At 70.3% G+C, this 115,343-nt stretch carries 92 protein-coding genes and 1 pseudogene (1 of these 93 running past the window's edge); 49 read left to right on the top strand and 44 right to left on the bottom strand.

The genetic code is table 11. The features are described from left to right. The 3 genes in view from ABT053_RS14050 to ABT053_RS14040 are tightly spaced (at most 45 nt apart) and all read left to right on the top strand, a layout consistent with a single transcriptional unit that may run on beyond the window. On the top strand, positions 1-193 hold the 3' portion of the coding sequence (locus ABT053_RS14050; RefSeq protein WP_350969382.1) for an alpha-1,4-glucan--maltose-1-phosphate maltosyltransferase. Its footprint begins 1,937 nt before the window's first position; the window shows 193 of its 2,130 coding nt (coding positions 1,938-2,130); its start codon lies off the left edge, out of view; it ends in the stop codon at positions 191-193. A 45-nt stretch (positions 194-238) separates the two neighbouring features. Further along, entirely contained in the window at positions 239-1,942 is a 1,704-nt protein-coding gene (treS, locus tag ABT053_RS14045; RefSeq protein ID WP_350969381.1) for a maltose alpha-D-glucosyltransferase, read from the top strand. A 4-nt stretch (positions 1,943-1,946) separates the two neighbouring features. Further along, positions 1,947-3,260: a maltokinase N-terminal cap-like domain-containing protein gene (locus ABT053_RS14040; RefSeq protein WP_350969379.1), complete on the top strand. Its 1,314-nt coding sequence runs from the start codon at positions 1,947-1,949 to the stop codon at positions 3,258-3,260. A 96-nt stretch (positions 3,261-3,356) separates the two neighbouring features. Here ABT053_RS14040 and ABT053_RS14035 read toward each other — a convergent pair whose 3' ends face one another. Both ABT053_RS14035 and ABT053_RS14030 read right to left on the bottom strand, forming a co-directional pair. Beyond that, entirely contained in the window at positions 3,357-4,835 is a 1,479-nt protein-coding gene (locus ABT053_RS14035; RefSeq protein ID WP_350969378.1) for an alpha/beta hydrolase, read from the bottom strand. A gap of 208 nt (positions 4,836-5,043) precedes the next feature. Further along, the gene (locus tag ABT053_RS14030; protein WP_350969376.1) at positions 5,044-5,319 is read right to left on the bottom strand and encodes a hypothetical protein; all 276 of its coding nucleotides are present in this window, start codon (positions 5,317-5,319) and stop codon (positions 5,044-5,046) included. A 191-nt stretch (positions 5,320-5,510) separates the two neighbouring features. Between ABT053_RS14030 and ABT053_RS14025 the strand changes: the two genes are divergently transcribed. Together ABT053_RS14025 and ABT053_RS14020 are read left to right on the top strand one after the other, a co-directional pair. Beyond that, on the top strand, positions 5,511-6,692 hold the full coding sequence (locus tag ABT053_RS14025; RefSeq protein ID WP_350969374.1) for a sensor histidine kinase: 1,182 nt from the start codon (positions 5,511-5,513) through the stop codon (positions 6,690-6,692). After that, positions 6,693-7,370, top strand: a complete 678-nt coding sequence (locus ABT053_RS14020) for a response regulator transcription factor (protein ID WP_350969372.1) — start codon at positions 6,693-6,695, stop codon at positions 7,368-7,370. 35 nt (positions 7,371-7,405) lie between these two features. Here ABT053_RS14020 and ABT053_RS14015 read toward each other — a convergent pair whose 3' ends face one another. Further along, positions 7,406-8,767: an FAD-binding oxidoreductase gene (locus ABT053_RS14015; RefSeq protein WP_350969371.1), complete on the bottom strand. Its 1,362-nt coding sequence runs from the start codon at positions 8,765-8,767 to the stop codon at positions 7,406-7,408. 305 nt (positions 8,768-9,072) lie between these two features. Between ABT053_RS14015 and ABT053_RS14010 the strand changes: the two genes are divergently transcribed. From ABT053_RS14010 to ABT053_RS14000, 3 genes are all read left to right on the top strand, one after another. Then, on the top strand, positions 9,073-10,191 hold the full coding sequence (locus ABT053_RS14010; RefSeq protein ID WP_350969370.1) for a helix-turn-helix transcriptional regulator: 1,119 nt from the start codon (positions 9,073-9,075) through the stop codon (positions 10,189-10,191). A 408-nt stretch (positions 10,192-10,599) separates the two neighbouring features. Further along, positions 10,600-11,982: an AAA family ATPase gene (locus ABT053_RS14005; protein ID WP_350969369.1), complete on the top strand. Its 1,383-nt coding sequence runs from the start codon at positions 10,600-10,602 to the stop codon at positions 11,980-11,982. Next, on the top strand, positions 11,979-12,578 hold the full coding sequence (locus ABT053_RS14000; protein WP_350969368.1) for an RloB family protein: 600 nt from the start codon (positions 11,979-11,981) through the stop codon (positions 12,576-12,578). Before ABT053_RS14005 ends, ABT053_RS14000 begins: the two co-directional genes overlap by 4 nt. Positions 12,579-12,746: 168 nt before the next feature. Here the strand turns inward: ABT053_RS14000 and ABT053_RS13995 are convergent, their stop codons facing one another. Next, positions 12,747-13,322, bottom strand: a complete 576-nt coding sequence (locus tag ABT053_RS13995; RefSeq protein ID WP_350969367.1) for a CHRD domain-containing protein — start codon at positions 13,320-13,322, stop codon at positions 12,747-12,749. Between the two features lie 361 nt (positions 13,323-13,683). Here ABT053_RS13995 and ABT053_RS13990 point away from each other — a divergent pair, with 361 nt between their 5' ends. Both ABT053_RS13990 and ABT053_RS13985 read left to right on the top strand, forming a co-directional pair. Beyond that, positions 13,684-15,078 carry a xylan 1,4-beta-xylosidase gene (locus ABT053_RS13990; protein WP_350969366.1) on the top strand — a complete coding sequence of 465 codons (1,395 nt, stop codon included), beginning with the start codon at positions 13,684-13,686 and terminating at the stop codon, positions 15,076-15,078. A 382-nt stretch (positions 15,079-15,460) separates the two neighbouring features. After that, positions 15,461-16,762, top strand: coding sequence for an extracellular catalytic domain type 1 short-chain-length polyhydroxyalkanoate depolymerase (locus ABT053_RS13985; protein WP_350969365.1), 1,302 nt, complete (start codon positions 15,461-15,463; stop codon positions 16,760-16,762). 131 nt (positions 16,763-16,893) lie between these two features. On the opposite strand, the gene ABT053_RS13980 is transcribed toward ABT053_RS13985, so the two are convergent. Further along, the gene (locus tag ABT053_RS13980) at positions 16,894-17,910 is read right to left on the bottom strand and encodes a hypothetical protein (protein ID WP_350969364.1); all 1,017 of its coding nucleotides are present in this window, start codon (positions 17,908-17,910) and stop codon (positions 16,894-16,896) included. A gap of 250 nt (positions 17,911-18,160) precedes the next feature. On the opposite strand from ABT053_RS13980, the gene ABT053_RS13975 reads away from it, so the two are divergent. The 3 genes from ABT053_RS13975 (at position 18,161) to ABT053_RS13965 (ending at position 21,294) form a co-directional block, all read left to right on the top strand. Beyond that, positions 18,161-18,514 (top strand): response regulator, encoded by a 354-nt coding sequence (locus tag ABT053_RS13975; RefSeq protein ID WP_350969363.1) that lies wholly within the window; start codon positions 18,161-18,163, stop codon positions 18,512-18,514. A 235-nt stretch (positions 18,515-18,749) separates the two neighbouring features. After that, positions 18,750-20,594, top strand: coding sequence for a sensor histidine kinase (locus ABT053_RS13970; protein WP_350969362.1), 1,845 nt, complete (start codon positions 18,750-18,752; stop codon positions 20,592-20,594). Next, on the top strand, positions 20,581-21,294 hold the full coding sequence (locus ABT053_RS13965) for a response regulator transcription factor (protein ID WP_350969360.1): 714 nt from the start codon (positions 20,581-20,583) through the stop codon (positions 21,292-21,294). Before ABT053_RS13970 ends, ABT053_RS13965 begins: the two co-directional genes overlap by 14 nt. Before the next feature lie 132 nt (positions 21,295-21,426). Here ABT053_RS13965 and ABT053_RS13960 read toward each other — a convergent pair whose 3' ends face one another. The 5 genes from ABT053_RS13960 to ABT053_RS13940 form a co-directional block, all read right to left on the bottom strand. Further along, positions 21,427-22,704, bottom strand: coding sequence for an FAD-dependent oxidoreductase (locus ABT053_RS13960; protein WP_350969359.1), 1,278 nt, complete (start codon positions 22,702-22,704; stop codon positions 21,427-21,429). Positions 22,705-22,843: 139 nt separating this feature from the next. Then, the gene (locus tag ABT053_RS13955; RefSeq protein ID WP_350969358.1) at positions 22,844-23,509 is read right to left on the bottom strand and encodes a response regulator; all 666 of its coding nucleotides are present in this window, start codon (positions 23,507-23,509) and stop codon (positions 22,844-22,846) included. Beyond that, positions 23,506-24,645 carry a sensor histidine kinase gene (locus ABT053_RS13950; protein ID WP_350969357.1) on the bottom strand — a complete coding sequence of 380 codons (1,140 nt, stop codon included), beginning with the start codon at positions 24,643-24,645 and terminating at the stop codon, positions 23,506-23,508. Before ABT053_RS13950 ends, ABT053_RS13955 begins: the two co-directional genes overlap by 4 nt. A 271-nt stretch (positions 24,646-24,916) precedes the next feature. Then, a complete protein-coding gene (locus ABT053_RS13945) occupies positions 24,917-25,693 on the bottom strand; it encodes a cytochrome d ubiquinol oxidase subunit II (protein WP_350969356.1) in 777 nt (258 codons plus the stop codon). Positions 25,694-25,705: 12 nt separating this feature from the next. Next, positions 25,706-26,977 (bottom strand): cytochrome ubiquinol oxidase subunit I, encoded by a 1,272-nt coding sequence (locus ABT053_RS13940; RefSeq protein ID WP_350969355.1) that lies wholly within the window; start codon positions 26,975-26,977, stop codon positions 25,706-25,708. A gap of 199 nt (positions 26,978-27,176) precedes the next feature. Here ABT053_RS13940 and ABT053_RS13935 point away from each other — a divergent pair, with 199 nt between their 5' ends. After that, positions 27,177-27,737: a GNAT family N-acetyltransferase gene (locus ABT053_RS13935; RefSeq protein WP_350969353.1), complete on the top strand. Its 561-nt coding sequence runs from the start codon at positions 27,177-27,179 to the stop codon at positions 27,735-27,737. A 181-nt stretch (positions 27,738-27,918) separates the two neighbouring features. Here ABT053_RS13935 and ABT053_RS13930 read toward each other — a convergent pair whose 3' ends face one another. Beyond that, positions 27,919-30,366 carry a M14 family metallopeptidase gene (locus ABT053_RS13930; RefSeq protein ID WP_350969352.1) on the bottom strand — a complete coding sequence of 816 codons (2,448 nt, stop codon included), beginning with the start codon at positions 30,364-30,366 and terminating at the stop codon, positions 27,919-27,921. Positions 30,367-30,797: 431 nt separating this feature from the next. Between ABT053_RS13930 and ABT053_RS13925 the strand changes: the two genes are divergently transcribed. The 6 genes from ABT053_RS13925 (at position 30,798) to sppA (ending at position 41,296) form a co-directional block, all read left to right on the top strand. After that, a complete protein-coding gene (locus ABT053_RS13925; protein WP_350969351.1) occupies positions 30,798-31,472 on the top strand; it encodes a hypothetical protein in 675 nt (224 codons plus the stop codon). Between the two features lie 3 nt (positions 31,473-31,475). Then, positions 31,476-32,687 (top strand): copper amine oxidase, encoded by a 1,212-nt coding sequence (locus tag ABT053_RS13920; protein ID WP_350969350.1) that lies wholly within the window; start codon positions 31,476-31,478, stop codon positions 32,685-32,687. Positions 32,688-32,945: 258 nt separating this feature from the next. Continuing rightward, on the top strand, positions 32,946-35,261 hold the full coding sequence (gene glgB / locus ABT053_RS13915; protein ID WP_350969349.1) for a 1,4-alpha-glucan branching protein GlgB: 2,316 nt from the start codon (positions 32,946-32,948) through the stop codon (positions 35,259-35,261). Positions 35,262-35,558: 297 nt separating this feature from the next. Further along, the gene (locus tag ABT053_RS13910) at positions 35,559-37,172 is read left to right on the top strand and encodes a glycosyl hydrolase family 18 protein (RefSeq protein ID WP_350969348.1); all 1,614 of its coding nucleotides are present in this window, start codon (positions 35,559-35,561) and stop codon (positions 37,170-37,172) included. A 148-nt stretch (positions 37,173-37,320) separates the two neighbouring features. Next, the gene (locus ABT053_RS13905) at positions 37,321-39,369 is read left to right on the top strand and encodes a S8 family peptidase (RefSeq protein WP_350969347.1); all 2,049 of its coding nucleotides are present in this window, start codon (positions 37,321-37,323) and stop codon (positions 39,367-39,369) included. Positions 39,370-39,592: 223 nt separating this feature from the next. Then, positions 39,593-41,296, top strand: a complete 1,704-nt coding sequence (gene sppA, locus ABT053_RS13900; protein ID WP_350969346.1) for a signal peptide peptidase SppA — start codon at positions 39,593-39,595, stop codon at positions 41,294-41,296. A 109-nt stretch (positions 41,297-41,405) separates the two neighbouring features. Here the strand turns inward: sppA and ABT053_RS13895 are convergent, their stop codons facing one another. Next, the gene (locus ABT053_RS13895) at positions 41,406-41,876 is read right to left on the bottom strand and encodes a flavin reductase family protein (RefSeq protein ID WP_350969345.1); all 471 of its coding nucleotides are present in this window, start codon (positions 41,874-41,876) and stop codon (positions 41,406-41,408) included. A 1,254-nt stretch (positions 41,877-43,130) separates the two neighbouring features. Here ABT053_RS13895 and ABT053_RS13890 point away from each other — a divergent pair. The 3 genes from ABT053_RS13890 (at position 43,131) to ABT053_RS13885 (ending at position 52,982) form a co-directional block, all read left to right on the top strand. Then, the gene (locus ABT053_RS13890) at positions 43,131-50,576 is read left to right on the top strand and encodes a polymorphic toxin-type HINT domain-containing protein (RefSeq protein ID WP_350969344.1); all 7,446 of its coding nucleotides are present in this window, start codon (positions 43,131-43,133) and stop codon (positions 50,574-50,576) included. A gap of 3 nt (positions 50,577-50,579) precedes the next feature. Continuing rightward, positions 50,580-50,864 (top strand): YxzC family protein, encoded by a 285-nt coding sequence (locus tag ABT053_RS43455; RefSeq protein WP_502991752.1) that lies wholly within the window; start codon positions 50,580-50,582, stop codon positions 50,862-50,864. Between the two features lie 852 nt (positions 50,865-51,716). Beyond that, positions 51,717-52,982 (top strand): hypothetical protein, encoded by a 1,266-nt coding sequence (locus ABT053_RS13885; RefSeq protein ID WP_350969343.1) that lies wholly within the window; start codon positions 51,717-51,719, stop codon positions 52,980-52,982. 57 nt (positions 52,983-53,039) lie between these two features. On the opposite strand, the gene ABT053_RS13880 is transcribed toward ABT053_RS13885, so the two are convergent. From ABT053_RS13880 to ABT053_RS13865, 4 genes and pseudogenes are all read right to left on the bottom strand, one after another. After that, positions 53,040-53,963 carry an ABC transporter substrate-binding protein gene (locus ABT053_RS13880; RefSeq protein ID WP_350969342.1) on the bottom strand — a complete coding sequence of 308 codons (924 nt, stop codon included), beginning with the start codon at positions 53,961-53,963 and terminating at the stop codon, positions 53,040-53,042. A gap of 36 nt (positions 53,964-53,999) precedes the next feature. Next, a complete protein-coding gene (locus tag ABT053_RS13875) occupies positions 54,000-54,671 on the bottom strand; it encodes an ABC transporter permease (RefSeq protein WP_350969341.1) in 672 nt (223 codons plus the stop codon). Between the two features lie 100 nt (positions 54,672-54,771). Further along, entirely contained in the window at positions 54,772-55,434 is a 663-nt protein-coding gene (locus ABT053_RS13870) for an ABC transporter permease (RefSeq protein ID WP_329085422.1), read from the bottom strand. 328 nt (positions 55,435-55,762) lie between these two features. Further along, positions 55,763-56,848 (bottom strand): annotated as a pseudogene (locus tag ABT053_RS13865) (ABC transporter ATP-binding protein); the annotation flags it as partial. A gap of 310 nt (positions 56,849-57,158) precedes the next feature. Between ABT053_RS13865 and ABT053_RS13860 the strand changes: the two are divergent. After that, positions 57,159-59,450 (top strand): RNA polymerase sigma factor, encoded by a 2,292-nt coding sequence (locus ABT053_RS13860; protein WP_350969340.1) that lies wholly within the window; start codon positions 57,159-57,161, stop codon positions 59,448-59,450. 34 nt (positions 59,451-59,484) lie between these two features. Here the strand turns inward: ABT053_RS13860 and ABT053_RS13855 are convergent, their stop codons facing one another. Beyond that, positions 59,485-60,468 carry a helix-turn-helix domain-containing protein gene (locus ABT053_RS13855; RefSeq protein WP_350969339.1) on the bottom strand — a complete coding sequence of 328 codons (984 nt, stop codon included), beginning with the start codon at positions 60,466-60,468 and terminating at the stop codon, positions 59,485-59,487. Between the two features lie 484 nt (positions 60,469-60,952). On the opposite strand from ABT053_RS13855, the gene ABT053_RS13850 reads away from it, so the two are divergent. Then, on the top strand, positions 60,953-62,032 hold the full coding sequence (locus ABT053_RS13850) for a glycoside hydrolase family 19 protein (RefSeq protein ID WP_502991769.1): 1,080 nt from the start codon (positions 60,953-60,955) through the stop codon (positions 62,030-62,032). A 211-nt stretch (positions 62,033-62,243) separates the two neighbouring features. Here ABT053_RS13850 and ABT053_RS13845 read toward each other — a convergent pair whose 3' ends face one another. The 5 genes from ABT053_RS13845 to ABT053_RS13825 all read right to left on the bottom strand — a co-directional run bounded on the left by ABT053_RS13845 (position 62,244) and on the right by ABT053_RS13825 (position 67,468). Next, a complete protein-coding gene (locus tag ABT053_RS13845) occupies positions 62,244-63,416 on the bottom strand; it encodes a lipid-transfer protein (protein ID WP_350969337.1) in 1,173 nt (390 codons plus the stop codon). A 65-nt stretch (positions 63,417-63,481) separates the two neighbouring features. Next, positions 63,482-63,892, bottom strand: coding sequence for a MaoC/PaaZ C-terminal domain-containing protein (locus ABT053_RS13840; protein ID WP_350969336.1), 411 nt, complete (start codon positions 63,890-63,892; stop codon positions 63,482-63,484). Further along, positions 63,892-65,232 carry a bifunctional MaoC family dehydratase N-terminal/OB-fold nucleic acid binding domain-containing protein gene (locus ABT053_RS13835; RefSeq protein ID WP_350969335.1) on the bottom strand — a complete coding sequence of 447 codons (1,341 nt, stop codon included), beginning with the start codon at positions 65,230-65,232 and terminating at the stop codon, positions 63,892-63,894. Before ABT053_RS13835 ends, ABT053_RS13840 begins: the two co-directional genes overlap by 1 nt. Further along, positions 65,229-66,383, bottom strand: coding sequence for an acyl-CoA dehydrogenase family protein (locus ABT053_RS13830; protein WP_350969334.1), 1,155 nt, complete (start codon positions 66,381-66,383; stop codon positions 65,229-65,231). Before ABT053_RS13830 ends, ABT053_RS13835 begins: the two co-directional genes overlap by 4 nt. Continuing rightward, positions 66,383-67,468 (bottom strand): acyl-CoA dehydrogenase family protein, encoded by a 1,086-nt coding sequence (locus tag ABT053_RS13825; RefSeq protein ID WP_350969333.1) that lies wholly within the window; start codon positions 67,466-67,468, stop codon positions 66,383-66,385. The genes ABT053_RS13830 and ABT053_RS13825 overlap by 1 nt, the downstream gene beginning before the upstream one ends. Before the next feature lie 277 nt (positions 67,469-67,745). Here ABT053_RS13825 and ABT053_RS13820 point away from each other — a divergent pair, with 277 nt between their 5' ends. The 4 genes from ABT053_RS13820 to ABT053_RS13805 all read left to right on the top strand — a co-directional run bounded on the left by ABT053_RS13820 (position 67,746) and on the right by ABT053_RS13805 (position 71,893). Beyond that, positions 67,746-68,399 (top strand): TetR family transcriptional regulator, encoded by a 654-nt coding sequence (locus ABT053_RS13820; protein WP_502991768.1) that lies wholly within the window; start codon positions 67,746-67,748, stop codon positions 68,397-68,399. 319 nt (positions 68,400-68,718) lie between these two features. Then, on the top strand, positions 68,719-69,876 hold the full coding sequence (locus ABT053_RS13815; protein WP_350969332.1) for a steroid 3-ketoacyl-CoA thiolase: 1,158 nt from the start codon (positions 68,719-68,721) through the stop codon (positions 69,874-69,876). A 285-nt stretch (positions 69,877-70,161) separates the two neighbouring features. Further along, a complete protein-coding gene (locus tag ABT053_RS13810) occupies positions 70,162-71,181 on the top strand; it encodes an MBL fold metallo-hydrolase (protein ID WP_350969330.1) in 1,020 nt (339 codons plus the stop codon). A gap of 37 nt (positions 71,182-71,218) precedes the next feature. Beyond that, the gene (locus ABT053_RS13805) at positions 71,219-71,893 is read left to right on the top strand and encodes a FadR/GntR family transcriptional regulator (protein ID WP_350969328.1); all 675 of its coding nucleotides are present in this window, start codon (positions 71,219-71,221) and stop codon (positions 71,891-71,893) included. 53 nt (positions 71,894-71,946) lie between these two features. Here the strand turns inward: ABT053_RS13805 and ABT053_RS13800 are convergent, their stop codons facing one another. The 3 genes from ABT053_RS13800 to ABT053_RS13790 form a co-directional block, all read right to left on the bottom strand. Beyond that, positions 71,947-73,173, bottom strand: a complete 1,227-nt coding sequence (locus ABT053_RS13800) for an RNA polymerase sigma factor (protein ID WP_350969327.1) — start codon at positions 73,171-73,173, stop codon at positions 71,947-71,949. A gap of 8 nt (positions 73,174-73,181) precedes the next feature. Continuing rightward, positions 73,182-73,538 (bottom strand): YciI family protein, encoded by a 357-nt coding sequence (locus tag ABT053_RS13795; RefSeq protein WP_350969326.1) that lies wholly within the window; start codon positions 73,536-73,538, stop codon positions 73,182-73,184. A 69-nt stretch (positions 73,539-73,607) separates the two neighbouring features. Then, positions 73,608-74,186, bottom strand: coding sequence for a dihydrofolate reductase family protein (locus tag ABT053_RS13790; RefSeq protein WP_350969325.1), 579 nt, complete (start codon positions 74,184-74,186; stop codon positions 73,608-73,610). A 245-nt stretch (positions 74,187-74,431) separates the two neighbouring features. Here ABT053_RS13790 and ABT053_RS13785 point away from each other — a divergent pair, with 245 nt between their 5' ends. Next, positions 74,432-75,430: a TIGR03564 family F420-dependent LLM class oxidoreductase gene (locus ABT053_RS13785; protein WP_350969324.1), complete on the top strand. Its 999-nt coding sequence runs from the start codon at positions 74,432-74,434 to the stop codon at positions 75,428-75,430. A gap of 147 nt (positions 75,431-75,577) precedes the next feature. Further along, the gene (locus ABT053_RS13780) at positions 75,578-76,309 is read left to right on the top strand and encodes a class I SAM-dependent methyltransferase (RefSeq protein ID WP_350969323.1); all 732 of its coding nucleotides are present in this window, start codon (positions 75,578-75,580) and stop codon (positions 76,307-76,309) included. On the opposite strand, the gene ABT053_RS13775 is transcribed toward ABT053_RS13780, so the two are convergent. Then, positions 76,306-77,268, bottom strand: coding sequence for an AraC family transcriptional regulator (locus ABT053_RS13775; protein ID WP_350969322.1), 963 nt, complete (start codon positions 77,266-77,268; stop codon positions 76,306-76,308). The genes ABT053_RS13780 and ABT053_RS13775 overlap by 4 nt on opposite strands. A gap of 103 nt (positions 77,269-77,371) precedes the next feature. Here ABT053_RS13775 and ABT053_RS13770 point away from each other — a divergent pair, with 103 nt between their 5' ends. Next, on the top strand, positions 77,372-78,427 hold the full coding sequence (locus ABT053_RS13770) for a saccharopine dehydrogenase family protein (RefSeq protein ID WP_350969321.1): 1,056 nt from the start codon (positions 77,372-77,374) through the stop codon (positions 78,425-78,427). A gap of 642 nt (positions 78,428-79,069) precedes the next feature. Further along, entirely contained in the window at positions 79,070-79,555 is a 486-nt protein-coding gene (locus tag ABT053_RS13765; RefSeq protein ID WP_350969319.1) for a hypothetical protein, read from the top strand. Positions 79,556-79,694: 139 nt separating this feature from the next. Here the strand turns inward: ABT053_RS13765 and ABT053_RS13760 are convergent, their stop codons facing one another. Continuing rightward, entirely contained in the window at positions 79,695-81,026 is a 1,332-nt protein-coding gene (locus ABT053_RS13760; protein ID WP_350969318.1) for a helix-turn-helix domain-containing protein, read from the bottom strand. Between the two features lie 171 nt (positions 81,027-81,197). Between ABT053_RS13760 and ABT053_RS13755 the strand changes: the two genes are divergently transcribed. From ABT053_RS13755 to ABT053_RS13745, 3 genes are read left to right on the top strand one after another with little or no spacing between them, the layout of a single operon-like run. After that, on the top strand, positions 81,198-81,584 hold the full coding sequence (locus ABT053_RS13755) for a hypothetical protein (protein WP_350969316.1): 387 nt from the start codon (positions 81,198-81,200) through the stop codon (positions 81,582-81,584). Further along, a complete protein-coding gene (locus ABT053_RS13750; protein WP_350969315.1) occupies positions 81,581-81,901 on the top strand; it encodes a hypothetical protein in 321 nt (106 codons plus the stop codon). Before ABT053_RS13755 ends, ABT053_RS13750 begins: the two co-directional genes overlap by 4 nt. Then, positions 81,898-82,131 (top strand): hypothetical protein, encoded by a 234-nt coding sequence (locus ABT053_RS13745; protein ID WP_350969314.1) that lies wholly within the window; start codon positions 81,898-81,900, stop codon positions 82,129-82,131. Before ABT053_RS13750 ends, ABT053_RS13745 begins: the two co-directional genes overlap by 4 nt. 48 nt (positions 82,132-82,179) lie before the next feature. Here the strand turns inward: ABT053_RS13745 and ABT053_RS13740 are convergent, their stop codons facing one another. The 10 genes from ABT053_RS13740 to ABT053_RS13695 form a co-directional block, all read right to left on the bottom strand. After that, positions 82,180-82,443 (bottom strand): hypothetical protein, encoded by a 264-nt coding sequence (locus ABT053_RS13740; protein ID WP_350969313.1) that lies wholly within the window; start codon positions 82,441-82,443, stop codon positions 82,180-82,182. Positions 82,444-82,624: 181 nt separating this feature from the next. Continuing rightward, the gene (locus ABT053_RS13735; protein WP_350969312.1) at positions 82,625-82,867 is read right to left on the bottom strand and encodes a hypothetical protein; all 243 of its coding nucleotides are present in this window, start codon (positions 82,865-82,867) and stop codon (positions 82,625-82,627) included. Then, complete coding sequence (locus tag ABT053_RS13730; RefSeq protein WP_350969311.1) at positions 82,864-83,766, bottom strand: hypothetical protein; 903 nt, start codon at positions 83,764-83,766, stop codon at positions 82,864-82,866. The genes ABT053_RS13735 and ABT053_RS13730 overlap by 4 nt, the downstream gene beginning before the upstream one ends. A 97-nt stretch (positions 83,767-83,863) precedes the next feature. Next, the gene (locus ABT053_RS13725; RefSeq protein ID WP_350969310.1) at positions 83,864-84,799 is read right to left on the bottom strand and encodes an aldo/keto reductase; all 936 of its coding nucleotides are present in this window, start codon (positions 84,797-84,799) and stop codon (positions 83,864-83,866) included. Positions 84,800-84,993: 194 nt separating this feature from the next. Further along, positions 84,994-86,007 (bottom strand): ABC transporter permease, encoded by a 1,014-nt coding sequence (locus tag ABT053_RS13720; RefSeq protein ID WP_350969309.1) that lies wholly within the window; start codon positions 86,005-86,007, stop codon positions 84,994-84,996. After that, complete coding sequence (locus ABT053_RS13715; protein ID WP_350969308.1) at positions 86,004-87,500, bottom strand: sugar ABC transporter ATP-binding protein; 1,497 nt, start codon at positions 87,498-87,500, stop codon at positions 86,004-86,006. The genes ABT053_RS13720 and ABT053_RS13715 overlap by 4 nt, the downstream gene beginning before the upstream one ends. Beyond that, positions 87,500-88,570 (bottom strand): sugar ABC transporter substrate-binding protein, encoded by a 1,071-nt coding sequence (locus tag ABT053_RS13710; RefSeq protein ID WP_350969307.1) that lies wholly within the window; start codon positions 88,568-88,570, stop codon positions 87,500-87,502. Before ABT053_RS13710 ends, ABT053_RS13715 begins: the two co-directional genes overlap by 1 nt. 66 nt (positions 88,571-88,636) lie before the next feature. Beyond that, complete coding sequence (locus tag ABT053_RS13705; RefSeq protein ID WP_350969306.1) at positions 88,637-89,383, bottom strand: SDR family NAD(P)-dependent oxidoreductase; 747 nt, start codon at positions 89,381-89,383, stop codon at positions 88,637-88,639. Beyond that, positions 89,376-90,761, bottom strand: a complete 1,386-nt coding sequence (locus ABT053_RS13700; RefSeq protein WP_350969305.1) for an L-fuconate dehydratase — start codon at positions 90,759-90,761, stop codon at positions 89,376-89,378. The genes ABT053_RS13705 and ABT053_RS13700 overlap by 8 nt, the downstream gene beginning before the upstream one ends. Further along, entirely contained in the window at positions 90,758-91,600 is an 843-nt protein-coding gene (locus ABT053_RS13695; protein ID WP_350969304.1) for a fumarylacetoacetate hydrolase family protein, read from the bottom strand. Before ABT053_RS13695 ends, ABT053_RS13700 begins: the two co-directional genes overlap by 4 nt. Before the next feature lie 467 nt (positions 91,601-92,067). Between ABT053_RS13695 and ABT053_RS13690 the strand changes: the two genes are divergently transcribed. Both ABT053_RS13690 and ABT053_RS13685 read left to right on the top strand, forming a co-directional pair. Further along, positions 92,068-95,283, top strand: coding sequence for a glycosyl hydrolase family 95 catalytic domain-containing protein (locus ABT053_RS13690; RefSeq protein WP_350969302.1), 3,216 nt, complete (start codon positions 92,068-92,070; stop codon positions 95,281-95,283). A gap of 405 nt (positions 95,284-95,688) precedes the next feature. Next, positions 95,689-96,894, top strand: a complete 1,206-nt coding sequence (locus tag ABT053_RS13685; RefSeq protein WP_350969301.1) for a cytochrome P450 — start codon at positions 95,689-95,691, stop codon at positions 96,892-96,894. A gap of 221 nt (positions 96,895-97,115) precedes the next feature. On the opposite strand, the gene ABT053_RS13680 is transcribed toward ABT053_RS13685, so the two are convergent. Further along, the gene (locus ABT053_RS13680; protein WP_350969300.1) at positions 97,116-97,937 is read right to left on the bottom strand and encodes an ABC transporter permease; all 822 of its coding nucleotides are present in this window, start codon (positions 97,935-97,937) and stop codon (positions 97,116-97,118) included. Then, positions 97,934-98,878 (bottom strand): ATP-binding cassette domain-containing protein, encoded by a 945-nt coding sequence (locus ABT053_RS13675; protein WP_350969299.1) that lies wholly within the window; start codon positions 98,876-98,878, stop codon positions 97,934-97,936. Before ABT053_RS13675 ends, ABT053_RS13680 begins: the two co-directional genes overlap by 4 nt. A gap of 86 nt (positions 98,879-98,964) precedes the next feature. Here ABT053_RS13675 and ABT053_RS13670 point away from each other — a divergent pair, with 86 nt between their 5' ends. Then, complete coding sequence (locus ABT053_RS13670; RefSeq protein WP_350969298.1) at positions 98,965-99,690, top strand: TetR/AcrR family transcriptional regulator; 726 nt, start codon at positions 98,965-98,967, stop codon at positions 99,688-99,690. Positions 99,691-99,770: 80 nt separating this feature from the next. Then, positions 99,771-100,205: a DNA-binding protein gene (locus ABT053_RS13665; protein ID WP_350969297.1), complete on the top strand. Its 435-nt coding sequence runs from the start codon at positions 99,771-99,773 to the stop codon at positions 100,203-100,205. Positions 100,206-100,350: 145 nt separating this feature from the next. Here the strand turns inward: ABT053_RS13665 and ABT053_RS13660 are convergent, their stop codons facing one another. After that, positions 100,351-101,562, bottom strand: a complete 1,212-nt coding sequence (locus ABT053_RS13660; protein ID WP_350969296.1) for a macrolide family glycosyltransferase — start codon at positions 101,560-101,562, stop codon at positions 100,351-100,353. Positions 101,563-101,810: 248 nt separating this feature from the next. Continuing rightward, on the bottom strand, positions 101,811-102,839 hold the full coding sequence (locus ABT053_RS13655; protein WP_350969295.1) for a GDP-mannose 4,6-dehydratase: 1,029 nt from the start codon (positions 102,837-102,839) through the stop codon (positions 101,811-101,813). Between the two features lie 292 nt (positions 102,840-103,131). On the opposite strand from ABT053_RS13655, the gene ABT053_RS13650 reads away from it, so the two are divergent. The 6 genes from ABT053_RS13650 to ABT053_RS13625 all read left to right on the top strand — a co-directional run bounded on the left by ABT053_RS13650 (position 103,132) and on the right by ABT053_RS13625 (position 110,988). Further along, the gene (locus tag ABT053_RS13650; protein ID WP_350969294.1) at positions 103,132-104,376 is read left to right on the top strand and encodes a glycosyltransferase family 4 protein; all 1,245 of its coding nucleotides are present in this window, start codon (positions 103,132-103,134) and stop codon (positions 104,374-104,376) included. Positions 104,377-104,422: 46 nt separating this feature from the next. Next, entirely contained in the window at positions 104,423-105,136 is a 714-nt protein-coding gene (locus tag ABT053_RS13645; RefSeq protein WP_350969293.1) for a class I SAM-dependent methyltransferase, read from the top strand. Positions 105,137-105,153: 17 nt separating this feature from the next. Further along, the gene (locus tag ABT053_RS13640; protein WP_350969292.1) at positions 105,154-106,206 is read left to right on the top strand and encodes a prenyltransferase; all 1,053 of its coding nucleotides are present in this window, start codon (positions 105,154-105,156) and stop codon (positions 106,204-106,206) included. Between the two features lie 552 nt (positions 106,207-106,758). Then, entirely contained in the window at positions 106,759-107,712 is a 954-nt protein-coding gene (locus ABT053_RS13635) for a DUF1702 family protein (RefSeq protein WP_350969291.1), read from the top strand. Between the two features lie 25 nt (positions 107,713-107,737). After that, the gene (locus ABT053_RS13630; RefSeq protein WP_350969290.1) at positions 107,738-109,870 is read left to right on the top strand and encodes an FG-GAP repeat domain-containing protein; all 2,133 of its coding nucleotides are present in this window, start codon (positions 107,738-107,740) and stop codon (positions 109,868-109,870) included. Beyond that, positions 109,867-110,988, top strand: coding sequence for an enediyne biosynthesis protein UnbU (locus ABT053_RS13625; RefSeq protein WP_350969289.1), 1,122 nt, complete (start codon positions 109,867-109,869; stop codon positions 110,986-110,988). Before ABT053_RS13630 ends, ABT053_RS13625 begins: the two co-directional genes overlap by 4 nt. Here the strand turns inward: ABT053_RS13625 and ABT053_RS13620 are convergent. Beyond that, positions 110,924-111,571, bottom strand: a complete 648-nt coding sequence (locus tag ABT053_RS13620) for a class I SAM-dependent methyltransferase (protein ID WP_350969288.1) — start codon at positions 111,569-111,571, stop codon at positions 110,924-110,926. The two genes, ABT053_RS13625 and ABT053_RS13620, sit on opposite strands and share 65 nt — an antisense overlap. Before the next feature lie 76 nt (positions 111,572-111,647). Here ABT053_RS13620 and ABT053_RS13615 point away from each other — a divergent pair, with 76 nt between their 5' ends. Genes ABT053_RS13615 through ABT053_RS13605 form a run of 3 tightly spaced genes read left to right on the top strand, consistent with a single transcriptional unit; the run spans position 111,648 to position 113,414 of the window. Then, positions 111,648-112,112 (top strand): pyridoxamine 5'-phosphate oxidase family protein, encoded by a 465-nt coding sequence (locus ABT053_RS13615; protein ID WP_350969287.1) that lies wholly within the window; start codon positions 111,648-111,650, stop codon positions 112,110-112,112. Positions 112,113-112,122: 10 nt separating this feature from the next. Next, positions 112,123-112,317, top strand: coding sequence for a ferredoxin (locus ABT053_RS13610; RefSeq protein WP_350969285.1), 195 nt, complete (start codon positions 112,123-112,125; stop codon positions 112,315-112,317). 11 nt (positions 112,318-112,328) lie between these two features. Further along, positions 112,329-113,414, top strand: a complete 1,086-nt coding sequence (locus ABT053_RS13605; RefSeq protein WP_350969283.1) for an alcohol dehydrogenase catalytic domain-containing protein — start codon at positions 112,329-112,331, stop codon at positions 113,412-113,414. 96 nt (positions 113,415-113,510) lie between these two features. On the opposite strand, the gene ABT053_RS13600 is transcribed toward ABT053_RS13605, so the two are convergent. Both ABT053_RS13600 and ABT053_RS13595 read right to left on the bottom strand, forming a co-directional pair. Continuing rightward, positions 113,511-114,518, bottom strand: a complete 1,008-nt coding sequence (locus ABT053_RS13600; protein WP_350969281.1) for a sugar phosphate isomerase/epimerase family protein — start codon at positions 114,516-114,518, stop codon at positions 113,511-113,513. A 120-nt stretch (positions 114,519-114,638) separates the two neighbouring features. Next, the coding region (locus tag ABT053_RS13595) for a Gfo/Idh/MocA family protein (protein WP_350969280.1) at positions 114,639-115,343 on the bottom strand (705 nt) is incomplete at its 5' end.

Raw genomic sequence — 115,343 nt, 5'->3', positions numbered from 1 at the left:
CAACACCCATGAGGCGACGGTGTCGCTGGACATGCCCGCCCTCGGTCTCGACTGGCAAGCCGAGTTCGTCGTGGACGACGAACTGTCGGGCGAGTCGTATCGCTGGCGGCAGGACAACTACGTGCGTCTCGATCCCCACATCCACCCAGCGCACGTCTTCACTCTGCGTGCCGCGGCGGCGAACCAGCGGTGAGCCGGCCGGGTACGCCTATACCGGCAGAACAGCGGGGAGTCACTGGTGAGTCAGCTACCTGAGCCCATTCCGAACACCTTCGACGAGGAAAAGCCGCGCGACCCGTACTGGTTCAAGCGAGCTGTCTTCTACGAGGTTCTCATCCGGGGCTTCGCCGATTCCAACGGCGACGGCACCGGAGACATCCGCGGTCTCATCCAGAAGCTGGACTATCTCCAGTGGCTCGGTGTCGACTGCCTCTGGCTGCTTCCGCTGTACGAGTCGCCGCTGCGCGACGGCGGGTACGACATCGCCGACTTCATGAAGATCCTTCCTGATTTCGGCGATCTCGGAGACTTCGTGAAGCTGGTCGACGAGGCGCACAAGCGCGGCATGCGGGTCATCGCCGACCTGGTGATGAACCACACCAGCGACCAGCACCCGTGGTTCCAGGCCTCCCGCCACGACCCCGAGGGGCCGTTCGGCGACTTCTACGTCTGGAACGACAACGACGAGCTCTACAAGGACGCCCGGATCATCTTCATCGACACCGAGACGTCCAACTGGTCCCACGACCCGGTCCGGGGGCAGTACTACTGGCACCGCTTCTTCTCGCACCAGCCGGACCTCAACTACGAGAATCCGGACGTGCAGGACGCGATGCTGGAGGTGCTGCGCTTCTGGCTGGACCTGGGCATCGACGGCTTCCGCATGGACGCCATCCCGTACCTGTTCGAGCAGGACGGCACCAACTGCGAGAACCTGCCCCGCACCCACGAGTACCTCAAGCGGGTCAGGGCGGAGATCGACCGGCTCTACCCCGACCGGGTGCTGCTCGCCGAGGCCAACCAGTGGCCCGCCGACGTGGTCGAGTACTTCGGCGACTCCGCCACCGGGGGCGACGAGTGCCACATGGCGTTCCACTTCCCGCTGATGCCGCGCATCTTCATGGCGGTCAGGCGGGAGTCGCGCTACCCCATCTCCGAGATCATGGCCCAGACGCCGAAGATCCCGGAGAACTGCCAGTGGGGCATCTTCCTGCGCAACCACGACGAGCTCACGCTCGAGATGGTCACGGACGACGAGCGCGACTACATGTACTCGGAGTACGCCAAGGACCCCCGGATGCGGGCCAACGTCGGCATCCGGCGGCGGCTGGCGCCGCTGCTGGAGAACGACCGCAACCAGATCGAGCTGTTCACGGCGTTACTGCTCTCCCTTCCGGGATCTCCGGTGCTGTACTACGGCGACGAGATCGGGATGGGGGACAACATCTGGCTGGGCGACCGCGACGGGGTGCGCACCCCCATGCAGTGGAGCCCCGACCGCAACGCCGGATTCTCCGACTGCGACCCGGGCCGCCTGTATCTCCCGGTCATCATGGACCCGATCTACGGCTACCAGGCGCTCAACGTCGAGGCGCAGCAGCGGAGCGCGGGATCGCTGCTGCACTGGACCAAGCGCATGATCGACATCCGCAAGCGCCACCCGGTCTTCGGCCTGGGCGAGTTCACCGAGCTGAACTCCTCCAACCCGAGCGTCCTCGCCTTCGTGCGCGAGCTCGGCGACGACCGGATGCTGTGCGTCAACAACCTGTCCAGGTTCCCGCAGCCGGTGGAGCTCGATCTTCGCCGCTTCGAGGGAACGGTCCCGGTGGAGACGATGGGAGGGGTTCCTTTCCCATCGATTGGCGAGCTTCCGTATCTTTTGACTCTTCCTGGGCATGGGTTCTACTGGTTCACCCTGCCACCCGCATCCCAGGAGGCGTAAAGCCGTGTTGACGGAGCTCCTTACCGGTTGGATCCCCCAGCAACGATGGTTCGCCGGTAAGGGGCGCCCGATCGACGACCTCACCGTCGACTCGGACGTGGAGCTGTCACCACGCCTGCGGCACCTGATCATCTCCGTCCACCAGCCGGGGGGGCGCGACCGCTACCAGCTGCTGCTCGGCAGCGAGGCACCCGAGTGGGCCCGGTTCAAACCGGCCCACATCGGCGGCGGCTACTACGACGCCGCCTACGACGCCGACCTCACCGCCGCCCTGCTCGAAGGCATGGCCTCCGGCCGCGACCTGGGCGCGCTCCGCTTCCGCCACCTCGACGGGGTGGAGATCGACACCTCCAAGCGCAGCCTCGTCCTCGGCGCCGAGCAGTCCAACACCTCCCTGGTGTACGGCGACACCTACATCTGCAAGCTGTTCCGCCGCCTCACCGCCGGGGTGAACCCCGAGCTGGAGATCGTCACCGCGCTGGCCCGCCGCGACGGCACGCACATCGCCCAGCCGTACGGCTGGATCGAGACCGACCTCGACGGCGAGACCACCACGCTGGCGATGACCCAGGAGTTCCTGTCGAACGCCAACGACGGCTGGGCCCTCGCCCTGGCCAGCGTCCGCGACCTGTACGGCTCCCTCGAACCCTCCGCCTCCGACGCGGGCGGCGACTTCAGCTCCGAGGCCTACCGGCTCGGGGTGACCACCGCCACGGTCCACCAGGAGATGGCCGCCGCCTTCCCGACCGACGTGATCGAGTCGCAGGAGGTCAAGCGGATGGTCGAGGAGTTCCGCCGCCGCCTGGGCGTCGCGGTGGACGAGGTGCCCGCCCTCGGCGAGTACGCCCACGTCGCCGAGGAGGCCTACCAGCGGGTCTCGGACGTGGCCGGGGAGATGCCCGTCCAGCGCGTCCACGGCGACTACCACCTCGGCCAGGTGATGCGCACCAACAACGACTGGATCATCCTCGACTTCGAGGGCGAGCCGGGCCAGCCCATCGCCGAGCGCCGCGCGCTGTCCTCCCCGCTGCGGGACGTGGCCGGGATGCTCCGCTCCTTCGACTACGCCGCCCGCCACCTGCTGGCCGACCACTCCAACGCCGACGAGCTCCGCCCCCGCGCGGTGGAGTGGGCCGAGCTCAACCGCTCGTCCTTCCTGGCGGGCTACTCCGCCGGAGGCGGTCACCTCCGCGCCGAGGACGCCGTCCTGCTGCGCGCTTTGGAACTCGACAAGGCCGCGTACGAGGTGGTGTACGAGTCCCGCAACCGGCCCACCTGGCTGCACATCCCGATGTCGGCCTTCCAGGTGGGCCGCTGACCGAACCTCGCGGGAAGGCGTCGCGGCCGTCTCCGGAGGCGGCGGGCCCCCGCGCGCGGGCGGGACGCGGTGGTCCCGCACGGCCCGATCACGCCGTCATTCCTTGAACACGGCTTCGCTCCCCCGCTCGACCGGCTCCGCCGCGCAGGCGAGGTCCCGTGCCGGGCGCCTCCCCTCGGTCAGGAACTCCGTCACCGCGTCCTTCGCGCACGTGTTGGGACCGAAGGGATAGACGCCGTGCCCGCCCTGGTCGGCCGTGACCATCGTGGCCCGTTTCCCCAAGGCCCGCCGCAGCTCCCGGGCGCCGGCCAGCGGCGTTCCCGGGTCGCGCTCGTTCTGCACCATGAGCACGTTCGACGGGCCCCGGTCGCCGACGCGCACCGGCGGCTCGGCCCGCCTGCCCGGCCAGAACGCGCACGGCCCGATGTTGGCCGTGGACCCGCCCAGCATCGGGTACTTCAGCCGGTCGGCCGCGACGTCCTTCTGATACTCCCGGACCGTCCTGGGCCACCGTGAATCACCGCAGATGACGTGGTAACGGCTGGACGTGGCGTTCTCCGGCGCGGTCAGCGGCGGGCCGGGCGGCAGCGGCCGGTCGGTGTCGAGCGCCCGCCAGGTCTCGGCCAGCAGGGGCATGGTCGCGTCGCTGTAGAGGCGGTCGAAGGTGATCCCGCGGAACAACGTCCCGTCGACGCCCCGGACCGGCTTCGCCTCCAGCCGTTCCGCGAGTTCGAAGTACTTGGCGGTCACCTGCTCCGGTGTGGCGCCCAGGCCGTACTCGGGGCGCGCGGACGCGAACGCCGCGAAGTCCGGGAACCGGTCCTCCATCCCCCGGGCGAACGACCGCATGGCCGTGACGCCGTAACCGCCGGGGCCCAGGTTGCTGTCGAGCACGATCCGGTCGCCGCGCCCCGGGAACATCGTCGCGTACACCGCGCCGAGGTAGGTGCCGTAGGAGCCACCGAGGTACGACAGCTTCGGCTCGCCCAGCGCCGCCCGGATCCGGTCCATGTCGCGCGCGGTGTTCGCGGTGGTGACGTGCGGCAGCATCCACGCCGTCGGCGAGGTGGCGCACTGCCCGGCGATGGCCCGCGCGTTCCCCGCCGCCCGCGCGACGTCGGCCGCGGTGTGCGCGTACGGCGGGAAGTTGCCGCGTCCCAGCTGCTCCGGCGTCAGGTCGCAGGTCACCGGCGCGCTGCGGCCGACGCCACGCGGGTCGAAGCCGATCACGTCGTAGGAGTCCGCCACCTCCTGCGGCAGCCCGAAGGTGGCGAGGACGACCGGGTAGCCGAGTCCCCCGGCGCCGGGGCCGCCCGGATTGGTGAGCAGCACGCCGCGGCGGCGTGACGGTTTCTCGCTCGCCATCCGGGAGATCATGATCTCGATCCGCCGGCCGTCCGGATTCCGGTAGTCCAACGGGACTTCGAGCGTCGAGCACTGGAGACGGGGCGAGGCGGCCTCCTTCGGGCACGGGCCCCACCGCAGGGCGTCCGGCGTCGCCGCCGCCGGTACTCCCGAGATCATGGTCGCCGCAAGTGTGGTGGCGGCGAGGGTGAGGGACAGGGGTGAGTGCATCTGGTGTCCTCCTGAAAGGGGTCGGTGGACCCGGGGGGGGGACCCGGGGGCCCCGGGGGCCCCGGGGAGCGCGAGGGGCTCGGGGACGCGGGGGCGGGAGGGCTCGGGGGGTGCGGGGGCGCGGGGGCTCGGGGGGTGCGGGGGCTCGGGGGCGCGGGGGCGCGGGGGCTCGGGGGCGCGGGGGCTCGGTGCGTCGTCCCGGACGGCGTCAGGCCGGTTCCCGGCCGCGGGCCCTCCCGGAATCACCGGCCCGCTCGGCGTCCGGTTCCCGGCGGGTGCGTGCCCAGCCACCGGACACCACCGCGACGAGCGCGACGAACCCGAGAAGGACCAGCTGACCGGCGAGGCCGCCGGGGACCCAGGCGAAGACGCCCCACAGCGGTTCGGAGTCCCGGTCGAGCAGGCCGCGGATCATCGCCTGGGCGGACAGGGCCGTGATCAGCATCCCGGCCGCCTCAAGGACCGCACGGGCGCCCTCGCGCATTGTTTTCCTCCGTTTCGTGGCCGGTTGTCGCGGCACGTGAACGAGTCTGTCCGTCCGGCGCGGCCGGCACATCGGCCCGGCGGCTCGAACCGCCTTCGACCACGGGCGGGGCAGGGTGTTCGACTCCGGTCGAGGGTGACACCGGCCCCTGGTCCGAGTCGCCGGCCGGACGCTCTTGCGATAATGACCAGGTGGACACGGGCGTCGCGCCACCGCTCGGGTGGTGGCAGCAGACATGGCGGCTGGTGCCGGCCGCGGCCGTGGGCACGGCGGTCTGGCTCTCCACCGGCGTGCTGCTGCGGGGGCAGGCGGCCGAGACGGGCCCGTGGTTCCTCACCGGTGATCCGCTGGTGGCCCTCGGCTGCCTGACGGCGCTTCTGTGGCGGCGGCGGTTCCCGCTCGCCGTCGCCATGACGGTCGTGATCGCCTCGACCGCGTCGACACTCGCCACCGGCGCCGCGCTCCTGGCGCTGGGCTCGATCTCCACCCGTCGCCGTCCGGTGGAGATCGGGGTCGTCGGGCTGGCCTTCGTGACCGCGTCACAGTTCGGCGGCAGGTTCTACCCGGTGCAGAGCCCGCCCGGCCTGCTGTGGTTCCAGTTCGCGCTCCCCGCACTGGTCGCGGGCGTCGCGGTGGCCGCGGGCATGGCCGTCGGCGCGCGGCGCGCCGAGGTGCGGTCCCTGCGGGACCGGGCGGAGGGCGCGGAACGGGAACAGGCCGCGCGAGCGGCGCAGGCGCGGGCCCTGGAACGCAACCGGATCGCCCGCGAGATGCACGACGTGCTCGCGCACCGGATCTCCCTGGTCGCCATGCAGGCCGGGGTGCTGGACCACCGCGGCGACCTCACGGCCGAGGAGAACCGCGTGCTGGTCCGCGGCATCGCCGACGGCTCCCACCAGGCCCTGGAAGCGCTACGGGACGTCCTCGGCGTGCTCCGGGCCGACCCGGGCCGCCCGGAACCACCGCAACCCTCCCTTGAGCGAATCCCCGAGCTGGTGGCCGACGCCCGCGCGTCCGGACTGGACGTCACGCTCACCAGCACCGTGACGGGGACACCGCCCGACGTCGTCGGGCGAACCTGCTACCGGATCGTCCAGGAAGGGCTGACCAACGCCGCCAAACACGCCCCGGGCGCGCACGTGCGCATCACCCTCGCGGGAACCCCGGGCGGCGAACTCGACGTCGGCGTCCGCAACTCCCCCGCCACCGGGAAAACCGCGCGGCCACCGGCCTCGGGATTCGGCCTGCTCGGCCTCACCGAACGGATCGGCCTCGCCGGCGGGGAACTCGACCACCACCCCACATCCGACGGCGGATACGTCCTCACCGCACGGCTACCCTGGCCGGACCCCATCGACGAGAAGAGACCGTGAGTGGACAGCGAGCGGGAGCCCGTGCGCGTCGTCATCGTCGACGACGACCAGCTGGTGCGGATGGCGCTGCGGCTCATCGTCGACGGCGAACCGGACCTGACCGTCGTCGCGGAGGCGGCCGACGGGGACGCCGCGATCACCGTGGTGGACGAGCACCGGCCGGACGTCGTGCTGATGGACGTGCGGATGCCCGGCCGTGACGGTCTCAGCGCGACCCGGGAACTCCTCACCCGGCCGGTCCCGCCGCGGGTGCTCATGCTGACCACGTTCGACTCCGACGACCTGGTGCTCGGCGCGCTGCGCGCCGGAGCGCTCGGGTTCGTCCTCAAGGACACCCCGCCTGCGCGGATCCTCGACGCGGTGCGGGCCGTCGCGGAGGGCGACCCCGTGCTGTCCCCGGCGGCCACGGCACGGGTGATCGCCGCGGCCACCGGCCCCCGGTCCTCCCACGCTCGCGCGTCGTCCCGCGAAGCCGCGCGCAGACAGCTGTCCGCCCTGACCGAACGAGAGCTCGAAACCGCCCGGGCCATCGCGGACGGGCTGGGCAACCCGGAGATCGCCCAGCGGCTGCACATCAGCGTCGCGACCGTCAAGGCGCACACGGGCAGCCTGTTCGCCAAGCTGGCGGTCGAGAACCGGGTGCAGATCGCCCTCCTGGTCCGCGACGCGGAGGAATGACCCCGCCGCGAAGCGGGCCTTCCGGGTCGGTACGGCTAACCGGCCGGTGTGACGGGGTGGTTGGCGTGGATCACGTCGGCGGGGTCGTAGGCGGCCTTGATCCTCTGCAGCCTGATGTGGGTCTCCAGGCGGTCGAACCTCGGCCCGGACCGTTCGGTGAAGTTGCGGTAGGCGGTCTCGGCCTTCCAGGGGCCGAGGGCGGCGCGCACCTCGTCGAGGGAGACGTGCACGGCGGCCACCGCGTCCGCGTCCGGGGTGATCCCGGCGGAGAACACGGCGATCTGCGCGTCCATGCCCGAGACCGCGCCGCCTCCCGTCGTCCGCCCGGGGGTCAGCGCCCCGCCGAGATGGCGCAGCTCGACGGTGAGCAGCGGGATGTCCGCCCGAGGCCCCGCGACGCTCAGCAGGGCCTCCAGGGCGGCGGGCGGGAACCCGGCCAGCTGCAGGCCGTCGCCGGTGACCGGGGTCGGCTCCTGCGGGTCCATGTGCAGCGCGCCGAGCTCGGTGATCGGGGTCGGGCGGACGGTGTCCATCTCGGGGGCGAGCGCGCGCAGCGGGGCGAGCAGGAGGTCGGCCGCGGCGGGGTCCAGCAGGCACGCCGCCTCGACGGCGACGAAGGAGCGCCCGCGGAGCGGCTCGGGGATCTGCGGGATCGGCGGGAGCCGCAGCAGCCTGCCCAGCGAGGTCACCGTCTCCGGCACCGACCCGGCCCACTGCCACCAGGCGCCCAGAACCTCGGCGGCGCGCTCGATCGGCCACAGCAGCATGCCCGCGTGGACCTGGGTGATCGGGAACAGCCGGAACTCCAGGGCGGTGACCACGCCGAAGCCGCCCCCGCCGCCGCGGACGGCCCAGAACAGCGGGGCGTCGCGCTCCGCGTCGATCGTGCGCGGCTCACCGTCGGCGGTGACGATGTCCGCCGACAGCACGTGGTTGGCCGCCAGGCCGTGCAGGCGGGCGAACCACGACAGCCCGCCGCCAAGGGTGTACCCGACGACCCCGACGTCCGGGGCCGAGCCGGCCAGCCCGGTCAGGCCGTGGAGGGCCGCCGCCGCGGTGACGTCCGCCCACAGCGCGCCGGCCTCGACCCTGGCGACCCGGCGCTCGGCGTCGATCTCGACCCCTCGCATCGCCGACGTACGCAGCAGGATCGTCCTGTCGAGCGGCCCGAGGGGGGCGGCGTTGTGCCCGGTCGCCTGCGGCGCGACCCGCAGGCCGAGCCTGGCCGCCGTCTCGACGGTCGTCACGACGTCGCGCACGGAGGCCGCCTGCACGACGGCGAAGGGCCGCTGGTCGACGGCGAGCTGCCAGGCGGCTCGCGCCGTGTCCCAGCCGGGCGAGGAGGGACGGAGCAGGACGCCGTCGAGAGCCTTTCCGAGCTCATCGAGATCGATCACGGACGACAAGGAAGACATGGTGAAAACTCTCCGTTTTGACTGGTTTTAATGTGATTTAGGGCACACAGCCCACGCCGCGGACACACCGGGCGGGTGTGGGGAGGCGGGGCGGGCCGTACGGGAATGCCGTTGCGGCGCGTCCCGGACGAGGGCCGACACGGCCGTGGGGGCCGGGGGATCGCCGTCGTCCATCAGTCTGTTCGGGGCCGCGGACCCGGCACATCCCTCAAAGCGCCGGTCCGGGCGCTCCGGGGTCCCTCATTCGGGGGAGGTGCGCCACCGCGCCCGTGTGACAGCATCGATGCATGACGATGTCCACCGAACGGCCCGCAGAGCGCCGTGAGTCAGGCGCTGCGGGTCGTGGCGGTGAGCTGTTCGCCACGGCGTCGCGGCGGCTGCGCCAGGTGATGCCCTTCGACGCGGCGGCGTGGTTCGGCACCGACCCCACCACGATGCTGCCCATCGCGCCGCTGCGGGTCGAGAACATCGAGCCCGATCACTGCGAGGGCTACTGGCGCCGGGAGTACGGCACCGAGGACGTCCTGCTGTTCCGCGACGTCGCGCGCAGCCCCGGCGGCGGCGGCACCCTGGGCCTGGTCACCGGCGGCTGCCCCGGGCGCAGCACGCGCTACCGCGAGTTCATGGAGCCCCAGGGCTACGGTGACAACCTGCGCGCGGCGTTCCGGATCGGCGAGCGCACCTGGGGTGTGGTGGACCTGTTCCGCGACACCGGCATGCGGCCGTTCACCGAGCGTGACGTCAGGCAGGTCACCGCGATGGGGCCGGAGCTGGCCCTCGGGCTCGCCGAGCTCGCCATCGCGACGACCGGGGACGCGCCGCCGATCGCCGCCGAGGCGCCCGGCACCGCGCTGTTCGACGAGTCCGGGCAGATCATCTCGCTGGACGCCCACGCCGAACGCTGGCTGGGCGAGCTCACCGGGCCGCGGTGGGACCGTCCGCAGACCCCGCTGCCGATGGCCACCGTGCAGTCGGTCGTGGCCCGCGCCCGATCCGTCGCGGCCGGTCGCGACCCCGGACCGGCGGCGGCCCGGCTGCGGGGCGGTTCGGGCCGCTGGCTCGTGGTGCACGCCTCGTGCCTGCGCAGCCCCGCCGGCGTGCCCGGCCCGGTGGCCGTGGTCCTGGAACCGGCGAACTCCGCGCAGATCGCCCCGATCATCGTCGAGGCGTACTGCCTGACCCCGCGCGAGCAGCAGATCACCCAGTGCGTCGCGCGCGGGCTGTCGACCGCGGACATCGCCACGGACCTGCACCTTTCCGCCCACACGGTGCGCCACCACCTCAAGGCGATCTTCACCAAGTTCGGCATCACCAGCCGGGGCGAACTGGTCGCCAAGCTGTTCGCCGACCACTACGGCCCCCTGATGCACGCCCCCGACGCCGACGTGGAGCACGTCTACGGCTGACCCGGGGCACGTACCGGGATGCCCGGCGACACCCGCCGTCCCGTGCCTCGGAGCCCTTCCGCGACGAGTCCGTTCGGACCGCCCTGCCGCATCGCACGTCGCCGAAGCGACGCCACGTCCGCGGCGCCGAACCCGTGAACCGGTCATCCGGCCACGGCTCGGAAGTTCCCCGACACCTCGACATCGAGGCCTCCGCCGTCGAGGTCTCACCGTCGTCGAGACCCGCTACCACGCCTCCAGCGCCACTCCGCTCCGGACCATCCCGGCAAAACCGCCCGGACCCGCTGGCGGCTCTTCTCTCATTCCACCGAGAACACCCACGCCACCTCCAGGTCTTCAACGATCTTCATGGACAGTACCGGCAGTACGATGTATAACTGCAGGCAGAGTGCAGTTTCAATGCCGAAAATGCTCAAGATCGCCTCTGCTGGACCTGAATGTGTACGTAGGGGGCTGGAAGGACATCTGATGCTCCTACGATTCCGGGTGACGAACCATCGCAGCATCCGCGACACCGCCGAACTGTCACTGGTCAGCAGCGGCTTCAGCGGCGCTAGACCCGCCGATCAGGACTGGATCGCGGCAACAACTCGCGTGGCGGGGATATACGGGGCGAACGCTTCCGGAAAGTCAACGCTTCTCGAAGCGCTGGGGTTCATGACGAAAGCCGTCACCTACTCCGCGACGACCTGGGGCAGCATGGATCGCTTTCCCCACCATCCCTTCACCCTGGACGCCGGCTCCAGGGGGCAAACCTCCCAGTACGAACTCGACTTCGTTCTCAACGGAGTGCGCCTCGCCTACGGGTTCGAGTCATCGGTGACGGGCATCCACCGAGAATGGCTCTACAGCTACCCGACCGGGCGGAAAAGGGTGCTCTTCGAGCGTAGCGGGCCCAGTGGCGACGATCTGGAGTTCGGGCGCTCACTTCCAGGGGAGAACATACGCATCGCTCGTCTGCTCCGCCCCACGAGCCTTTACCTTTCGACCGCCGCCAACAGCAATCACAGGGTGTTGGGCGACGTCCACCGGTGGATCGCGCACCGCATACGACATGCCGAGTACACCGAGGCCGATCGCCGCGCGCGCATCACATGGGCGCGCAACATTATGGAGAACGAGAACGTGCTGTCCCAGGCGGTGGGCCTGCTTAAGTTCGCCGACCTGGGAATCACTGGCATGGTTCTCGAGGAGGAAGATCTAGATGAGGATGTTATTCAGGTCATAAGAGGCTTTTTTGACAATGTTACGGCTTCGGAAGGTCCGCCTCGTTCCGATCCCGATTTGGATAAAATCCTCAGCACACTGAAGAAGAAGATCAAGTTCACGCATTCCGGAGCAGATCCCAAAAAGCCGTTTCTCCTGTCACTGGAGGAGGAGAGCAGTGGGACCGTCGCGTGGTTGGCACTCGGCGTACCAGCACTCCTGGCCTTGCGAGACGGAAATATCATGACCGTGGACGAACTCGACGCCAGCCTTCACCCACGTCTTGCCGCCGCCCTCGTGGGGATGTTCAAGGATCCCGAGCTGAATCCGAAAGGTGCACAACTTATATTCACGTCGCATGAGACGAGCCTGCTCGGGAACATGCCGGGAATCGACCTCTCAAAAGATGAGATCTGGTTCACGGAGAAAGCCGCCGACGGCGCGACGGAGTTGTTCTCCATGGCCGAGTTCCCTGTACGGCCGACGGACAACTTTGAGAGACGCTACCTTCAGGGCCGATACGGCGCTGTTCCCATGATCTCGCCCGAACAGCTCCGAGGTGTCGTGCTGCGAGATGCGCGGTGAGCGGACGACGCCCACGTGGATCGATCGACCTGCGACGACGCCGCAACACAAAGCAGGAGAAACCGCGCATTCTCATCGTCACCGAGGGTGCCAACACGGAGCCTCAATACTTCGAAGGGCTGACCAAGGAGCTCCGGGCGACCGGTGTCGAGGTGTACAGGCTGCATGTGAAAGGCATCGGCCGAGATCCGGAGAGGGTCGTGAAAAAGGCTGTCGCCATCTCATCGGAGGCTTCTTCCGGCGAAGAGTACGAACACGTGTGGTGCGTGGTCGATGTGGACGATCACGAAACGCTCGGGACGGCACTTTCCGAAGCCAGGCGCAGATCTATCAAGGTCGCCGTCAGTAACCCCTGTTTCGAGGTTTGGCTGCTCTGGCACTTCACGGACCATCACTCACACATCAACCAGGCCGCTTTGCGAAAGAAGCTGAAAAATTTCGGCGTTCGCGACAAGAACCTCCCGGGAGATTTTCCGTACGCCGACCATCCGGCGGCGACGGCACGCGCCGAGGTGTGCAATACGAGTGACAACTACGCTATCCCCGCCAACCCGTCCAGCTCGGTATACAAACTGACTCGGCTGCTCAGCCGATAGATACCGTCCAAGTTCACCGACCGAGTCCATCGGCAACCACCACAACGTTTCGAAGAGGTTGGGGATCGGAGTGGTTCGAGGCCGGTTCGGTGGCGTCCGGCGGGGCGGAACTTCCCGGGCATGGACCGGAAGCCGGCAAACCGGCGTCCGGTCGCCCGGTCGAAGGAACTACCAGCGGCCGCCCTTGGTGAGCTGGCCGCGGACCGCGCCGTCGGGGAACTGCTTGGTGTGCAGGTTGGCGTACCAGTTCCTGGGGTTGCTCCTGATGCCCTTGAGCAGGCCGGAGTCCTTGACGACGACGGAGCCGAAGCTCGTGTTGCCGCGGATCCTGCCGTTGGACAGCAGGTCGATGACGACGGGGCCGTTCGTGCCCGCCTTGCCCTTGTGGATGTGGAAGGCGCTGGGCCTGGCGGTCCGCTTCCACTGGACGAAGTAGTAGAAGCGGTTCCCGTGGATGCGGAACTTCGCGACCGCGACGCCGTCCCGGTCGTTGACCTTCTTGCCCGGCTCCGGCACCTCGTTCCTGCCCAGGAGCCCGGCCGCGTAGTAGTACTTCTTGGCCTGAAGGGTCTGGGGGGCGGTCTGGACGGCCGCCTCGCCGGTGGCCGCGGACGCGGTCGCCGCCTCGGCGGGTACCGCCAGCGCGCCGGCGGCCAGCGCCACGGTCGCCGCGCCCACCGCCGCGCGGCCCGTCACGCGCCGCCAGGAGATACGCCCGCCGCCGGTCTGTTCGAAAGCGTTCATGATGACCTCTGCCTCGTTTCGCGTGCTGCTCTTTTCGGACACGGCAGACCCTAGGAAGTCAGCCTCCGTTGTTATGCGTACAAATCCACACAAATGGCGATCGTGGAGAAGGTCACACAAGCGGCCACGAAACCCCCGCACCCCACCCGCGTCCGCCGGGCCGGACGCGGCGGAGGACGACGGGCCGGTCCGTGAGCCGGGGCCCGGCGCCGGGCGCGCGCCCACCGGTCCCGGGATCCCGGCGGGTGTTCTCGCAGGTCGGGCGTAACACTTACCTGTGAACCGCGTTCCTGTACGACGCGCTTACACCGCCTGTGGAACGCTCGGCGCAAAGCGAATGCTGAAGATCGGGTGGACAAAGGTGTCATCAGGTAGCGGGGGATCCACATGGCGGCGTCCCGGGCGGGCGATCGCCTCGGCGGCGGGGGCCGTCGCGCTGGCGCTCGTGGCGGCGAGTTGTTCCTCCGGTGACACCGCCGGCCAGGCGGTTCCCGTCGTACGGCAGTCGGCCACCGCCGCACCGACGGCGGCGGCGACGGCGCCCGCGACCGCGATCCGGAAGGCGCCGCCGGTCGACCCCGCGTGGCCCCGCTGGGGGCTCACCCACACGGGGGTGAGCGCCAACAACGTCACCGAGGAGTTCGAGCGGGTCGTGGCCGGGACGCTCGCGCGGACCCCGATGCTGCAGAACCAGCACATCATGGGGTTCGGGGCGCTCAACCCCCAGCCGCGCCCGCAGGAGTTCTACTGGGAGGACCTCGACAGCCGGACGAACCTCATGAGGAAGTCCGGCGGCACGCAGGTCATCACGCTCTGCTGCGCCCCCGACTGGATGAAGGGCGGCCCCGAGGGACCGACCTCGGACGCGGGCTGGGACGAGCACCTGGAGGACGCCCCCTACCCCAAGCACTTCGACGACTTCGCCAAGCTGTCGGCGGCGGTCGCCACCAAGTATCGCGACGTCAAGTACTTCATGGTCTGGAACGAGTTCAAGGGCTTCTGGAAGGACCACTCCAAGCCCGCCGACTTCAAGGGCTACACCACGCTCTACAACAAGGTCTACGACGCGGTGAAGGCGGTCCGGCCCGACGCCCAGGTCGGCGGGCCCTACCTCGGCTTCGACAGCAACAGGACGGGCAAGTCCGAGCTGCGGGGGACGTGGGGGGTCGTCAACCAGAACGCCCTGGACGCCTTCGAGTACTGGTTCAAGAACAAGAAGGGCGCCGACTTCGTCGTGGTCGACGGCGCCTCGCTGACCGACGCCCACGAGATGCTGCCCGACGCGTTCGGAGCGCTGGGCAAGTTCGGCGCGGTCACCACCTGGCTGCGGGAGAGGACCGGCGACATGCCGGTCTGGTGGGCGGAGTGGTACTTCGTCCCCGAGGACGACACCACGTGGCCCGAGCCGATGCGGCTCGCCGTCCAGGCCGCCTCGATGATCGAGTTCGCCGAGAGCGGCGCCGCCACGGCGCTGTACTGGAACCCGCAGACCAAGGAGGGCACCTGCCAGGGGTGCATGTGGGACCCGAAGACCGGTGCCGAGCTCCCCACCGGCAAGCTGGTGAGCGACTTCGCCACCTGGTTCCCGGCCGGGGCCGAGCTGGAGAAGGTCACCTCCTCCGACCCCAGGGTCCGGGTGCTCGCGCAACCGCGGCGGCTGCTGATGGTCAACACCACCAAGGCGGAGGTCACGACGACCGTGGACGGCACGGAGTTCACCCTCCGGCCGTACGAGATCAGGTGGAGCGACCGCTGACCTCTTCCACGAGATCCAGGTGAGCGATCGCCGAGCGCTTCGGTGATCCAGCGACGCAGCGATCTGGCGACTCGGTGACGGGCGTGGAAACTTTCACCGGAACGGCCGGGGGCCCCTCCCCCGGTTTCGGTGTCGGCCGCGTCCCCGACCTGCGAGGAAACGTCGTGGAGAGGGAGTCCGGAGCTGGGGTCCCGCCCGTGCCCTTCCGTGCCGATTGAAAATTTCGGCTAATAACTTTAACTTTCGGCGACAAGTGTGAGCGTCGAGCGCCGGGACCGCGAGGGTCAGGGGGTTCCGGCGCTCGGCCGTGGCCGAGAGGAGATCGACGATGTCCGACAGCGATGTTCCACGCCGGGCCCGACCGGGACCGGGGAGCGGTCGGATGAGAACGGCCCTGCGCGTGGTGTGCGCGGCCCTTCCCCTCCTGCTCGGCCTGGCGCTGATAACCTCGGCGGCGTCCCCGGCGTCCTCCGCCTCCCTGGTGGAGGTCACCGGCTTCGGGACGAACCCCAGCAACCTGCGGATGCACCTCTACGTCCCCGACCGGGTGGCGCCCCGGCCGGCCGTCCTGCTGGCGGTGCACTACTGCACCGGCTCGGGCCCGGCCTTCCACTCCGGCACGCAGTTCGCCTCGCTGGCCGACCAGTACGGGTTCATCGTGATCTACCCGTCGGCCACCCGCAGCGGGAACTGTTTCGACGTCTCCTCCCCCGAGGCGCTCAGGCGCGGCGGCGGGAGCGACCCGGTCGGGCTCATGTCGATGGTGACCTACGTCCAGCAGCGCCACAACGCGGACCCCGCGCGGGTCTACGTGACCGGCGCCTCCTCCGGCGCGATGATGACCGAGGTCCTGCTGGGCCTGTATCCGGACGTGTTCAAGGCCGGGGCGGCCTTCATGGGCGTGCCCTTCGGCTGCTTCGCGAGCTCCTCCGGGTGGAACAGCGAGTGCGCCAACGGCACGATCGTCAGGACTCCCCAGGAGTGGGGCAACCTGGTGCGGGCCGCCTACCCCGGATACACCGGCGCCCGGCCCCGCGTCCAGCTGTGGCACGGCACCGAGGACTCCACCCTGCGCTATCCGAACCTGGGCGAGGCGGTCAAGCAGTGGACCAACGTCCACGGTCTGAGCCAGACGCCGACCTCCACCGACACGCCCCGGGCGGGCTGGAACCGCAGCCGCTACGCCGACTCCACGGGCACCGTCAAGGTCGAGTCCTACAGCCTGCCGGGTGTCGGGCACAACCTGCCGCAGAGCGGGATGGCCGAGTCCGCGATCCAGTTCTTCGGCCTGAACACCCCCGGCCCCACCCCCACCCCCACGCCGACACCTACCCCCACCCCGACCCCGACGCCGACCCCCACGCCCGGCCCCTCCTCCTGCCGGGTGACCTACAGCGCCAACAGCTGGAACAACGGCTTCACCGCCAACCTGTCCGTCACCAACACCGGCACCTCGGCGATCAACGGCTGGGAGCTGAGGTTCACCTTCCCCGGGAACCAGCAGGTCACCCAGGGGTGGAACGCCACCTGGACGCAGTCCGGCCAGGTCGTGACCGGCCGCAACGCCGCCTACAACGGCACCCTGAACCCCGGGCAGTCCGTCGGCCTCGGTTTCAACGCCTCCTACAGCGGCACCAACACCGCCCCCGGCTCGTTCACCTTCAACGGCTCGGCCTGTAGCTGACCCCGTACCCCCGCGAAACGGAGGGCCGGGGAGTCCACCGAGCCGATCGGCTCCGTCGGCTCCCCGGCCCGCCCCCGTGTGACCGTCCCGTACGGCCACCCGTAACACCGCCCTACGACCGCCCCCGGTCGTCAGGCGCGCCTCGCGGCGGCCTGGGCGTTGTCGGCCCGGACCTGGGCCCGGGTCGCGGGGGTCACGCAGACATGGTCGGCGGGAGTGGTCTCACGCCAGACGTACCCCTGCCTGCAGGTGTCGGGACCGTACGGCCCGGCGCCCGCGCGCCTCGCGGCGGCCTGGGCGTTGTCGAGCCGGGTCTGGTTCCGGGTCGCGGGGGTCACGCAGACGCGGTCGGCGGGGGTGGCCTCGCGCCAGACGTACCCCTGCTTGCAGGTGTCGGGACCGTAGGGCTTCTTCTGCGAGCCGCCCGGGTGGTAGGGCGGGTACGCCGGAGCGGTCCACCTGAGCTCGGTCCAGGACGAGTAGCGGCTCCCGGTGATGCCGCCGGACCAGGAGCCCTTCACCTTGAACACGTAGGTCCGCCCCGGGACCAGCGTCCCGGTGGTCGCCCTGGTCGCCTTGCCCGACAGGTCCCACTGGGTGCCGGGGTCGTACCGGAACAGCACCTTGTTGTACTGGGAGCTGGCGTTCACCCACTGGACCGTCGCCCGGTAGTCCCCGTAGGTGACCTTCAGGCCGTACGGGGCGGGGACGCCGCGCAGCTGGCCGGTGCCCGGCGGGTAGGAGGGGGGCGAGTCCGGGGCGATGGGGATGGGGTCGCTGGCGGCGCACTTCGAGTCGCCTGGCCAGAGGTAGCAGACGGTGACGCGCGGGGCCTGTCCCGCGTAGGACTTCACCCGGGCGGCGGAGATCGTGTGCGAGGTGGTGGCTCCCCTGTCCGTCCAGTGGCCCTCCGCGTAGGCGCCGAAGGCCACGGTCACCGACTCCCCCGGCACGCTGCCGGAGAAGAAGGTGTCGGGCCCCCACCTCACCCGGAGCCCGCCGTCGTCGGGAGTGATGCCGAGGATCTTCGGGGGGCGGTGGTCGTCCGCCGCGTACGCCGCGGGGGACGCCGCCACCGCGGGCAGGCCGGAGACCAGCGCGCCGAGCACGGCGACCTCGAGGGACCTTCTCGCGATCCTGCGGTTCATGTGTCCTCACCTTTTCCTCGGTGGATTCGTTCGGTGGATTCGTGCCGTGGATTCGTGCCGTGGTCCTCGTGGCTCCCGTCCGGTACGGGAAGCGGTCCTCGTGGTTCCCGTCCGGTACGGGAAGCCCGCCGGACCGTTCCAGGGTCGCCGGAGCCGCCGCGGCGGCACATCGGTGCCACCACGTAATCCGGGGCCGCGAATATGTGCTCGCACGGATGCGGGCGTCCCGGGTTCCGCGCGACAGTGGCCCATGGCCACCAGACGCCTGCTGATCGTCGACGACGACCCGGCCTTCCGCGAGGTCGCCCGCGCGCTGCTCGACGGGGCGGCGTTCCGGGTCGTCGGCGAGGCGGGGACCGGCGCGGCCGGGCTGGCCGAGGCGGCGCGGCTGCGACCCGAGGTGGTGCTGCTGGACGTGCGGCTGCCCGACGCCAGCGGCTTCGAGCTGTGCCCGGCGCTGGTCGGGGGCGGTGCCGAGGTCGTGCTCAGCTCGATCCGGGAGGCGGCCGACTACGGACCGCTGGTGGCACGCTGCGGCGCACGCGGGTTCGTACCGAAAAGAGCGCTGTCGGTGGAGGAACTGCTCCGTGTCCTGGACGGCTGACCACCCCGGGGTTCGTCGCGCTGTCCCCGGGACCTGGACGGCCGACCCCCCCGGGATCCATCGCGCTGCTTCTGGGATCTGGACGGCCGACCACCCCGGGGTCCATCGCGCTGCCCCTGGGACCTGGACCGCCGACCACCCCGGGGTCCATCGCGCTGCCTCCGGGACCTGGACCGCCGACCACCCCGGGATCTGTCGCGTTGACCGCGGGACGGCGCCGGGTGAGACTTCTCCCGTGAGGGCAGGGGCGGCGGGTGACCCGGCCGGATCACGGCGCTGGTGGCACGGGGACGGCGCCATGTGGGCGGTCGCCCTGTGCGGAGCGGCGCTGGGCGGGTGGACCACCCTGATCGCCGCCGGTGTGCCGGACGCGGACATGTTCCGGGTGACGGTCCACACCGTCGCCGGAGCGCTCTTCCTCGTCTCCGGGATCGTGGCGCACCACCGGCGCGCCACCAACAAGGTCGGCCCGCTGATGATGGGGGTCGGCATCGGCTTCTTCTCCGAGGACCTGCAGCTGTCGCCCGTGGCGTGGGTCCACACCGTCGGCCAGCTCACCCTGGCGGCGTCCGGCCCGTTCCTGGCCCACCTGGTGCTCGCGTTCCCCACCGGGCGGCTGGAGTCGCGCCCGCAGCGGGCGCTGGCCGCGATCGCCTACCTCGGGGCGGCGGGGAACGGCCTGCTCAACGCGCTCTTCGTGGACATGCACGCCCGCGTCCCCGGCAACGCGCCCGGCCTGCTGCTCGTCACCGACAGCCTGGTCGTGGAGGACGTCATGAGGGCCGGGGCCCGGGCGGCGGCGATCGTCGTGTCGGCCGGTCTGATCGTGGTGCTGGCCCGCCGCTGGCTGAACGCGCGAGCGCTGATGCGCTCCCTGCTGGCACCGGCCATCGCCATCATGCTGGGCAGCGGCCTGCTCTCCGTGGTCGGGCTGGTCTTCCACGAGGACCGGGAGCTCCGCGCCACGTTCGTCTACGTGTACGACGTGCTCTTCGCGGCACTGCCCCTGGCCTTCCTGGCCGGGATGGTCTACTTCTATCTGGGCCGGGGCGCGGTCGACCGGCTGCTGCGACGGCTGCGCGACCCGAAGGAGGCCGGCGAGATCGAGGACCTGCTGGCCCGCTCGCTGCGCGACGAGTCACTGCGGGTGGCCTTCCTGACCGGCGCGGACCCGGCCGGACGGGACGACGCACCCGAGAGGGCCGAACGGTACGCCGAGCCCGGACCCTTCGGTACGCACCGGGAGCCCGGCCTGGTCGACCGGCACGGCGTGCCCCTGGACGTGGCGCCGTCCCAGGTCGTCACGCCCATCGGCGGCGGTGGCGGCGTTGGGGCCCACGGCCGGGCCGTCCTGGTGCACGATCCCCTGCTGTGCGAGGACCCGCACGTCCTGGAGACGGTCGCCGCGGCGGCCGGGCTCGCCCTGGCCAACCGGTCGCTGGCCGCGCAGCTGGCCGAGGTACGCGCCTCGCGGGCCAGGATCGTGGAGGCGGCCGACGCCGAGCGGCGCCGGATCGAGCGCGACCTGCAGGACGGCGCCCAGCAGCGTCTCGTCACCGCGCTGCTCAAGGTGAACCTGGCCCGGCGCAGGCTCCGGCACGACGACCCGGCCGTGCCCGACGTGCTCGCCTCGGCCGCCGAGGGGCTGACCGCGGCGCTGGCCGAGATCAGGGAGCTGGCGCAGGGCCTGCATCCCGCCCTGCTGGCCGAGGCCGGGCTGGCCGTCGCGCTGGAGGAGCTGGCCGCGCGGCTGCCGCTGCCCGTCGAGACCGACCTGGACCCGCTGCCGAAGTTCGCGCCGAACGTCGAGTCGGCCGCGTACTTCGTGGTGGCCGAGGCGCTGACCAACGCGTTGAAACACGCGGAGGCCGGTCGCGTCCGGGTCGGCGTACGGTACGCGGACGGCGTGCTGGCGGTGTCGGTCAGCGACGACGGCCGGGGCGGCGCGGACCTGGCGGGCGGTTCGGGCCTGCAGGGCCTGGTCGACCGGGTCGCCGCGCTGGGCGGCGACCTCACCCTCACCAGTCCCGCCTCGGGCGGGACCACGATCAGGGCGGTGCTTCCCGTTGACACCCACTGACCTCCCGCCGGCCCCCACCGGCGGCGGATCCCTCCGGGTCGTGCTCGCCGACGACTCCGCGTTCCTGCGGGAGGCCATCGCCGGAGCGCTGCGCGGCGAGGGCGTGGACGTGGTCGCCGAGGTCGGCGACGTGGCGGGCCTGCACGCGGCGGCGGCCGAACACGCCCCGGACGTGGCCGTGATCGACATCCGGATGCCGCCGGACTTCCGGACCGAGGGGCTCCGCGCCGCGCTCGACCTGCGCCGCGAGCGTCCGGGCACCGGCGTGCTGATGCTGTCGGCGCACCTGGAGACGCGCTACCTGTTCGCCCTGCTCGACGGGGAGCCGCGCGGCGTCGGTTACCTGCTCAAGGACCGGGTCGCCGGGATCGACGCGTTCGTCGAGGCCCTGCACCGCGTGCACGCGGGTGGCTGCGTGGTCGATCCCGAGGTGGTCGCCACGATGCTCGCCCGCCGGCCCGACCGGACCGGGTTCCTCAGCGCGCGTGAGCTGGAGATCCTGGGGCTGATGGCCGAGGGGCTGTCCAACCAGGCCGTCAGCGACCGGCTCCATCTGGCGCCGCGGACGGTCGAGGCGCACATCCGGCACGTGTTCGTCCGGCTCGACCTGCCACCCGCGTCCGACTACCACCGGCGGGTCCAGGCCGTGCTCGCCTACCTGCGGCGGAACGACCCGCCCGGGAACGGCCCGCCGAAGTAGGACACCGGGCCCGGGAGGTCACCCCCGGCGAGGCACGACCGGCTCCGCGCGGTGGCCCGCGGTCCGGCGTCCGGGCACGGCGACCGCGTACTCCGTCGTGGCGCCGCGGAGAGCGCCCGGTGAGGATCGCGTTCATCGTCGGCCGGCCGCCACGGCGTGGTGGTCGGCGAACATCACGCGCTTGACCGGCGGAACGAGTTCGGCCACCCGCAGCGCGGCGCGGAACGCGATCCGGGGCAGCCGCGCCTCGGAGGCCGCGTTCCGCGCGTTGCGCAACGACAGGCCGAGGGCGTGGTTGGCGTAGCCGCGCATCTCCCTCTCGTACGCGGACACGGCCTTGAGCAGGCCGCTTCGCCGGGTCCCGGCGTCCTCCAGCACCCGGCACAGGGTAAGGGCGTCCCGCAGCGCGGTGTTGGCGCCCACGCCGGCCATGGGTGTCATGTTGTGGATGGCGTCACCCAGCAGGGTCACGTCGCCGGCCGGCCACGGGGCGAGCGCAGGCATGCAGCGCAGGCGCAGCGCGGTGACTCCCGCGGGGTCGCTGCCGGCGACAAGGGCGCGCAGGTCCGGCAGCCAGCCCTCGGTGCGGGCGACGACCAGGTCGCGTAGCGCGGCCGGTTCCATCTCCAGCACGTTCCCGGGGTAGGAGTCGCGCGCCGCGGCGTAGGCCCAGACGATCTGGCCGGCGGGCGCGTCCTGGATGGGAGTGTGCCAGGCGGAGACGAACATCCAGCCCGGCCCGTTCGGGACGATGTTGTTGACCGAGCCGTCGATCAGCCACGCGGGCAGCCGGGTGGAGACGCGGGGGGTGAGCGGGACGCGGCCGGCGATGTTCAGCACGCCGGTGTCCATCCGGCCGAGGTGGGGCAGGTACTGCCCGCGTACCCGGGAGTTGGCGCCGTCGGCCCCGACGAGCAGGTCGCCGTCGGTGTGGCCGCCGTCGGTGAAGTGGGCGCGTACCCGCCCGTCGGAGGTGTGCGTGTAGCGGGCGAACTCCCTGTTCCACCGGACGACGCCGCCCGAGGTGCCTGAAGTGCCCGAGGTGTCGTCGGTGAGGCCGTGAAGCAGGACGTCACGCAGGTCGAGCCGGTTGACGGCCCGGCGCTGGACGACGGCGGGATCGGTTCCCGGCCTGGTTCCCACCAGGGACAGGGTGCGCAGGTGTTCGTCGGAGAAGCGGACCGCGGGCGTGGTCTCGGGCGCGATCGCCTTGAAGCGGGCCCAGTTCTCCTCCGGCAGGCACTCACGTAGTGCCCGGCCGCCGTTGGCGTTGATGTGGATGCCGTATCCGGCGAGGCCGGGGGTGCCGGCGCCGGTGCGCTCCAGGACTTCGACGTCGATGCCGGCGCGGCGCAGGCCGTGGGCCAGGCAGAGCCCGCCGATTCCGGCACCGATGATGAGGACGCGCATGCGTTGGTCTTCCCTTCTCGTGGACGGTCGTGCGTGCCCCACGTTCGCGGCGGGACACGGCTCCGGGCGTCCTTCTCGGGAGGGCATCGGGCCTACCTCTCGCGAGGTAGGCCCGATGACGCGCCGGGGTCGCGGCCGGTCAGTCCATCCAGCCCGGGGTGATCATTCCTGATTCGTAGGCGATGACGACCAGCTGCGTGCGGTCGCGGGCGCCGAGTTTGGTCATGATCCGGCTGGCGTGTGTCTTGACGGTGGCCGGGCTGAGGAAGAGCCGGTCGGCGATCTCCTCGTTCGACAGCCCTTCCGCGATCAGGGTCATGACCTCGCGCTCGCGGCCGGTGAGCGCGTTGAGGCGCGGGCTGACGGCGGGCCGTCTGCTGCGGGCGGCGAACTCGGCGATCAGTTTGCGGGTGACGGAGGGCGCCAGCAGCGCCTCTCCTCGTGAGACGACCCGGATGCCGTGGATCATCTCGGCCGGTTCGGTGTCCTTGAGCAGGAAGCCGCCGGCCCCGGCGCGCAGGGCGGTGTAGATGTAGTCGTCGACGTCGTAGGTGGTCAGGACGATGACCTTGACGTGGGCGAGGGCCGGGTCCTCGGCGATCAGCCTGGTGGCGTCCAGGCCGTTGAGGCCGGGCATCTGTACGTCCATCAGGACGATGTCGGGGCCGAGTTCGCGTGCCAGCCGTACGGCGTGCTCCCCGTCGGAGGCCTCTCCCACCACGGAGATGTCGTCCTCCCCGTCGAGGATGGCGCGGAACCCGGCGCGTACCAGCGCCTGGTCGTCGGCCAGCAGCACCTTGATCATGCCGACGGCTCCGCCGGGCCGGCCGGCAGGTGGGCGATCACCCGGAAGCCGCCGCCGCCCGGCCGGTTCCCGGTGCTGAGCCGGCCGCCGAGGGCCTCGACCCGTTCTTCCATGCCTCTCAGCCCGCTGCCGGTGCCCGCGACGCCCTCGGGGCGGCCTCGGCCGTTGTCGTCGATCTGCACGTACACCTCGTCGTGGTCGTAGCGGACGCGGATGGCCACCTGGGTGGCGCCTGCGTGCCGGGTGATGTTGGTGAGGCTCTCCTGCACGACGCGGTAGGCCGCCAGATCCACCGCGGGACCGACCGGCCTGCGCTCTCCGTCCACCCGTACGGTGACGACCAGGCCGGCCGCGCGGGCCTTTCCCGCGAGCTCGTCCAGCCGTGCCAGCCCCGCGGGCGGGCCCGCGGTCTCCGGCGCGTCGTCCTGGCGCAGCACGCCGAGGGTGGCGCGCAGCTCCCGCAGGGCGTCCTTGCTGGACTGCTTGATCGCGGCCAGCGCGTCCGGCGCCAGCTCGGGTTGTCCGGCCAGCCGGTGCAGCGCGGAGCTGGCCTGCACGTGGATCAGCGAGAGGTTGTGGCCGAGCGCGTCGTGCAGCTCGCGGGCGATGCGCAGCCGTTCCCGCGCGGCGCGCAGCCGTCCCTCCTCCCTGCGCCGCTCCTCCGCGGCGCGCAGGTAGGCGCGGCGGTTGCGCACGACCGCGCCCATCGCCAGCGCGGCGGCGAACCAGCCGGCCAGCAGGAAGCCGGCCGCCCCGGCGAGGTTGGGGGTGCCGCTGTCGCGCGCGGCGTAGGCGAAGGTGACCAGCGCGACGGCGAGCAGCGTGACGGCGGCGCCCGTCCCGGCCTCGGCGCCCACGGTGTACAGCGCCACGACGAGGGCGGGCCAGATGGGGCCGTCGGTCTGGCTGAGAGGGTAGTAGGCGGCGCACAGGACCAGGATGAACACCGCCGTCGCCACCGGGTGGCGACGGCGCAGCGGCAGGACGGCGGCGAAGACCAGGACGATCACCCAGCCCAGCGTGTCCATCCGGGAGTGGCCGATCAGAACGACCGCCACCACCGAGGCGGCGGCGAGGATCGGGTCCGTGATCCAGTTCGGCGGCGGCCAGGCCGTTCGGCTGTCATCGGTGTGCAAGGTCGTCCTCATGCGGCGGGGCCGGGCGGTGACGCGGCCCGTCCGGGGTCGCCGCAGGTCCGCGGCAGGCGGGTGGACCGCTTCCGCCCTCTGGGAACAGACGGCCGGCGAACCGCCGGCCGCGCCTCCGGCGACGCGCCGAGCCGCCCGTGGGCCTGCTTCGCATTATCCACCAGGCGAGTACGGCATCGCCGTGCGGTGACCTCGACACGCGCATGAGTTCGCCCGCCACCCGCCGTCCGGTTTCGCCGCCCCATGACGGCGCCGTTCCTCACAGGTACACGGGTTCGGTGACGCGGTGCCGGAACAGGTACCAGGACCAGGCCTGGGCCGCCACGAGGAAAGGCGTGACGACGAGGATCGCCGGCACCAGGAAGCTCAGCGAGCCCGGGTCGGCGGCGGCCCGCGCGGGTTCCAGCCGGACACCGGCCGCGAGAACCGCGACCGTGATCACGGCCGAGGTCACGACCGGCATCCGCGCCTCCCCGATCCGGCCCGCCGCCCGGCGCGCGCGCCGGTGCGGCGCACCGGTGAGCCGCAGCGCCGCGAACGCCAGCCCGTGCGAGGCGAACAGCGGTGCCGCGCCCGCGGCGCCGGCCACGGCCGCCCCGGCGGCGCCCGGCCCGCCGACGTCCCCGGCCAGGATCTCGCCGAGGACGACGCCCCAGCTCAGCGCGACGAGCCAGCTGCCGGTCACGGTCGCGGCGTCCCACGACAGCCGCCAGCCCCGCCGGTCCACCCGGCCGCGCAGCCACAGTCCCATGTCACGCACGACCCATCCCACGAGCAGCACGCTGAAAGCCGGATACAGGCCGTGCAGCAAGGTGGCCTCCAGCTCGGGAAACGCGCCGGCCAGGATGCCGATCACCGCGACCAGCCACACCTCGTTGCCGAGGAAGAACGGCGCGATCGCCGTGACGACCAGACGCCGCTCGCGGTCGGTGCGCCCGAGGAAGGGCAGCACCATGCCGACACCGATGTCGGCGCCGCCGAGGAGGAAGTAGCCAAGAGTGAAGAAGCCCAAGATCGCGACGGCGATGGTTTCCACAGGTGTCCCCGCTCAGAAGGCCGTGGTCAGGTACGGCTCGGCCGGCCGGTCGCCGCCGGGCCGCCCCAGCGTCGCCGCCCGCGGCCCGCCGCGGGCGAACCTGGCCAGCAGCCAGTAGTTGACCAGGGCGAGCACGCCGAACAGAACGGTGAAGACGATCAGCGAGACGGTCAGGGTCACGGGGGCGATGTCGGAGATCGCGTCCTCGGTCCTCAACAGGCCGTACACCACCCAGGGCTGGCGGCCGAGCTCGCGGAGGACCCAACCGGCGATCATCGCGACGAACGGCAGCGGGATCGCCGCCACCAGCAGCCGGAGCCGCCGCCTGGAGGCGGCGACACGGCGGTCGGAGCGCATGAGGACGATGCCTGTCACCGACACCACCAGCATCACCACCCAGCAGCACACCATCAGGTAGAAGGCGGCCCCACCGGCGGGAGAGGGCACGTAGTCACCCGGGCCGTACGCCGCCTCCGCCTCCGCCTGGAGCCGGGAGAGCTCGCTCCCATCGCCGAAGGCCGCCGTCAGCTTCAGTGGCTGCGTGTCCTCCAGCACCCCGAGGTGCATCCCGCCCATGCCGGCCGTGAGCAGCAGGAAGGGGAGCGTGACCGCCAGCCCGATTCGCAGCGAGCGCCGGAAGAACTCCTGGTCAGGGGTGTCGCGCCGCAGGTGGTAGGCGCTGACGCCGGCCATGAGGAACCCGGCGGCCACCATCGCGCCGCTGAGGACGTGTCCCACGGCGACGACGGCGCTGGGGTTGGTGAGGACCGCTCGGACATCGGTCAGCCGGAGGACGCCGTCGACGACCTCGGCTCCGACCGGGTTCTGCAGGAAACCGTTCGACACCATGATCCAGTAGGCGGAGGCGCAGGCGGTCAGCGTGATGCCCCAGATCAGCGCCAGGTGCGCCCAGCGGTTCAGCCGCCCCCACCCGAAGATCCACAGGCCGAGGAAGGTGGACTCCAGGAAGAACGCGATCAGTGTCTCCAGGGCCAGCGACGAGCCGAAGACGTTGCCGGCGAAGTGGCCCAGGCCACCCCAGTTGAGGCCGAGCTGCAGTTCCATCACCAGGCCGGTGACGATGCCCACGGCGTAGTTGACGACGTAGAGCTGTCCCCAGAACCGGGTCATCCGCCAGTGCACCTCGCTGCCGGTCAGCGTCGCCCGGGTCTGGACGCAGGCCACCAGCGTGACCAGGCCGAGGGTGAGTGACACGAACAGGAAATGCGTTCCGGCGGTCAACGCGAACTGCAACCGGGCCAGATCGAGAGATTCGGGGTCCATGCCCAGCACTGTGGACGGCCGCTCACCCGGTCCGCGTCGCCCCGGAGGGGGAATCGGCGTTAGGCCGCGAGAGGTAGGCGCGACCCGCGAGGTCATCCCCGAGTCGACTCCCGGAAGGCGCCGGAGCGGATCCGCCCCCTCCCTGTTCGAGCAAGCGGGAGTTCAGCGGGCGCCAAGGCGGGTGCGCCAGTATGGCCGCATGCCCTTCCTCCCGAGAACCCACGAGATCCCCGCCGGTGTGGAGCACGAGAGGTTCCACATCCGGCCCATCACGATCCACGACGCGGTGCGCGACTTCGACGCCGTGATGAGCAGCGCGGCCCGGCTGCGGGAACGCTTCCCCCTGTGGGGCTGGCCGCCCGGCGACATGACGCTGGAGGACAACCTGATCGACCTGGCCTGGCACCAGAAGGAGGCCCTGCTGCGCAGGTCGTTCAACTACGCGGTGACGAGCCCCGACGGGGCCCGCCTGCTCGGGTGCGTCTACGTCGATCCCCCGGAGAAGCGCGGGGCCGACGCGGACGTGTCGTTCTGGGTACGGGCCGACGAGGAGGGCACGGGCCTGGAGGAGGAGCTGGAGCCGGTGGTCCGCGCCTGGCTGGACGAGGCGTGGCCGTACGCCTCGGTGCGCTGGCCGGGCAGGGACATCTCCTGGGAGGAGTGGCGCCTCCTGCCGGATCTCCTGCCGGACGCGCCTCCCGGCGTGCTTCCTGACGCGCTTCCTGGCGTGCTTCCGGATGTGCTTCCGGCGGGTGGGTGAGGTGCCCGCGCCACGGGCGGCGGCCGCCGGTCGGTGGACCGGCGGCCGCGCGGACGTGCGGGCTCGCACAACGTGCGAGCTCACGAACTCCCGAACACGCGAGCTCACGGACTCGCGGGTGTGCGGGCTCGCGAGCTCACGGACGTGTGGGCTCGCGGGCCCGCGGGCTCGCGGGTGAGGGTCAGGGAGTCTTGGTGATCTTCACCTTCTCCTTGCGGTAGTTGCCGCCGTTGCCGTCCGGCCGGTAGCCGTTCTCGACGTTCCCGGCGATGTCGACGGCGAACCAGCGCACCTCGGTGTCCTTGGTGACCGTGATCTGCTGCGCGCCCTCGCGCATCCCCGCGGCGGCGAGCTTGGTGGAGCTCAGCGTCGGGCGGCTGCCGTCCAGCGTGTAGTACACGTTGGCGGGCTCGTCGGTCGCGAAGGTGAACGTGGACGAGGTGGGGGTCCAGCCGGTCTTCTTCAGCTCCGACCTGGGACGGTCGTCGTCGTCGGCGAAGGACCTGGCGATCTCCAGGATGCCGATCTGGCCGCTGGCGAACTCCATCGCCTCCTCGTGTCCCTCCGCGAACTCCGGCTGGAAGCCGACCGCCCGGAACTGCTTGGTCGCCGGGTCGTAGACGTCCGCGCCGACCTCGAAGTCCCAGCCGATGATGCCCCGGTTGAACCAGTGCTCGTCGGCGCTGTTGCCGGCCGCGGAGTACAGCACGTCCGGCACCGGGCCGGTGCGGCCCGGCCAGATCCCCGTACCGCGCCACGACTGGACCGCGGAGAGGATGTGGTCGGAGGCGTCCCAGAAGAAGTTCTCCGTGCCGTAGTCGACCCGCGGCAGCAGCTCGCGCCCGGCGGCCTTGTACGCGCCCGGAGGCCACATGAAGTAGCCGCCGTAGGAGTGCGTGTTCATCGCGAACTTGATGTTGGGGTACTGGGTGGTGAGCCAGACCTCGTTGCGCGCCTCAGGCTCCGACAGCTCGGCCGGGCCCGCGAAGGTGTCGCTGGTGCAGGTGGTCGAGGCGCCGCTGTAGCCGTCGAAGACGGAACCGACCGAGAAGTTGCGGTTCAGGTCCACGCCCCAGGAGTTGCGCCGCGCCGGGTCGGCCCCGTTGGCCGGGCAGTGGTTGGTCAGGTTGCGGCGCTGCATGTTGTAGTCGTACATGCTGTAGTGCCCGCCGTCGGGGTTGGACGTGGGCAGGATGAAGATGTCGAGGTCGTCGACGAGCTTCTTGGTCCGGTTGTCGCGGGCGTAGTTGCGCAGGAGCCGCTCGGCGGTCTCCAGGCAGACCAGCGGGGTCACCCACTCGCGGGCGTGCTCCTGGCAGTAGAGGAACACGCCGGTCTTCGACCCGTCGCGCTTCTTGCCGATGCGCAGCGCCTTCGTCTGGAACGGCTCGCGCGAGACGGTCGCCGGCGCCTTGAGGTTGTCGGTCAGCTTCGTCGCGACCGCCGCCTCGACGAGGCCGGTACCGGCGTTGCCCCGGTAGGTGGCCGCGCTCAGCAGCGCCGACGTCGCGGTGTTGCCGTTGAGCGCCTCGACCACCTGGATCGCGGTGCTGCTGATCGCGGAGGACGCGTCCGTGCCGAGGTTGACCACGACGTCCTTGCCGCTCGCGGAGACGCTCAGCGGGCTGGAGGCGGCCTCGGGCTTCACCAGCGCGACGCTGACGTCGTTGCCGCCCTCGTGCCCGTACGCCTTCGAGCTCACGTAGAACGTGCTCGCCGCGACCGTGCCGAACTGCGCCTGCGCCGCCCGGCGGTAGCCGTTCGTCTTGTGGGGCAGGTTGACGATCTGGCTGATCTTCGGGAACTCCGCGGCCAGGGCGGTGATCCGGTCGGTGAGCTCGGTGGGGTCCATGTAGCGGTCGACGAAGTCGGCGACGTAGTGGGGGCTCGGCGCCTTGCGCGGGGATCCCAGCCACTTGGTCACCGGGACCGTGACCGAGCCGCCGCGGCTGCTCGTGATCGTGACCTTGCCGGGGACCGCGGTGAGGGAGAGCGGCGCGCTGAACCGGTGGTACATGTACTGGCCGGCGTCGGTGAAGCGCGACATCGTCGTGGTGCCGCCCGAGTCGGGGGGCGTCTTCCTGCCGCTGTCCCAGGTGGCGGTGAGCACGGTCTCCGCGTCGACGGCGCTCGACTTCACCTCCACCGACAGGAAGTGCTGGTCGTCGAGGCTGGTGAACCACTCGGCGCGCAGCGGGGTCAGCGTGTCGACCTCCGCCGCCGCCTCCGCGGCCTCCTTGAGCGCCTCCCGCCGTTCCGCCTTGTTCTCGGCGACGTCGCTCTGGTCGGAGATGGCGCCGCGTACGTCGAAGCCGAGGTCACGCAGCCTCTGGGCCTCCGGGGGGCTCAGCACGGCGTGGACCTCGAGGCCGCCCTCGACGGACTTCTTGTACTCCGCGAGGTCGACGTCCAGCGAGGTGAGCCGGTCGATGGCCGCCTGGTCGGGGACGATGACGCGCAGCAGCGCCACGCCGTTCTGCTCGGTGGTGGACTGCCGGTCGGGGACGACCTCGCTGACGGGCGGGGACGGATCGGCGAGCACGGGCATCGAGCTGAGGCTGAGGGCGAGAGGCAGGGCGAGCACGACCGCGGCGCGGGCGGCCCTCCTGCCGGTGAGGGGGCTCCTCATGAAAGATTCCTCCAGTTGGCGCACGTCTCAGGTAGGGGGAGACCTGGAAATAAGTGCGCTATCGGCAAGAATCTTCGCTACAGGGTTCATATCCGTCAAGAAGTAAAATATCACCGTAACCCATCCGAATTCCGCAACGGAGAACGAGGGAAAACCGTCGCCCCGCGACGCGGGTCCGGGTGTCGCGCTCCCGCGGCGCCGCGGGCCGGAATCCGCGGCCCTCACCTCTGGCGAAAGGCGCCGGGCGCCCTCCGGATGCGGCCCGGCGAGTACTCCGTCCCTCCAGGCTTGGGTGATCCAAAAAATCGGACTAAAAGCCCCAAACGGTGACGATATAAACCAAAAGTGCAATACGCCTTTGGACCCGCCGGGACACTCATCGATCGCTACTCTTCGCAAGGAAAAGTCAACGGTGAGTAAAGAGGGCGTTCATGGGGCGAAGACTGATGCTGATGACGGTCGCGGGGGCGGGGGTGGCCGTCGTCGCCGGGGCGGCGCTGTTCATCTCCGGCGAGCAGGGGTCGCAGGCCGCGAGGTCCACCCTGCGAACGCCCGCGCTGGAGGACCCGCTGACCGGCCAGGAGGTCGCCCAGGCCACCACGATCGCGTCGGCGGGGTCGAGGTCGCACCTGGCCGCCGGGCGGATCAAGCTCCTCTACGTGGAGCGCGACGACGACAAGGACTCCCCCGGCCACCGCCGCGCCGACGCGTACCTCTACGACTACGGCGGCGACCGGCTCATCGTGCGGACCGTCGACCTCGGCCGGGGCGAGGTCGTGCGGGAGACCGTGGCGCGGGGGGTGCAGCCGCCGCCGTCGAAGGAGGAGGAGACGACGGCCGCCGGTCTCCTGCTGTCCCACCCGGGATACGGCAAGCTCACGCGCGACGCGTACACCAGGGCCGGGGGCGGGGCGCTGAGGTCGGCGGCGGACCTGGGGCTGCGCGGGCTGATCTTCACCCCGTCCGGCGAGAGCGGGCCCGCCCGGGAGTGCGAGGTCCACCGGTGCCTGCGGTTGTTCGTCCGGCTGCCCGACGGCACCTGGCTGGACACCAGCCGGATGGTCGTCGACCTGTCCGCCAAGAAGATCCACACCCTGGAGTGGTAATCCGTGTTCCTCCGCCTCACCCTCCTCTGCGCCCTGCTCGCCGGGGGGCTCACCGCGCCGATACCCCCGCTGCCGCAGCCGCGGCCGTCCACCTCGTCCGGCTCCCCGGCACGACCGCAGGCGACGCCGGGGACCGGCGCGCGGCCTCCGGCGGCCCCCTGCAACGCGCCGTACCGCGTCGACAAGACCCTGCCCAACGGGGCGCGCTGGCAGCTCTGCTGGGAGATGCGCAACGTCGAGGGGCTCACCCTGACCAGGGTCGTCTACACGCCGAGGGGCCAGCGGCCGACCACCGTGCTGCGCAGCACCTCGCTGGCCCAGATCCACGTGCCCTACGACAGGGGCCGCCCCCGCTACCACGACATCGGGTCGCTGGGCTACACCGCCGTCCCGCTGCGGGCCGCCGACTGCCCGCTCGGCGAGCGCCGCGAGCAGTTCGTCTGCGTGACGACGAGGGCCCGCGGGCACGCGCACCTGAAGGCGGTCCCCGAGGGGCTGAACCTGACCGCCCAGGGGCGTGACCTGGTGGTGTTCGCCGCCTTCCAGGTCGGCTGGTATACCTACCTCGCCGAATGGGCCTTCTCTGACGACGGCGCGATCACCCCCCGGGTGGGGGCCACCGGGTCGCTCGCCGGGTTCACCACCGCGCCCGAGCACGGCTGGCCCATCGGGGTGGGCGCGAGCGGGTTCGAGGCGAGCCACACCCACAACATCTTCTGGCGCCTGGACTTCGACGTGGCGGGCCGGGCGGACGACGTCGTGGAGCAGTACGACTTCAGCGGCTCCGGCACCGCGAGCCGGAAGATCGTGCGGACGGCGTTCGCGGCGGAGGCCAAGAGCGTCAGCAGGCCGATGCGCTGGTGGCGGGTGGTCGACGGGAAGGTGCGCAACGCCGACGGGCACCGCGTCTCCTGGGAGATCAACAACTCCGACACCGCCCAGTACCGCGGCCCCGCCGACGAGGCCTTCACCCGGGCCGACCTCTACGTCACCGACTACCGCTCCTGCGAGCGCCTGGCGACGGTCAACCCCTCCCCCCGGTGCGCCAGGTCCGTCGACCGCTACACCAACGGGGAGCGGCTCGCCGACCCGGTGCTGTGGGTCAACGTCGGCTTCCACCACGTCCCCCGCGACGAGGACGCCGACCCCATGCCGAGCCACTGGCAGGGGTTCCGCATCACCCCGCGCGACGTCACCGCCAAGAACCCCTACTGAGCGGCCGTTCCCGCCGGACCGGGTGACCTCGGGCGGCGTCGATCACCGGCGGCGGCCGGAACTCGCGTACGATGCCGCCGACGGTCGGATACGGTCGGCGGACGACGTTGTGATGCGCCCCACATAACCGACAATCGTGACTTTTCTCTCCCTCGGATCCGCACGTTTTCCCAACACGCATGGTGATAGCGGACAGGGGCATGGGATGGGTCACCCGAGTAGGGCAGGGTAGGGGCTATCGATCTACGGGAGTAAGCCATGAACGCGCACTTGGACCTGGACCGGCTCGCGGGCGGAGCGCACCACGATCCGCACTCGATCCTCGGGGCGCACCTGGGTCCCGAGGGCGTGACGATCCGGACGCTGCGCCCCTTCGCGCAGAAGGTCCAGGCACTCGTGGACGGCGAGGCCCACGACCTGGAGCACGTGGCCCACGGCGTGTTCGCGGTGACCCTGCCCGGGATCGACAAGATCCCCGACTACCGGCTCCGGATCACCTACGCGGGCGCCGAGCCGTACGAGACCACGGATCCCTACCGGCACTGGCCCACGCTGGGCGAGGTGGATTTGCACCTCATCGGCGAGGGGCGCCACGAGCGGCTCTGGGAGACCCTCGGCGCGCGGGTCATGCGGCACGAGGACGTGGACGGCACGGCCTTCGCCGTGTGGGCTCCCAACGCGCGCGGCGTCCGGGTGATCGGCGACTTCAACCACTGGGAGGGCGGCGCGCACCCGATGCGCTCGCTCGGCAGGTCGGGCGTGTGGGAGCTGTTCATCCCCGGTCTCGGCCCCGGTGACCGCTACAAGTTCAGCATCCTCGGCGCGGACGGGGTCTGGCGGGCCAAGGCCGACCCGATGGCCCGGCGCACCGAGGTGCCGCCCGCGACCGCGTCGGTGATCGAGAGGTCGGAGTACGCCTGGCGGGACGACGAGTGGATGCGCCGCCGCGCGGAGAAGGACGCCCTGCGGGAGGCGATGAGCGTCTACGAGGTGCACCTCGGCTCGTGGCGGCCGGGCCTGTCGTACCGGGAGCTCGCCGTCCAGCTGGTCGAGTACGTGGTGGACATGGGCTTCACGCACGTGGAGCTGATGCCGGTGGCCGAGCACCCGTTCGGCGGCTCCTGGGGCTACCAGGTGACGTCCTACTACGCCCCGACCTCCCGCTTCGGCTCCCCCGACGACTTCCGCCACCTGGTCGACAGCCTGCACGAGGCGGGCGTCGGCGTGCTGGTCGACTGGGTGCCCGCGCACTTCCCGATGGACGACTGGGCGCTGGCCAGGTTCGACGGCACCCCGCTGTACGAACACGCCGATCCGGCGCGGGGCGAGCATCCCGAGTGGGGCACCTACATCTTCGACTTCGGCCGCAGGGAGGTGCGCAACTTCCTGGTCGCGAACGCGGTGTACTGGCTGCGCGAGTTCCACATCGACGGGCTGCGCGTCGACGCGGTCGCCTCGATGCTCTACCTCGACTACTCGCGGCGCGAGGGCGAGTGGACGCCCAACGAGTACGGCGGCCGGGAGAACCTCGACGCCGTCGCGTTCCTCAAGGAGATGAACGCGGTCGCCTACCGGGAGGCGCCGGGCATCATCACCGTCGCCGAGGAGTCGACCGCGTGGCCGGGCGTCTCGCGGCCGGTGCACCTGGGCGGGCTCGGCTTCGGGTTCAAGTGGAACATGGGCTGGATGCACGACACGCTCGCGTACCTCAAGCACGAGCCGGTCTTCCGCCAGTACCACCACCACCAGATGACGTTCTCGCTGATGTACGCGTACTCGGAGAACTTCACGCTGCCGCTCTCGCACGACGAGGTGGTGCACGGCAAGGGGTCGCTGCTCGGCAAGATGCCCGGCGACGAGTGGCAGCGGTTCGCGAACCTGCGGGCGCTGTTCGCCTTCATGTGGGCCCACCCGGGCAAGCAGCTGCTGTTCATGGGCGGCGAGTTCGGCCAGGGCTCGGAGTGGTCGGAGGAGCGCGGGCTCGACTGGTGGGTGCTCGACTTCGACGGGCACAAGGGGGTGCAGCGGCTGGTCCGCGACCTCAACCGGGTCTACAAGGAGTCTCCCGCGCTGTGGAGCGTGGACGCCTCTCCCGACGGCTTCCGCTGGATCGACGCCGACGACGCGCTGGGCAACGTGTTCTCCTTCCTCCGCTACGCCGAGGACGGCTCGGTGGTGGCGTGCGTGGCCAACTTCTCCGGCGCGCCGCACGACGACTACCGTCTCGGGCTGCCCTTCGCCGGGGCGTGGGAGGAGGTGCTCAACACCGACGCCTACGACTACGCGGGCAGCGGCGTGGGCAACCTCGGCGCCGTCGAGGCCACCGAGGAGCCCCGGCACGGCCTCCCGTACTCCGCCACCCTGCGCGTCCCGCCCCTGGGCGCCCTCTGGCTGCGCCACCCGGGCGAGCTCGTCCCCGCCGTGGACGAGCGCGCGGTGGAGATCATCGAGGCCGCGGAGCGGGAGATCGTACGGGAGCGGCTGGAGGAGCGGGGCGTGACCGAGCTGCCCGTCGCCGACGAGCCGAAGGGCCCCGAGGAGCCGGAGGAGCGCAGGGAGGCCGAACCGGCCTGACCTCTCCGGCCAGATGCCTTTGGCTGAGCGTCTTCGGCCGGGCGTCTTCGGTCAGGCATCGAACTCTCGTACGGACCAGGCGGAAACGGGCCGGTCGCGCACTCGCGCGACCGGTCCGTTTCGCGCTCTATGCTTCCGGCACCCGCGCCGCCCCCCGCCCGGCCAAAAACCTTAAATCGGCCTTATATCCCCGAACAAGGCATTGACCGTCGGCGTACGAGAACCTACGCTCAGGAAACTAATAGGAAACTTTCCTATGAATACGGGGACTTGGCACTCTCTGACCTGGAGCGACCCTTGCGACGAATTACCATCGGCTCCTTCATCGCGGCGGCGGCGCTGCTGGTCCCCCTGGGGATCGGCACGGCGACGGCCGCGACACCCGCCACCGCGACCTACTCGACCGCTTCGAACTGGGGCTCCGGTTTCGAGGGCAAGGTCGTCGTGAAAGCCGGAACGAGCGCGCTGACCAGCTGGAAGGTCGAGTTCGACCTCCCCTCCGGTACCTCGATCAGCTCGGCCTGGGACGCCGACATGACGAAGAGCGGCAACCACTACACCTTCGTCAACAAGGCGTGGAACGGCGCGCTCGCGGCGGGCGCCTCGACGAGCTTCGGTTTCAACGGCGCGCCCGGCGGCATCACCGGCGTGCTGAACTGCAAGCTCAACGGCGCCGCCTGCACCGGCGGCCCCACGAACCCGACCCCCACCCCGACGCCCACGGTCACCCCGACGCCGACCCCCACCCCGACCCCGACGCCGACCCCGACGGTCACCCCCACCGTCCAGCCTCCCGGCGGCAAGAAGATCGTCGGATACTTCACCCAGTGGGGCGTCTACGGCCGTAACTTCCACGTGAAGAACCTGGTCACGAACGGCTCCGCCTCGAAGCTGACGCACATCCTGTACGCCTTCGGCAACACCACCGGCGGCCGGTGCACCATCGGTGACTCCTACGCCGACTACGAGAAGGCCTACACCGCCGACCAGAGCGTCGACGGCGTGGCCGACACCTGGGACCAGCCGCTGCGCGGCAACTTCAACCAGCTCCGCGAGCTGAAGAGGGCCTACCCGAACATCAAGGTCATCTGGTCCTTCGGCGGCTGGACCTGGTCCGGCGGCTTCACCCAGGCCGCGCAGAACCCGGCCGCGTTCGCCGACTCCTGCTACAACCTGGTCGAGGACCCGCGCTGGGCCGACGTGTTCGACGGCATCGACATCGACTGGGAGTACCCCAACGCCTGTGGCCTGACCTGTGACAGCAGCGGCCCGAACGCCTTCAAGAACGTCATCTCCGCGCTGCGCACCAAGTTCGGCCCCAACGCCCTCATCACCGCGGCGACCACGGCCGACGGCTCCAACGGCGGCAAGATCGACGTCGCCGACTACGCGGGCGCCATCAACAACCTGAACTGGCTCATGCCGATGACGTACGACTACTTCGGCGCGTTCAACGCTCAGGGCCCGACGGCTCCGCACTCGCCCCTGACCTCCTACACCGGCATCCCGACGGCGGGCTTCTACTCCGACGCGGCGATCCAGAAGTTCAAGTCCAAGGGCATCCCGGCCAGCAAGCTGCTGCTGGGCATCGGCTTCTACGGACGCGGCTGGACCGGCGTGACCCAGTCGGCCCCCGGCGGCAGCGCCACCGGCGCCGCCCAGGGCACCTACGAGCCCGGCAACGAGGACTACAAGGTCCTCAAGACCAAGTGCCCGCCCACCGGCACCGTCGCCGGCACCGCCTACGCCTTCTGCAACGGCAACTGGTGGAGCTACGACACCCCCGCCACCATCGCCGGGAAGATGACCTACGCCAAGAACCAGGGTCTGGGCGGGGCGTTCTTCTGGGAGACCAGCGGCGACACCACCAACGGTGAGCTGATCACCGCCATCTCCAACGGCCTCAAGTAATATTCCGACCACTCGACCCTCCGTGTGCGCTACGCCGCGGGGGGTCGAGCTTTTCTCCGAAGATCCTCCAAATCTGGGGCAAAGTATTCACGCGACGCATACGGCTGCTTAGACTCCGAAACGCCCGTTTGATCCCCCCGGAGGACGTGTGCGACTTCGAGCTCTCGTGGCCATGGCGTTGGTTCTCACCATCGCGCCCGCGATCCCCGCCCTCGCCGAGGACTCCCCGGCGCCGCCGGCGGCCTCCGCGAGCCCCCCGGTGAGCCCACCCGCGGCCCCGGGCGGCCAGGAGACGCCGGCCCCGCCCCCCGCGACGCCACCGCCCCCGCTGCCGAAGCTGGAGGCGGGACTCGCCTCCGACGACGACGGGGCCCGGGTCATCGTCGAGCTGGCCGCCCCCGCGGAGGCCGCGCCGGTGGCCGGGGAGGCGCGGCAGCTGCCCGACGCCGAGGTTGTCCTCGAACCCGCGGACACCTCGTTCATCGTGGTCGAGGGGACCGGTGACTCGCTCGCCAAGCTGGCCGAGGACCCGCGCGTCCTCTCCATCCGCCGCGACCGCACGTACTCCCCCACGTCGCTGGGAGCGCTGAGCTCGGGCACGCTCGCCACCAGCCTGCAGGTGATCGGCGCGGACAAGGCGCACGCCGGGGGGACCAAGGGCCAGGGCCAGACGATCGCGATCATCGACACCGGGATCGACGCCGCCCACCCCGACTTCGGGGGCAAGGTCGTGGAGCAGGCCTGCTTCTCCGCGACGGACGGCGGCGCGCAGTCCCTGTGTCCCAACGGGCAGACGAGCGACCCGGCGTCCGCCGACGCGAAGACCCCCGCCTGCCTCAACGGGCAGGTCAACCTGTGCGACCACGGCACCCACGTGGCGGGGATCGCCCACGCCGTCGCCCCCGACGCGGACATCGTGGCGATCCAGGTCTTCAGCAGGATCAACGACTGCGCCGACGAGGGCGGGGTCTGCCTGACCGCGTTCGAGTCCACGCTCCTGCTCGCCCTGGAGCACGTCGCGAAGCTCAAGGAGGGTGGCAGGAACATCGCCGCGGTGAACCTCAGCCTCGGCGGCGGCCTGTACGAGGGAGCGTGTGACGCCGAGCCCGAACTGGCGGCGATGAAGACCCGGGTCGACGACCTTCGCGCCAAGGGCGTGGCCGTCGTGGCCGCCGCGGGCAACGAGGGCGTGCCCGGCGCCGGGGCCCCCGGCTGCTTCTCCGGCCCGGTGACGGTGGGCGCGACGGGCGACGACGACACCGTCCCCTACTGGTCCAACCACGGCCCCGTGCTCGACCTCTTCGCCCCCGGCCTCGAGATCGACTCCGCGGTGCCCGGCGGCGGCCACCAGGTCTACAGCGGGACCTCGATGTCCGCCCCGTTCGTCACCGGCGCCCTGGCGCTGGTGGCCCAGAAGACCCCGGGCGCCCCGGACGCGCTGGCCGACCGGCTCAAGACGACGGGCCGCCCGATCGTCTACGGCACGGTGACCACCCCGCGTCTCGACCTGAACGCCGCGATCGCCGGGGGCACCCCCGCTCCTCCCGTCACCCAGACGCCCCTTCCCGAGGAGCCCGCCGACCCGCCCTCCGGCTCCGAGGACCCGTCCGACGAGCCGTCCGAGGAGCCCTCGGAGCAGCCGTCCGAGGAGCCCAGCCCCGAACCCGGCTCGGGCCCCTCCCCGTCGGCCACGCCGAGCGACCCGGTGCCGACGCCGGTCCCGCTGCCGACGGTGACGATCACCGTGACCGTGACCGTCCCCCCGGCGAAGACGGCGGCGGCGCCCACGGTGTGCACGCGCGGCAAGTCCACGAGGACGCTGAGCGCCGCGCAGTGGGCGGCGGAGGCCACCCGGGGCAAGGGCAGGATCACGGACGCGACGCTCGGCTGCTACCTCGGCCTGGTGACCAAGGCCAGCAAGGTCTTCGCCGAGGTCACGCCCGCCGCCACCGCGGCCGCCGCGTACAAGGTGCTCAAGCCCGCCAAGAAGACGGCGAGGGCCAAGCTGGAGAGCGAGCTGCTCGCCGCCTGGCTGAACTGGGCGAACGGCGGCGTGAACTTCACCGCCAAGATCAAGGAGACGGCCACCCTGAAGACCGTCCTCACCTCGGTGGAGAAGGCCCGCCTGAAGGGCAGCTCCCCCGCCGCGTCCACCTCGATGCTCAAGAAGCAGGTGAACGCCCGCCGAAGCGCGTAGGCGCCGCGCGGACCCCGGGGTCGTACGGACCCCGGGGTCGTACGGGCCCCCAGGGGTCGTACGGGCTCCGGGGTGCCAGGTGCCGGAAAAGCCCGCCTGGCCACGTGAAAGTCACGCAAGAGCCGCGTGGCCACGGGGGTCGCGGAGACCCCCGTGGGCCGGAAAGCAGGTGGACCCCCGCCGAACCGCATAAGCCCGGTATGTGTCGCTTAGGGTGAAGAGCATGGACGCGACCAAGGTGATCATCGACACTGTCGACCGGTTCAAGCAGCGGCGTACCGCTCCACTGGTCCTTGAGCTCGACCTCACCGAGGGCCTGACCGACGGCAGTCCCCCGGTGGATCCGCTGAGCGCCGTCCTGGCGATGCGCAAGACGAGCCTGACCGACGTGCTGGCCGGGCTCAAGCGCGCCAGGAAGGACGACCGGGTCAAGGCGCTGATCGTCAAGATCGGCGGCCAGCCGCTCGGGCTCGCGATCGTCCAGGAGCTCCGCCAGGCCGTGGTCCACTTCCGGGCCTCGGGCAAGCTGACCGTCGCGTTCGCCGAGACCTTCGGCGAGCTGGGCGGGGGCACCGTCCCCTACTACCTGGGCAGCGCGTTCGAGCGGGTCTACCTCCAGCCGTCCGGCGACGTCGGGCTGACCGGCGTCGCGATGGAGCAGCGCTTCCTGCGGGGCGCGCTGGGCAAGCTCGGCGTCGAGTACCAGATCGGCCAGCGGCACGAGTACAAGACGGCCGCCAACACCTTCACCCAGGACCACATGACCGAGGCCCACCGCGAGTCGATGGGCCGCATCACCGAGTCGATCACCGAGCAGGTCGTGGCCGGCATCGCCGACGGGCGCCGCCTCGAACCGGCCAGGGTCCGCGAGCTCATCGACCAGGGCCCGTTCATCGGCTCCGAGGCCGTCGAGGCCGGGCTCGTCGACCGGCTGGCCTACCGCGACGAGGTCTACGACGAGGTCAAGGAGGCCTTCGGCGACAACACGCTGCTGCTGTACGTCGGCCGCTACGCCAAGGCGCTCTCCGCGAAGAAGCTTCCGCACCCCGGCGAGCAGACCGTCGCCCTGGTCCGCGGCAACGGCGCGATCCGGCTCGGCCGCAGCGGCCGCAGCCCGCTGGGCGGCGGTGGCGCCATGGGCTCCGACACCATCTGCGCCGCCCTGCGCGCGGCCCGGCGCGACGACAACGTCAAGGCGGTCGTCTTCCGGGTCGACAGCCCCGGCGGCTCGTACACGGCCTCCGACGCCATCTGGCGCGAGGTCGTGCTCACCCGCAAGGCGGGCAAGCCCATCGTGATCTCGATGGGCGACCTGGCCGCCTCCGGTGGCTACATGGTCTCGATGGCCGCCGACGCGATCGTGGCCCAGCCGGGCACGCTCACCGGCTCCATCGGCGTGTTCGGCGGCAAGGCGGTCATCGGCGGCCTGCTGGAGAAGATCGGCGTCTCCTCGGAGATCGTCGGTGAGGGCGCCAACTCCGGGATGCTCTCCCCCAGCCACGCCTTCTCCGAGGCGCAGTGGGCGCGGGTCAACGCCTGGCTCGACCGGGTCTACGACGACTTCGTGAACAAGGTCGCCGAGGGTCGCGGCCTGTCCCGCGAGCGGGCCCACGAGCTGGCCAAGGGCCGGGTCTGGACCGGGGCGGACGCCCTGGAGAGCGGCCTCGTCGACGAGCTCGGCGGCCTGGAGGACGCCCTCGCCCTGGCCCGCAAGAAGGCCGGGCTGTCCGTCGACGCCCCGGTGCGCGTCTACCCCAAGCTCAGCCCCCTGGAGCGGCTGCGTCCCCCGGAGTCCAGCGAGGACAGGACCGCCGCCCTGGCCCAGGTCCGCCTGGAGGCCTGGGGCCCGCTCGCCCACCTCGCCGGTGAGCTGGGCCTGCCGTCGTACGGGCCGCTGATGCTCCCGGGTTCGTGGAAGGTCCGCTGACCTTCCCCGTCCTTCGGTGAAGAGCCGCCGCGTTCGGACGCGGCGGCTCTTTCTCGTGAGAGGCGGCGGCTCTTTCACGTGAGAGAAGGACGAGCGGAGACTCGCCGGATCAGCGGTAGCGGCTCCGGTAGCGGGCCAGCGGCAGGACCGACGTGTCGACGTAGTCGACCCCCAGGACCTTGGCGATGAAGATCGTGTGGTCCCCCGCCGGGACGACCTTGACCGTCTCGGCCTCCAGCGCGGTGACACCGCCGTCCACGACGAGGGCCTCGCTCAGCTCGCCCCGGTGGTGCGGCGTGCCCGCGAGCAGCAACCTGGCCCCCGGACGGCCCGCGGTGGCGAAGCGGCTCGCGATCGCCTTCTGCCCGGCCGACAGCACGCTGGCGGCCCAGCGGTCGTGGCGGAGCAGCAGTTCGTTGAGATAACCGGTGTTGTCCAGGCTCACCATCACCAGCGGCGGGTCCAGCGACAGCGAGGTGAAGGTGGCGACCGTCACCCCCACGTCGTCGCGCTCGTCCTTCACCGTGACGACCGTCACACCGGTCACCACCTGGGCCATGGACTCGACGAACTCGTTCATCCGGCCATCATCCCGGACCCGGGCAAATGCCCGGGTCCGGCCCGGTGTGCCACGAATCACACCGGCCCCCGACCTCATCGTCTCCGTTTTCCTCCGCGACAGGCCGCCAGCCGCCTTTCCGACACCCCCTTTGAACCGACCCAAAACCGCGCGGCCCGCCTCACCCCTCCCTCTCGGCCTTCCTGAAAGCCACCAAGTCTCAGCGGCCGTGAGCTGCACTTTCGAAAAAGCTCAGGGACCGAGGCGCCCGAGACGAACGGTGGGCGACCGCTCCCTTTCCCCGCGTGATCGTTCCGGTCCACTTTCGCGGCAACTCAGCGTTACAAAAGCAACCCAGATCCGACATATCGTATTTTTAAACCCAAAATCCATGTCCTATTCCGCACCTCTTGAACCTATTGTGCCGATAAAGGTTCCCTGGGTAATTTCTGATCGTTTGCTGATGGCACACTCCGAACCGTCGACCCCGGCCCCACTGCGGGCCTGGTGGCGGGCTGGGGTAACGCGGGGCGGTTGGACTCTCGCGCTGACTTGTTCGGAGGGTGACGGCGTATGCGCCGGAGTTTGTCATGGTCGTTTTCGGCAGCCGTGAGAGCCCGGACAGCAGTGGCCGTCATGGTGGCGGCACTCCCGGGCCTGTTGCTGTTCCAAGCGGTTCCGGTATCGGCTGCGACCGTGCAGCCGCCCGCCCTCTTCCAGGGCACCCCTGACACACCCGACCAGCTGACCGGGTCGGCGGCGGGATTCCCCTCCCTGGTGGATTCCGCGGCGACGACCACGACGGTGAGTCTGCCCAAGCTGCCCGAGCAGGACATCCGTGGCGGCAAGGGCGCGTTGCCGGTCGAGAGGCGATTCACCGATGAAGGCTCCCGGGCTTCGACGGCCAAGGATGGTCGCTCATCTCCTCAGGACGATCGGCGGGCCGAGCGCCGAGGAGCAACAGCTGCCACCGGCAGCGCCGCTTCGTCGGTGGCGGCTGATTTTTGCGACACGTACACGCAATGGAGTTCCACCCAGAAGTACAGCTACGGGGCAGTGGTCGCCTACGGAACGGATGTGTGGAGGGTGACCGGTTTCAGTGCTCCGGTCGGGACACCGCCGTCGGTGGCCCCCCATTCGTGGGTACGTCAGGGGACGTGTTCGTTTCATCAGTATCCGTCGGCGGATCTCGTCTATCCCTACGACGGGACATTGGTGGAGTCGCGCACACCGACACTGCGCGCCAGCGGCCGCGGAAACGACTCCTCTTCCCCGGTGTTGATCCGTTTCACCTTCAAGGTGTGTGACAACGAGGCGATGACCGGGACCTGTCCCGCGTCCGGTACGGTGACGAACTACTACTCGGGCGGGTGGAAGGTTCCTTCGGGGAAGCTGGCCTGGAGCAAGCAGTACTGGTGGAACGTCACCGCCACCGACACGAGCAACAACCTGAGCACGACCTCCTCGACATGGTCGCTCACCACCGGGGTGCGTCAGCCGGTGATCGGCTCGCAGCTGGCCGCGCGCGGGGTCAACGGCCAGGAGTTCCACCAGATGCCGGGCAACTACACCACTGAGGCCACCGATCTGTCGGTGGCCACGGCCGGCCCGCCGCTGTCGGTGACGCGCTCCTACAACAGCATGGACGCCCGCACCGACGGGGTCTTCGGCGCGGGCTGGTCGACGCGCTGGGACATGAAGCTGGTACGCGAGGTGCGCGGGGATCTGACCAGCGCCCTGGTGACCTACCCCGACGGACGCCGGGTGCGATTCGCCGCCAACGGCAACGGGAGTTTCCAGCCGCCGCCGGGCATGCACGCCACCTTGGCCGACGTCACCGGGGGCGGGTGGAAACTGATGGACAAGTCCTCCACCGTGTACCTGTTCGACGCCCAGGGCCGGTTGACGAAGGTGACCGACGCCCGCGGCCGAGCACAAGACCTCTCCTACGGCGGGGACGGCAAGCTCGAGAAGGTGACCGCGACCGGCGGCCGGTCGCTGACGTTCACCTGGAGCGGCGCGCACGTGGCGAGCGTGTCCAGCGACCCGGTGAACGGCTCGCCGGTGACGTGGACCTACCACTACGAGGGCGACAAGCTGACCGCGGTGTGCGCGCCGGTGGCCGCTCCCAACTGCACCCGCTACACCTACGACAGCGGCTCGCAGTACCGCGGCATCGTCCAAGACAGCGAACCATACGGATACTGGCGACTGGGTGAGGCGTCAGGATGGCAGGCGGTCGACCTGGGCTCAGGAGCGGGCAGCGCCGAGTACGGCACCGTGAGCTACGCCAAGCCCGGCGCCCTGGCGGGCACTCCCGATACGGCGGTGGAGTTCAACAACTCGCGGGTGACCTTGCCGCAGCACGCGCTGGCGTACCTGGGTGATCAGGTCTCGGCGGAGATGTGGTTCAAGACCACCACCTCCGGGGTGCTGATGGCCTCCTCGGTGAGCTACGGCTCCACACCGGAAGGGCCGATGCTGTACGTCGGCACCGACGGCAAACTCCGCGGAGCGTTCAAAATGGTCGCCTCCCCCATGGGGTCGGCCACCGTGGTCAACGACAACCAGTGGCATCACGTGGCGCTGACGGTCGCCGGCGCCGATCAGGTGCTGTACCTGGACGGCACGCAGATCGGCACGATGACCGGCCAAGTGGATCCGTGGCGCCCTTACGCCACCATCGGCACCGGAGTCGTTGTTCAAGGATCAGCACCCGGTTTGCCGACCGGGACCAGTGCGCAGGAATTCCCCTTCCGTGGCCTGATCGACGAGGTCGCGATCTACGGCAAGCCGCTCACCGCGGCCGAGGTGGCGCTGCATTACGCCGCGCGCGCCGAGGCGCCGCACAAGCTCACGAAGATCACCCTGCCGTCCGAGCGGGTGTGGGCGACCAACACCTACGACGCGGGCACCGAGCGGATCACCACCCACACCGACCAGCACGGCGGCACCTGGAAGATCGGCCAACCCGTCTACGCCCAGGCGACCGGCCTGTCGACGGTCACGGTCACCGATCCCAACAACAACACTCTCAGCTCCGCCTACGACGCCTGGCGCGGCTACCGCCTGGTCAACCGCACCGACCAGCTGGGAAAGATCACCAAGTACGAGTACGACACCGGCGGCTTCCTCACCAAGACCACCGACCCGAACGGGGTCCTCACCGAGCGCGTCAACGACGCCCGCGGCAACGTCACCGCCACCAAGACCTGCAAGGCGGCGGGAAACTGCCAGACCACCCACCAGGCGTTCTACCGCAACACCGCCGATGAGTTCGATCCACGCAACGACCGTCCCACGACACACAGGGATGCCCGTTCAGCCAGCGCCACCGACAACACCTACGCCACCACCACCGAGTACACCCCCCATGGGGAGGTGTCCAAGCAGACCACCCCGGCCACCCCGGACTTCCCCACCGGTCGTTCGACAACGTCCACCTACACAGACGGCACCGAACCCGCCGCCGGCGGCGGCACCACCCCGGCCGGCCTGCGCGAGTCGAGCAAGGATGCCAAGGGCAACGAGACGACCTACCGCTACAGTGCCGCCGGTGACCTGGCCGAGCAGACCAGTCCGTCAGGGTTGAAAATCCAGTTCGCCCATGACGCGCTCGGCCGGGTGGTCTCACGTAAGGAGATCTCGCAGGCTCACCCCGCCGGAGTGGTCACCACCTCCACCTATGACGGGCTGGGGCGCCTGGTCACCCACACCGGCGCCGGGGTGAAGAACGAGGTCACCAACGTCACCCACACCGCCAAGACCACGTTCACCTACGACACGGACGGCAACAAACTCACCGAGACGGTCACGGATCTGACCGGCGGTGACCCCGAACGAAAGATCACCTACACCTACGACTCCGGCGGCCGGGTGGAAACGGTCACCGGCCCGGAAGGCGGCGTGGCCCGCGTCACGTGGAACGCCCTCGGAGCCAAGGCCAGCCTCACCGACGAGAAGGGGACGGTCTACACCTACGCCTACACCAAACGTGGTGAGCTGGCCTCCACGACGCTCAAGGCGTGGACCGGCAGCCCGGTCGCGCCTCAGGCCGCTCAAGATGTGGTGCTGGAGTCCTTCTCCTACGACCCCGGCGGGCGGCTGGCCGGTGAGGTGGACGCGATGGGGCGCAAGACCGCCTACACCTACTTCGGCGACAACCGGCTGTCACAGCTGATCGGCGATGACGTCCGGCTGAACGGTTTGACCACTACGACTGACGTGGTGCTGGAGGCCAACACCTACGACGCGGCCGGCAACGTCACCAAGCAGGTGACCGGCGGCGGCAAGACCACCGAGGAGTACGTCTACGACGCCGCCGGCCGGGTGACCTCCACGACCTTCGACCCGGCCACGCTCAAGCGCAAGAGCGCCTACGAGTACGACGCGGCCGGCAACGTCACGAAGGAGTCCTTCACCGGAGCGGGCAGCACCCGGATCGAATCCACGGCCTACACCTACAACGCGGTGAACCTGCTGACCAGGCAGACCGTGGAGAACGGCACGGACGATCTGGTCTCCACCTGGAGCTACGACGACCGCGGTCTGGTCACCGAGACGATCGAGCCGCGAGGCAACGCCGCCGGAGCAACCGCCGCCGACTTCACCACCACGATGCGCTACGACCTCGCCGGACAACTGGTGGAGTCGAAGTCCCCGCAGGTGAAGATTGAGAAGAACGGTTCCGCCACCGACGGGCGCCCCACCGTGCGATACGGCTATGACAGCGCCGGGGTGCTGACCCACAGTGTCGACGCTGAAGGACGGACCATAACCTCGGCGTTCGACAAGGCCGGTCGCCTGACCTCCACCACCTTGCCGTCCTACACCCCGCCCGGCGGGGCCGCGCTGATTCCCAAGGTCAGCTACGGCTACGACGTTGCCGGTCAGCTGACCAGCGTCACCGACCCGCGGGGTCATGTCACCTCCGCCGAGTACGACGCGCTGGGCCGCCAGGTCCGGGTCACCGATCCCGGTCCGTCCGGGCCGGGCGGTACATGGGTGTCGGAGTACGACCTGCTGGGCGAGCAACGCGCCATGGTCGACCCCACCGGTGCGCGGGTCGAGGCCACCTACGACGACCTGGGCCGCATGATCACCCAGACCCAGGTCGAACGCCGGCCCATCACCGCGGCGCACATCACCGCGATGACCTACGACACCGCCGGCAACCTCACCAAGAGCGTCGCCCCCGGCGACAAGAGCACCAGCTACACGGTCAACGCCGCCGGGCAGGTCACCGCCATCACCGACCCGAACACCAACACCTCCGCCATCGGGTACGACTTCCTGGGCCGCTCGGCCAAGGTGACCGACCCGGAGGGCAACGCCACCGAGGCCGAGTACGACCTGGCCGGCCGCCAGATCGCCGCCAAGGATCTCGACGTCACCGGCGCGACGGTGCGCACCTTCGGCTTCGGCCGCGACCCGGCCGGCAACCTGGTCAGCAGCACCTCCGGGGAGGGACACCTCACCCGCCGCACCTTCGACGCGCTGGGCCGGATGACCGCGCTCATCGAGCCGGTCTCCGCCGGCAAGTCGATCACCTCGACGTTCGGCTACGACGCCGGCGGTGCGCGTACTCGCACCACCGACGGCCGCGGCAACGCGGTATGGACCGGTTACAACACCCTCGGCCTGCCCGAATCGGTCATCGAGCCATCGACTCCCGCCCATCCCAACGCGGCCGATCGGACCTGGACCACCGTCTACGACGCCGCCGGCAACGCCACCGCCACCCTGCAACCGGGCGGAGTCCGCATCGACCGGACCTTCGACGCCCTGGGCCGGATGGTGAAGGAGACCGGCAGCGGCGCCTCGGTGGCCACCCCCGAGCGCAACGTCACCTACGACACCGCGGGCCGGGTCACCGCGATCGGCGACCACACCCTGGAGTACAACGACCGCAGCCTGCTGACCAAGGTCTCCAAAGCCACCAACCAGGTCGCCGCCTACGGCTACGACGCGCGGGGCAACCTCAGCCAGCGCGTCGACACCACCGGCACCGCGAACTACACCTGGGACGACGCCGACCGGCTCAGGACCGCCTCCGACCCGGTCACCGGCCGCACCTTCACCTACGGCTACGACAAGGCCGACCGGCTCACCAGCCAGACCTCGGCCAACCCGGTCAACACCCAGACCTATATCTACGACGCCGTCGACCGGCCCACCTCCCAGACGCTGAAGAACAGCAGCAACGCGCAACTGGCGAAGATCGTCTACGAATGGGACAAGGACGACAACCTCACCACCAAGACCACCACCGGCACCGCGGGAGCGGGCACCAACACCTACGGCTACGACCACGCCGGACGCCTGACCTCCTGGACCGCCCCGGGCGGCGCCGTCACCGCCTACGAATGGGACGACTCGGGCAACCGCACCAAGGCCGGGAACGAGACCTTCGTCTACGACGAACGCAACCGGCTGACCTCCGGCGGCGGCGTCGACTACACCTACACCCCCCGCGGCACCGTGGCGACGGAGACCAAGGCGGGCGTCACCCGCAACCTCACCTTCGACGCCTTCGACCGGCTGATCTCCGACGGAGAGGCCTCCTACGGCTACGACGCGCTGGGCCGGGTGACCTCACGTACCAAGGGAGCCGACCAGCAGCGCTTCACCTACTCCGGCCTGGAAAACGACATCGCCACCGTCTCCGACGGCGTCAACACCACCATGGCCAAGTACGGCCGCGACCCCTTCGGCGGCCTGCTCAGCCTCCAGGAGGGCGGCACCGCCGCACTCGGCGTGATGTCCGACCTGCACGGCGACGTGGTCGGCACCTTCTCCGGCACCGCACTGGTGGACTCGGTCGCCTACGACCCCTTCGGGAAGGTCACCCACCGCTCCGGCACCGCGCGCACGCTGGGCTACCAGGGCGAGTACACCGACCCGGACACCGGCAAGGTCAACATGCACGCCCGCTGGTACCAGCCCGGCACCGGCACCTTCACCTCCCGCGACGACTGGACCCTCAACCCCACCCCCTCGATCCAGGCCAACCGCTATACCTACGGCAATGGCAATCCTCTGGTCAATCTCGACCCCTCAGGTCATGCTCCATGCGGGGCGATAGCAAGAATATTTGGTGGCCTCTGGGGACTGAACTGCAAAATAGCCACCGAAACCGAATGGGTGGGCAACCTAGAACCCGCCGTCGCCACAGGGCCTTGCACGGGGCCCATGGACCCGCGTGGGTGTTGGAAGCCTCCAAACCCTCCGCCAGGAAAACCTGGTTGCAAAACTCCGAAATCTGCTGGATGTCCACAAAATTCGTCCAGCAACAACAGCATCAACGGTAAGAGCAATAGCGCCCCGGTGAGCAATCCTTGCTATAACTGCGGTGGCGGCTCTGGACCGACGAAGCCTCAGCCGAAGAAGCCGGACCCGCCGTACAAGCCCGACTTCGACCCGAACAGCGAAGACTTCATAAACGACCCGAACAACGCAACGAAGGACCGTGGCCCCGGCTCGGACCGAACCCCCCAGGAGTGGGCCGACTACCTCTGCACCTATGGGCCGTGCACAACCAGCTACACCGGCCATGTCGGAATCGAGATCATCGGTGGCGGAGGTGGAGGTGGCGGAGGTAGCGGGGGAAGCATCTGCCCCGCTGGAACGACCTACGTGTCCGGAGGCGGCTTCAAATACTCCTGCGAACCGAGTTCGGTAAAGCCGGTGGATTCCACGCCTGATTCGCCTGCGGGCCCGACCCATCCGGAACAACCCCCAACCATCCTCACCTATATTGCTGACGGCTGTTCGGGGATTTTCGTATGCGACCTTTTCATTGGGGATCCACTCAACTGCGCGGCCAACCCTTCCCTGGGCAGCTGCGCGATGACGGTGATCGGATTCATCCCTGGCGGGAAGATCGCCACAACAGCCTTCAAAACGGGCAGTAAGGCGGCCAAGGGCGCGCAAGGAGCTGTCAAGGCCTGCAAGCCCAACAGCTTCGTGGCCGGCACCCTCGTCCTGATGGCCGACGGAACCCAAAAACCGATCGAAGACGTCGAGGTCGGCGAGTACGTACTCGCCACCGACCCCGAAACCGACCGCACCGAGGCCAGAGCCGTCACCGTCCTGATCTCAGGCGAAGGCACCAAGAACCTCGTCAAGATCACCGTGGACACCGACGGCGACAGAGGCGACGCCACCTCCCCGATCACCGCGACCGACGAGCACCCCTTCTGGGTACCCACCCTGAGTAAGTGGACCGACGCCGGCGAACTCCAGCCTGGCATGTGGTTGCAAACCTCAGCCGGCACGTACGTCCAGATCACCGCGATCAAGAAGTGGACCACCACACGCCGCGTCTACAACTTCACCGTCGACGACATCCACACCTACCATGTGGTAACAGGCGGTAATGCAGTACTTGTTCACAACGATGGTCCCGGCGCGGACAACATATATGGCGGTAGCCTTTACAAGGAACATCTTCGACAGTGGAGTAAGTACGGCACCGGTGGAATGCGTGAACTTTCGGATGGCCGCTATCGGTACTACGATCCAATCACTCCTCCCCAGAAACCTGGCGAAATGGCAGGAAGACGTAGAGTTCGCGAATGGAATCCTGCGAGCAATGAAAAGCGGACCTGGCATGAGACTGTCGCCCACGACGGTCAGGTGCGCCAGGTACGGCCAGAGACAGGCGGACCCAAAGTGCACTACACGTTCGATAAGTGTGGAAAGTACACCGGGAGTTGGTGATTTATGAGTTCAGGGCCGACTCGATATGAAGCATATGAAATGTTGAGAAACCTGGCCGAAGGGAAGGTGTCCCCTGAGGAGGCGAACGATTGGGCAGCCATATGGAGCGGAACAGATAGAGACGTCGAGGTAACTGATGAGCTGACCTGGGCTGTACTTAGCCGACTTCATGGTTGCGACATTCAGGTCGCGCCAGGCGAGTATATGCACGGCGAAGCCGATCATCGAGAATGGCTCAAAGAATTTGAAAACAAACTAAATAAATCCTCACCACCTAGGCGAACATAAGTTCTACACGAAAGGCCATTGCATTAAACCGAATGCTTCCATTTAAATTACCTTACAGCTCGCCTTAGATCTGAAAGCGCTGGGTCGCCACAAGCCGATTCTTCACGCGAGGTTGTCGCGCCACTGAACCTTTTTTATCTTCAGGCGGCCTGCGCGACGAGGTGAGTTTGAAAGACGGCGATGGCCTTACACAGGTGGCCGACATTGCCAGGGTTGCAGCGCAGCTTCCGGAGGGTTTTTCAGCTCTTCAGCTGGGCATTGACGCGTTCACTGGTCTGCAGAGCATGGCGTGGAAGCGGCTGGCCTGTTTTACGAAGCGGGCTTGTTCTTGCTCTTGTAGGGCGTGGCGGCCAAGCCCTCGGCTCTCTGATGCGCCTTGTCGGCCAGCGCGATAACTCCGGCCTACCTCAGCGCACGCAGGATGACTCATGCGAGGGGCGCTAGATCATGCGCCTTGCCCGGCAGGACTGCCGGAGAGGACAACCGCCTGAGCGAGCACCGCCAGAGGGAGATCGAGCACGATGCTCAACCACGGCAGCCAGGCCATAGGGCAGCCTCTTGCGGCGTAGAAGAAATTCCGGTCCGGACGCCACCGGCGGTCGAAGGGTCATGCTCGTCAAGAGCCTCACCGCCCGTTGAAATTTCGCCACAACCCTGGTCTGGTTCAAAATCGAATCGACGGGCACGGCGCTGAATCACTGGATGAGCGTAAGAAAAAGAGCAGCGCACCGCCGATGAAAACTTCAGAAAAGCACACATGTGCGAGAAACGCATAAAACCCCGCCAGCCAATCCGGCCCTTCTTGCCGTATTCGCTCCCTCAACACCCGCATCTGGTGTTGACTTGCCCTCTATGTCATCTGATCTTGGTGCTTCTCGATGGGGTTTTCGCGAACGGGGTGTACTTACGGTCGCGGCACTGCTGCTCGCGGTGAGTTTCTGGGAATGGTTCGGTGTCTCCGTGCTCGTCGTGGAACAGTTCGGAGTGCGCACCGCGCGGGCGACCGCGAACGCCTGGCAGATTTCCACCGTCTGGTCGGTCGCGGTGCTGCTGGGAGTGGCGGCCTCGTTGCTGTGGTGCGTTCGCCTGCGCGGTGTCACCGGCAGAGCCTCTCTGCGGCCCGCCGCACTCGTCTTCGTCGCCCTCGGCATTCTTCTCACGGCGTGGCAGTGGTCGAATATCGAGGTGTCCGGAGAGCCGAGCAAAACCTTGACCGTGATTACGACGGGGGATTCTCGTCCCGACTGGCCCGCCTCTGCCTCGGCCGAGGAAGAGCTAGGAAAAAAGCTTCGAGAAGGATTACCCCTCGCACAGGAGCCAGGATATTACTCGGATGTGCGTCTCGGGCCAGAGATCGCACTGTTTCTGCTCGTGCTGGAGTTGTCCCTCATGGCCAGCGCGTTCTTTCATCGCCCGCTGTGGTTGATGAACGCTCAGAACGCGTGGCGAGACCGGAAGGAACTCTCACCAGGAACGGGTGCGCGATACCGCGAAACAAGGCTCTCGGACCCCGCGCCGGCGGGAGAGGTGCCCGCCCCCAACCGTCCCGAACCCCCGCCCTGGTCGGCTCCCCCGTCGTCGGAGATCGGAGCGGTGCTCGCGGTCGATCGGGTGGTGGCCCGCGGTACGAACGTCGTGGTGCTCCTGCCGACGATCAGGGTCTTCAGCACCGGCTTCCTGCTGGAGGTGGAGGTCGTGTCCCGGCAGGGTGAGCTGTCCGCCGAAGACTGGCGATACGTACAGATGGCCGCGACCCCCTTCGACCAGGCGGCCGGACGCGGTGGTCCGCGGGACTCGCTGCTGAGGATGGGCGTGCGTTTCGCCGACGGCACGAAGGCCACCACCCTCGACCGGATGCCGAGCGGGAGGAGATCTTCCGGCGATCAGCCGGCCGGCCCCCTGCTGTCGTGGTCGCCGACCGGCGCCGGTGTGCGCGGGAACGAGTTCGCCTTCAGCCACTTCGGGCTGTGGCTGTGGCCGCTGCCCCCGGCGGAGGACTTCGAGTTCGCCGTGGAGTGGCCGCTGGGCGGCATCGAGCTGAGCAGCACCGAACTCGACGGCGCGGCGATCGTGTCAGCCGCCGGCCGGTCGGCGCGCTACTGGCCCGGCGACCGGTGAGAACGCCGGAAGGCGGGTGGACGTCCACCCGCCTTCCGTTGAGACCGCCGCCGGAACCTAGAGCAGGGCGTTCTGGGTGAGCCAGTCCTTGGCGACCGCCTCGGCGTCGTCCTTGTCGACCGCGACGCGCTTCATCAGCGCGACCAGGCCGGCGGTGTCGAGCTTGGCGGAGACCGCGTCGAGGGTCGTCTTCACGGTGTCGTTCACGCCGGCCTTGTTGACCAGGGGGGCGATGTTCTCGGCCGCGAAGGCGCTCTTGTTGTCCTGGAGGGAGACCAGGTCGTTGACGATGATCTTCGGGTCGGTGGTGAAGACGTTGCCGACCTGGACGGTGCCGTCCTTGATGGCGTCGGCGGTGGCGTCGCCGGTCTTCTTCCACTCCTTGAACTCCAGGCCGTACGTGTCCTTGAAGTTCTTCTCCTGGCGGGTCTGGAACTCCGGCGGGCCGCCCACCGAGTAGTTCTTGGCGACCTTGACCAGGTCCTCGATCGTGGTGAGGCCGTCCTTGGTGGCGGTCTCCTTGGTGACGGTCAGCGAGTTGTTGTCCTCGGCCGGGGCGGGGGTGAGGACCTCCAGCTCGGCGGGGAGCTTCTCCTTGAGACCGGCGACGACGTCGTCCTTCGACTTCGCCGTGGTGGTGTTGTCGACGAAGGCGAGGAGCGAGCCGATGTACTCCGGCAGGATGGTCAGGCCGCCGCTCTTGACCTGGTCGTACAGGACCTCGCGGCTGCCGATGTTGAACTTCTCCTCGACCTGGACGCCCTTGGCGGCCAGGGCCTGGGAGTAGATCTCGCCGAGCAGGACGTTCTCCGGGAAGTTGGCCGACCCGATGATGACCTTCCCCCCGGCCGCCGGCGCGGAGGCCGACCCGGATTCCGCGGGGGCGGGGGAGGCGCTGGTGAGCGGATCTCCGCCGCCGCACGCGGTAAGTGTGAGCGCCGCGGACAGGAGGACCGCCGCGGTGCTGATCAGGCGCTTCATGGTGCTATTCCCTTCCAAAACGGGGGGTAAAGAAGACTATCTGATGGTCTGGCGCTCGCTCACCCCCGGGGAGACCGTTACGCGCTGCACCAGAGTGAACCCGAGCTGGACGAGAAGCGCCAGCAGTGCTACGAGGACCGCCCCGCCGATCGTGCTCGGGAAGTTCTTGGTCGCGAGACCGTCGATGATGAAACGGCCGAGGCCGCCCAGGCCCACGTAGGCGGCCACGGTCGCGGTCGCCACCACCTGGATCGCCGCCAGGCGCAGGCCCAGCAGGATCAGCGGCAGCGCGACCGGCACCAGCACCCGTCCGAGGACCTGCCCGCCCCGCAGGCCCATGCCGTACGCGGCGTCGCGCAGGTCGGGGTCGACCCCCCGGATGCCCTCGTACGTGTTGACCAGGATGGGCGGCACGGCCAGCGCCACCAGCGGGATGAGCACCGGCAGGATCGTACCGACGCCCATGAACAGGACGATGAGGACCAGCAGGCCGAGGGTCGGCAGGGCGCGGGCCGCGTTCGCGGTGAGGATGACGAGCGTCGCGCCCCTGCCGGTGTGGCCGATCAGCAGCCCCAGCGGGAGCGCGATCAGCATGGCGAGGAGCAGCGAGAGCCCGGCGAACTCCAGGTGTTCGAGCAGCCGGTTGGGAATCCCGTCGGGTCCCGACCAGTTGGCCGGGTCGCCGAAGAAGTCGATCAGCCAGTTCACACGGCCTCCTCTGCCCGCGACCCGATCGGCCGGTTAACCCGGATCGCCCGCGCCTCGCCAGGCCGGTTCACGCGAAACCCCCAGAACCCGATCATCCGGTTCACGCGGACCCCCTCGCCCGCGACCACGGGGTGAGCAGGCGTTGCGCCAGGATCAGCAGCAGGTCGGCGACCCCGGCGAGCACCACGACCAGCACGATACCGACGACGATCGGGGTGTAGAACTGCCGCTGCCAGCCGTCGATGAACAGGTAGCCGAGCCCGCCCCTGCCGACCAGCGCGCCGACGCTGACCAGGCTGACGCTGGCGACCGTGGCCACCCTGAGCCCGGCCAGCACGACCGGTACCGCGATCGGCAACTCGACCTGGAGCAGCCTGCGCAGCGGGGTGAAGCCCATCGCCACCGCGGACTGGCGTACGTGGTCGGGGACCGAGCTCAGCCCGTCGACGACCGCGGGGATCAGCACCGCCATGGCGTAGAAGGTGAGCGGGACCATCACGGTCGTCCGGGTGGCGAGCCCGGTGATCGGGATGAGCACGATGAAGACGGCCAGCGAGGGCAGCGAGTAGATCACGTTCATCACGCCGACGGTCGGCTGGTAGAGCCAGCGCCACCGCACCCCGGCCAGCCCGAGCGGGAGCGCGATGATCAATCCGATGAGGATCGGCACCAGCGCCATCACGATGTGGTCCTCGAGCAGGCCCTGGATCGTGGGCCAGTTACGCCCGATCCAGTCCCATCGGACCAGCGGCTCCTCATCCATCGGCACCTCCCCTGGGGTTGCCGGTGCTTCCCGCGGCCCCCTCGGCGCCCCCGGCTGGGCCGTCGGCACCTCCCGCGGAACCGTCGCCGCCCCCGGCGGGCCTGCCGTCGCCTTCCGCCGACCCGCCTGAGCCAGTTGAGCCACTTGAGCTGGGGCTCGGGCCGCTCGGGCTCGGGTCGCTTGAGCTCGGGTCGCTTGAGCTCGGGCCACTTGAGCTGGGGCTCGGGCCGCTCGGGCTCGGGTCGCTTGAGCTCAGGCTTGGGTCGCTCGGTCTCTGGCCGCTTGAGCTCGGGCCGTCGGTGTTCCGTGCCGGTCCGCCGACGCTTCCCGCGACCCTGGTCAGCGCCTCGTCCAGCGACTCGCGGGTGGCGACGCCCACGGCCCTGCCCGACCCGTCCACCGCGACGGCGTGGCCCGACGGGGAGAGCAGCGTCGCGTCCAGCGCGGCGCGCAGCGAGTCGCGCCCGCTGACGAAGGTCCCGTACGGCGCGAGCTCTACGTCGGCGAGGGTGCCCTGCTCGGGCAGGTCCCCGACGGCGGCCCAGCCCAGCGGCGGGCCGTCCCCGTCCGTCACGGCCAGCCACGGCTCCCCGGTGGCGCGCGCCGCGGCGGTGCCGGTGGAGGCGGGCACGAGAAGGTCGGTACGGAGCCGCACCCCCTCGTCCGAGACGAACGACAGCCGCCTGATGCCCCGGTCGCGGCCCAGGAACTCGCGGACGAAGTCGTCGGCGGGCCGGGCCAGCAGCGTCGCGGGGTCGTCGAGCTGGGCCAGATGGCCCCCGACGCGGAGCACGGCCACCCGGTCGCCGAGCTTGACGGCCTCGTCGATGTCGTGGGTGACGAACACGATGGTCTTGTTCAGCTCGGCCTGGAGCCGCAGGAGCTCCTCCTGCAGGCTCGTACGGACGATCGGGTCGACCGCGCTGAACGGCTCGTCCATCAGCAGCACGGGCGGGTCGGCGGCGAGCGCGCGGGCCACGCCGACGCGCTGCTGCTGCCCGCCGGAGAGCTGGAAGGGATAGCGTCCGGCCATCTTGAGGTCGAGCCCGACCCGTTCGAGCAGCTCCATCGCCCGGTCGCGCGCCTTCTTCTTGTCCCAGCCGAGCAGCAGGGGCACCGTCGCCACGTTGTCGACGATCTTGCGGTGCGGGAAGAGCCCCGCCTGCTGGATGACGTAGCCGATGCCCCGGCGCAGGGTAGGCGGGTCGATGGTCTTCACGTCGACGCCGTCCAGGAGGATCTGGCCCTCCGAGGCGTCGATCATTCTGTTGATCATGCGGAGGGACGTCGTCTTGCCGCATCCCGAAGGACCGACGAAGACCGTTATCTCCCCGGTCGGCACCTCAAGGCTTAGATTGTCCACGGCGACGGTCCCGTCGGCGTAGCGCTTGGTGACACCGTTGAATGTGATCATGCGCAACCTCTTGTTTTCGCAGGGTTACGGCTCCCCTGCCCCAACCGTCCCCATGATCCCCCTGATCCCGCACGGGCCAGCCTATGCCCCACTTATCCGATCTGTCTTCCAGGCTTTCCCGAACCAGCTCTGCGGGAGATCCACAAGTGTATTTCTCAACAAAAGGGCATTGAGTAGTGCGGGAGGTGCCCATGACTTGACATGATTACCCACATCGCTGGAGTTGATCCCTCCGGCACCGTACGTCACAGGCTTCACAGCCACTCCGACTCTCCACCACGCTCGCCGAACCACCAGAGGAACCGGTCCAGTGACTCAACCGCTCCTCGGTCAACGCTCGCGCGTCGAACTCATCGCCGAGCTCTATGACCGCCACGCAGCAGGGCTGTTCGCCTACTCCCACGACCAGCTGGGCACCGCGGACTCGGCCTCCGACGTCCTGGTGGCCGTCCTCTCGGGCGTCTCGGACGCCGAACCGCCGCGCGCCGCGCTGTACGCGCTCGCCCGCCGCGAGATCTTCCTGCGCGACATCGTCTACTCTCCGGCCGCCGTCGGCCTCGACCCGGCCGCGGCCCTCGTCCAGCGCGTCCTGGGTGACCTGCGCACGCACCAGCGTGAGGTGCTGTACCTGTCGGGCGTGTGCGAGATGGACGCCTCCGAGCTGTCCTGGGTGCTCGACGTGGCCGTCGACACCGCCGACGAGCTGACGGTGAGCGCCTGCCGCCGCTTCGCCCAGTCGCTGGGCTACGCCCTGGCCTCGGCCAAGGTCCCCGAGAACATGGCGGAGGTGTTCGGCGCCCTCGCGGTCGCCCCGGTCCGCGACGTGCTCAACCTCGCCCCCTGGGCCACTCCCCCCGCGAGACTTCGCGCCGCCGTGCTCGGGCCCCAGGCGCCGCCCGCCGTTCCCGCCGCCAGACGGTCGGCGTCCCCGCTGGTCAGGCAGCTGTGGCCGACGACGCCCGAGTGGCCGCTGCCGCTCGCGGAGACCGGCGTCCCGACCGGCCCGGCCGGTCCGCCGATCGGCGCCTCGGCCTTCCCCGTGCCGGACCACATGGCGGAGGACCGCTTCCCCGACCCCTTCGCCCCGCGGGATCCCGACGCCGTCTCCACCCACGAGGCCACCACGGAGCCGATGCCCAGGCTCGGCGATTCGGTGCTCACCGCCCTGGACACCGCGGCCCTGCGTCCGCGCCGCCGCCTCCAGCGCCCCCGGCCGCGCCGGGCGGCACCGCTGTCGGCCCCCGTCCCCGGGGACGTGCTGGACGACGCCCCCGGGCGGGAGGACTTCTTCCGCCCGCTCACCCCGGAGGCGCGGGCGGCCCGCGTCCACACCGACAGGCTCGTCGCCGCCGCCCCCCGTACTGAGACCCCGCCCACCAGCGGTACCGCGACTCCGCCCATCGACCGCACCGAGACGCCGGTCGCTCCCCGTACCGAGCCCCCGTCCACCGGCCGCACCGCGACTCCGCTTGACGACCGCACCGCGACTCCGGCCGCGGAGACGCTCCAAACCTCGTTCCGCGAGGCGCTGCCGAGCCCGGTTCCCGCCACCGAGACCCCCCGCACCCCGCTCACCGTCGTCCCGCCCCTGGGAAGCGGAAACCTGGGGAACGGGAACCTCGGGAGCGGAAACCCCGGGAGCGGGACCGCCGGGAACCTCCGGAGCCCCGGAAACCCCGGTGACGTGCTGGACGACGGTCTCGGCGACGTGCTGGACGACGCGCGTCCCCTTCCCGGCTGGCCGCTGCAGACTGACCAGCTCGACGCCCTCGCCGACCGCGAGCGCCACCGGCCCGCCCCCGCGCCCTTCCCCTCGCGGGAAACGGGGCGGCACGCGTCCCCCGCCGCTGACCGCCCCCCGCTCTCGCTCCCCGTCTGGGCCACCCGGACGGAGACCCCCGCGTCCCCCGAACTGTCATCGGTGGAGCGCGCCGACCCCCCGTTCCCCTCGTCGGCCCACCGCGCCGCCGGCCCCGTCCGGCCCTCCGCCGTCGACTGGTTCGCAGACGCCGCTCCCTCCGGCACCCGGACCGGCGAGACGACCCCTCCGCCCGGCCCCAGGACCGGCGAGACCCCGGCCGTCCCCTCCGGCACCCGGACCGGTGAGCCCCCGGCCACAGGCGCCCTGACCCGCGAGACCCCGACCGCCCTTCCCGTCTGGTCGCCCCGGACCGACCACCTCCGCACCCCCACCGGCCGCGCCCAGCTGCGCCTGCCCCGCTGGGTGATGCGCGAGGACCAGTCCGGCGACGCCCCCGCCCGGACCTCACCGCCGAACCACACCCTGACGCCGTACGACGCGCCGCCGGACGACGCGGCGACCATGCCGGGGAACGGGTTCGCGGCGATCCCCCCGGTGCCCCTGGCCCCCGAGCAGGCCGAGCCGGCCGAGCAGGCCGATCCCCACCCGGGACTCGGCGGGACCGGTACGGTGCTCTCCCCCTCCGGCCGTACGGCATCCCGCAAGCGGGCGCCGCGCAGTCACAAGGCGATGAAGAACGCCACCCACCACGACTGGGCCTGGGAGCTGATCGGCTTCGTCATCGCGGTGGCGATCGCCATGATCGTCTTCTTCGCGGTGCCGATGATGACCACCCCGTAGGCCCTCCGGGGATTTCCCGGGGTCGGTGCGGTGCTCAGAGCCAGTGTTCGGTGGCGGCGCGCCAGGCCAGTTGCATGCGGGTCTGGGTTCCGGCGAGTTCCATGATGTTCGAGACGCGCCGCTGTACGGTCCGCTGGCTCACTCCCAGCCGGGTCGCGATCGACTTGTCCGGTACGCCCTCGACCAGCAGCGAGACCAGATGGAGGTCGTCGGGACCGAGCGGGCAGGGTGTCGTCGCCTCCGTGAGGGCGCCGTCCTCGGCGATCCGCAACGGCGTCGCCCGTTCCCAGCAGCCCTCGAAGAGGGCGACCAGCGCCTCCAGCAGCTGGCCGCCCCGGACCAGCGCCGCCGTCGGTTCCGAGGCTCCCGCCTCCTGCGCCAGCGGGAGCACCGCGACCTCCCGGTCGACGACCGTCAGCCGCACCGGCAGGCAGGGCATCGCCCTGGCCTGCTCGCCCAGCTTGACCCCGTACGCCACGTTGGCCTGCATGCCCTGCTCCTCCAGCAGGGGTCGTTCGTAGATCACCCGGTACTCGACCCCGCGGCGCAGCGCGTCAAGCTCGGCGAGGTTCTCCTCCGCGGGCAGCCCGATCGCGTGGCCCCGGCAGAGGTAGAGGACCTCGTGGCGGGCGTTCTCCTGCAGGTGGTCGAGGTGTTCCCTGAGTACGGCGCGGTTCGGCAGGACCTCGACCAGCCGTCCGGCGTCGCGGCGGCGGGCGTTGTCGCGGTACTCCTCCGAGAGCTGGTCCACCTCGCGCCGCGCCCAGTCGAGCGCCTGCTGGTGGCGGAGGAGCTGTGAGCCCAGCACGATGTCCGGTGCCACGGCGGTGAACCGCCGCCTGCCGGGACCGACCGTCCTGACCAGCCCTCTGACCCGCATGGATATCAGCACCGTCTCGGCCGTCTCGGCGTCGATGCCCAGGGTGCCTATGAGGTCGGTGACCTCCGCCTCCGCGGTGGTGACCAGGAACCGGTAGACGCGCTCCTCCACAGGATCGAGCCCGAGGGATTCCAACATGACGCACATGATGACATCCGAAACGCCTATAAAAGTTACATTCACTGTCTAACCGGACTTATAACGCCAGTGTGAATTAACCGGGCGTGGGTCATATCGGACACGGAACGCACCCGCCCACGATGGCGGGAATCAAGGGCCGCCGGGGTTGTGACAGCGATCTGTCAAGGCTAGTATCACGGCAACTCTTAGGAAACTTTCTTAAGAGAAAGTTAAGGCGGAGGCCCTCGTGGCCCCCGGGAAACCGTTTCATCCGACCAAGAGCTGCGCGAACCCCGATGGCGCGAGCCGCCGTCCCCCGGAGGTCCGGCCGTCCGGACGTCCCCCACCGTCCGACGTCCCCGATGAAACCGGGTAGTGCGGAGCCCTCCGCCCTTACTCGCCCTGACTGGGTTTGCAAGCCTCTCGCGTGAGCCACTCGCGCCCCGGTCGCACAACGTCTCGAACCTCTGCGGCCCCCACCGCACGAAGGAGTGATCAAGTGTTGAGACAGCGCATCATGGCCGCCCTCGCCGCCCTGGCGGTGACGGGCGTGCTCGCGGTCGCCCTGCCCGCGGCCTCCGCGTCCTCCGCGTCCTCCGCCGCCGCGGCGGCCTGCGTGACCCCGTGGAACTCCTCGCAGGTCTACACCGGCGGCATGACCGCCTCCCACAACGGCCGCAACTGGTCGGCGAAGTGGTGGACCCAGAACGAGGTTCCCGGCTCCGCCGCCGTGTGGGCGGACCAGGGCGCCTGCGGCGGCGGCACGACGCCTCCCCCCACGGGCAACTGCAACCACCCGAACTGGGCGGCGGGCACCTGGTACCCGGCGGGCAGCATCGTCAAGTACACCAACGGCCAGTTCTACCGCGCCAAGAACGAGAACCCCGGCTACGACCCGGTGATCAGCACCTGGTACTGGGAGCCGTACACCTGTGGCGGCACGACGCCTCCCCCCACCGGCGGCGGTTTCGTCGTGAGCGAGGCCCAGTTCAACCAGATGTTCCCGAGCCGGAACTCGTTCTACACCTACAGCGGCCTGACCGCGGCGCTGAGCGCCTACCCGGGCTTCGCGAAGACCGGCAGCGACACCGTCAAGAGGCAGGAGGCCGCCGCCTTCCTCGCCAACGTCAACCACGAGACCGGCGGCCTGGTCCACGTCGTGGAGCAGAACACCGCGAACTACCCGCACTACTGCGACGCGAGCCAGCCGTACGGCTGCCCCGCGGGCCAGGCGGCCTACTACGGGCGCGGCCCGATCCAGCTGAGCTGGAACTTCAACTACAAGGCGGCGGGCGACGCGCTCGGCATCAACCTGCTCGGCAACCCGTACCTGGTCCAGAACGACGCGGCGGTGGCCTGGAAGACCGCCTTGTGGTACTGGAACACCCAGAACGGCCCCGGCACCATGACGCCGCACAACGCGATGGTCAACAGCCGTGGCTTCGGCGAGACGATCCGCAGCATCAACGGCAGCCTGGAGTGCAACGGCAGGAACCCCGCGCAGGTGCAGAGCCGGATCAACGCCTACCAGCGCTTCGTGCAGATCCTCGGCACCACCCCCGGCGGCAACCTCAGCTGCTGAATCACCCGGTCACCCGGCCACCGGGTCACCGAACCGCTAAATCACTAAACCGCTGAACCGCCGAAACACCGGCGAACGACCGCGCGCCCGGCCTCCACACCGGGCGCGCGGCCCCGCGCGGCGTGCGAACCACGAGGCCGCGCCCCCTCGCGGCACCGGGGCACACCGGACGGACCACCCGGCCGGGTACGCGAACCCGCGAGACACCGGGTCACTCCGACGACAGGACCAGCCCGCTGGTCGGCACGCCCGTACCGGCGGTGACCAGCACGTTCCGTACCCCGGCCACCTGGTTGGCCGAGGTGCCCCTGATCTGCCTGACGGCCTCGGCGATGCCGTTCATGCCGTGGATGTACGCCTCCCCCAGCTGACCGCCGTGCGGGTTCACCGGGAGACGGCCGTCGATCTCGATGCCGCCGTCGGCCACGTAGTCGCGGGCCTCGCCGCGCCCGCAGAAGCCCAGCTCCTCCAGCTGCGTGAGGACGAACGGGGTGAAGTGGTCGTACAGGATGGCCGCCTGCACGTCCGAGGGGCCGAGCCCGGACTGCTTCCAGAGCTGGCGGCCGACCACCCCCATCTCCGGCAGGCCGGTCATGTCGTCGCGGTAGTAGCTGGTCATCATCATCTGGTCGGCGCCCGACCCCTGCGCGGCGGCGGTGATCACGGCGGGTGACCTGCGCAGGTCCCTGGCCCGCTCGGCGGAGGTGACCACCAGCGCCACCGCGCCGTCGCTCTCCTGGCAGCAGTCGAGCAGGTGCAGCGGCTCCACGATCCACTTGGACGCCTGGTGCTCCTCCAGGGTGATCGGGCGGCCGTGGAACCACGCGGCCGGGTTGGTGGAGGCGTGCCTGCGCATCGCGACCGCCACCCGGCCGAAGTCCTCGGAGGTGGCCCCGTACGCGTGCATGTAGCGCCGGGCGAACATCGCGACCCAGGCGGCGGGGGTCATCAGCCCGTACGGCACGTGCCAGCTCATCTCCAGGCCCTGGGACGAGGGCTCGCCGCCGATGCGGGCGTCGGGCTGGCCGAACCTGTTCCCCGAGCGCTCGTTGAACGCCCGGTAGCAGACCACGGTCTCGGCGACCCCGGTGGCGACGGCCATCGCCGCGTGCAGCACGGTCCCGCACGCCGCGCCGCCGCCGTAGTGGACGCGGGAGAAGAACGACAGGTCGCCGATGCCCACCTCCCGGGCCACGGCGATCTCCTGGTTGGCGTCCTGGGTGTAGGTGACGAGGCCGTCGACGTCCGAGGGCGCGAGACCCGCGTCGTCGAGCGCCGCGAACACCGCCTCGGCCGCCAGCTGGAGCTCGGACCTGCCCGACTGCTTGGAGAACTCGGTCGCGCCGATCCCGGCGACGGCCGTACTCCCGGAGAAGGAGACCACGGTGGGGGCCTTTCTGTGTTCCTGCTGTTTCCGTGTTTCCGCCTTCTCGCGGCCGCTGGGCGCGGTCAGCGGGCGGGGAGGGCGAACCTGACGGTGCCCGAGACGTGGTCGCCGAGGCTGACCCCGCCGCGGACCTCGACGGTGAACTCGCCGTCCTCGCAGGCGACCACGCTGCCGGTGAAGGCGAGCCTGTCGCCCGCGTACGCGGGGACGCCGAGCTTGACGTTGATGCCACGGACGATCGCCTCGGGCCCGGCCCAGTCGGTGACGTAGCGCTCGACGAGACCCATGGTGGTGAGGATGTTGAGGAAGATGTCCTTCGACCCCTGCGCCCTCGCGACCTCGACGTCGTGGTGGACGGGGGTGAAGTCCATGGTCGCGAGCGCGGTCGACACGACCACGGTGGGGCTCAGGTCGATCGCGAGCTCGGGAAGCGAGGCTCCGACCCGCACCTCGTCGCCGGTAAGTGTCCGCATCACGCCTCCAGGGGGACCCACATGGGCAGGATCAGCTCGTCGTCCATCTGGCGGTACGTCAGACGCACCGGCATACCGATACCCACCCGCGAAGCGTCGCAGTCCACCACGTTGCCCACGATCCGCACGCCTTCCGGCAGTTCCACCACGGCGACCACGAAAGGGGGCCGGAGCCCCGGAACCGGCGGATTGTGGTGGACGACGTAGCTGTAGACCTCTCCCTCGCCGCTCGCCGTCACGAACGTGCGTGCGGCCGAACGGCACGAGGGGCAGACCGGTCCCGGCGGGTGGCGGAGCTCGCCGCAGTCGGCGCACCTCTGGATCCGCAGCTCGCCCGCGGCGACGCCCTCCCAGAAGAAGGCGGTGTCGGCGTTGACGGCGGGTCTCAGCGGGTACGGCGCGCGCGGGGACGCGTCCTTGCCCGTTGTGTCCCCGCCCGTCGCGTCCTTGTTCGTCGCATCCGTGCCGGTCGCTTCCGTGCCCGTCGCATCCGTGCCCGTCGCGGGCGCGGCCTGGGCGGGTGCGGCTTGAACAGACACGTCCTGAGCGGGCCCGGCCTGGGCGGGCGGAGTGCCGGAAGGGGCCTCGCTCGCGGGCGGGAGGCCGTTCCCGCTCGCCGCGGCCCCGTTCCCGCCGGTCGCGGTCGTGGTCGCGGTCGCGTCCTCGCCCGGTCCCCCGGCCCGCTCCCTGGGCCTGAATTTCAGCACCCGGAACAGCATGTCGGCCACGGCCTCGCCGTCGGCGTACCAGGTGATGTTCCAGGTGACGAAGTAGCCCTCGCCGAGCGCGGTCCGCTTCGGCCCGGTGACGCCGGTCAGCCGGGTGGACGGGATCAGGGACTCGCCGAGCCTCACGTAGCGGTGGTAGGTCTGCTCGCAGTTGGTGGCGACCACGCCGGTGTAGCCGTTGCCGTCCAGCAGCGCGAGCACCGCGTCGATCGGCGAGCCCGCCCGCTTCCTCCCGGCCCCGCCCACGCCGGGCATGGTCCAGACCTGGATCATCGCCGGTGGGGCCACGATCCCCCCGTGCACCCCCGCGGCGGCGGCCTCGGGGTCGGTGTAGAGCGGGTTGGTGTCGCCCATGGCGTCGGTCCAGTGCCGGATCATCGGGATGTTCACCGGATCCGCCTCCGCGACGCCGAGCACCTCCCCCTCGGCGATCTGCCGCTCGGCGAGGGCGACGAGCCGTTCGTGCAGGGAGGCGGACTCGGCCGTCCCGGCCGTCCCGACCGTCCCGGGTGCCGGAGTGGCCGAGGTCGTCGCGGAGGTCGAGGCCGTCGCGGGGGCCGGGTTCGCCGTAGAGGTTGGGTTCGTCGCGGGGGACGAGGGGGTCTCGGTCATCGGGGCGGCCTCGGCAGGCTCAGGCCGAGCATCGCGATGAGCTCGCGCTGGACCTCGTTGACCCCGCCGCCGAAGGTGAGCACCAGCCCGCCCTTGGCGCCGCGGTCGACCCGGTCCATCAGGTCCGCGGTGTCCGGGTCCGACGGGTCCCCGAAGCGGGCCAGGACCTCCCCGACGATCCTGCCGACGTCCTGCAGCCGCTCGGAGCCGTACACCTTGGTGGCCGAGGCGTCGGGGGCGCCCAGCCAGCCGAGGTCCATGTTGGCCGCGACCTGCCAGTTCAGCAGTTCGTTGGTCCGGAAGTAGGCGTAGACCTGGCCGAGCGCCCTGCGTACCGCGGGCTCCTCGATCGTGCCGGTACGGCGGGCCCAGGCCAGGAACCGGTCGTAGGTGTGGGCGAGGTTGCCCGCCGGGCCGAGCGTGACCCGCTCGTAGTTGAGCTGGTTCACGATGAGGTCCCAGCCCTTGTTCTCCTCCCCCACGACCATGTCCACCGGTACGCGTACGTCGGAGTAGTAGGTGGAGTTGGTGTGGTGGCGCCCGTCCATCGTCGTGATCGGGGTCCACGAGTAGCCGGGGTCGGCGCAGTCGACGATCATCATCGTGATCCCGCGGTGTTTCTTCGCGTCCGGGTCGGTGCGGGCGGCGAGCCAGACGTACTGGGAGTAGTGGCCGCCCGAGGTGAAGATCTTCTGCCCGTTGACGACGTAGTGGTCGCCGTCGCGGAGCGCGGTGGTGCGCAGGGACGCCAGGTCGGTGCCCGCCCCCGGCTCGCTGTAGCCGATCGCGAAGTGGCACTCCCCGGCGAGGATCCGGGGCAGGAAGAACTCCTTCTGCTCCGCCGTCCCGTACTGCATGAGGGTCGGGCCGACGGTCTGCACGGTGATGATCGGGTACGGCACCTCGGCGCGGGCGATCTCGTTGGCGAAGATCTGCTGCTCCAGCGGGCCGTACCCGCCGCCCCCGTACTCCTTGGGCCAGCCGAGCCCGAGCTTGCCGTCGCGGCCGAGGGTGCGGCAGTGCTCCATGTAGGCGTGGCCGAACGGGTCGGTGGAGATCCTCGCGCGGTCCTCGGCGGTGAGACAGGACCGGAAGTACTCGCGCAGCTCGTCGCGGAGCCTCTTCTGGCCGGGAGTCAGGTCGATCAGCATCAGACGAGCGCTCCGATCGTGTCGAGCCGGGCTTCCACCCCGCCCAGCAGGTGGGCGTGGTGCTTGCCCCAGGCGAAGTAGCGGTGCAGCGGGTAGGTCACGTCCACGCCGATCCCGCCGTGCAGGTGCTGGCAGGTGTAGAGCGCCCGCAGCGCCTGGTCGGTCGCGGTCAGGGCGCCGACGGCGAGGTCCGTCTCGGCCTCCTCGTCCGCCCCCTCGGCGAGCCGCCACGCCCCGGACCACACGGCCACGTCCAGGGCCCGCGCGGCGATGTAGACGTCGGCGATCTGCACGGTGACCGCCTGGAACTCGGCCAGCGCCCGGCCGAACTGCTTGCGCGTCCTGATGTACTCGGTGGTGAGCGCCAGCGCCCCGGCCAGCACCCCGGAGGTGACGGCGATGTTCCCGGCCAGCGCCAGCCTGCGCAGGCCGCCTGCCGCCGTGCCGTCCTCGGTCCCGACGAGCTCGCCGGGGGTGCCCTCCAGGGTGAACGCGGCGGCGGGTTCGCCGGTGGAGGTCGGCACCGGCCGCAGGGCCGTCTCGGCGGGGTCCACCAGGAACAGGCCGACCCCGGTGGCGGTCGCGGCGGGGAGCAGGATCCTCGCGGCCTGGGCGGCGTAGGGCGTCGTGCCCTTGGTGCCGTCCAGCACCCACCCGGCGCCGTCGCGGCGGGCGGTCGTGGCCGGCGGGGCGGTGAGGTCGCGCCCCGGCTCGGAGGGGGCGACGGCGAGCGAGATCTCACCGCCGGCCAGCGGGGCCAGCGCCCCGCGCTGCTCAGGGGAGCCGTACCTCGCGATCACCTGCGCCGCGACCAGGCTCTGCTCGGCGGGTACGGGAGCCACGCGGGCACCGATCTCCCGCAGGACGACCGCCATCTCCACCGGCCCGAGTCCCGCGCCCCCGGCCTCCTCGGGCAGGGCGGCGCCGAGCAGCCCGGCCCCGGCGAGGGAGCGCCACAGGGCGGCGTCGTAGGGCGCGCCGCTCTTCTCGTGGGCTTCGAGCCTCGCCGAGGTCACCTCCTTGCCGAGGAGGTCGACCGCGAGTTCGCGCAGGTCGGTCTGTGTCTCGTCGAGATTGAAGTCCACTGGCGCTCCAGGGTTTCTGTCGGCCGCTTCGCCCTTCCGGAAAGTAGAACAGATTCTATTCTGTGTCCAGAGCCAGCCAATCGCAATAAGTCGCCGCATAACCGCCGCACCGCATATGCCATGTAAGCGCGGGGCATCTTTGTGACTGGCGAGTAACCCATCGGAGTATCCGGAAATCAGATAACGTGTTCTCATGCGCACCTCGCATGTGACCACCGATACGCCGGTCACCCCGCACCGGGCCGGCGGGCACGCCCCGAGCGACGCCGATCCGGCCATGACCGAGGGGGCCTCCGGCATGCAGAGCGAATCGGCGTCCACGGGTGTCCGCACCAGGAGCCAGCACCAGCGGCGCAAGCGCATCGTCCAGGCCGCCGCCGCCCTCGCCTCGCGGGGCGGCGTCGAGGCGATGCAGATGCGGACCGTCGCCGAGCGCGCCGGGGTCGCGCTCGGGACCCTCTACCGATACTTCCCCTCCAAGATGGATCTCGTCGTCGCCGTCGTCGGCGAGGAGATCGACCTCCTGGAGACCAGCATCGAGCGCCGGCCGCCCAACGCCGCCACGGCCTCGGGACGGGCCGTCGACGTCCTGATGCGCGCCACCCGGGGCCTGATGCGCGAGCCCGAGCTCGCCGACGCGCTCATCCGCTCGTTGATCATGGCCGATGTCGACATACCGTTCGGCGACCGCATGGCGGGGCTGCTGCTCCGCGTCGCGGGCGACGACCTCACCGTCGAGACCGCCACCGAGGAGCAGTTCGCCCTGGCGGGGTCGCTGTCCAGCGTCTGGGTGCACGAGCTCATGGAGATGCTCAGGGGCCGCCGCACGTACGAGCAGATCCAGCGCCGCATCGAGATCGCCGCCGGGCGCCTGCTCGCCGACTTCCAGCCCTCCCCCGCCCGGGAAGCCCGGGAAACCCGGGAAGCCTGAGAAACCCGGGCCCCCTTCCGAGAAGCCCGGGAACTCTCCCGGGAAGCCCGGGAACCGCCTCCGTCCGAGAACCCGTTCCGCGGGAGACCCCGTCCCGCCGGGGCCCCGTTCCGCCGGAGGCCTCCGCCGGAAACCCGTTCCGGCGGAGGCGCCGTTCCACCGGAAACCCCCTCGCTCCTTCCGCCTGAAACTAGAACCCGTTACAGTCGCTAGCGGAAGCGACCAGAGCTACGTTCTGGAGCGACGCGCGGGCGGGCGGATCGGCGGGAACGGTCGCCCGGCGGCCGCGGGCTCCGGCCCGGATGGCGAGGAGATCGTGATGGGTGCGGTGATCGTCGAGGCCGTGAGGACCCCGATCGGCAGGCGCAACGGATGGCTCGCCGGGCTGAAGCCGCAGGCGGTCCTCGCCGCGGCGCTCAACGGCCTGGTCGGCAGGTCGGGCATCGACCCCGCCGCCGTGGAACAGGTTTTCGCCGGATGTGTCACGCAGGCCGGGGAGCAGGGCGGCCATGTCGGGCGGCACGCCTGGCTCTACGCCGGGCTCCCGTACCAGACGGGCGTGACCACGGTCGACGCGCAGTGCGGCTCCTCGCAGCAGGCGGTGCACCTGGTCGCGGCGCTCATCCAGGCCGGGGTCGTCGACGTCGGCGTGGCCTGCGGCGTCGAGGTGATGAGCCGGGCGCCGCTCGGTTCCAACGTGCTGCCCGCCAACCCCCGGCCCGACGACTGGGCCATCGACCTGCCCGACCAGTTCACCGCCGCGGAGCGGATCGCGCGGCGGCGCGGGCTGACCCGCGAGCGGCTCGACCGGTTCGGCGCCAGGTCCCAGCGCCTCGCCGCGGAGGCGTGGGCCCAGGGCCGCTTCGACCGGGAGGTCGTCCCGGTGACCGCGCCGGTCCTCGGCCAGGACGGGGAACCCACCGGCGAGACCCGCGTCGTCGACAGGGACCAGGGGCTGCGCGAGACCACCGTCGAGGGGCTGGCCGGGCTCAGGCCCGTGATGGGCGAGGACGGCCTGCACACCGCGGGCACCTCCTCCCAGATCTCCGACGGCGCGGCGGCGGTGCTGCTCATGAGCGAGGAGGCCGCCGCCCGGCACGGCCTGCGGCCCCGGGCCCGCGTCCTCGCCCAGGCGCTTGTCGGCTCCGAGCCGTACTACCACCTGGACGGGCCGGTGGACGCGACCGCCAGGGTGCTGGCCGCGACCGGGATGAGCACGGCCGACATCGATAGGTTCGAGGTGAACGAGGCTTTCGCCTCGGTTGTCTTATCCTGGTCATCGGTGCACAAGCCGGACATGGAACGGGTCAACGTCAACGGCGGCGCCATAGCGCTCGGCCACCCGGTCGGAGCGACCGGATCCCGACTGATCACCACCGCCCTGCACGAGCTTGAGCGGTCCGACTCCTCGACCGCGCTGGTGGCGATGTGCGCGGGCGGGGCGCTCGCGACCGCGACCGTCCTGGAACGCCTCTGAACGGCACCGCCGGCCCGGGGGCGCCCGCGGACGGCGCCGACCCCTGGAGCGTCTTGGGCGACACCGGCACCCCGGACCGCCCCGGGCGGTACCGACGACCTGAATCGCCCGACCCCCGGAGCACTCCGTGAACGGCGCCGACGACCTGCGCACGGCCCACCGAGGACCTGGGTGTCCCGGGCGTCATGAGCGTCGCCGCACAGGAGACACCGCCGTTGACATCCCGCAGGCCGCACAAGGAGCACCCCCGTTGACATCCCGCAGGCCGCACAAGGAGCACCACCGTTGAAATCCCGCCGCAGGCCGTACAGCGAGCAGCGTCCGTTCGACACCGGCGGCGGGGTGTGGAGCGTGCCCGTCCCGATCCCCGGCAACCCGCTCGGCTACACGCTGGTCTACGCGATCGAGTCCCCGGCCGGCCCCGTGCTGGTCGACGCGGGCTGGAACGCCCCCGAGGCGTGGCTCGCGCTGCGCGACGGGCTGGGGGCGGTCGGCATGGACGTCCGCGACGTGCGCGGGGTGGTCGTGACCCACTTCCACCCCGACCACGCCGGGCTGGCCGGTCAGGTCAGGGAGGAGTCCGGGGCGTGGATCGCGATGCACGAGGCCGACGCCGCGCTGATCGGCTTCATGCGGAACTTCAAGGGTGACGCGCACCGTGACTTCCAGGCGGACATGCTGCGCCGGGCGGGAGCGGGAACCGTCGAGGTGGAGGAGGTGACGGGGAACCGGCCGCAGCCGCCCGCGGTGCCCGACCGCGTCCTCACCGACGGGGACCTGATCGACCTGCCGGGGCGCAGGCTCCGGACGATCTGGACGCCCGGTCACACGCCCGGCCACGTCTGCCTGCATCTGGAGGACGCCGACCGGATCTTCACCGGCGACCACGTGCTTCCGGCGATCACGCCGCACATCGGGATCTATCCGTACGACCGCGCGGACGTGGATCCGCTCAGCGACTTCCTGGAGTCGCTGGAGAAGGTGAAGGGCCTGGGCCACCTCGAAGCCCTACCCGCCCATGAATGGATATTTCAGGATACTGCGGCGCGGGCGACGGAGATCGGCGTCCACCACGAGGAGAAGCTCCGACGGCTGGCCACCCTGCTCGCGGAGGCCGGGGAACCCCTCACCATCTGGGAGATCGCCGGACGGATGACCTGGAACCGCCCGTGGGCGGACTTCCCTCCCGTACTGCGCGGGATGGCGGCCGGAGAGGCGGCGGCCCACCTGCGCACGCTGGAGGTCCGCGGAATCATCCGCCGCCTGACGGGGGTGGATCCGGTCCGGTTCGCCATACACTCATAGACATCGGATGTCTGGCGCGACCTGAGGACGGTGCAGAGTGGCGGTCACCGACGCCGCTATCGACAAGATCAAGCAGATGATCCTGTCTGGCGAGCTCGCCCCGGGCAGCAGGCTGCCCAAGGAGGCCGACCTGGCCGATCGGCTCGGCCTGTCGCGCAACTCGCTGCGCGAGGCCGTCAGGGCCCTGGCCCTGATCAACGTGCTGGACGTGCGCCAGGGCGACGGCACGTACGTGACCAGCCTGGAGCCGAGGCTGCTGCTGGACGCGATGTCGTTCGTGGTCGACTTCCACCAGGACGACACCGTGCTGCAGTTCTTCCAGGTCCGGCGGATCCTGGAGCCCGCGGCGACCGCGATGGCGGCGACGTACATGTCCGAGTCCGAGGTCACCGAGCTGCGCAAGATCCTCGACGAGCTGCCTCCCGACCCGAGCGTCGAGCAGCTGGTCGCCAACGACCTGGAGTTCCACCAGCGCATCGCGGCGGGCTCGGGCAACGCGGTGCTGTGCTCCCTCATCGAGAGCCTCTCCGGGCCCACCACGAGGGCCAGGATCTGGCGGGGCCTCACCCAGGAGAACGCCCTGGAGAAGACCCGCGAGCAGCACACCGCGATCTGCGACGCCATCGCCGCCCGCCAGCCGGAGGTGGCGCGGGCCTGGGCCACGGTCCACATCGCCGGCGTCGAGGAGTGGCTCCGCAGCGCCCTCGCCTGACCGTTCCGGCGGGGGTCCGGTACGAACGCGCCCGACTCGGGTGCGCGCCTGGGTCAAAGGAGCGCCTGGCGGTTGCGGCGCAGGAAGTCGCGTTCGGCCGCGTTGCGGGTGAGGGCGATCGCCTCCTCGTAGGCCCGCGCCGCCTCGGCGGTGCGGCCCAGACGCCGGAGCAGGTCGGCGCGGACGGCGTGGAACAGGTGGTAGCCGCCCAGGTCGAGACCGTCGACCAGGGTGAGCGCCGCCCCCGGACCGTCGAGCTCGGCCACCGCGACCGCGCGGTTGAGCGCCACGACCGGGTTGGGGGCCAGGGCCAGGAGCCGGTCGTACAGCGCCAGGATCTGCCACCAGTCGGTGAGGGCCGCGGTCGGCGCGTCGCTGTGGACGGCGTTGATCGCGGCCTGGATCTGGTACGGGCCCGGCCGGTCGCGCCGGAGGCACCACCGGACGATGTCCTGTCCCTCGGCGATCAGGTCGCGGTCCCAGCGGCTCCGGTCCTGGTCCGCCAGCAGCACCAGGGCGCCGTCCGGGGTGGTGCGGGCGGCCCGGCGGGACTCGACGAGCAGCATGAGCGCGAGCAGCCCCATGACCTCGGGTTCGTCGGGCATGAGCGCGGCCAGGAGGCGTCCCAGCCGGACGGCCTCCGCGCAGAGGTCCTCGCGGACCAGCCGCTCGCCCGAGCTCGCCGTGTGGCCCTCGTTGAAGACGAGGTACACCACGGCCAGGACGGCCCGCAGCCGGTCCGGGAGATCGGCCCCGGCCGGGACGCGGTACGGGATCCCCGCGTCGCGGATCTTGTTCTTGGCCCGGACCAGGCGCTGGGCCATGGTCGGCTCGGGCACCAGGAAGGACCTGGCGATCTCGGCGGTGGTGAGCCCGCCCAGCAGCCGCAGCGTCAGCGCGACCTGGGCGTTGACGGCGAGCGCGGGGTGGCAGCAGGTGAAGATCAGGCGGAGCCGGTCGTCGCGCACGGCGCCCTCCTCCAGCGGTTCGTCGTCGGGGTGCGGGGCGTGCAGCAGGGCCGCCTGGGCATGGCGGTCCCGGCGGGTCTCCTCCCGCCGGAAGCGGTCGATCGCCCGGTTGCGGGCGGTCGTGATGATCCACCCCGCCGGGCTCGGCGGCAGGCCGGTGGAGGGCCACCGGTCCACCGCCACGGTGAACGCGTCCTGGACCGCCTCCTCGGCGAGGTCGATGTCGCCGAGGAAACGCACCAGGACCGCGACCGCGCGCCCGTACTCGGCACGGAACACGCGGTCGATCTCCGCGGCGGGGACTTCCGGCACGGCGGACGTCAGCCGTCCGCCTCGCCCTGGAACGGCCGCACCTCGATGGGCAGGAGGCCGATCGCCAGGGCGAGCCTGCGACCCCATTCGAGCGCCGCGTCGAGGTCGGGCGCCCTGACGACCGTGAACCCGCCGAGGTGTTCCTTGCCCTCGGCGAACGGGCCGTCGGTCATGAGCGTGTCGCCGTCCTTGACCCGGACCACGGTCGCCGTGTCCGGGGAGTGCAGGCCCCCGGAGAAGACCCACGCGCCGGCGGCCTTCATCTCCCGCTCCAGGGTCTCCAGGTTCCGGGTGATCGGCTCCAGCGCCTCGGGGGCGAGGGAACCTCCGTCGGGCTGGTAGATGCTGAGCAGATACCGCTTCATCACGCGTCCCTTCTGAACTGGTGCGACACCGTCGCCGCCTTCCTACCCATCACACGAACGGCGCCGGGCTCACGGCCGGTAGGTCGCGATCACCACACCGGTGGTGGTCGTGACGGAGTCGGTGAGCCTCAGCCCCGCGAGCGGGCCGCCCTCGGGGAAGAGACGCCGGCCCGACCCCAGGACCAGCGGGTGGATCATGAGTTTGTACACGTCGACGAGGTCGTGCCGCATCAGCGACCGGACGAGTTCCCCGCTGCCGAGCACCGCGATGTCCGCGCCCGGCTCCTTCTTGAGCTCCGCCACGGCCTTCGTGGCGTCACCCGCCAGCAGCGTGGAGTTGACCCACGGGAGAGGCCCGGTCAGCGTCGTCGACGCGACGTACTTGCGAGTGTTGTTCAGCACCTCGGTGAACGGGTTGGGGGCCGGCTGGTTCGGCCAGAAGGAGTGGAACCTCTCGTAGGTCAGCCTCCCGAACAGCAGCTCGGAGCCGCCCATCCCCTTCGCCATCTCACCGCCCATCACCGCGTCGTTGCCGGGCGCCGCCCAGCCGCCGTGCTCGAACCCGCCGCGCACGTCCTCGTCCGGCGCGCCCGGTGCCTGCATCACCCCGTCGAGGGTGAGGTGTTCGACTACAACGATCTTCCTCATCTTCGCGATCCCATCGGCTACCCACCGGCACCGTGCCGGCTTCTCGCCCCCTACACGAACGGCGTCCGACGGGATCGACCGTCCTTCGAAAAGATTTCCGCCCCGAGGAAGCCCCGGGCCGCCGGACGGAGGACCCGCGACCACGGGCTCGAAGGGGAACCGGGACCTGAATACTTTCCTCAGGCAATATATTGACCGAGTAAAGATTTCTGGCCGGGTCCCCGGCCGAACGATTGGAGTACGCCATGCGCATCGGTGTCGCACTGCCCACCGATCACACGCGGCTGTCCGCCGAAGCCAACTCCGTCGACACCCTGATCGGCGAGGTGCGGGAACTCGCCGACGCGGGGCTGACCTCGGCCTGGTTCACCCAGCGGTTCGACCACGACGCCGTCACGGTGGCCGCGCTGGCCGCGCGCGAGGTGCCCGGCATCGACGTCGGCACCGCGATCGTGCCGATCTACCCCCGTCACCCGATCGCGATGTCGATGCAGGCCCAGACCGCGCAGGCGGCCGGCGACGGGCGCTTCACGCTGGGCGTCGGGATGTCGATCAGGTCGTTCGTCGAGGAGGCGTACGGGATCGCGCCGCACCCCAGGGTCCGGCATCTGCGGGAGTACCTGGAGGTGCTGCGCGACCTCTTCGAGAACGGCACCGCGAACCTGAACGGCGAGACGCTGGTCGCCAAAACCCCCCTGCCGGTGAAGGTGCCGGGCGCGCGGCCGCGGGTGCCGGTCCTGGTCGCGGCGGCGGGCGAGCAGACCCTGCGCGCCGCGGGCGAGCTCGCCGACGGCGCGCTGCCGATCCTGTCCGGCCCGCGCACACTGGCCGGGTACACCGTGCCGACCATCACCCGGTACGCGGAGGCGGCCGGTCGCCCGGCGCCCCGGGTCGCCGCGATCGTCTCCGGCGTGGTGACCGCCGACGTGGCGGGCGCCCGGGCCCGCGCGGAGAAGAACATGGAGTACTACGGGACCATCCCGTCCTATCGCGCGGCACTGGACCGCGAGGGTGTCGGCCACCCCGCCGACCTGGTCGCGATCGGGGACGAGGAGCTGCTCGCGGACCAGGTGGCCGCGTACTTCGAAGCGGGCGTGACCGAACTCGTCTACACCCAGACCGCGATCGGCTCCGCCGAGGACGAGCGCCGCACCTGGAAACTTCTCGGCGAACTGGCCGCGAGACACCGGCGCGAACCGGCCGGTGCCGGACCGGCACCCGTTCCGGGAACCGACGCGTCGTAGCCGGCGTCCGCCGACCCGTCACAAACCCACAGGTCAGACCTGACGTCCTTGACGGCGCTCCCAAGGCTGGGCGGGATCCGCGTCGGCCGCCGAATGCCGGTGGTAGTGGCGTGCGGCGCGGGCCCGGGGTCACATACGTTCGTCTTCATGGTTGACGCAGCCTTCGGGCATCCGCGCCTCGCCGCGATCTACGACCCGCTCGATCCGGACCGCGGCGATCTCGACGCGTACCTCGCGATGGCGGCGGAGTTCGGCGCGCGGTCGGTGCTGGACATCGGGTGCGGTACGGGCGTGTTCGCGCTGCTGCTCGCCGAGCGCGGGATCACGGTCACCGGGATCGACCCCGCGCGGGCGTCCGTCGACGTCGCGCGCGGCAAGCCGGGCGCGGAGCGGGTGCGCTGGCTCGACGGCGACGCGGGGGACCTGCCGCCCATGCGGGTCGACCTGGTGACGATGACCGGGAACGCCGCCCAGGCGATCACCGATCCGCGGGCGTGGCGCGGGACGCTGCGCGGCGCGTACGAGGCGCTGCGGCCCGGCGGCCGGCTCGTCTTCGAGACGCGCGATCCGGCGCGGCGCGTGTGGGAGGAGTGGGCGCGGTGGACGCGCGAGACCACGTACCGCGTGACGGACATCCCAGGCGTGGGCCGCGTCGAGACCTGGGCCGAGCCGACGGACGTGAGCCTGCCGCTGGTGAGCTTCCGGGGCACGCACGTGTTCGCCGCGGACGGGGAGGTGCTGACCTCGGAATCGACGCTTCGCTTCCGCGAACGCACGGAGATCGAGCGGGACCTGCGCGAGCACGGCTTCGCCGTCGAGGACGTACGCGACGCACCCGACCGGCCGGGCGGGGAGCTCGTGTTCGTGGCGCGGCGCTAGGAGCCCGCTCGCCCCCGGACCTGCCTGCGGTAGGCGCCGGGGGGCCTGCCGTACGTGCGCTTGAACGCGTGGGCGAACGAGAACTCCGAGGTGTATCCGACCTGCCCGGCCACCGCGTTCGACGGCGCGTCGGAGTCGCGCAGGAGCCGGGCGGCGATGGTCATGCGCCACCACGTGAGGTACGCCAGGGGCGGCCGGCCGACCAGGGCCGTGAACCGGCGGGCGAAGGCCGCGCGGGACAGGCCCGCGTGCCTGCCCAGCTCCTCGACGCTCCACTGCCGTCCGGGCTCGTCGTGGATGGCCCGCAGGGCGGTCGCGACCGCCGGATCGTGCAGCGCCGCGCTCCAGCCGGTGGCGGCGCCCTCCCGCGATCGTTCGTCGAGCCAGGCGCGCAGGATGTGCAGCAGGAGCATGTCCAGCAGCGCGGGCACCATCGCGTCGGTTCCCGGACGGGATCTCTCCAGCTCGCCGCCGAGAAGGTCCAACGCCGCGCGCAGCTCGGAACGGTGGCCGCCCGTGGTCGGCAGGTGGACGACTTCCGGCAGCTCCTCCATGAGCGGATGCGCGCGGGAGCGGTCGAGCAGGTAGGCCCCGCAGAGCATGACCGTGACCGGGCCACCGGCCGGCGCCCGGACCTCGTCCGGGCCGGGCCGGATCTCCGCCGACGACGCCGGCACGTCGAGCAACGGGGTGGACGGGCTCACGTCGAGCAACGGGGTGGACAGGCTGTCGGCGAGCCCGTGTGCGCTACCGCGAGGCAGGAACACCACATCGCCCGGCTCCAGAGCGACGGGATCACCGGCCTGGGGGATCAGCCAGCCCGCCCCTTGGAGGAGCGCGTGGAATCCCGCCCCGCCGCTCGCAGGGAACCTCCTGCCGAACGGGACGGTGCGGCGCACGCGTGCCGAGTGCGGCAGCCCGGCGCGCATGGTGGTGATCACATCGGACAGGACATCCATTCCAAAGACGATAAAGCAAACAGCGAAGCTTCTGGCGCATTGGTCGTCTCGGCGTGCGTCCCTACGGTGAGACGCGACCGGCAATCCCGAGCAGGAGACCCACATGAAGCTCGCCATCTACGGCGCAAACGGTTACCAGGGCAAGCTCGTTCTCGCCGAAGCCGTCCGGCGCGGCCTCGACGTCGTGCTGGTCGGCCGCGACATCACGCGCCTGCGCGGGGCCGCCGCCGTCGTCGGCCTGTCCGGCGCGGACGTACGACCGGCCGCCGTCGACGACCACGACGCCCTTGTCGCCGCCTTCCGGGAGGCCGACGCGGTCGTCAACTGCGCGGGTCCCTTCACCCCGACGGGCGCGGCGGTGGTCCTGGCCGCGATCGCCGCGGGCCGCCACTACGTCGACACCGCCGGAGAACAGCCGTACATCAAGGAGATCTTCGACACCTTCGGGGCGGAGGCGGAGGCCGCCGGGGTCACCGTCGTTCCCGCCGCGAACGATGCCTGCGTTCCGGTGGACCTGATCGCCGGTCTCCTCGCCGCGCGCCTCGGGCCGCTCGAGGAGATCGCCGGTGTCCATGTCATCACCGGAGGCGGCGGGCCGTCCCGCGGAACGCTCCGGTCGGTGATCGAGAGCATGGACATCATCAAGGCGGGGGGCCTGGTCTACGACGACGGTGACTGGCGTGCCGGTCTCCCGGCCAGGCACACGTCGATCATCCTGCTCGGCGGCTCGGAGGCGGTCCCGGTGGCGACGTTCCCCCTGCCGGAGGTCGTGACCATTCCGCGCCACGTCCAGGTCCGGCATGTCGAGGGACTGGTCGAGGCCGCGCTGAGCGCCCAGCTGAGCGACCCGATCGACCCGGAGATCATCGCCAGGCTGCCCGAGGGCCCCACCGAGGAGGGCCGCCGCACCCAGCGATTCACCTACGTGATCGACGCCGTCGCCGCCGACGGCCGCCACGGCCGCGGCGTGGTGGAGGGTCCCGACACCTACGGCACCACCGCGGTGATCGCCGTCGAGAGCGCCCGTCGCCTGGTCACCGACCCGGCCAAGCCAGGCGTGCTCACCCCCGCCCAGGCCTACGACGCAACCGGCTTCCTAAACTTCCTCGTCCCCCACGGCGTCCACTGGACCATCGAGGAAGACACGCCGGGGAACTGAAACCGGCCTCGGCGATCACGCAGACCGCAAGACCTCGACTCTGAAATCCCATTAAGTCTATACAAAAAGGATTCTATAGAATTTTTAAATTATTTTTATATCACTCCCCGAAAGGGCCTTTAAGATTCTGTAGCGATTTTATGACACTCCGAAACCCGATCTATAATCTTGGTCGGCATGCGAGAGCCCGACAGCTCCTATGTGCGAAGAAAAGCATGCACGGCGACCGAAACACCTTGGTTGTGCATATCAGACGACACGATACTTACTCATCACACGTTCGACATGGACCGTTTCTTCAATGAGCCAAGGTACGAGATAGAGCGAGAAGTGTCCCTTTTGACCGGTCAGCTCTCCGTGGAAGCCGCTAGCCGATACCGGCGAAAAAATAATAAGCGCCAGAGATCTTGAGCTGGCCGCAGTAAGGCGCACCACGGCAGGTAGGCTCCGAAGCGGAGGATTCGCCGTGGTTCACACACCAGGGCGCATACGCGCGAAGTGTGACGCCGCCGGCCAGCACGTCTCGGTAATCTGGCCAGCGGAAGATCCTCTCAACGTGCAGAGGATCCCCTGGCCCCCCACGGCGACGAAGAGCTTCGTCGAGTGCTTCAATGGGCACATGGAAGACGGGAGGTAAAGCAGATGAATCTGGACTCAATGATCAAACGTGGACAATTTCCTTGGCAGCCCAGGCCGGAGGCGACGGAACTCGACGTTTGGCACGAGTACGAGATCCCGCTGACAGGAACCTTCCGCCTGAGCGGCCACCTGGTGTTGTTCACCCAGGTCCTGGAGAGTTCTCACGGCCTCTCCGCCTGGGCCTACGTGCGCCTTGAACCCGAGGAGGGCGACGAGGCTTCCACGATCACCTTTGCGTCGACAGATGAGATGCGGGAGTTCGTGGAGGACAGGTTCCAGGGCAGGGAAGTAGTGCTCACGCTGGCCAAGGACGATCGAATCATTGACCGGTGGACACGCAGCAGGGTGAGAGAAGATCTTTCGTCTGCCGTTGAGGACTTCCTCAACGGCATCATCCGAAGCGTCGACGAAGTCTTAGACCCCGAGCAGCGTATCCGCGCCAAGTTCGCGAGCCTGGAGGCCGCAGGGTCCGAACTCGCGTCGGCATAGCCTTCTCAAGACCCGAAGGCTCTCGCCGCGCCGTCCCCCTGACGATCCGATACGCGAACGGCTGCGATGGGCACGAAAATAGGCGCCCGCGACCAGAACCCTCTCTTTTCTGGGCGATTGACGGTGAGGAAGCAGAGGATCAGGCTGAGCGATAACCCGTCGTCAGAGCACGCAGTTCCCGTACGGCGGGCAGGGCGCGCGCCTTCTCTGGAGCGGCATCCAACACGATGCGAGCCGTTGCACTGATCCGTGCGTCCCGCCGGGCGACCGGAAGCTCCTCCACGAGCCTCAACGCCTGCCGCGCGCCCTGTTCCGGATCCGTACGGGCATGCAGTGCCGCGCTGTGCAGGGCCATCGTGACGGTTCCATGATGCCCCGACGAATAGAGCTCTTCGGCGGCGCTTTGTGCCTCGGTAGCGCGCTGGGCATCGTCGGCGAGTGTATAGATCAGACTCCGATCGAAGTACATCCAATGAGGATCCAGGCCGACAGGAGTGGATGGAAGTTGGTCGAACACGTCCTCGGCGCGACGTAGTGCGGTGATCGCTTCGACGTGGTGACCCAACATCGCGAGGGTTTGAGCCTCAGCACTGAGGGCGATCACGAGTGGTGCGCTGGGGCGGTCTCCGGCAAGGCGACGAGCCCGCTGAGCCACAAGAAGCACATCGCTGAGATCTTCACTCAGGTCAGTCCTTCGATAGGCGGCTTCCCTGCCGGTCAGCCAGGCTGCCAGCAAGGTGTCCCCGGAGCGCTCGCTCAAGGTTCGGGTCTTTCCCCACCAGCGTCGCGCCTCGCGGCGATTGCCCAGGTCGAACCACTTTCCGGCGATCAGGGACGCGTGTCGTGCGGCGGCGTGAGCGAGGTCGCGCTGCACCGGCTCGGGCTGAGCCCGGCTCAGGTGAGGCGCCATGTCGGCGAAGTCGGCGGCCAGCCCGGCGAGGACGACGGCGGGCGGATCGACGTACGCCCGCCTGGCATGGAGGTCGGCGGCGTCCTCCCAGTCGTCGATCATCTCTTGTGACACGCTCGCACCGGAGATGCGGGGGTCGGACGCCTGCCAGGCGTCCGTCAGCGTGGCCAGCACGGGCGCCACCGCGCCGCCGACAGCGACAGCGGCGGCGTCCCGCATCAGTCGTCTACGCTCCATGTCCTCATCCCTGTCCCGCGTTGAGGCTTTTGCATCGACTGCTTCGACGGTACCCCTTCGCAGTCGATCGGTCTCGGCCATGGCCGCACGAAGCGCCTGTGCCGTGAGTTCGCCCCCCGCACCGAGTTCGCTGTCGAGAAGCGTGATCGCCTCGAAGGACGGCCGGTTCTTCCCCTGTTCCCACCTGGCGATGAGCGAGTAGTCCCACCGAATTTTCTCGGCGAGGCCGCGCAGGCTCAGCTCACGCCGCTCCCGCCATGCCCGCAGGGCGGAGCCGAACTCCGGCCAGCCCGCCGAGGTCTTCGATGTCAATTGTCCGGTCACGTCCGCCCTCGCGATCCGTTGTATGTGTTGCGCCGCCTCCGACACAACCCTGTGCGTCTTTTCCCGTGCGCTGAGTCACTTCGACTATGACATCGGTAAGCGTCATACGAAGCGAAACTCCGCAGGCGTGCAAGCCGTACGGGGTTCCCTGATCGCGAAGAGGTGCGCCCCATGGACAACCGCAAACCTGTCCCGCCTTGCGTCGACGAGGCCACCGTCCAGGCTCAGGACGAAGCCCTGGCGGTCGTGCAGCGCCTTCTCACCGAGCGGGGCATCCGTGCCCACCGCCATCACACGATCAGTCTCGGGCTTTTCGCCACCCCTGAGGTCGTCCGGCCCGACCGTCCTCCGCTTCGGTCGTGGATGAACCGCTATCCGCCTGAGCTGGCCGTGATCGGCTTCGAAGGCCGCCGGGACGCCACCGTGAGGATAGGGGCGTGTTCCGGCTGCTATCTGGTGGCTGTGCGCGGCGGCGATACGGAGACGGTCCGGTGTGATGAACCGGAGAGAGTCCTGGATCTCATCCTCGCAATGAGGCAGATGGGGCGTACGTCATGACCGCGCCCGTGATGTACGGGTCGGCGGCGGTGGACGCGGCGGAGAGGCTCCGGGAGGCCCTGGCGGGATATGAGATCAGCGCCGACGTTCACGACGGTTACGGGCTGGCGCTGGTGTCGGTCGGGGCGGGCCCGGTGGTGTGGTCCAACGGGGAGCGGTTCTGGTGGCACACCGGCTGGAACGCCGAACGTCGGCGGGCCGTCTACGCCTCGCAGGAGGCGACCGAACCCGGCCGGGCCGCGCGGCGGATCGCGTTCCACCACGCCCGCCTGTGTGAGGCGGCTCCGCCTGCGCCGGGCGCCGGGAGCCCGCTGTGACCCTGGCGGAACTGACGAGGCTCCACGGACACACCTGGACGATCGCGGAAGCGGTCGGGGGCGGCTGGTACGCCGTGCGGCGCGCGGACATGTCGGCGTACGGGCTTGAGCACGGCCTGTCCAACATCCGGTGCGGGACGACCCTGGTGGAACTGGCCCGCCGCCTGGACGCGGAGACACGGCTGGAGAACCAGCCCTGGCGACGCGTACCGCTGAGAGCAACGTCGTAACGGGGCAGGCAGGAGCACACCCGGCCGGTGCCGACGTGATCGCGGCAGTCAGTTTCCTTGCCTACGACGACGAGACGGCTTGGCAAGATCACGACAACGAGTCACCAGATCGTCGATTTCGGTCAGGTTCGGACCGGCGCCATCATCGTCACAGCAAGCGGGCTTGGTGCGCTCGCCCGCCGGAGGCCCGTCCGGCCCGCACACCTGCCACAGCGAGGTGTAGACATCATGTGTCCGGTTGCGCTCGTCGTGAGGTCCCACCATCAGGATCCACGAACGCCCCGAGCCCTCGAACGCGACCACGACGCGCATAGCCGCTCTCAAGTGCTTGACACACAGACGGTTCACCGGGACCTCTCCGGTGAGCCAGTAGCCGAGAGCCGAGAGCCGCGCAACCTCGTGCTTCCAGATCGCCGACGAAAGCGATGGAGGCTCTCAGATCGCTCCGCACAACGTCTCAGCCTGCCTCTCCGCGAGAACGGAGAGATAGACCTCAGTCTTCATCGGCGGCCGGTTCCGAGTTCCTTGAACTCCACTCCGCCCGGATCTCCCGCCACGGACGGCCCTCGCCCTGGCTCATCTGCCGAAGACTGTCGGCCAGCTCGTCGCTCTCCAGAAGCTCCCGGTCCTGCAAGCGGTGCCAGATCGTCTCGGCGAGATCGTGGGTACGGCCGCACAGGTCCTGGACAAGCGTCGCCACGGTGTAAAGGCGTTCGGCTTCACGGCCCTCGGTCACGGGCAGTCCTTTTTGGCGGGACACGATCGTATCTCCGTTATCCAGACCGCCTGGACGTTCTTCCCCTTCGCGTGTTTCCGGATGGCGTACGGCGCGAAATTGGCGATGATCCCGTATATCAGTCCATCATGGGCCGCACTTCGGAGATCGGCCAGATTCAGCCCGAACCTGGCCAGGATCGGCTCGTCCTCGGCTGTCAGCGTCGACACCCAGCTTCTGAACTGACTGACCGACGAGTAATCGACGCACGGCTCGGGCAGTCCTTTGTCCGAACACCCTTCGTGGGCAGGCCAGTACATGGCTTCACCTCCCACTCGCCCACGCGAGAGGAAGACGTCTCTTGCCGGTCCGTTTTCCAGCCCGAGGCTCTTTTCCGTCACCGGCTTCTTGAATTCGATCACGGTAGTCGTCATCACCCCCGGCTTGAGCTCGCTCAGGGACTCGACACCGGAAATTCCCCGCGCGCCCGATCCGAACTCGTCGACGGCGGCGGTGAGACCGGTCGGCGGAAGTTTGGAGACGTCCCGCACCTCACCCGACGGGCTCATCTTCACCCAGTAGGGCGACTCGAAAGAGATGGACGGACCGGCGTACGGTCGTGCGGCGATTCCCGTGAACCGAAACTCGTAGCCGCCCAGGACGGGCCAGAGCTCGGATCCCCCCATGATGAACTTGTGCTCCGGGTTGGCAACCATGGCAGCATTCCCGACCACCGTCAGGAGATGGTCGTTCGTGACAGCTGTCGGCATGTCCGGCCGATGTCCCTGAAGATCCGACTCCTGTGTTCGAAGACCTGACTGCTCTGCCCGGAGATTCGACTGGGGTAATCCTTCCGTCGTACAGGACGTCAGGAAAAGCAGAAAGCCGACAATGACGCCGGCGGTCAACGAACGCTTCACGGACCCGTTTCCCCACTTCACACCATCGGAGCGTCGCACCATTCCTGGCGCCTCCGACTCCATTACGGTGATCGGAGCCTCTTCAGTATGAAGGGTGTCAGGGGATCAGGCCCTCGGCCGCGAGGTCGGTCCACAGGGCTTCCGGGACGGGCTTGGTGGTCAGGGCCACGTTGCGGGTTACCTCGGTGGCGGAGCGGGCGCCGATGACGACGCTCGCGACGGCCGGGTGGCGCAGGGGGAAGGCGAGGGCCGCCTGGGGGAGGGTGACGTCGTGGCGTTCGCAGACGGCGGCGATGCGGCGGGCGCGGTCCAGGAGCGGGCCGGGGGCCGGGGCGTAGTCGTAGGTGCCCGACGGGTCGTGGGTGGCGAGCAGGCCGCTGTTGAACACCCCGGCGGCGAACACCGAGACGCCGCGCTCGGCGCACAGCGGCAGCAGCTCGTCCTCGCCCGACTGGTCGAGGAGGGTGTAGCGCCCGGCGAGCATGACCATGTCGACGCCGGTCTCGCGGACGAACCGGGCGAGCATCGCCGCCTGGTTCATGCCGACCCCGACGGCCTTGACGACGCCCTGGTCGCGCAGTTCGGCCAGGGCCGGGTACGCCTCGGAGACGGCCTGCTCCCAGTGGTCGTCCGGGTCGTGGATGAGGACGATGTCGACCACGTCGAGGCCGAGCCGCTCCAGGCTCTCCTCCAGCGACCGCCGGACCCCGTCGCGCGAGAAGTCCCACACCCGGCGCAGGTCGGCGGGGACGTCGAAGCCCTGGTCGTCCCGGCCGAAGGGGCCCTCGCCGGTGGCGGGCACGAGCAGGCGGCCGACCTTGGTGGACAGGGTGTAGGAGTCGCGGGGCCGTTCCGCGAGGGCGGCGCCGAGCCGCCGTTCCGACAGGCCGAGCCCGTAGTGGGGCGCGGTGTCGAACACGCGGATCCCCGCCTCGTAGGCCGCGTCCACCGCCGCGCGCGCCGCGTCCTCGCCGACCTCCGAGAACAGGTTCCCGATCGGGGCCGTACCGAAGCCGTACCTGCTGACCTGCACCGCTCGCTCCGTCCGTTCTGTACGGCTTCATGTGTCTAGTGCCGCTTGATGCATTTGTATCGCTTCACGGCTCGCGCCCGTACGGCCTCCTCCTCCGTACGGGCTGCGCGTCCACGTGGCTACGCCACTCTCAGAGCGCCACTCTCAGAGCGCCCCTGTCAAAGCGCCACTCTCAGAGCGCCACCGTCAAGGCGTCAATCTTGGGCCTTGCCGCCCGCCAGGCGGCTGATCATCAGGGCGACCAGGATGATCGAGCCGTAGACGAGCTGCTTCCACTCGCCGGGGACGCCCTTCAGGGTGAGGATGTTCTCGACGAGGCCGATCACCAGGACGCCGGTGAGGGCGCCGAGGATCGTACCCTTGCCGCCGTCCATGCTGACGCCGCCGATGACGGCGGCGGCGAAGGCCATGAAGATCCAGCCGACGCCCTGGTTGGCGCTGATGCCGCCCAGGCGGCCGGTCTCCAGCACTCCGGCGAGCGCGGCGACGATGCCGCCGATGACGAAGACGACCCAGACGACCCGCTCGACCCTGATGCCGGCCGCGCGGGCGGCGTCGGCGTTGCCGCCGATGGCGTAGAGCGAGCGGCCGCCCCGGAAGTAGCCGAGGGCGACGATGGCCACCGCGAAGAGGACGCCGGTGATCCAGATGGCGGCGGGCAGGCCCAGCCAGTTGGCGCTGCCGAGGTAGAGGAACGACTCGGGCAGCTCGAACAGGCTCTTGCCCTGGGTGAGTCCCAGCTGGAGGCCGTGCACGACGATCATCATGGCCAGCGTGACGATGAAGGCCGACAGCTGGAACCGCAGGATCAGGAAGCCGTTGAAGGCGCCGACCAGGCCGCCGACCAGCAGGCACAGCGGGATGGCCAGGATGCCGGGCAGCTCCAGGCCGAACCCTCCGGCCGCCACCGGGATGACCAGCATCACGCCGACGGCGGGCGCCATGCCGACCGTGGACTCCAGCGACAGGTCGAACTTGCCCGCGATCAGGATCAGCGCCTCGGCGAGGACCACCAGTGCCAGGGCCGACTGCTGCTGCAGCACGTTGGTCAGGTTGCCCGTGGTGAGGAAGACCGGGTCCACGAAGGAACCGGCGATCAGCAGAACGATGATCACCGGGACCAGGGTGAGGTCGCGGAATCGCCCGAGCTGGATGCGGCGGCCCTGCGGGGCCGCCAGCACGGGCGGGGGGGTCTTTGTCGTGGTCATGAGTGGTCGATACCTTCCATCGCCGCCACCAGCTCGTTGTCGGTCCAGCCGCGCGGCACGTCCTTGACGATCCTGCCGTGGAACATGACGAGGACGCGATCGCAGATTCGCAGGTCGTCGAGCTCGTCGGAGACCAGTACGGCCCCCGCCCCCCGTTCGGCCGCGTCCTCCACGGCGCCGAGCAGGGAGTGCTTGGCCTTGACGTCCACCCCGGCGGTCGGGTTGATGACCACGAGCGCGTTCGGGTCGTCGGCGAGCGCCCTGGCCAGCACCACCTTCTGGGCGTTGCCGCCGGACAGGTCGGCCACCGGCTGGTCGGGGCCCGTCGTCTTGATGTCCAGCAGGTCGATCATCTTGGCACCGCGCTCGCGGCGGCGGGCCGGGGAGACCGCGCCGTAGCGGCCGAGCTTGTGCGCGATCGGGATGGTCGCGTTCTCGGCGATCGACAGCAGCGGCACGAAACCCTGGTGGTGCCTGTCCTGGGGGACGAACCCGAGCCCCGCGCGGAGCGCGGAGGGCACGTCGCCCTGCCTGATGTCGGTGCCGTTGACGGCCACCTTCCCGGTGTCTGCCCGGTGCAGGCCGACCAGGGTCTCGGCGAGGCCGACCTTGCCGCTGCTGCCGGAGCCGGCGAGACCCACGATCTCCCCCGCCCTGACGGACAGGTCCACGTCCTCGTACCGCCCGGCGAGGCTGAGCGCCGTCGCGGACAGCACCACGGGGGCCGAGGGGGCGACCGTCCGGGTGCGGTACTCGTAGGCGGCGGTGGCCTCGCCGGTCATCGCGTCCACGAGCTGGTCGTGGGGCAGGTCGCCGACCGTGGCGGTGACGATGTGCCGGGCGTCGCGGAAGACCGAGACGCTCTGGCAGATCTCGTAGACCTCCTCCAGGTGGTGGGAGATGAACATCATCGTGACGCCCTGCTCGCGCAGGGAGCGCATCCGGTCGAAGAGCCGCTGGATGGCCGGGCCGTCGAGCTGCGCGGTGGGCTCGTCCAGGATGATGAACCGGGCGCCGAACGACAGGGCCCTGGCGATCTCCAGCAGCTGGCGCTGCTCGACCCCCAGGTCCCCGGCCATCGTCTCCGCGTCGACGTCCACGCCGTACTGCTCGAGGAGCTGGCGGGCCCGCGTGCGGAGGCTGCGCCAGCTGATCCTGCCCCGCTCTGTCTGCCGGTTCAGGAAGAGGTTCTCCGCGACGGACAGGGTGGGGATGATCGTCGACTTCTGGTAGACGCACGCGACCCTCTGCCGCCAGGCGTCCCGGTCGGCCGGCGACGGCGCGGGCTGCCCGGCGAAGCGGACCTCGCCCTCGTCGGGACGCTGGAGCCCGGTCAGGATCGACACCAGCGTGGACTTGCCCGCGCCGTTCCTGCCGACGAGCGCGTGCGTCTCACCCTCGGTGATGGCGATCCCGGCACCGTTGAGCGCGGTGGTCGGGCCGAAGCGCTTGGTGATCCCAAGCGCCTCGACTGCCTTGACGGAAGATGTCATCACTTGACCTGGTTACCCCAGAGAGCCTGGTCGTCCACGTTCTCCTTGGTGACCAGGGGGGCGGGGAGCTGGTCCTCGAGGCCGTTCGGCAGCTGGATGATCGTGCTGTCGTGGTCGGTCGGGCCGGGCTGGAAGGTCTTGCCCTCGGACGCGGCCTTGGCGTAGAAGAGCGCGTACTTGGCGTAGAGGTCGGCCGGCTGGGAGACCGTGGCGTCGATCTCGCCCTTGCGGATCGCCTCGAACTCCTGCGGGATGCCGTCGTTGGAGACCACGAAGACGTGCTTGGGGTCCTCCGGCGGCACGATCAGGCCCTTGGCCTTGAGCACCTGCAGGGTGGGGGCGAGGTGGACGCCTCCGGCGTGCATGTAGACGCCCTTGATGTCGGGGTGCTGCTCAAGACGGGTCTGGAGCATGGAGGCGGCCTTCGTGCCCTCCCACTCGGTCGGCTCCTCGAAGACCGTGATGCCGGGGAACTTGTCCTTCATGCAGCCGCGGAACGCCTCGGCCCGGTCACGGCCGTTGATCGAGGAGAGCGCGCCCATGAGCTGGACGACCTTGCCCTTGCCGCCGAGCTTCTCGCCGAGGAACTCGCACGCCTTCGTGCCGTACGCCTTGTTGTCGGCGCGCACGACCATGTAGACCTTGCCCTTGTCGGGGCGGGTGTCCACGGTGACGACGGGGATGTTCTTGCCCTCCAGCGTCTGCAGCGTGGAGGCGATGGCGCCGGTGTCCTGCGGGGCCATCACGATCACCTTGGCGCCCTGGCCGGTCATGGCCTGGGTGTTGGCGACCAGCTTGGCCACGTCGTTCTGCGAGTTGGTCGGCGGCATCAGGTCGACGCCCAGCTCGGTCGCCATCTGGGGGACGTACTTGTTGTACGAGTTCCAGAAGTCGGAGTCGGTGCGGGGGAAGTCGATGCCGACCTTGCCGCCCGCGGGGGCCGCGGGGGCCGCGGACGCGTCACCGCTGGGCTGGGCCGCGGTGGTGGCGGGCTCCGACGATCCACAGGCGGAGAGGGTGAAGGAGATCGCGAGCAGGGCCGCACCTGTCGCCGCGGGTCCAATTTTCATAACCGTTGCCTCGATTCAAAGCTATATGGGGGGTGAATTATTTATCGACCGACACGTGGAGCCCGGTCATGACTTCGGCCGGAGCCTGAGCCCCTGCATACCGCCGTCCACGGCCAGGGCCGCGCCGGTGGTGGCCGCCGCGAGCGGGCTCGCGAGGTAGGCGATCGCCGCGGCGACCTCGGGGGCGCTCACCAGGCGGCCCGTCGGCTGACGGGCCTCCAGTGCCGCCCGCTCGGCCGCCGGGTCCTCGGCCGCGTCGAGCAGACGCTGCACCCAGGGGGTGTCGGCGGTGCCGGGGTTGACGCAGTTGACCCGGATGCCCTCGCGGACGTGGTCGGCCGCCATCGCCAGGGTCAGCGACAGGATGGCCCCCTTGGACGCGCTGTAGAGCGCCCGCTGGGGCAGTCCGGCCGTCGCCGCGATCGAGCAGGTGTTGACGATCGCGGCGTGCGCCGAGCGGCGCAGGTACGGCAGGCTCGCCCGGGTGACCCGGACGATGCCCAGGACGTTGACGTCCAGGACCCTGGACCACTCCTCGTAGGGATTGTCCTCGACCGTCCCGGCGGCGCCGATCCCGGCGTTGTTGACCAGGATGTCCAGGCCGCCGAGCTGCTCGACGGCCTGTGCGACGGCCGAACGGACCGCCTCCTCGTCGGTGACGTCCGCCTTGACCTCGACGAACGGGCCACCGGAGGAGTTGATGTCGAGGGAGGCCACTCTCGCGCCCCGCTCGGCGAGCAGGGTGGCGGTGGCCAGGCCGATGCCGGAGCCGCCACCGGTGACCAGGGCGCGCAGCCCGTCGAACTCACCCATTGAGGGACCTCCATACCGGGCCGTCGGGATAGGTGTAGTCGATGATCGAGGCGGCGTGCATGGCCGCTCCGAAACCGGGCCGGGCCGGCGCGGCGTAGGCGCCGTTCTCGATGACCACGGGGTCGACGAAGTGCTCGTGGAGGTGGTCGACGTACTCGATCACCCGGCCCTCCATCGAGCCGCTCACCGCGACGTAGTCGAACATCGACAGGTGCTGCACCAGCTCGCACAGGCCGACCCCGCCCGCGTGCGGGCAGACCGGGACGCCGAACTTGGCGGCGAGCAGCAGGATCGCGACGTTCTCGTTCACGCCCGCGACGCGGGCCGCGTCGATCTGCAGGTAGGAGATCGCCTCGGCCTGCAGCAGCTGCTTGAAGACCATGCGGTTCTGGACGTGCTCGCCGGTGGCCACCGGGATGGGCGCGATGCCCCGGGCGATGGCGGCGTGGCCGAGCACGTCGTCGGGGCTGGTCGGCTCCTCCACCCAGTGCGGGCGGAATTCGGCGAGGGCGTTCACCCAGGCGATGGCGGAGCCGACGTCCCAGCGCTGGTTGGCGTCGATCGCGATGGGGAAGTCCTCGCCGCAGGTCTCGCGGGCGATGCGCATCCGCCGCCTGTCGTCCTCCAGGTCGGCGCCGACCTTCAGCTTGATCTGGGTGAAGCCCTCGTCCATCGCCTCCTTGCACAGGCGGCGCAGCTTGTCGTCGCCGTAGCCGAGCCAGCCCGGGGAGGTCGTGTAGGCCGGGTAGCCGTGCTCGCGCAGGTGGGCCACGCGCTCGCGCCTGCCGGGCTCGGCGGCGCGCAGGATGTCCAGCGCCTCCTGCGGGGTGAGCGCGTCGGTGAGGTAGCGGAAGTCGACGAGCGCGACGAGCTCCTCGGGGGACATCTCGGCGAGCAGCAGCCAGAGCGGCTTGCCCGCCCGCTTGGCCTTGAGGTCCCAGAGCGCGTTGACCACGGCGGAGATCGCCATGTGCATGACGCCCTTCTCCGGGCCGAGCCAGCGCAGCTGGGAGTCGTGGACCATGTCCTTCCAGAGCGCGCCCATGTCCTCGACGTCCCTGCCGAGCACGTACGGCTCCAGCGCCCTGATCCCGGCGGTCTGCACCTCGTTGCCGCGCCCGATGGTGAAGGCGAAGCCGTGGCCCTCGAAGCCGTCGTCGGTCCGCAGGACCAGGTAGGCGGCCGAGTAGTCGGGGTCGGGGTTCATCGCGTCGGAGCCGTCGAGCTCCAGCGAGGTGGGGAAGCGGATGTCGTGGGTCTCCATCGAGGTGATGCGGTACGCGCCCACCCCGGCCAGGACTCCCTCGGCGACCTCGGTGGTCTCGGCCACGACGGCTTCGACCGGCGCGTCCTCGCGGGTGTCGATGATGTCGCTCATGCCTGCCCCACGGTCTGTCGCTGGCTCCCGAGGCCGTCGATCTCCAGCTCCACGATCTGCCCGGCCCGCAGGTACGGCTTGTCGGGCAGCCCGAGAGCGACGCCCGCCGGGGTGCCGGTGTTGATGAGGTCACCGGGTTCGAGGACCATGAACCGGCTGAGGTAGCGGACGACCTCCGCCACGGTGAAGATCATGTTCTTGGTGTCGCCGTTCTGGAACTGCGCGCCGTCCACCCACAGGCGCAGGCCCAGGGACTGCGGGTCGGCGATCTCGTCGGCCGTGACCAGCCAGGGGCCGAGCGGGTTGAAGGTCTCGCAGGACTTGCCCTTGTCCCACTGGCCGCCGCGCTCCAGCTGGAACTCGCGCTCGGAGACGTCGTTGGAGATGGCGTAGCCCGCGATCTTGGACAGCGCCTCCTCGTGCGTCTCGACGTAGCGGACCGTCTCGCCGATGACGACGGCGAGCTCGACCTCCCAGTCGGTCTTCACGCTCTCCCTGGGGATGAGCACCTCGTCGTTGGGCCCGACGACCGTGTTGGGAGCCTTCATGAAGACGACCGGCTCGGCCGGGATCGCGGCGTTCGTCTCCTCCGCGTGGTCGCGGTAGTTGAGCCCGATGCACACGATCTTCCCTGGCCGCGCGATCGGGGCGCCGATCCGCAGCCCCTCGGCGTCCAGCACGGGAAGCTCGTCCCGCTCCAGCGCCTCTCGGACACGAGCCACTCCCCCGGAAGCGAAGAAAGCCCCGTCGATCTCTTCCGAGATTTCGCGGAGGTTACCGGCCCCGTCCAGGACGGCCGGTCGCTCCTGGCCGACGGGTCCCACTCGCAGCAGCTTCACACCGCACCCTTCGTTGATACATCGGATGTCTTGTCTCGTGATGCTGAACGACGCCGAACCTCGGTGTCAACCCCTCACAGGCCGATACGTCCGATCCGTTATCGAGGAGAAACCGCAGCTTGCAGGGGTTATACCGGATCCCTCCCGAACTTTGACCTCCGGTCATCGGATTTCCTCGCGCGGGCGGAAACAGAGATCATCTAGGACGTTCGCGGTGGTGAGAGGCACAAAAGTGATCAATCGTCGATAAACATCGGAGGATGAGGCTTGTTACGGCGGAATTTCGGTGCTATCTCCTTGAAACAGTCCCGCCCTGTGATCGGAGGAATCCGTTGCCCCGCCCCCCACGACGACGTCTCGGCGTCGCCCTCCTCGCCGCCCTCACCCTTGCCACCGGGTTATACGGCCAGAGTTCGGCTAACGCAGAGTTGTCAACTAACGTGACACAGCTAGATACACCCGATGATTTGACACTCTGGTATGACAAACCGGCCACCGACTGGGAGACCCAGGCGTTGCCGATCGGCAACGGCGCGCTGGGCGCCATGGTGTTCGGCGGAGTGAACAGCGAGCAGATCCAGTTCAACGAGAAGTCCCTGTGGACCGGCGGCCCCGGCGCGAACAACTACGACTTCGGCAACTGGACCTCCCCCAGGCCGAACGCGATCGCCGAGGTCAGGGCGCAGATCGACCGTGACGGCAAGATGTCCCCCGAGGCGGTGGCGGCCAAGCTGGGACAGCCCAAGAGCGGTTTCGGCTCCTACCAGACCTTCGGGGACCTCTGGCTGGACATGCCCCAGCTCCCCGCGGGCGCCGCGAGCGGCTACCGGCGGGAGCTGAACCTGCGCGACGCGGTCGCCAAGGTCGGCTACACCGCGGACGGGGTGACCTACTCCCGCGAGTACTTCGCCAGCCACCCCAGCAACGTCGTCGTCGGCCGGATCTCCGCTGACAAGGCCGGTAAAGTCTCCTTCACGCTGCGGACCTCCTCGCCCCGCAACGACAAGCAGGTCTCGGTCTCCAAGGGCCGCCTCACCGTCAAGGGCGTGCTCGCCGACAACGGCATGAAGTTCGAGTCGCAGGTCCAGGTGGTCACCCAGGGCGGCACCCGCACCGACGGCACCGACAGGATCACCGTCACCGGCGCCAACAGCGCGATGTTCGTGCTGTCGGCGGGCACCGACTACTCCGACGTCTACCCGACCTACCGGACCGTCGACCCGCACGCCAAGGTCACCGCGGCGGTCGACGCGGCCGCCGGCAGGTCGTACGAGGGGCTCAAGTCCAAGCACCTGACCGACTACCGGAACCTGTTCGACCGGGTCAAGCTGGACCTCGGGCAGAAGGCTCCGGCCATCCCGACCGACAGGCTGCGCGCGGCGTACACCGGCGGCGCCTCGACCGACGACCGGGCGCTGGAGGCGCTGTTCTTCGCCTACGGCCGCTACCTGCTGATCTCCTCCTCCAGGGAGGGGTCGCTCCCGGCCAACCTGCAGGGCGTGTGGAACAACTCCACCAACCCACCCTGGTCGGCCGACTACCACGTCAACATCAACCTGCAGATGAACTACTGGCTCGCCGAGCAGACCAACCTCGCCGAGACGACCGAGCCGTACGACAAGTACGTCCAGTCGATGGTCGCCCCCGGCCAGAAGACCGCGCAGGAGATGTTCAAGTCGCGCGGCTGGGTGGTGCACAACGAGACCAACCCGTTCGGCTTCACCGGCGTGCACAACTGGGCGACCTCGTTCTGGTTCCCCGACGCGGCGGCGTGGCTGACCCAGCAGATGTACGACCACTACCGCTTCAGCGGCAGCAACAAGTACCTGCGCAGCACCGCGTACCCGGTGATGAAGGGCGCGGCCGAGTTCTGGCTGGACAACCTCTACACCGACCCGCGTGACGGCAAGCTCGTGGTCTCCCCCAGCTACTCCCCCGAGCAGGGCGACTTCACGGCGGGCGCCTCGATGTCCCAGCAGATCGTCTACGACCTGCTGACCAACACCCTGGAGGCGGCGAAGGAGCTGAAGAACGACAAGCCCTTCCAGGCCGAGCTGCAGGCCGCGCTGGACAAGCTCGACCCGGGCATCCGGATCGGCTCCTGGGGACAGCTCCAGGAGTGGAAGGCCGACCTGGACGACCCGCGCAACGACCACCGGCACGTCTCCCACCTCTTCGCCCTGCACCCCGGACGGCAGATCACGGCCGGCACCCCGGAGGCCGAGGCGGCCAAGATCTCGCTCACCGCGCGAGGCGACGGCGGCACCGGCTGGAGCAAGGCGTGGAAGATCAACTTCTGGGCCCGCCTGCTGGACGGCGACCACTCGCACAAGATGCTCAGCGAGCAGCTCAAGAGCTCCACGCTGGACAACCTGTGGGACACCCACCCGCCGTTCCAGATCGACGGCAACTTCGGCGCCACCTCCGGCATGGCCGAGATGCTGCTGCAGAGCCAGCACGACACGATCCACGTCCTGCCCGCGCTGCCGTCGGCCTGGTCCAACGGCTCGGTCACCGGCCTGCGCGCCCGGGGCGACGCGACCGTGGACGCCTCGTGGAAGGACGGCAACGCCGACAAGGTCACCGTGCACGCCGGAAGGTCCGGCCCCCTCAAGGTCCGCGCCTCCATGCTCAACGGCCTCTACCACGTCGAGGACGAGAGCGGTAAGACGATCAACCCGCCCCGCGACGGCGACGTCATCACCATCGACGCCAAGGACGGGGAGTCCTACACGATCGTCAACGGGGTGACCGTCAAGATCACCGCACCCGTGATCGCGGGCGCCGGCGAGACCATCCCGGTCACCGTCACCGTCACCGCGCCGGGCACGAAGGACGTGCCCGCCGGCACGCTGGCCCTCACCCTCCCGCAGGGCTGGACCTCCACCCCCGCCTCGGTCCAGGTGCCCGCCGTCTCGCCGGGCGACCCGAAGACCTTCTCGTTCGCCGTGGCCGTCGGCCCCGCGAACGGGACCAGGTCCGCGCGGATCGCGGCGGAACTCTCGGGCGACGGCTGGAAGGCGGGCAGTTCCGCCGCCGTCGGCCTCAACCCGTGCGTCACCCCGCCGGCCGACAGGGCCGTCGTCGCCTGGGACCCGACGTCGGGCACGACCGTCACCGACAGCTCCGGCAGCGGCAGGAACGCCAACGTCGTCGGCACGGCGACCTACGACGCCACCGCCCCGAGCGGCAGCGGGCTGGTCCTGAACGGCTCGACCTACCTCAGCACGGCGAGCACGCTGCTGGGCTACATGCCCGAGGCGACGTTCGCGGCCGAGGTCAAGATCGGGGGGACCGGCTACCGGAGGCTCTTCGACTCCCAGCCGGGCGGCAACCCCGGCACCGACGGGATCATCATCGACCTCACCCCCTCCAACACCCTGCGCTTCATCGGCGCCGGGCAGAACGTGGGGCTGAGCGGGGCGATCCCGACCGGCCGCTACATCGACCTCGTCGTCACCATGAACCGCAACGGCGCGATCAACACCTACGTCGACGGCGTCCGGGTCGGCGGCGGCAACGCCACCACCGACGGCATCACCGGCTGCACCGCCCGGCCGCTGCGCTTCGCCGCCGACCAGGACGGCGGCCAGCGCCTGACCGGCGCGGTCGACCGGATGGCCATCCTGCCCAAGGCCCTCACCGCCGCGGAGGTGGGCACCTGGCGCGACATCGCGTTCTGATCCCGCGCGCTTCCGTCCACCTTCCCGTACGCGATCCATCCCCGGTCTCCTGACGGGGCCGATCCCGAATCCCATCCCGTGAGGCCCGGGACGCGCACGCGTCCCGGGCCTCACGGCCGTGCGCGGCCGTACGGGTGGCCGAGGGGGTCCCAACTTGACGAGGCCGCCCCGCCGTAATAGAACACGTTTCAGAAAGAAGAATCGCCAAACGCCTGATCAAGCGCTTGGTGACTCGGCGTGCCCCGGACGGGAGACGGGAACATCGGAAGGTCCCGTCATCACCGCGTTCGCGATGGATTCCCGGCGAACCGGTAGGGTACGCCGCTGACCGCACCCCCAGGCCGCACCGACAATGAACCGTGTCATCGCGTCACGAGAACGCCGACCCGGCTCGCAGGAGGACCAATGGATATCGATCTGGTCGACCAGGACTTCTATTGGCGGAACGGCGCGCCTCACGATCAGCTGGCCTGGCTACGGGCGAACGCGCCGGTCTACGCGCACCCGGGTGACGAGGAGCGGGGCTGGCCGGGCTTCTGGGCGGTCACCAAGCACGCCGACGTGGTGCAGGTCTCCCGCCGCTCCGACCTGTTCTCGTCGAGCAGGAGGCTCGCGCTCTTCAACGAGGTCCCCGAGGACACGATCGCGCTCCAGCGGATGATGATGCTCAACCAGGACCCGCCGGAGCACACCCGGCGGCGCTCCCTGGTCAACCGGGGGTTCACCCCGCGCATGATGGGCGCCTTGGAGGGGCACATCCGCGACATCTGCCACGAGCTGGTGGACGAGGCCAAGGGACGCGGCTCGGTCGACTTCGTCAGGGACATCGCCGCCCCGCTGCCGCTGTACGTGATCTGCGAGCTGCTCGGCGCCCCCGTCGAGGACCGTGACAAGATCTTCAACTGGTCCAACCAGATGATCGGCGCCGAGGACCCCGACTACGCGGCCGACCCCGAAGAGGGCACGAACGCGGCGATGGAGGTCTACGCGTACGCCAACGCCCTGGCCGCCGAGCGGCGCGCGCAGCCCCGCGAGGACATCGTCACCAAGCTGATCATGCCCGACGCGGCCGGGGAGACCCTCACCGAGGAGGAGTTCGACCTGTTCGTGCTGCTGCTCGTGGTGGCGGGCAACGAGACCACCCGCAACGCGGCCTCGGGCGGCATGCTCGCCTTCTTCGAGAACCCCGAGCAGTGGCGGCGGCTGGTCGCCGACCCCGCCCTCGCCCGCACCGCGGCCGACGAGATCGTCCGCTGGGTCGCCCCGGTGAACCTCTTCCGCCGTACGGCCACCACCGACACGACGATCGGCGGGCAGGAGATCAAGGCCGACGACAAGGTCGTGATCTTCTACAGTTCCGCCAACCGCGACGAGGAGGTGTTCGCCGACCCCGGTGTCTTCGACATCGGCCGCGACCCCAACCCGCACATCGGCTTCGGCGGCGGCGGGGCGCACTTCTGCCTGGGCAACCACCTCGCCAAGCTGGAGCTGCGGGTCCTGTTCGAGGTGCTGGCCGAGCGGCTGCCCGGCCTGGAGCAGGCCGGAGAGGCCCGCCGCCTGCGCTCCAACTTCATCAACGGCATCAAGGACCTGCCGGTCTCCGTCGCCTGAGGTCCGTCGCTTGAGGCCCGGCTCCGATCCGTGGCCCCCGGCGCGGCCCCTCCCCCGTTCACCGGTGCCGGGCGGGGGAGGAAGAGGTGCCGGACGGGACCTCACCGCCGCGCGGCAGACCTCCGATCGTCCTCCTCGGCCCGCCGGGGCGGGCTCTCACCGCCCTCCGCGCCGGTAAGCGCGGGCTCTCACCGTCCTCCTCGGCCCACCGGGGCGGACTCTCACCGTCCTCTGCGCCGGTAGGCGCGGACCGACAGCGGGACGAACACCGCCAGCAGCGCGACCGCCCAGAGCAGGACCGCGGCCACCGGATGCGCGAGCGGCCAGGCCACGTCCCCGGACGGGACGCCCGGATTGCCGAACAGCTCCCGGGAGGCGGCGGTGAGCGCGCTCACCGGGTTCCAGTCGGCCAGGAACCGCAGCCAGCCCGGCATGCCCTCGGTCGGGACGAACGAGTTGGACAGCATCGTGAACGGCAGGAACAGCGGCACCATCGCGTCGGCGGACCGCTCGTTCTTCACCACCAGGCCCACGTAGACGCCCACCCAGCTCAGCGCGTACCGCAGCACGATCATCAGCAGGAACGCCTGGGCCGTGGGGATCGGGCCGCGGTGCGGCTGCCAGCCCACCAGCAGGCCCGCGCCCACCATGACGGCCAGCATCAGCAGGCCGATCAGGGAGTCGGCGCCGGTCTGCCCGAACGGCACCGCCAGGCGCGCCATCGGCATGGAGCGGAACCGGTCCATCACACCGCGGGAGGCGTCGGCGGCCATCCGCGTCATGACCCCCATCACCGCGGAGAAGGTCACCATCGCGAACAGGCCGGGCATGAGGTACTCGCGGTAGTCGCCGCCGTCCGGCACCTGGATCGCGCTGCCGAAGACGTACCCGAACAGCACCACCATGACGGCCGGGAAGATCAGCGCCGCGACGAGTTCGCCGGGATCGTGTCGCAGCCGTCCCAGCTCGCGGCCGACCAGGGTCAGCCCGTCGGTGAACGTCCACCGCAGGCGGCGGCCCGGCGGCGGGGCGAGGCCGGTCATCGGGCCGGCTCCTTCCGGTCGGTGAGGCGCAGGAACACCTCGTCGAGGGTGGGGCGGCGCAGCCGCACGTCGGCCGCGGCGACCTCGGCGCGGTCGAGCTCGCGCACGATGTCCGCGAGCCGCGGGCCGCCGCCGGGCAGGACGACGCTGAGCCGGTCGGCGCCCGTCGTCGTGGGATCGTTCCCGGTCAGGGCGTTCAGCACGGTCGCCGCCGGGCGCAGCGCGGCCGGGTCCTCGAGGACGACGTCGAGGCGGTCCCCGATCGTGGCCTTCAGCTCGTCGGGGGTGCCGGTGGCGATCACTCGCCCGTGGTCGACGACGGCGATGTCATCGGCCAGCCGGTCGGCCTCCTCCAGGTACTGCGTGGTGAGGAGCACCGTGGTGCCGTCCGCCACCAGCTCGCGGACGCTGTCCCAGATCTCGCCGCGGCTGCGCGGGTCCAGGCCGGTGGTCGGCTCGTCCAGGAAGAGCACCTCGGGGCGCAGGATGAGGCTGGTGATCAGGTCGAGGCGGCGCCGCATGCCGCCGGAGTAGCCGGTGACCTGCCGGTCGGCGGCGTCCATCAGGCCGAAGCGTTCGAGCAGCTCGTCGGCCCGCCGGTGCGCCTCGCGCCGGGACAGGTGACAGAGGCGCCCGAACATGCGCAGGTTGCCACGGCCGGTGAGCTTCTCGTCCACGGCGGCGTACTGGCCCGCGAGCCCGATCATGGCCCGCACCTCGCCTGCCTCGCGGACGACGTCGTGTCCGCCGATGCTGGCGTGCCCGGCGTCGGGATCGGACAGGGTCGCCAGGATGCGCACCACGGTCGTCTTCCCCGCGCCGTTCGGGCCCAGCACGCCGCAGACCGTCCCCCTCGGAACCCGTAAGTCCAGGCCGCGCAGGGCGTGGACGTCGCCGAAGGACTTGTGCAGCCCCTCGGCGACCACGATCGGATCCGTCATGATTCCCCTAACTGGGTACGTTGTACTCGGTTATGACGGCCAGGGTAAATTACTGGGTACCATGTACGCAAGTAGGGGGTGGGACGGTGACCGACGCCGAGTACGTGAGCATCTGGATGCGGCCCGAGCGCCCGGCCCGAGGGCCGAAACCGGCCTACAGCCGCGCGCGGATCACCGAGGCGGCGATCCGGATCGCCGACGCCGAGGGGTTGGAGGCCGCCACCATGCGGCGGATCGCCGCCGAGATCGGCGCGGGCGCGATGTCCCTCTACCGGTACGTCCCGAGCCGCGACGACCTCGTCGAGCTCATCGCCGACCACCTGCAGGGCGAGATCGACGTCACGGGACTGCCCTCCGGTGACTGGCGCGCGGACCTGACGCGCTACGCCGAGGGGCTGCGGGCGATGTGGCTGCGGCACCCGTGGATCGCCACCGTGCAGCGGTCGCTCCCCAGCTTCGGCCCCAACCAGCTGCTCCTGATCGAACGGGTGATAGGCGTCCTCGACGCCCACGTCTCCATCGACGAGAACCTCGGCCTCATGGCCCTGCTGAACGGCTACATCGAGGGCGCCGCCCGCGAAGAGGTCAGCTGGGCCGAGGAGGTCCGCCGCAGCGGGCTCAGCGAGTCGGAGTGGATGACGCGGAGCTCCTCGCGCGTCAACCACTTGCTGAGCAGCGGGGAGTACCCGATCTTCACCAAGATCGTGATGCAGGCCCGCCAGCCGCACCTGAGCCGCGACGAGCAGTTCCGGAACGGGCTGGAGCGCGTCCTCGACTGCATCGCCGCGGCCCTCCCCCCGACCCCCTCTTGAGCGATCCCCGCATCGTCTTTAAACAAGTTGTTGAAAGCTTCACGTTGACAACGGAGCGTTTATTAGCGCATCCTGGTCGCATGACCGCTTCCCACGACGGGTCGTCCGACCCCTTCACGCCCCCCGACCCGGCCCTGACCAGGGCGCACCGCGAGTACGCCTCCCTCTCGCGCATCGCCGAGCGCCACGCGTCCGACGAGGGCCGGCGCCTCCGGCAGGTCCATCCCACGGTCCTCGGCCCCCACGAGGCCGTCAGGCTCGTGACGTTCTTGCTGAGCGGCGCCGCCCATCCGGAGGAGGGCGAGCCGGAGGTGGACCACGCCGACATCACCGCCGCCCTCACCCTCCTGCCCCGGGCCCGCGCGGAGATGGACGAGCTGGAGGCGTCGCTCCTCCTCGTGGCGCGGGGTCGCGGCCTCACCTGGCAGGAGATCGCGTTCGGTCTCGGCCTCGCCACCCCCCAGGCCGCCAAGCAGCGCCACGAGCGCCTCGCGGGCCGCACCACCGCCCGCTGACCCCGTAACCGGCCCGGGAATCGACCCCGGAACCGGCCCGGGAACCGGCCTCAGGGCCGATCACGGAGCCGACCTCGAAACCGATCGCGGAGCCGGTCACGGAGCCGACCTCCGAGCCGACCTCCGAGCCGGTCCGGGCACCGGCTCAGGAGGTCGCGCGCGGCGCGGACCCCTTCTCCAGCAGCTCCTCGATCAGGTCGGCCGCGCGGGTGGTGCCCCCCTCGCCCCGGACCTCGTCCCGGAGCTTCGCCAGCCGCGCCGCCACCTCCGGGTCGGAGGTGAGGTCGAGCAGGGCGGCGCGCAGCGCCTCGGGGGTGGCCTCGCCGGTGTCGATCCGGCGGCCGACCCCGAGTTCCACGAGCCTGTCGGCGTTGCCGAACTGGTCGGCGGCCTGCGGGACGGCGATCATCGGGACGCCGCAGTACAGGCCCTCCTGGGTGCCGCCCATGCCCGCGTGGGTGACGAACGCGTCGGCCCGCTCCAGGATCGAGAGCTGCGACACCCAGGAGTGCACCTCGACGTTGGCGGGGATCACGCCGAGTTCCGCCCGGTCCACGAACTTCCCGACCTGGAGGACGACGTGCCAGCCGGGCAGGTCGCCGAAGGCCGCCAGGCACGAGCGGTAGAAGCCCGGCTGGTTGGTGAAGGCCGACCCCAGGGAGACGAGCAACACCTTCTCCGCTCCCTCGGGGCGGGTCCACGGCTCCTGGTGGGAGCGGGTGGCGAAGCAGGGCCCGGTGAAGGTGATCCGGGCGGGATCGACCCGGTCGGCGTTGGGCTGCATGACCTTCGGGATGAGCGCGAGCGCCCGGGGCGGGCGGCCCCCGAAGTCGTCGGAGTCGATGCCGTGGATGCCGTTGTCTCGCAGCCACTCCTCGAACCGCCGGTAGTGCTCGGCCCCGCCGGGAGCCCTCCTCAGCTCCTCGCGCATCGGCGCCATGTCCTCCCGGTAGCCCTCCCAGCCCACGTACGTCGGCGAGAGCTGCATCAGGGGGATGTCCCAGTTCTCCGCGAGCACCCGGGCGGTGTATCCCCCGATGTCGTAGAGGAACAGGTCGGGACGGTCGTTCTCGTACGCGGCCCGGAGCTGCGGCAGCATCGAGATCGCGTCGCCGAGGAAGACGTCGAGCTGGGCGATCACGTCCTCCGGCCACTCGGCGGTGTCGCCCATGGGCAGGGTCGAGGCGTAGGGGACGAGCTCGGCCCCGGCGCCGGTGACCACCTCGGCGAAGGAGGGGTCGTTGGCGTAGGTCACCCGGTGTCCCCGCGCCACCAGCTCCCTGATCACCTCGATGCTCGGGTTCACGTGGCCCGGCGCGGGGATGCTGACCATCGCTATGTGCGCACGTCGGGACATGGTTTCTCCTCTGTCAGGATTTTTCCGGATCTTCCGGGGGTCACGGGAAACGATACGTACCGTCTCGCCGTTGGATACAGCATCGCCCCTTTCACGCACGCCGTCAAGACGAGACGCTCCGGTTCGTCTAGTGAACGGGAACCCGCCGGGTCAGGTCAGGCGGGAGCGACCCGGGCCGGCCACCCGGCGTCGTTCCAGCAGGGGGTACGGGGCCGGCCCAGAAGCGGAAGGATCGGGACAGGGAAGGCTCAGGGCCAGGAGGAGTCCTGGTCGGGGTCGCCGCCCTCGGAGAGCAGCTTCACGTCCGCCTCGACCATCATCGCCACGAGCTCCTCGAAGGTGACCGTGGGCTCCCAGCCGAGCTGGACGCGGGCCTTCTTCGGGTCGGCGCAGAGCAGGTCGACCTCCGCGGGCCGGTGCAGGGTCTGGTCGGTGACCACGTACCGCTCCCAGTCGAGCCCGGCCGCGGTGAAGGCGGCCTCCACGAGGTCGCGGACGGTGTGGGTGCGGCCGGTGCCGATCACGTAGTCCTCGGGCGTGGCCGCCTGGAGCATCAGGTGCATTGCGCGGACGTAGTCCCCGGCGAAGCCCCAGTCGCGGCGCGCCTCCATGTTGCCCAGCCGCAGCTCGGAGGCGAGGCCGAGCTTGATCCTGGCCACGCCGAGCGTCACCTTCCTGGTGACGAACTCGGCCCCCCTGCGCGGGGACTCGTGGTTGAACAGGATCCCCGAGACCGCGTACATGCCGTACGACTCGCGGTAGTTCTGCGTCAGGAAGTGCCCGTACGCCTTGGCCACGCCGTACGGCGAGCGGGGGTGGAAGGGGGTGATCTCGGTCTGCGGGGTCTCGCGGACCTGGCCGAACATCTCCGAGGAGGAGGCCTGGTAGAAGCGGATCTGGTCCGACCCGGCCACCGTGCGCGAGGAGGAGATGCCGGAGCAGACCCGGATGGCCTCCAGCATGCGCAGCACGCCCATGCCGGTCACCTCGGCGGTGAGCTCGGCCTGCTCCCACGACATGGGGACGAACGAGATGGCGCCCAGGTTGTAGACCTCGTCGGGCTGGACCTTCTCGACGGCGGAGATCAGCGAGCCCTGGTCGAGCAGGTCGCCCCGGACGAGCTGGACGTCCTGGAGAAGCTTGCGCAGCCGCGATACGCGGGGGTTCGCCTGCCCTCGGGCCAGGCCTGAGACCTCGTAGCCCTGATTGAGCAGGCACTCGGCCAGATAGGAACCGTCCTGCCCGGTGATACCGGTGATCAGCGCGCGCCTGGCCAACGCGTCCTCCTCGCTTGCGGGGGCGGCGACCTATGCCTGGTCTTGTGCCGTTTGATGGCGAATGTACCCGCAGACCTCCCGACGGGGCACCATCACCCCGCGGCACACCTAGAACGCGTTACACCGAATCACGCTCGGTAAGGCTAACTTCCCAGTTCGCACGCCGTGAGGCACGATCTAGGAACAATTCCACATCGAGTGCAACAGCGCCCAGGAATGGTAGGGTCCGAGGACTAAGGTCATCTTTCACGGTACCTGTCCCCTTTTCGGACAGGTTGAGAAGGGGGTTGCCGTGCCGGGTGCTGAATCACTGCGCGTCGCGCTGCTGTCGTACCGCAGCAAGCCGACCTGTGGTGGGCAGGGTGTCTACCTGCGTCATCTCAGCCGCGAGCTGGTCGCCCTCGGGCACAGCGTGGAGGTCTTCTCCGGCCAGCCCTACCCGGAGCTCGACGAGGGCGTCGTCCTCACCAAGGTCCCCAGCCTGGACCTGTACCGCGACGAGGACCCCTTCCGCACCCCCAAGCCGGGCGAGTACCGCGACTGGATCGACCTGCTCGAGGTCGGCACCATGTGGACCGCCGGGTTCCCCGAGCCGCTCACCTTCAGCCTGCGGGCCTACCGCGAGCTGAAGAAGCGCGTCGGCGACTTCGACGTCGTGCAGGACAACCAGACCCTCGGCTACGGCGTGCTCGGCATCCAGAAGCTGTTCCCGGTGGTCGGGACCATCCACCACCCGATCAGCGTGGACCGGCGCATCGAGCTGAAGGCCGCGACGCTGCGCAAGAAGTTCCCGATGCGGCGCTGGTACGGCTTCGTCCGCATGCAGGCCAAGGTCGCGCCGAGGCTCAACCCGATCCTGACCGTCAGCGAGTCCTCCCTCGCCGACATCCACCGCGACTTCAACGTGCCGCAGAAGAACATGCGGCTCATCCCGCTGGGCGTCGACACCCGCTACTTCCACCCGCGCCCGGAGATGCCCAAGCGGCCCGGCTCCATCGTCGCGGTGGCCAGCGCCGACTCCCCGATGAAGGGCGTCGCGACGCTGCTGCGGGCGGTGGCGAAGCTCGCCACCGAGCGCGACGTGAACCTCACCGTGGTCAGCAGGCCCACCCCCGGCGGCCCGACCGAGAAGCTCGTCGCCGAGCTGGCGCTGCACGACCGGGTCAAGTTCGTCCACGGCATCTCCGACACCGAGCTGGGCGAGCTGATCGCCACCTCGGAGATCTCGGTCGTCCCCTCCCTGTACGAGGGCTTCTCGCTCCCGGCCGTCGAGCACATGGCCTGCGGCACCCCGCTGGTCGCCAGCCGCACCGGGGCGCTGCCCGAGGTCGTCGGCGACGCCGCCGTGCAGGTGGCGCCGGGCGACCCCGAGGAACTGGCCGCCGTACTGCGCCGCCTGCACGACTCCCCCGAGGAGCGGGCCGCGGTGGGCAGGAAGGGCTACGACCGGGTGATGGAGCGCTACACCTGGAACGTCGTCGCCAAGCGGACCGTGGAGGCCTACCACGAGGCCATCCGGGCCCGCCGCGCGAAGTGAGCCACCCCCGAACGATCACCTGTGAAGACGTGAAGAGGAGCGGCGAGTGCTGACTGTCGACTTCGACCGGCTGCCCGTGGGACCGGGGAACCGAGTCCTGGACCTGGGCTGTGGCGGCGGACGGCATGCCTTCGAGGTGCTGCGGCGCGGCGCCGACGTGGTGGCCTTCGACATGGACGCCAGGGAGCTGGAGGGCGTGGCGAGCATGTTCGCCGCGATGGACAAGGCCGGGGAGGTGCCGCCGGAGGCGACGGGCGACACCGTGACGGGCGACGCGCTCGACATGCCGTTCGAGGACGGCAGCTTCGACCGGGTGATCGCGGCCGAGGTGCTGGAGCACATCCCCGACGACATGGCCGCGATGCGCGAGATCTTCCGGGTGCTCAAGCCGGGCGGCCAGGCGGCCGTCACCGTGCCGAGCTTCCTGCCCGAACGGATCTGCTGGGCGCTCGACGAGGCGTACCACACCGCCCCCGGCGGGCACGTCCGCATCTACACGCTGGCCGAGCTGAGCGCGAAGCTCAAGTCGACGGGCTTCACCGTCGGCCCGCACCACCACGCCCACGGCCTGCACGCGCCGTACTGGTGGATCAAGTGCGCGGTCGGCGTCGGCAACGACGACCACCCGCTGGCCAAGGCGTACCACGAGCTGCTGGTCTGGGACATCATGAAGCGCCCCGCCGCGACCAGGATCGCCGAGGCCGTGCTCAACCCGCTCATCGGCAAGAGCGTGGTGCTCTACGTCCGGAAGCCTGCGTGAGCTTCGGAGGGGAACCGGTGAGCGCCTCCGTGGAGTGGGAGCACCTCGTCCAGACCGCCCGGAGCATCGCGGCGGTGCAGGAGCCCGACGGCGGCGTCCCGTGGCCCGAGGGGCACGTGGACGCCTGGAACCACATCGAGTGCCTGATGGCGATGAGCGTGGCGGGACTGACCGGCCCGGTCCGCCGGGGGTACGACTGGCTGGTCCGCACGCAGCGGGCCGACGGCTCCTGGCCGATGAAGCTGGTCGGGGGCGAGGCCGTCGAGCAGGGCGGGGAGTCCAACCACGCCGCGTACGTCGCGGTCGGCGTCTGGCACGAGCTGCTGGTGACCGGGGACGAGGACTTCGCCCGGCGGATGTGGCCGGTCGTCCGGGCCGCGCTGGACTTCGTGGTCGGCCTGCAGACCACCCGGGGTGAGATCGTCTGGGAGCGCGCGGCCGACGGCAGGCCCGCCGGGTACGCCCTGCTGACCGGCTGCGCCTCCGTCCACCAGGGGCTGCGCTGCGGCGTGCTGCTCGGCGAGCACCTGGGCGACCCGCAGCCCGACTGGGAGCTCGCCGCCGACCAGCTCGGCCACGTGCTGGCCGCCCATCCCGAGGCGTTCGCCGACAAGAGCCGCTTCTCGATGGACTGGTACTACCCGATCCTGGGCGGCGCGGTGCGCGGCCCGGCCGCGGAGGCGCGTCTGGCCGAGGAGTGGGACACGTTCGTGGAACCGGACCTCGGCATCCGCTGCGTCTCCGACCAGCCGTGGGTGACCGGTGCCGAGACGTGCGAGCTGGTGCTGACCCTCGACGCCCTGGGCGACCGGGAGCGGGCGCTGAGGCTCTTCTCGGACATGCAGCACCTGCGGCACGAGGACGGCTCGTACTGGACCGGCTGGCAGTTCGTGAACGAGAAGCACTTCCCGCACGAGCGCTCGGCCTACACCGCGGCCGCGGTCGTGCTCGCCGCCGACGCGCTGGCCGGGCACACCCCGGCCTCGGGCATCTTCCGCGACGCGGGCGCGTACGTGACCGACCGGCCCACCGCCGCCTGCGGCTGCAGCCACGCCCGCTCCCTGGGCTAGCTCTCCCGTCACGACCTCGGCCACGGCCACGGCCTCGACCTCGACCTCGACCTCGGCCAGGTCGCGCGGGGCGACGCGGGCCCGATCGACGGTCCTGGCGGAGACTCCCGGCCGGGCCTTCGGCGGTTTCCCCTCGTTTCCCCGCGCGGAATTCTTTGCACGGAATCGGAAACGCGGTACTTGAAGGGCCGGGGGCGGCTCACTACGTTCGGGTCCGTGAGTAACGCGGAGGGCACTCGGACGGTGACTCAGGGCGACGGCGCCGAGACGGCCGACGCGAGGACCGGCACCGAGGCCGCCGACACGCCGGATCCCCCGGGATCTCCCGGCGCACCGGACACTCCGGGCCTTCCCGACCTCGTCGACCTCCCACTCCCTCCCGCCCCTCCGGACCTTCAGGACCTTCAGCACCTTCAGCACCCCCCGGCCTCCCCTCCGTCCTACCGCGAGCCCCCGAGCCCGGCGGATCCCTGCGACCCGCCCGAAGCCTCGAACCCCTCCGAACCCTCCGGCCCGCTGGAGGCATCGGACCCGTCGCCCCCTCCGGAGCCTTTGAGGTCCCTCACCACGGCCAGGCCGAAGGGCGTGGCCCGGCTGCTGTGGCAGGACCCCGCCCGGATGGGGTTCGGGGTGCGGCGGTTCCGGCTGGGGCCGGCGCGCGGGCTCCTGGAGGGCGCGGGAGAGGCGTTCGTCTCCGGCTTCAACGCGGTGGTCGCCGGGGAGGCCGGGCGGATCGACGACCTCCACGAGGAGCTGCGCGGTTTCGCGTACGAGGGCGCGGGCATGGCCTGCGCCACCCTCGACGTGCTCACCCTCACCGGCGGGCGCCGGCTCAGGGAGCTGCTGAGCGGGCAGGGCCTGCGCTACCCGCACCTCGTCCACATGGGCACCGGCCGGGCGTACGCCCGCATGCGGCTGCGGCCGATGTGGGGCGTCCACTCGGTGCATCCGCTGCTGCGCTGGCTCGCCCACGACGGCTTCGGCTTCCACCAGGGTTTTTTCTCCTCCGACCGGACGGTGGGACGCCAGCGCACGGCCGGGCTGATGGACCGGACGCGGCGGGCGATCTTCGACCAGGGGCTGGGGCGGATGCTCTGGTTCCACGAGTGCGCGGGGGCGGACGACGTCGTGCTGCGCGTCGCCGAGTTCCCCGCGGGGCGCCGCGCCGACCTGTGGAGCGGGGTGGGCCTGGCCGCCACGTACACCGGGGGCGCGAGCATCGAGGACCTGGGGCGGCTCGCCTCGGCCGCGGCCGAGGACGGCTTCCGCGCCCACCTCGCCCAGGGCTGCGCCCTCGCCTGCGCCGCCCGGCTGATCTCGGCCGTCGTCCCCGGGCACACCGTCGCCGCCGCCCCCGCGCTGTGCGGGGCCGAGGTGGACGAGGCGGCGGGCTGGACCGACACCGCGCTCGTCGCGCTGGGCCACAACGCGCACAGCGACGACCACTACCAGGCCTGGCGGGCGGGGATCCGGAAGGCCTGGGCACGGCGCGACCGCGATTCATGACACCCATGAAGACCCATGACCACTCATGACCGAGACGTGGAGGGCGGGGGGAGCCGTGCCGGGGGTTCGCAGGTACGCGGCGGGAGTCCTGGCCCTGGTGGCCGCGACCGCCGGGTGGAGGCTGACCGCCCTGCCGGACACCCCGGCCGTGGAGGCGTCCGCCGGCTTCTCCTTCCACGCGAGGCGGCTGGGCCCGCCCGCGGAGCCCGGTGACCGCGTCCTGCGGCCGGTCGCGCCGGGATACGCGAACCTCCGGAGCCGGGTGTCGGCGCTGGGCGCCGGGGTGGCCCTGTTCGACGTGGACGACGAGGTCGTCGCCGACGACCTGTGCCTGGTCGATCCCCGCCGCGACACGGTGACGGTCAGGCCCGCGCCGGGGACCTCCCGCGCCTACCGGCCGTTCACGCTGGTCCCCCCGGAGCGCGGACGGCACGAGGCGCCCACCGGGTGCCTGCCCGCCGACCTCGACCAGGACGGCTGGGAGGACCTGGTCGTCTACTACTGGGGCCGCTCCCCCTCCCTGTTCCTGCGCGTGCCCGGGGCGCCCCCGTCCGGCGCGGCCTTCCGTCACCGCGCGCTGACCGGCGAACCGGAGATCTGGAACACCAGCGCTGCCACGGCCGGTGACTTCGACGGGGACGGCCGCCTCGACCTCGTCTTCGGCAACTACTTCCCCGACGGCGTCAGGGTGCTGGGCGGCGGCGCCGACCGCGGCGACGCCGTGATGCCCGACTCGCTGTCCGCCGCCGCCAACGGGGGCGGCGACCGGCTCTACCGGGCGACGGGACCCGCGCTGTTCACCGAGGCCGAGGGGGTCTTCGACGAGGTCGGGGGCCGGACCGGGGGCGGGGGCTGGACCCTCGCGCTGGGCACCCAGGACCTCGACGGCGACGGGCGGCCGGAACTGTACGTCGCCAACGACTTCGGCCCCGACCACCTGCTGGTCAACGAGTCGGTGCCCGGCAGGATCCGGTTCACCGAGGCACGGGGCACCCGGCACCTGGCGACCCCCCACTCCCGGGTCCTCGGCCACGACTCGTTCAAGGGGATGGGGGTGGCCTTCACCGACCTCAACGCCGACGGCAGGCCGGACATCCTGGTGAGCAACCTCACCGGCGACCACGCGCCGTACGAGGGCGACTTCGCCTTCGTGTCCCGGCCCGGCGGGCTCCACGAGGGTCACGCGCCGTACGACGACCTCGGCGAGGAGCTGGGGCTGAGCCGCAGCGGCTGGTCCTGGGACGTCAAGGCCGCCGACTTCGACAACGACGGCATCGACGAGATCATGCACGCGACCGGGTTCGTCAGGGGCGAGGCCGACCGGTGGGCGCGGCTGCGGGAGGCGGCGTCGGTCAACGACCTGCTCCTCTCCCGCCCCGCCCTGTGGCCGGACCTGCGGGCCGGGGACGACCTTTCCGGCCGTGACACCAACACCTTCTTCACCAGGGGCCCGGACGGCCGCTACGTGGACGTGGCGCGGCGGGCCGGGGTCAGCGGCGACGACGATGACGGTGACGGTGACGGCGAGGGTGATGGCGAAGGTGATGGCGGCACGGTCAGCCGGGCGTTCGCGGTGGGTGACGTCGACGACGACGGGCGGCTGGACTTCGCGGTCGCCAACCAGTGGGCCGCGTCGGTGCTCTACCGCAACCACGGCCCGACGGCCCCGTTCGTGGGCCTGCGCCTCCGCCTTCCCGCGGGCGCCTGCGGGGCCCCCGCGACACCCCCCGCCCGGACACGTACGGGACAGGCGCACCCCGGACCGGCACCTTCCGGAACGACACCCCCCGAGGCTGCACACCCTGGGCAGGCGAGCCCCGAGCCGGCACATCCCGGACCGGCGAGCCCCGGGCCGGCACGCTCCGGGCAGGCGCGCCCCGGGCCGACGCGGCCCGCCATCGGGGCCGTGGCGACGGTGCGCCTGCCGGGCGGGGTGACGCGCAGCAGGCAGCTCTACCCCGCCAACGGCCACAACGGCGTCTCCGCGCCCGAGCTGCTGTTCGGCCTGGGCGACGACCTGCCGGGCGCCACCGTCCCCGTCGAGATCTCCTGGAGGGACGCCTGCGGCGGCGCCCGCACCGCGTCGCTGTCCCTGGAGCCCGGGTGGCACCGGATCCTGCTCGCCGACGGCCGCGCCTCGGAGATCCGGCGGCGATGAACACCGACCCGGGACGAGACGACCGGAACCCGCACGACCGGAACCCGCACAGCCGGAATGAGAACGGCCGGAGGCGGGAGGAGGCGTTCCGGCGGTCGGCGGAGTCGCTCACCGTGCTCACCGTGCTCGGGCACACCGTGCTCGGGTTCGAGCAGTCCTGCCTGGCGCCGGTGGTCGGCGTGCTCACCGGCGTGACCGCCGAGTTCGCGCTGGAGACCGTGGAGGCGTGGTCGCGGCGGCGCCGGCCCCGCTACCTCGGGGTGTCCCGCGCCCGGGTCGCCGCCTTCTTCCTGCCCTCCTACGTCTGCGGCCTGCTCTGCGCGATGCTGCTGTACGGCAACGGGCACCTGACGCCGGTCGCGCTGGCCGTCCTCGTCGGCGTCGGCGGCACGTACGTCTTCCGCGTGGCGGCACCACAGGCGCCACAGGCACCACAGACGCCGGCACCACAGGCACCGAGGGTCCCCAGGGCGCGGGAGACGCCGGAGACGGTGAGGAGGGGACGGGTCGCCGAGGACGCGCCGGGCAGGCCGTTCCTGAACCCGGCGGCCTTCGGGGTCGTCGCCGTGCCGCTGCTGGTCCCGTGGGCCGGCCTCGCTCCGGCGTACCAGTTCACCGCGTGGGTCTCGGGGCCGCTGGACCTGGCCGTGCCGCTGGCCGTGCTGGCCTGGGGGACGGCGGTGAACGCCAGGCTCGCGGGGAGGCTGCCGCTGGTCCTCGGCTGGGCCGGCGGGTTCGTCCTGCAGGCGCTGGTCAGGGGAGGGCTGACCGACATGTCGACGGTCGGCGCCCTGCTGCCGATGACCGGGACGGCCTTCGCCCTCTACACCGGATACGTGCTCGCCGACCCCGCCGCGTCCCCGGCGAGGCCGCGTGACCAGGTCGCGTTCGGCCTGGCCACGGCGGCGGCCTACGGGCTGCTGGTCCAGCTCCACGTCGTCGACGGGCTGTTCCTCGCCCTGGTGGTCGTCGGCGCGGGCCGGGGGCTCCGGGCGGCCCTGCGCACCCGCCTCCGCCCGCCCGGCGCCGGTCGGCCGGTGCCGTACGGGGAGCTCAGCCGATACCGGGACCGACCCGTTCGAGCACCCGCAGCGAGCCCTCCTGCCGGACCTCCTTGAACGCGCCGGAGGCGAGGACCCGCTGGTAGACGCGGTACGGGGCCTGCCCTCCCCTGGCCGGATCCGGATAGATGTCGTGGAAGACCAGGGCACCGCCCGGTATGACGTGCGGCGCCCACCCCTCGTAGTCCTTGGTCACCGGGTCCTCGGAGTGGCCGCCGTCGATGAAGAGCATCGCCAGCGGGGTGTTCCACAGCGCGGCGACGCGCTCGGACCTGCCGACGATCGCGACGACCTCGTCCTCCAGACCGGCGGAGGCGATGGTGGTGCGGAACGTGGGCAGCGAGTCCATCTTGCCGAAGCGGAGGTCCATCAGCGTGGGGTCGTGGTGGGCCCAGCCCGGCTGGATCTCCTCGGAGCCCCGGTGGTGGTCGACGGTGAAGACGACGGACCCGGCCTGCCGGGCCCCCGCCCCGAGGTAGACGGCGGACTTCCCGCAGTAGCTGCCGATCTCGCAGATCGGGCCGCGTGGCCCGTACTCGGCGGCGGTCTCGAACAGCGCGATCCCCTCCTGGTGTGGCATGAAACCCTTGGCGCGCTGGGCGATGTACAGCAGGTCGGCCGGCATGGCGGTGATGCTCATCGCAGCAGACTACCGAGACCGAACAACATTCCGAATGCCCTTGCCCGACCTTGTGGAACGTGTTCTACTTTGCACCGTGAACCAGCGCGCCCGTATCGTGATGTCCGACGACGAGGTGACGGCTTTCGTCGGCGAGTCACGGAAGCTGCAACTCGGCACGATCAACCCCGACGGGACACCGCACATGGTGACCATGTTCTACGGGCTGACCGAGGGCAGGATCTCGTTCTGGACCTACGGCAAGGCGCAGAAGACACTCAACATCCAGCGCGACGCCCGGGTGAGCTGCCTGATCGAGGCCGGGGACGAATACTCCGACCTGCGCGGCGTCCTGGTCTACGGGGTCGCGCGGAGGATCGACGACCCCGAGGGCGTCCTCGGCGTCGGCATGAACGTGGCCAGACGGATGGCCGGGATGCCCGACGCGGAGGAGCTGCTCACCGAATACGTGGCCTACACCGGCCGGAAGAGGGTCGCCTTCGTGGTCGAGCCGAGTCGAGTGATCTCCTGGGATCACCGTAAGCTCGCCATTCCCGGTTAGGAGGCCCCGTATGAGAATCAACGTCGACTATCTGGTCTGTGAGGCCAATGCGATCTGCATGGGACTCGCCCCAGAGGTCTTCGAGCTCGACGACGACGACCAGCTGCACGTGCTGCTGCCTGAGCCGCCGCCGGAGATGATGGACCGCGTCCGGCACGCGGTCCGGTCCTGTCCCAAAGCCGCCCTCTCCCTCGAGGAGAACTAGGAGGACCCCCCATGCGTGGTGCGCTTCTGCATGCCGTCGGCGACGACAAGCTCGACATCCGCGACGACTTCACCCTCGCGCCGGTAGGCCCGTCGGATGTCCGCGTCAAGATCAGGGCCACCGGTGTCTGCCACTCGGACCTGTCGGTGATCAGCGGCGTGCTGCCCATGCCGCTGCCGATCATCCCCGGCCACGAGGGCGCGGGCGAGGTCGTCGAGGTCGGCGACCACGTCACCTCGGTGCAGCCCGGCGACCACGTCATCGTCAACTGGACCCCCGCCTGCGGCAGCTGCGCGAACTGCCTGGTCAACCAGCCGTTCCTGTGCATGACGTACGTGATGGACAGCTTCGTCAACGCCCGCTTCCGCTACGGCGGCGACACCCCGGCGTTCGGCATGGCCGGGTGCGGCACCTGGTCCGAGGAGATCGTCGTGCCCTGGCAGGGCGCGATCAAGGTCGACCCCGACGTGCCGTTCGAGGCGGCGGCCCTGATCGGCTGCGGGATCACCACCGGCGTCGGCGCGGCGCTGAACACGGCCAAGGTGCGGGCGGGCTCGACCGTCGCCGTGGTCGGCGCGGGCGGCATCGGCCTCTCGGTGATCCAGGGGGCCCGCATCTCCGGGGCCACCACGATCCTCGCGATCGACCCCCTGGAGTCCAAGCACGCCCTCGCCAAGAAGGTCGGCGCGACCCACGCCATCACCCCGGACCAGCTCATGGACGCGGTCGGCACGCTCACCGGCGGCGCCGGGTTCGACTACGGCTTCGAGGCCGTCGGCAAGTCCGCCGCCATCATGACGGCCTGGCAGGCGACCCGCCGGGGCGGCGACACGATCGTGGTGGGCGCGGGCGCGGTGGACGACACCGTCCCGCTGAGCGCCTTCAGCCTGCTGTTCGAGGGCAAGAACATCCTCAGCTCGCTGTACGGCGGCTCGGACGTCCGCCGCGACTTCCCGTTCCTCGCCGGGCTCTACAAGGCGGGCAAGCTCGACCTGGAGAGCATGATCAGCTCTCGCATCAAGCTGGCCGACCTCAACGACGCCGTGGCGGCGCTCAGGGGCGGCGAGGTGCTGCGCCAGGTCGTCGTCCTGGACTGAGGATCGGCACGTTCGAGAGCCGGGCCACCGGTCCGCCCACCTGAGCGGGGCGGACCGGTGGCCCGGCCGTTCTCACCGCGCGCCGCGATCAGAGCTTCACTCCGAGGAGAAGGCGGCGTCGAAGGCGGCGGTGGGCGGGGTGATGGCGTTGAGCTTGCGGATGACGGCCAGCGCGTCGGGGGCGCCGTCCAGGCGGTCCATGCCGGCGTCCTCCCACTCGATGGAGATGGGCCCGTCGTAGCCGATGGCGTTGAGGGCGCGGAAGCAGTCCTCCCAGGGCACGTCGCCGCGCCCGGTGGAGACGAAGTCCCAGCCGCGGCGCAGGTCGGCCCAGGGCAGGTGGGAGGCGAGCCGTCCGCGGCGGCCGTCGCCGGTGCGGACCTTGGCGTCCTTGCAGTCGACGTGGTAGATGCGGTCGGCGAAGTCCAGGATGAAGGCGACCGGGTCGATCTCCTGCCAGACCATGTGGGAGGGGTCCCAGTTCAGGCCGAACGCGGGGCGGTGGCCGATGGCCTGCAAGGTGCGCACGGTGGTGTGGTAGTCGTAGGCGATCTCGCTGGGGTGCACCTCGTGGGCGAAGCGCACGCCGACCTCGTCGAAGACGTCGAGGATGGGGTTCCAGCGGTCGGCGAAGTCGGCGTAGCCGTCTTCGATCATCTGGGGTGGGACGGGGGGGAACATGGCGACGGTGTGCCAGATGGAGGAGCCGGTGAAGCCGACCACGGTGTTGACGCCGAGTTTGGCGGCGGCGCGGGCGGTGTTCTTGATCTCCTCGGCGGCGTTGCGGCGGACCTGCTCGGCCTCGCCGCTGCCCCAGATGCGGGCGGGCAGGATGCCCTGGTGGCGGGCGTCGATGGGGTTGTCGCAGACGGCCTGGCTGACCAGGTGGTTGGAGATGGTGTAGACCGACAGGTTGTGCTTGGCGAGGAGTTCTTGTTTGCGGGGGATGTAGTCGTCGTCGGCGAGGGCTTTGTCGATCTCGAAGTGGTCGCCCCAGCAGGCGATCTCCAGTCCGTCGTATCCCCAGCCCGAGGCCAGGCGGCAGACCTCCTCGAACGGCAGGTCGGCCCACTGGCCGGTGAACAAGGTGATCGGCCTGCTCATATGTCCTCCATGTCACAGTTTGTAAACCGGGTGGTGGGCGCGCGAGCTCAGTCCGCGCGCGCACCACCCGGGTGACGGGGCCCGCTCATGGGGTGTACGCCCCACGGATGGCGGGCTCCGTCATACCTCCTCGATCGCCGTGAGACGGCTGTGGTCGGCGGCGCTGCGCTCGACCGCCTCCAGCACGCGCTGAACGTTCAGCCCGTCGTCGAACGACGGGGTCGGGGCGACACCGGCGGCGATCGCCTCGACGAAGTCCTTCACCTCGTGGGTGAAGGTGTGCTCATAGCCCAGGCCATGACCCGGCGGCCACCACGCCCCCGCGTACGGATGCCCGCCCTCGGTGACCAGCACCCGGCGGAACCCCGCCTCCTCGGCGGGCAACGCGTGATCGTGGAACCACAACTCGTTCATCGCCTCGAAGTCGAACGCCACACTGGCCTTCGACCCGTTCACCTCGATCCGCAACGCGTTCTTACGCCCGGTGGCGAACCGGGTCGCCTCGAACGACGCCACCGCGCCACCGCTGAGGCGGCCGATGAACAACGCCGCGTCGTCGACGTCGACCTGTCCCATCTCCGACCCCGAGCCGTTGCCGGTGTCGGCCGACAGTCCGGCCGAGGCGTCGGCCAGCGGTCGCTCGGTGATGAACGTCTCGGTCAGGCCCGACACCTGGGTCAGGCGCTGGCCGGTGATGAACTGGGCGGTGTCGATGATGTGCGCGCCGATGTCACCCAGCGCACCGGAGCCGGCCAGGTCCTTTTGCAGCCGCCACACCAGCGGGAAGTCCGGATCGACGATCCAGTCCTGCAGATACTGCGCCCG

The sequence above is a fragment of the Streptosporangium sp. NPDC002524 genome (genome assembly GCF_040295985.1).
Classification (GTDB): Bacteria; Actinomycetota; Actinomycetes; order Streptosporangiales; family Streptosporangiaceae; genus Streptosporangium.
This window is presented reverse-complemented; position numbering and strand designations above follow the sequence as displayed.

What these genes read in the sequence shown, in the direction of transcription:
- ABT053_RS14035 (WP_350969378.1), bottom strand. Translation starts at nt 4,835, where the DNA reads ATGCACTCACCCCTGTCCCTCACCCTCGCCGCCACCACACTTGCGGCG.
- ABT053_RS14030 (WP_350969376.1), bottom strand. Translation starts at nt 5,319, where the DNA reads ATGCGCGAGGGCGCCCGTGCGGTCCTTGAGGCGGCCGGGATGCTGATC.
- ABT053_RS14010 (WP_350969370.1), top strand. Translation starts at nt 9,073, where the DNA reads ATGACGATGTCCACCGAACGGCCCGCAGAGCGCCGTGAGTCAGGCGCT.
- ABT053_RS14005 (WP_350969369.1), top strand. Translation starts at nt 10,600, where the DNA reads ATGCTCAAGATCGCCTCTGCTGGACCTGAATGTGTACGTAGGGGGCTG.
- ABT053_RS13995 (WP_350969367.1), bottom strand. Translation starts at nt 13,322, where the DNA reads ATGAACGCTTTCGAACAGACCGGCGGCGGGCGTATCTCCTGGCGGCGC.
- ABT053_RS13985 (WP_350969365.1), top strand. Translation starts at nt 15,461, where the DNA reads ATGAGAACGGCCCTGCGCGTGGTGTGCGCGGCCCTTCCCCTCCTGCTC.
- ABT053_RS13980 (WP_350969364.1), bottom strand. Translation starts at nt 17,910, where the DNA reads ATGAACCGCAGGATCGCGAGAAGGTCCCTCGAGGTCGCCGTGCTCGGC.
- ABT053_RS13975 (WP_350969363.1), top strand. Translation starts at nt 18,161, where the DNA reads ATGGCCACCAGACGCCTGCTGATCGTCGACGACGACCCGGCCTTCCGC.
- ABT053_RS13960 (WP_350969359.1), bottom strand. Translation starts at nt 22,704, where the DNA reads ATGCGCGTCCTCATCATCGGTGCCGGAATCGGCGGGCTCTGCCTGGCC.
- ABT053_RS13955 (WP_350969358.1), bottom strand. Translation starts at nt 23,509, where the DNA reads ATGATCAAGGTGCTGCTGGCCGACGACCAGGCGCTGGTACGCGCCGGG.
- ABT053_RS13940 (WP_350969355.1), bottom strand. Translation starts at nt 26,977, where the DNA reads ATGGACCCCGAATCTCTCGATCTGGCCCGGTTGCAGTTCGCGTTGACC.
- ABT053_RS13935 (WP_350969353.1), top strand. Translation starts at nt 27,177, where the DNA reads ATGCCCTTCCTCCCGAGAACCCACGAGATCCCCGCCGGTGTGGAGCAC.
- ABT053_RS13930 (WP_350969352.1), bottom strand. Translation starts at nt 30,366, where the DNA reads ATGAGGAGCCCCCTCACCGGCAGGAGGGCCGCCCGCGCCGCGGTCGTG.
- ABT053_RS13925 (WP_350969351.1), top strand. Translation starts at nt 30,798, where the DNA reads ATGGGGCGAAGACTGATGCTGATGACGGTCGCGGGGGCGGGGGTGGCC.
- glgB (WP_350969349.1), top strand. Translation starts at nt 32,946, where the DNA reads ATGAACGCGCACTTGGACCTGGACCGGCTCGCGGGCGGAGCGCACCAC.
- sppA (WP_350969346.1), top strand. Translation starts at nt 39,593, where the DNA reads ATGGACGCGACCAAGGTGATCATCGACACTGTCGACCGGTTCAAGCAG.
- ABT053_RS13895 (WP_350969345.1), bottom strand. Translation starts at nt 41,876, where the DNA reads ATGAACGAGTTCGTCGAGTCCATGGCCCAGGTGGTGACCGGTGTGACG.
- ABT053_RS43455 (WP_502991752.1), top strand. Translation starts at nt 50,580, where the DNA reads ATGAGTTCAGGGCCGACTCGATATGAAGCATATGAAATGTTGAGAAAC.
- ABT053_RS13885 (WP_350969343.1), top strand. Translation starts at nt 51,717, where the DNA reads ATGTCATCTGATCTTGGTGCTTCTCGATGGGGTTTTCGCGAACGGGGT.
- ABT053_RS13880 (WP_350969342.1), bottom strand. Translation starts at nt 53,963, where the DNA reads ATGAAGCGCCTGATCAGCACCGCGGCGGTCCTCCTGTCCGCGGCGCTC.
- ABT053_RS13870 (WP_329085422.1), bottom strand. Translation starts at nt 55,434, where the DNA reads ATGGATGAGGAGCCGCTGGTCCGATGGGACTGGATCGGGCGTAACTGG.
- ABT053_RS13855 (WP_350969339.1), bottom strand. Translation starts at nt 60,468, where the DNA reads ATGTTGGAATCCCTCGGGCTCGATCCTGTGGAGGAGCGCGTCTACCGG.
- ABT053_RS13840 (WP_350969336.1), bottom strand. Translation starts at nt 63,892, where the DNA reads ATGCGGACACTTACCGGCGACGAGGTGCGGGTCGGAGCCTCGCTTCCC.
- ABT053_RS13835 (WP_350969335.1), bottom strand. Translation starts at nt 65,232, where the DNA reads ATGACCGAGACCCCCTCGTCCCCCGCGACGAACCCAACCTCTACGGCG.
- ABT053_RS13830 (WP_350969334.1), bottom strand. Translation starts at nt 66,383, where the DNA reads ATGCTGATCGACCTGACTCCCGGCCAGAAGAGGCTCCGCGACGAGCTG.
- ABT053_RS13820 (WP_502991768.1), top strand. Translation starts at nt 67,746, where the DNA reads ATGACCGAGGGGGCCTCCGGCATGCAGAGCGAATCGGCGTCCACGGGT.
- ABT053_RS13815 (WP_350969332.1), top strand. Translation starts at nt 68,719, where the DNA reads ATGGGTGCGGTGATCGTCGAGGCCGTGAGGACCCCGATCGGCAGGCGC.
- ABT053_RS13795 (WP_350969326.1), bottom strand. Translation starts at nt 73,538, where the DNA reads ATGAAGCGGTATCTGCTCAGCATCTACCAGCCCGACGGAGGTTCCCTC.
- ABT053_RS13790 (WP_350969325.1), bottom strand. Translation starts at nt 74,186, where the DNA reads ATGAGGAAGATCGTTGTAGTCGAACACCTCACCCTCGACGGGGTGATG.
- ABT053_RS13785 (WP_350969324.1), top strand. Translation starts at nt 74,432, where the DNA reads ATGCGCATCGGTGTCGCACTGCCCACCGATCACACGCGGCTGTCCGCC.
- ABT053_RS13780 (WP_350969323.1), top strand. Translation starts at nt 75,578, where the DNA reads ATGGTTGACGCAGCCTTCGGGCATCCGCGCCTCGCCGCGATCTACGAC.
- ABT053_RS13775 (WP_350969322.1), bottom strand. Translation starts at nt 77,268, where the DNA reads ATGGATGTCCTGTCCGATGTGATCACCACCATGCGCGCCGGGCTGCCG.
- ABT053_RS13770 (WP_350969321.1), top strand. Translation starts at nt 77,372, where the DNA reads ATGAAGCTCGCCATCTACGGCGCAAACGGTTACCAGGGCAAGCTCGTT.
- ABT053_RS13765 (WP_350969319.1), top strand. Translation starts at nt 79,070, where the DNA reads ATGAATCTGGACTCAATGATCAAACGTGGACAATTTCCTTGGCAGCCC.
- ABT053_RS13755 (WP_350969316.1), top strand. Translation starts at nt 81,198, where the DNA reads ATGGACAACCGCAAACCTGTCCCGCCTTGCGTCGACGAGGCCACCGTC.
- ABT053_RS13750 (WP_350969315.1), top strand. Translation starts at nt 81,581, where the DNA reads ATGACCGCGCCCGTGATGTACGGGTCGGCGGCGGTGGACGCGGCGGAG.
- ABT053_RS13740 (WP_350969313.1), bottom strand. Translation starts at nt 82,443, where the DNA reads ATGCGCGTCGTGGTCGCGTTCGAGGGCTCGGGGCGTTCGTGGATCCTG.
- ABT053_RS13720 (WP_350969309.1), bottom strand. Translation starts at nt 86,007, where the DNA reads ATGACCACGACAAAGACCCCCCCGCCCGTGCTGGCGGCCCCGCAGGGC.
- ABT053_RS13715 (WP_350969308.1), bottom strand. Translation starts at nt 87,500, where the DNA reads ATGACATCTTCCGTCAAGGCAGTCGAGGCGCTTGGGATCACCAAGCGC.
- ABT053_RS13710 (WP_350969307.1), bottom strand. Translation starts at nt 88,570, where the DNA reads ATGAAAATTGGACCCGCGGCGACAGGTGCGGCCCTGCTCGCGATCTCC.
- ABT053_RS13705 (WP_350969306.1), bottom strand. Translation starts at nt 89,383, where the DNA reads ATGGGTGAGTTCGACGGGCTGCGCGCCCTGGTCACCGGTGGCGGCTCC.
- ABT053_RS13700 (WP_350969305.1), bottom strand. Translation starts at nt 90,761, where the DNA reads ATGAGCGACATCATCGACACCCGCGAGGACGCGCCGGTCGAAGCCGTC.
- ABT053_RS13685 (WP_350969301.1), top strand. Translation starts at nt 95,689, where the DNA reads ATGGATATCGATCTGGTCGACCAGGACTTCTATTGGCGGAACGGCGCG.
- ABT053_RS13680 (WP_350969300.1), bottom strand. Translation starts at nt 97,937, where the DNA reads ATGACCGGCCTCGCCCCGCCGCCGGGCCGCCGCCTGCGGTGGACGTTC.
- ABT053_RS13675 (WP_350969299.1), bottom strand. Translation starts at nt 98,878, where the DNA reads ATGACGGATCCGATCGTGGTCGCCGAGGGGCTGCACAAGTCCTTCGGC.
- ABT053_RS13665 (WP_350969297.1), top strand. Translation starts at nt 99,771, where the DNA reads ATGACCGCTTCCCACGACGGGTCGTCCGACCCCTTCACGCCCCCCGAC.
- ABT053_RS13660 (WP_350969296.1), bottom strand. Translation starts at nt 101,562, where the DNA reads ATGTCCCGACGTGCGCACATAGCGATGGTCAGCATCCCCGCGCCGGGC.
- ABT053_RS13630 (WP_350969290.1), top strand. Translation starts at nt 107,738, where the DNA reads ATGACCGAGACGTGGAGGGCGGGGGGAGCCGTGCCGGGGGTTCGCAGG.
- ABT053_RS13625 (WP_350969289.1), top strand. Translation starts at nt 109,867, where the DNA reads ATGAACACCGACCCGGGACGAGACGACCGGAACCCGCACGACCGGAAC.
- ABT053_RS13620 (WP_350969288.1), bottom strand. Translation starts at nt 111,571, where the DNA reads ATGAGCATCACCGCCATGCCGGCCGACCTGCTGTACATCGCCCAGCGC.
- ABT053_RS13610 (WP_350969285.1), top strand. Translation starts at nt 112,123, where the DNA reads ATGAGAATCAACGTCGACTATCTGGTCTGTGAGGCCAATGCGATCTGC.
- ABT053_RS13605 (WP_350969283.1), top strand. Translation starts at nt 112,329, where the DNA reads ATGCGTGGTGCGCTTCTGCATGCCGTCGGCGACGACAAGCTCGACATC.
- ABT053_RS13600 (WP_350969281.1), bottom strand. Translation starts at nt 114,518, where the DNA reads ATGAGCAGGCCGATCACCTTGTTCACCGGCCAGTGGGCCGACCTGCCG.